This window comes from Bacillus sp. UMB0728, assembly GCF_002858875.1.
GTDB lineage: Bacteria > Bacillota > Bacilli > Bacillales > Cytobacillaceae > Bacillus_AB > Bacillus_AB infantis.
This window is the reverse complement of sequence record NZ_PKLA01000001.1, coordinates 909,517-1,022,751: the sequence shown is the minus strand read 5'-3', so window position 1 is coordinate 1,022,751 and position 113,235 is coordinate 909,517. Positions and strand designations below refer to the sequence as shown.

Here is a 113,235-nt window from a genome sequence, read left to right as displayed (position 1 = left end):
GCTGGCTGAATGACCCAAGGGCCCCTAAGGCCGAAGACTTCGTTGCAGCAGGGAGGGAATGAAAATGGCTGAAACACTTTTAGAAATAGAAGCTATGAAAAAATATTTCAAAATTAAAAAAGACCAGACGGTAAAGTCAGTCGATGATATCACGATTTCCATAAAAAAAGGCGAAACCTTCGGCCTTGTCGGTGAAAGCGGAAGCGGAAAATCAACGCTCGGCAAAACCATCGTCGGACTTCAGAAGCCAACAGAGGGGAAAATCATTTATAACGGCAGGGACGTAGAGTCGCTTGATAAAAAGGCGATGCAGGCGGTCAACAGGGAAATGCAGATCATTTTCCAGGATCCCCATGCTTCCCTTAATCCGCGTATGAGAGTCGGCGATATTATCGCCGAAGGCATGGATGCCCACAAACTGGCCAAGGGAAAAGAGCGCCAGGAAAGGATTTATGACCTTCTTGAAAGGGTAGGCCTGCGCCCGGAACATGCCAAACGTTATCCCCATGAGTTCAGCGGCGGGCAGCGCCAGCGCATCGGCATTGCCAGGGCGCTTGCTGTCGACCCGAAATTCATTGTTGCCGATGAGCCGATCTCGGCGCTTGATGTCAGTATCCAGGCACAGGTTATCAATCTTCTGGAGGACCTGAAAAAGGAGCAGGGGCTGACATATTTATTCATCGCCCATGACCTGGGGATGGTCAAGCATATCAGCGACCGGATCGGTGTCATGTATCTTGGGAAGATGATGGAGCTGGCCGAGAGCCGCGAGCTTTTTGCCGAACCGCTCCATCCATACACACAGGCTCTTCTTTCGGCAATCCCGGTGGCAAACCCTGCCGCTGCAAAGAGGGAGCGCATCACACTTCAGGGTGATCCTCCAAGTCCGGTTAATCCGCCGAGCGGCTGCCGTTTCCGGACGCGCTGTCCGCACGCAATGGACATCTGTGCCCAGAAAGTGCCGGAATGGAAGGAAGTAAAGCCTGGCCACTGGACAGCCTGCCACTTGTACAACATTTGATCTTCACCTCTTTGCAGGATTGAGAGAGGATAAGATAAATAAATTAGATGAGAGGGGAATGGAATATGAAGAAATGGCTATCAGGCATTGCCGCAGCCCTTTTTGTCTCTTCAGCTTTAGCGGGCTGCAGCGGCGGTGAAGGAGCTTCCGGCAGCGGAAGCGGGGAAGATGTTAAACAGGAGATTGTGCTGAATGCAATGAGCGAGCCGCCAGATTTGGATCCGGCTCTTGCAACAGATACAACATCAGGCTGGATTCTGGATCATATTTTTGAAGGCCTTTATACAAAGGACAAGGATGGCAAGCCGGTACTTGGCACAGCGAAGGACGCCCAAGTATCTGATGATGGAAAAACATACACTTTCACCCTGCGTGATGATGCGAAATGGTCAGACGGGACACCAGTCACAGCCGGTGATTTCGAATACGCATGGAAACGCCTTCTGAATCCTGACACAGGCAGTTCCTTTGCATTTTATCTTTATTATCTTAAAGGTGCAGAGGACTATAACAAAGGAAATGGAAGCGCAGAAGAAGTCGGCGTCACAGCTAAGGATGACAAAACACTTGTCGTAGAGCTGAATGCGCCGCTGGGATATTTCGATGAGCTGCTGACAATGTGGACTTTCTATCCGGTTAAGCAAGAGCTTGCTGAAGGAAACAAAAATTGGGCTGCCGATGCTGAAGGATATGTGAGCAACGGACCGTTCAAATTTACTTCATGGAAGCATGACAGCGAAGCCGTCGCAGAAAAGAACGAGAACTATTGGGATAACAAGACGGTAAGTCTTGAGAAGGTTACCTGGAAAATGGTCAATGATGCAACCACATACTATCAGATGTATAAAACTGGTGAACTTGATCTGATCCAGACACTTCCGACAGATGCACTTGCCCAGGAAAAAGAAAACGAGGAATATCAGGAAGTCCCTTATTTCGGAACATATATGTATATGTTCAATGTAGAAAAAGAGCCATTCACCAATGCTAAAGTCCGCCGTGCGTTTGCCATGGCCATAAACCGTGAAGCTATCTCGGAGAATATCACAAAAGCAGGCGAGACTCCAGCCTTTGCTTTCGTGCCGCCTGGTGTTGAAACACCTGACGGAGATTTCCGTGAAGCCGGCGGAGAATATTTCGACGAAAATGCAGATGAAGCGAAAAAGCTTCTTGAAGAAGGAATGAAAGAAGAAGGCTGGACAACCCTTCCTGAAGTCACTCTTCTTTACAACACAGCCGAAAACCATAAGAAAATCGGTGAAGCTGTTCAGGAAATGGTCAAAAAGAATCTCGGCGTTAACATCAAGCTGGCCAATCAGGAATGGAAGACATACCTTGATACAACAAAGCAGCATAATTTCCAAATGGCCCGCATGGGCTGGATCGGTGTCCTTCTTGATCCTGTTGTCATCCTCGACTATTACCTGGGAGACAGCCCTAACAACCGTACACAATGGGTCAACGAAGAATACGATTCACTGATTGCCCAGGCAAAAGTGGAGCAGGATGAAGCCAAGCGCTATCAGCTACTGCATGATGCTGAAAAAATCCTGATGGAAGAAATGCCATTCATGCCGGTATATCATTACACAAATACGTACCTGACATCACCTAAATTTGAAGGAGTCGTATATCCCTTCAACCGTTATCCGGCTCTCAAGTGGACAAAGAAAGTTTCAGAATAAAGAGGGAAGGCGAAAGCTGCCAGCTTCTGCAAGTTCCTGCTATAATGATAGAAAAACAGTCTGGGGGACAACTTATGAAATGGAAGATAACAGGTTTTCTGCTGATAGCCTGCATTTGGATCAGTATTCGGGTGACGGGAATCCTGCCCCTGCTTGACTGGATCAATCTATCATTCATCGCAGGTATAGCGGGGCTTTCTGCAGCCGTCATCATCATCATCTTTAAAACTGGATTTCTATCACTGTTCTTCAGCGGATTCCGCGCAATCGGGACAAGCCTATTTCCCCGTTCCAACGCCATGGAACGAACTGACAGCATGGTAAGCAGTGACTATAAATGGCAGGAATTTAAGGCTGGCGCTTCAACAGTACTGCTTTATGCCTTTTTGGTTGCTGGATTGAGTTCGATGGCCGTATCGCTTGTGGGATTGTTCTTTTATTAGGAAAAGATTAGAAGGAGGCTCCTGGCCGGGGCCTTCTTTTCTTATTTTTCAAAGAGATATATGTATAATAAAGGATGGAAAAAGGAAGGAAGAGTATTATGGCCATAACTTTAACGATGCTGCTGATGGGCATGCTGCTGGGATTTATCGGGGCCGGCGGGGCCGGCTTTATCATCGCTATCTTGACGCTGGTGTTTGATGTGCCGATCCATATCGCTTTAGGAACATCACTAACGGCAATGATTTTCACAAGTTTGTCAGGAGCCTACAGCCATTACAGAGAAGGGAATATGGCGGTCAAAGCAGGGCTTGTGACAGGGATCGCCGGTGCTTTTGGTGCATACGGGGGCTCACAGCTCGCTGCAGGAATACCTGTGGAATCACTCCATTGGCTGACGGCAGGCATGCTGTTCCTGTCCTCCATATTGCTCATGGTCAGATTGTACATAACCAAGAATCTCACTGACCAGGAAGCAGGAAGGGACAAGCTGTCTGTTCAGCTGGCTGTAAAAGCGGTCATCCTGGGGCTTATAACCGGCGTATTATCGGGGACGTTCGGGATCGGTTCAACACCCTTCATCCAGCTTGGCCTGCTGATCATGCTCGGCCTTACAATCAGGCAGTCGATAGGTACGACGATGCTTGTTATACTGCCTATTGCGGCAGGAGGAGGACTCGGGTATCAGTCCGAAGGCTATCTCGACTATCTGTTGCTTCTGCAAGTGCTTCTCGGCACCATGACAGGCGCTTATATCGGTGCAAAATTCACAGGCTATGCCCCCAAAAACGTACTGAAGGCATCAATGATATTGACGCCAGCCGCTGCCGGGCTGCTGCTGCTCTTTCCGCAGTAGCGGCCAGGTGTGTTTTTTATGGCTTTTTTTTGGAATGGTGCTGTAATAAAATGGAATGGAAAGGAGGAGGAGATGTTTGAGAAAAGAGCGTGTGGAGTCAACTGAATTGAAGATTTTAAAGTCCCTTGGTGCGCGGGTTCAACTTGATGTCCCGGACGCAAAGCAGCTCGATATACTGCTGAAGGGCTGGAAGGGGGAAGAGGAGTTTGACCGGTGGGTTAATACCATTGATGAGGAGAGGCATACTTTAAATGATCTCTTGCTGAACCATCAAGGAACAACCTTTCAAGTCGACTCTTTAATTTTCTCCGGAACAACGCTTTACCTGTTTGAAATTAAAAACTACCAGGGTGACTACTATATTCAAGGCGATGCCTGGTACACTTTTTCCGGCAATGAAATCAGGAATCCGATTCTTCAGCTGAAGCGCACAGAAAATCTTATAGGCAGCTTTTGAAGGAACATGCTTTTGACATAAGAATTGAAGCAAATTTAATTTTTGTGAATCCGGAATTCTGCCTCTTTCAAGCCCCCAGAAATCTCCCCATCATCCTGCCCGGCCAAATGCCGCGTTTTCGGGAAAAAATGCTGAATCAAACCTCCCCTATAAAACATTCACACTCTAATTTAGCCAAGAAGCTTGTATCCCTTCATATGAAGGAAGACCCTTTTCCAAGAAACTATTATTACCCCTATGAACAATTAGAAAAAGGTTTGGTTTGCCCGCAATGCAAGGAGTTTTATCATACTGTTAAACATTCCTTAGTGGTCTGTGAACTTTGCGGGGGGAGGGAAACTCTTGAAGATGCAGTGGTAGGGGCTGTGGAGGAAATTACGATGCTTTTTCCTCGGAGGACGATCACCACTCCTTTGCTTATTGATTGGTGCAGGATTATTAAGGATAGAAGAACGATTCAGCGGGTGCTCAAGAAACATTATGATTTCAAAGGGAGAGGGAAGTATGCGAGATATACGAATCGCGGCAATACTCAGAGTCCCAGCGGGCAGCCAACCCCTTTGAAAGTCTAGCAGATCAGGCTGGGATTTGGCCTGATTTGTATCTGAAGGGGAGTGCGGGATACATGAGTGAGGATGAATAGGAGGAGTCATGTATCCGAGGGGGAGTGCGGGATACATGAGTGATATGAAAAAGGAGCAGTCATGTATCCCGGGAGGAGTGCGGGATGCATGATTGGATCAAAAAAGGAGCAGTCATGTATCCCGGGAAGAATGCGGGATACATGAGTGGATCAAAAAAAGGGCTGTCATGTATTCCGGGGGGAGTGCGGGATGCATGAGTGGGTCGAAAAAGGAGCAATCATGTATCCCGGGGGGAGTGCGGGATGCATGAGTGTGTCGAAAAGGAGCAGTCATGTATCCCGTGAGGAGTGCGGGATACATGAGTGGGTCGAAAAAGGAGCAGTCATGTATCCCGGGGGGAGTGTGGGATACATGAGTGGGATGGAAAAGGAGCAGCCATGTATCCCGGGGGGAGTGCGGGATACATGAGTGGGATGAAAAAGGAGCAGTCATGTATCCCGGAAGGAGTGCGGGATACATGATTGGATCAAAAAAAGGAGCAGCCATGTATCCCGGGGGGAGTGCGGGATACATGAGTGGGATGAAAAAGGAGCAGTCATGTATCCCGGAAGGAGTGCGGGATACATGATTGGATCAAAAAAAGGAGCAGTCATGTATCCCGTGAGGAGTGCGGGATACATGAGTGAGATGAAAAAGGAGCAGTCATGTATCCCGGGAGGAGTGCAGGATACATGAGTGAGATGAAAAAGGAGCAGTCATGTATCCGAGGAAGAGTGCGTGATACATGAGTGGGTCGAAAAAGGAGCAGTCATGTATCCCGGGAGGAGTGCGGGATACATGAGTGAGATGAAAAAGGAGCAGTCATGTATCCCGGGAGGAGTGCGGGATATATGAGTGGGTCGAAAAAGGAGCAGTCATGTATCCCGGGGGGAGTGCGGGATACATGATTGGGTCGAAAAAGGAGCAGTCATGTATCCCGGGGGGAGTGCGGGATACATGAGTGAGATGAAAAAGGAGCAGTCATGTATCCGAGGAAGAGTGCGGGATACATAACTGAGTGCAAAACGACGGAGTTATGTATCCAAAGTTTGAGAGAATAACAAAGTATACCCCCCTGCCCAAAACCTAAATGCCCTTTCCCAGCCCCAAACTAAAACATTTTTTCACCCGCCCCCTCCGTCCATCTAAAAAAAGAATACAACCCAACCAGGCTCATATATATAATAGTAAAAACAAGCTCAAACTCCACTGGTGTTAAAATTATATTTCATAAAAGTAAATATGTTATTGAACTAATATTTCAAACCCTCTATAATGAAATTAGAACTAGTACATCAGTGACAGGAGGGCCATAGGAATGAAAGAGAACTTAACCTCGTTAACAACAGAAACCCGGAATGAGCGGACGATGAAGATTGATACAGCTTCGCCTTTGGAGATCATCACGATGATGAATGAGGAAGACAAGAAGGTGGCATTAGCGGTTGAGCAGGTTCTCCCGGATGTCGAGGTAGCAGTCGGGTTTGTATTCGAATCCCTGAAAAAGGGAGGCAGGCTCATCTATATCGGGGCTGGTACAAGCGGAAGGCTCGGTGTTTTGGATGCAGTCGAATGCCCGCCTACTTTCAGTACGGATCCTGAAACTGTCCAGGGAATCATGGCCGGGGGCAAGGATGCTTTTGTCAAGGCTGTTGAGGGGGCAGAGGATAAGCCGGAATGGGGCGAACGCGATTTAAAGGAGATTGGCCTGACACAAGATGATACTGTGATCGGGATTGCAGCGAGCGGGCGCACCCCTTATGTGGCAGGAGCGCTTAAGTATGCGAGGAGCATCGGAGCCAGGACGGTAGCACTTTCCTGCAACACCAGCGCCGTCATCAGCAAAGAAGCTGACCACAGCATCGAAGTGATTGTCGGCCCTGAGGCGCTGACAGGCTCTACAAGGCTGAAGGCGGCAACCGCCCATAAAATGATTTTGAACATGATTTCAACTGCCAGCATGATCCTGTTCGGCAAGGTTTATGAAAACCTCATGGTGGATGTTCATGTCAGCAATCATAAGCTCAAGGAGCGTGCGATCGGGATCATCAGCAAGATAACCGGCGCTGATTATAACATTTCCAGAAAAGCTCTTGAAGACAGCGGGCTTCAGGCTAAATCTGCGATCGTCATGATCAAAACAGGTAAAAGCAAAGATGAAGCTGAGAAGCTGCTCGATCAAGCCGGTGGATATGTGCGTAGGGCAGTGGAGAAAGCAGGCAACTAAAACTATCAGGGGAAGGCGCCATGTGCGGGCCTGCCCTCTGCATATCCTTTTTTGGGGGTGGTCATCAAAAAACAGCTGACAGGGGTTTTTCATAATATAGGCTTGCACTGATACTTTATCCTATTATTCTCTTAAGCTATTTTTTATGCCTTGGATGAAAACGATTCCAATAGTTTGAAAATTTGTACTGACATCAATGTTAGAAATGGGGGAAATTCAAATGGCTGGCGAAAATACAATTCTTGCAGAGAAAATACTCGATAAGCTGGGCGGGGCTTCCAATATCGGATCCTATACGCATTGCATGACCCGTCTTAGAGTAACGCCGCTTGATGAGTCATTGGTAGACAAAGCAGGACTGAAAAAAATAGATGGCGTCCTGGGACTTGTAGAAGAAGAAACACTGCAGATTATTCTGGGGCCAGGCAAGGTCAATAAGGTTACAGAAGAGTTTGGCAAACTGCTTGAAGCATCGGGCGAACTCAATCTTAATGATCGGGCAGCAAGCAAAAAGTCAGAAATCAATAAGAAAAACGCAACTCCTTTCAAACTGTTCCTTCGCAAGATAGCGAGCATCTTTATTCCGCTCATTCCGGCACTTGTTGCTTCCGGTCTGATCACTGGTATTTCGAAAGCTGTCATTCAGGCAGGCTGGCTTGACGGGGAATCACAGCTTGCCATGATCCTGACTGTAATTGGCGGGGGGCTTTTCGCATATCTCGGCATCCTGGTCGGTATTAATGCTGCAAAAGAATTTGGGGGATCACCTGCACTGGGCGGACTTGCAGGGATATTGATTATCAATCCTTCAGTCGCCGGCATTACGCTTTTTGGTGAAGCACTCGTTCCTGGCCGCGGCGGCTTGATAGGAGTACTCCTTGCTGCCATCTTTATTGCGCTGGTTGAGCAGCGGGTCAGAAAATTTGTACCGCAGTCACTGGATATTATCATTACGCCAACGGTTTCGCTGCTGATTACAGGGATCGTCACTTATGTAGTATTCATGCCTGTTGGCGGCTTTATCTCCGAAGGAATCACAAAAGGTTTGCTTTCTGTTCTTGATATTGGCGGCGTGGTTGCCGGATTCGTCCTGGGCGCTACCTTCCTGCCGCTTGTAGTAACCGGGCTTCACCAGGGTCTGACGCCTGTCCACCTGGAACTGATTAATTCAATCGGCGATGATCCATTATTGCCAATCCTTGCGATGGGCGGCGCCGGCCAGGTTGGTGCAGCATTTGCCATCTATTTCAAAACCAAGAAGAAGCGCCTCAAAAGGGCAATTGGCGGTGCTCTGCCTTCCGGTATGCTTGGTATCGGCGAACCGCTGATCTTTGGTGTAACGCTTCCTCTTGGAAGGCCATTCATTACGGCCTGCCTTGGCGCAGGTGTTGGGGGCGCATTCCAGGCGCATTTCGATATTGCCACTGTTGCAATCGGAGTATCCGGCCTGCCGCTTGCCTTCATTGTTAACGCAGGCGAAATCCTTCTGTACCTTGTAGGACTTGTAATTGCTTATGCAGCAGGATTTGCCTTCACGTATCTGTTCGGCTTTAAAGATGAAATGGCTGGTGAGTTTGATTGATCGGCATTTCCTTCTATCTGAACGATCCTTCTGCTGAAGAGCGGATCAGGGATGCAGGAAGCAAGGGGGTGAAGCGGGGCTTCACCTCGCTTCATATCCCTGAAGAAAAAGGTGAGCTGGCCGCAGCGGCCAAGAGGCTGCTTTCTGCTGCAAAGGAAAGCGGCATTGATGTCTATGCGGATGTTTCCATGAATACACCAGCCCATCTGGGAGTGGCAGACCTTTTTGCATTAAAAGATCTTGGGGTAGCCGGCCTTAGGCTGGATGACTTTTTCGATCATCATCTGATAGTCTCCCTTGCAGAGGAATTCAAAATAGCTGTCAACTCCAGCATTCTTTTTGAAGAAGATCTTAAAAACCTTCTCAGTCGTGGGCTTAAACCTGATAGGCTGATCGGATGGCATAATTTTTACCCGAGACGGGAAACCGGGCTGGGTGAATCTTTTTTTCATGATCAGAACAAGCTGTTTAAAGGCCTGGGTATTCCTCTTGCTGCGTATATTCCATCCCGGGGAGAAAAACGGGGACCGCTTTATGAAGGCCTGCCGACGCTTGAAAAGCACCGTCATGCTGAACCCTTTGCTGCTTATGCGGAGTTGAAGGCTGCGGGAATTGATGATATTTATATCGGCGATCCGGATATTGGGGCAGGGCTGCTGGAGGATCTCCTGGCTTACGAAGAGGACTCAGTTATGCCGCTGAGGGCTGAGAATTGTACACTGCCTGAGGGAATATATGCAACACGTCCTGATCAGGCGAGGGATGCTGTCAGGTTCATGAATACCCGGACAACAGACCCTGTGCCCCCATTAAATTGCGGGAAGCGTGATGCAGGAACGATTACTGTTGATAATGAGCATTACGGCCGTTACAAAGGTGAAGTGCAAATAACACTGTCCGACCTTCCGGCAGATGAAAGAGTCAATATAGCAGGCAGAATAATAGAAGAAGACAGGCCGCTTCTTTCATTTATAAAGCCCGGACAAAAAATCCGCATTATCCATATTTAAAGCAGAAGCACACTCATAACGGAGTGTGCTTTTTTACTGCTTTCTTTAATTGAGCAAGCCTCTTACGCATTTCAATCAGGCATTTCCTTTGAAAAAAACCTCCCGGTAGAATATGATATCTTTAATCCTTCCTTATATCGTTAATGTAACTTTTTTTGTTACAGTTTAATAATCGGGAAGATATTTGATTTTTAACCAATACTAAACTTTGTAAAAAATGAAGGAGGAGCTGTCCATGATTATTATCCATGCCCATATTACGGTGGATCCGGCAAAGCGTGATGTTTTCCTTGAGAAAACAAAAGAGGTAGTCAAAGGGTCACAGGCTGAGGAAGGAAATATCAGCTATGATTTATTTGAGAGTGCCGGGAATGAAAATTCATTTGTGATGCTTGAGAAATGGAAGGACAAGGAAGCGGTAAGACTGCACGGGGAAACTGCCCACTTCCAGAACTATATGCAGGAAATGAAAGAAGTATTGGCAGCACCCCTGAAGGCAGAACGCTTTGAAGCGGAAGAACTTTAAACAACACCTAAGGAGGACATCAGGTTTATGAAAGAACAATACAAGCAATTTTTTGAGTCATTTACTTTTAAAAGTGGGATTGAAGTTAAAAACAGACTGGTCATGGCACCAATGACAAATTTCTCTTCCAATGAAGATGATACTGTTTCTGATGCTGAGGCTGCATATTATGCCCGCCGGTCAAAGGGACCTGGCATGGTGATTACGGCTTGTACATATGTGACCGAGAATGGAAAAGGCTTCCCTGGGGAGTTTGCCGGCCATAAAGATGAATATGTCCCAAGCTTGAAGCGCCTAGCGGAAGACATCCAGGCAGGCGGCGCAAAAGCGATCCTGCAGATTTTCCACGGAGGAAGGGAATGCCCTCCTGAGCTCGTCCCGAATGGAGATATTGTAAGCGCCAGTGCAGTTGCAGGCTCAGGTGAAGGAAAAAAGGAACCGCGCGCGCTCAGCGGCGAGGAAGTTGAAAGCATTATTAAAGATTTCGGCGAAGCCGCAAGACGTGCAATTGAAGCAGGGTATGACGGGGTGGAAATCCATGGAGCCAACGGCTATCTGCTGCAGCAATTCTTCTCCCCTCATTCAAACCGCAGGGATGATCAATGGGGAGGCAGCCTGGAAAAGAGGCTTACTTTCCCGCTCGCTGTTGTTGATGAAGTCAAGAAGACTGTTGCGGCACACGCTAAAAAGCCGTTTGCTGTAGGCTACAGATTTTCTCCTGAAGAACCGGAAACACCGGGTATCACGATGGCGGATACGCTGGTCCTGATCGATGAGCTGGCAAAAAAAGATCTCGACTATCTCCACGTTTCACTCCAGGACTTCTGGTCAGCGCCGCGCCGCGGAGTCGAGGACACTAGGTCAAGAATCGAGATCATCCAGGAAAGAGTCGGCAGCCTTGTCCCTGTTATCGGCGTTGGTTCTCTTTATACGCCGGAAGAAGTAGAAAAAGCGTTTGGAACAGGCGTCCCTCTTATCGCGCTGGGCCGTGAGCTGATCATTGATCCTGAGTGGGTGCAAAAAGTCGAAGAGGGCAGGGAAGACGAAATCAAAACCAAAATCGATAAGGATGCCCAGCAGGAACTGACTGTTCCAGATCCGCTCTGGCAGGCCATCATTAATACCCCTGGCTGGTTCCCGGGCGTATAACACTTAAAAGGAGTTCGGATAAATGAAAGTGAAAATCAACCGCAATGCGGCTAAAGTGCTGAAAAAGATGCTGGAAACAGCAGAAGAAGGCCAGTATATCCGCGTTTTTGTGACAGAGCATCACGGAAACCACGCCCATTATGACATCAAGCTCGATACACCTGCAGAGCATGATGAAATTGTATCAACCGACAAGGATATCGACATTCTGCTCGATGCACGGGAAGATTTCCTCGATGGTGTGTGGATCCAATACTTCTTTGTTCCAAAAGAGGAATTTGTCATCTACAATCCCTTAAAAGAAAAGCATCATCATTAAAAAGAAGGCATGATTGCAGCAGCTGCTGCAATCATGCTTTTTTTTGGTTTTTATTCCAATTTTTGGTGTGGGGCTAACTTTAATGCTTTTCCTGAGCAGAGAAGTACAGATTCTTGTATAATGGAAATGGTTTTTACGAAATCCGAAATATTTTGAATGGAAGCTGATGAAATGTCCTTTATAGCAATTTTAATTCCGATTTTTCTTATCTTTGGCCTTGGCTATGCCGGCCAGAAAATCTTCAGGCTGGAAACGAAATCACTGTCCATCGTGGCTATTTACTTAATGACTCCCTTTCTTGCCTTCAGGACTTTCTACGAAACGGAGTTCAATCTTGATTATGCAGTCATGGCCATTTACACTATAGGGCTGGCCCTGGCAATTATTGCGATCGTGTATGCTGCGGCTTATTTTGCAGGATACAGCAGAAAGCGCACTTGCGCTATCATTTTATCCTCTGCATTCATGAATAACGGCAATTATGGAACTCCGCTAGTTCTTTTTGCATTTGGCCAGGAAGGAATAAAATACGCGATTGTGCTGATGGTCATCCAGCAGCTGCTGATGTGCACCCTGGGGGTATACTATGCAGCTAAAGGGTCTATCGAAAATGCCAGTTTCAAAACAGCCCTGAAAGAGGTTGTGAGGGTGCCGATTGTTTATGGCGCCTTGCTGGGAGCGGCATTGCAGTTTATGAACATACCTGTCAGCGGGACGCTGATGGAAGCAGTCCGGATGGTAGGAGATGCAGCCATACCAACGGTCATGATCATCCTTGGCATCACGCTCGCCAATATATCAGTAAAAAACCTGGAAATAGGCCCGCTCTCTGTCTCCCTTACCTTGAGAATGGTTGTATCTCCTTTGATCGCGCTGGCTTTTACATTTTTCCTGCCTGCGGATACTCTTCTGAAGCAGATTATGATTGTCATGGCGGCCATGCCTTCTGCTGCTAATACGACCATGTATGCCGTTCAATATGGTACAGATCCGGAGCTTGTTTCAAGCGCGACGCTTGCCAGCACTTGCCTGAGCCTCATCACCCTGCCGATCATCCTGTACAGTGTGACTTTTATGCAGTAGAAGATTAGCAGAATCTGTTTACCTCTGTCGAAAATGTGAGATAATAGATCTATCAGAGTATTCCTTTTTTTCAGCCTGTTATGGCAAAGGAGTTCTCAGGAGTTCATATTTTACTGACAGGGGAATGAGGGCTGGCATGAAAATCTGGTTTAACCGCTGGTTCACGACGGTGAGCCATTATATCACAATGATTAAGAACAATCCTGACAATAGAAGCTTTACCATATATGGGACCCATCCGGATAAGGATGCACTCTATTTGCAGGTATGCGATTTCAAAGGGACTGAGCCTGATATATCCGGTGAGGAATATATTTTGTTCTGCCTGGATTTCTGTGCCCGGAACGAGATTGATATTTTTATTCCCCGCAAGGAAAATGTCCTGATTTCACGGAATCTTCCCCGTTTTGAAGCAATAGGCGTCAAGGTGCTTGTCTGCCCGGACCCAGTGCTTATGTCCTTCATGGACAATAAGGCGGCCATCTACCGGTCAATTGAGGAAAAGAATTCAGCCGGCAAGCAGCTGGTAAACATCCCTGACTACGAAGTCGTCAATACAGCGGCAGGCTTCAAGGAAGCCTATCATAAGCTTAGGGCAGCGGGCCATAAAGTCTGCTTCAAGCCTGTTATTGGAGAAGGGGCATATGGATTCAGAGTGGTAAAGGATCGTGAAGATTCAATAGCGGAGCTGTTCGGGCAAGGGGTTGGACACCGGATTTCCTTTGCGAATGCCTGCGGAATTTTATCGCAGCAGGAAAGTTTTCCAGACCTGATGGTGCTCGAATATCTGGATGGCCCTGAGTACAGTATCGACTGCCTGGCCGACGGCGGCAAGCTGTACACCAGCATTCCAAGGAAAAAAGGGCATGGCAGGGTGAGGGAGCTGGAGGAAAACCTGCTGCTCAGCGGGATAGCCGAAAACCTTCATCGGGAATACCCGGTTCCTTATGTATTCAATGTCCAGGTCAAATATGGACAAGGTGTACCGAAGCTGCTGGAAATCAACCCGAGAATGAGCGGTGGGCTTCATATCAGCTGCCTGTCCGGCATTAACTTCCCTTATCTTGCCATTAAACTCCTCTTAAATGAAAAGATTGATCCTGCTCCCCCGAATTTCGGGATAAGGGCAAGCTATCTTGAAAAAGAGGTTATCCTAAGCTGAAAAAGGAGCTGAGATTCTCCTTTTTTATTTTTTTTTCTAATCCGAGAAGAATTGCTTTACATACCATACCAGGGTATACTACAATACAGATAAGGGGAGGGAATTTAATGGAAAAGGAATTAAATGAATTGCCGTTAGTCCCTGAGGGTGAAAGCTGCGATCATGTGAGCGGGCGGAAGAGCCATCACTCAGAAGTGACAAAGAAAAACCTTGTCACCAGGCTCAACCGGATTGAAGGCCAGATCCGGGGAATCAAAGGCCTGATTGAAAAGGATACGTATTGTGATGATGTTATTACCCAGATTTCAGCCACTCAGTCTGCTTTGAACAGCGTTGCCAAAATTCTGCTCGAGGGACACCTGAAGAGCTGTGTTGTCGAGAGGATCCAGGAGAACGATCTTGAGGTGGTTGATGAGCTGCTGGTAACTGTACAAAGACTAATGAAGAAATAAAGGAGAGATTCAGAATGGAAACAATCACATTAGAAGTAAAAGGCATGAGCTGCGGCCATTGCGTAAAAGCTGTAGAAGGAAGCGTAGGGAAGCTTGAAGGCGTATCTGCTGTAAAGGTTGATCTAGAGAATGGCAAAGTCAATGTCGAATATGATTCATCCAAAGTAAATCTAGGCGAAATTAAAGAAACAATCGATGATCAGGGCTATGATGTTGTCTAACAGCAAATAGCCTGCGGGACCGTGCTGAGGCACGTTCTCTTTTTCATCAAAATATACCCCGTATAGGTATAAGGAGATGTGAGCGATGAGCGAGCAAGCAAAAGAAACTCAGTTTGAAATAAGCGGGATGACCTGTTCAGCCTGTGCCGTAAGAATAGAAAAAGGACTCAAAAAGGTTGAAGGTGTGGAAAATGCTTCAGTCAATCTGGCTCTTGAAAAAGCGGCTGTTCAATTTGACCCTGAAAAAGTGAAGCAGGAAGATATTTTTCAAAAGGTAGAAAATCTGGGCTACAAGGTTGTGACTGAAAAGGCAGAGCTCGCCATTACAGGCATGACCTGTGCAGCCTGCTCCGCACGCATTGAAAAAGGGCTAAAGAAAATGGGCGGAATCAGTGATGCAAACGTCAACCTGGCGCTGGAAAGGGCAGATGTGGTCTATAATCCTTCTGCAGTATCGCCGGCTGACCTTATTAAAAGAGTTGAAAAACTTGGCTATGGTGCTGCCCTGAGAACTGAGGAGGTGGCAGGTGAAGAGCAGGACCACCGTGAAAGAGAAATAGAGAGACAGAAAGGAAAATTCACTTTTGCTCTTATTCTTTCTCTGCCATTATTATGGGCAATGGCCGGACATTTCAGCTTTACCAGCTTCCTGTATGTGCCGGAGATGTTCATGAATCCCTGGGTGCAGCTGGCCCTTGCTGCTCCAGTCCAGTTTTTCATCGGCCGCCAGTTTTATACAGGCGCCTACAAAGCTCTTAGAAACGGCAGCGCCAATATGGATGTACTGGTTGCCCTCGGCACCTCTGCTGCCTTTTTCTACAGCTTATATTTATCAATAAGATCGATAGGTTCAGGGGGCCACTCAGTAAATCTTTATTTTGAGACCAGTGCAGTCCTGATAACGCTGATTATTCTGGGGAAACTGTTTGAAGCCAAAGCAAAAGGACGGTCTTCTGAGGCCATTAAAAAGCTGATGAATCTGCAGGCTAAAACGGCGCGCGTCATCAGGAATGGCGAGGAAACCGAAATTCCCCTGGAAAGCGTCATGCCCGGTGATATCCTTGCCGTGAAGCCAGGAGAGAAAATTCCTGCTGACGGAATGATCCTTGAGGGAAGAACCGCCGTGGATGAAAGCATGATAACAGGAGAAAGCGTACCTGCAGATAAGGAGCCCGGCGATTCAGTCATTGGGGCAACCATCAACAAAAATGGTTTCATAAAAGTGCAGGCAGCAAAAGTGGGTAAAGATACAGCCCTCGCACAAATCATCAAGGTTGTTGAGGATGCACAAGGTTCAAAGGCACCAATCCAGCGCCTTGCTGACAAGATTTCCGGGATATTTGTACCGATTGTTGTGGGGATCGCTGCCGTTGTATTCCTCATCTGGTACCTGTGGGCAGATCCAGGCAATTTTGCAGAAGCTCTTGAAAAATTGATTGCTGTTCTTGTGATAGCATGTCCCTGTGCATTGGGTTTGGCGACACCGACCTCCATCATGGCCGGATCAGGGCGGGCTGCAGAATACGGTATCCTTTTTAAGGGCGGGGAGCATCTTGAACGGACACACCGCATTACGACGGTGGTTCTTGATAAGACTGGTACAATCACCAACGGGAAGCCGGTATTGACAGATGTGCTGACGGAAATGGATGAGACGGAGTTCCTGGCTATGGCAGGTGCGGCAGAAAAACAGTCTGAGCATCCTCTTGCCGAAGCTATAACAGCCGGAATCAAAGCACGCAATATTATAATGAAAGAAGCGGAAGAATTTGAAGCAATTCCCGGATATGGCATTAAAGCTGTTGTGGCTGGAAAGAAGCTCCTGATAGGAACCAGAAGGCTGCTCGGTGCGGATTCTATTGATTTCAGCCCTGCTGAAGCTGATCTTGAAACGCTTGAAAGCCAGGGTAAAACTGCCATGCTGGCAGCCATTGACGGTCATTTTGCAGGCATCATCGCGGTTGCAGACACAATCAAGGATACATCTGCAGAGGCAATCGCACGCCTTAAGGAGATGGGTCTTGAAGTAATCATGATGACAGGTGACAACAAGGCTACAGCCGAGGCAATCGGCAGGGAAGCTGGTGTTGATGCGGTAATATCTGAAGTCCTCCCGGAAGGAAAGGCAGAAGAAGTGAAAAAGCTGCAGAAGCAAGGGAAAATTGTGGCCATGGTGGGAGACGGAATCAATGATGCGCCGGCACTGGCTGTTGCCGACATCGGAATGGCAATCGGAACAGGCACTGATGTAGCGATGGAGGCGGCAGATATTACCCTGATCCGCGGCGACTTAAGAAGCATTTCCGATGCCATTTACATGAGCAGGAAAACAATCTCGAACATCCGGCAAAACCTCTTCTGGGCTTTTGGATATAATACGCTCGGCATCCCCTTCGCAGCACTTGGTCTGCTTGCGCCATGGCTGGCAGGGGCAGCAATGGCATTCAGTTCAGTCTCGGTTGTCCTTAATGCGCTGAGGCTGCAGCGGGTCAAATTATAAGGAGGGCTTCTGATGAAAAAGTGGGCCATATCAGCCGCAGTATACCTGCTGTTGGTGATTTGCGGCTATTATTTGTATGATACATTAATCGCTGAACCCCCTGCGGAACCAGAGCACGGTCATCAAAGCGATTAGGAAGGAATGGCATAAAGCTATTTGTTTTTAAAGCAGAGAAACAGAACAAGAGGAAAAAGCTCCATGCATCTGGGGCTTTTTCCTTTTTTATTAAGGAGGATATCTTCTGAAGCCTTCCAGCAACAATAAATTTAATTTTTGGAATATAATAATAATAGACTTTACAAAGGGGGAAGAAAATTGGCGGAAAATATTGAACTGAAGAATAGCGTGGCCGAAGCATTAGAAAAAATAGCGGGCATTTCAGCTGTCCAAAAGGGACTATCCTTTTTAAAAAATGATAATGACCGGACATCGGCTGATCAAAAGGAGCTGACGAGCATCCCTGCACCTACCTTTGAAGAGGGGGAACGGGGGGAGTATTATAGACGAAGGCTAGAAGAGCTGGGTATTGAAGATATTTCGAAAGATGATGCAGGCAATATATTCGGCCTGAGAAAGGGAACGGGGAATGGACCAAGGATTGCGGTTTGTGCCCATCTTGATACTGTTTTTCCAGCAGGCACTGACACAGTCCCAAAAGTAAAAGATGGAAAAATTTATGCTCCCGGCATCGCTGATGACGGAAGGGGGCTGGCTGCCGTACTGACTCTAATCCGTGCGTTCAACGAAACGGGAATCGAAACGGAAGGGGATATTCTGTTTGGAGCGACGGTCGGAGAAGAAGGACTTGGGGATTTAAATGGCGTTAAGGCGCTGTTTGGACAAGATCATGGGATAGACGGTTTCATTTCCATAGAACCAGGCAGCCCTGAGCGAATTACATATCTGGCTGCAGGCAGTAAAAGATATGAGATTACCTATAAGGGCTCAGGCGGCCACAGCTTTGGGGATTTCGGGACGCCGAGCGCCATTCATGCTGCAGGAAAAGCCATTGCCGGCATAGCAGATCTTAAGGTGCCGGAAGATCCAAAAACAACTTTTAATGTAGGGATAGTATCCGGAGGGACCTCGGTCAATACGATTGCAGCGGAAGCCAGATTGATCATCGATCTTCGTTCGGTTTCCGCAGATGAGCTGGCAAGGGTTGAATCTGAAGCGCTCTCCATCATCAAGGAAGCTGCCGGCGGTGCTGATTCCGGAATTACAGTTGAAATCAAGCAGGTAGGCGACCGCCCGGCAGGCAGCCAGGATATGGAATCAGCCATTGTCCAAACGGCTGCAGAGGCTTCAAGGCAGCTAGGATTCACACCTTCGTTTGAGAAAGCCAGCAGCACCGACTCCAATGTGCCGATTGCTCTTGGAATTCCGGCTGTAACACTTGGCGGAGGCGGAAGCTTTGGGGGCATACATACACTTGAAGAGTACTTTGATCCGCAGGATGCCTATTATGGGCCGCAGGCCATTTTCCTATGTATTCTGGGATTGACGGGAATCAAAGGCATTTCCAGTCCGGTCCTGGACAGCCGGCGCAAAAATAATGCAGAAGGGGGCCAATAATGGAAACATTGACGATTGAAAATTTCATGAACATTAGAAACGTGAAGAATCCTGCTTATGGACCGCAGGGGAAAATGCTGAATTTCATCTCAGATGCTTCCGGGATTCCGCAAATATGGGAAATACACGCTGAAGGCGGCAACCCTAATCAGGTACTGGAAACCGCTGAAAGGATTATGTTTGTTTCCTTTATCCAAGGAACCGGTAAAAGGATTTTTGGCATGGATGAGGGTGTGAATGAAAAGCAGCAGCTTTTCCTTTTAACCGAAACTGGGGAGGTCATCCGGCTGACCGACTCGCCAGAACATATACACAAGTATGGAGGGGTATCTCCTGATGGAAAGTGGATTTCCTGGGCCAGCAACCGCCGTCATAACACCTATTTTGATATATATATTCAAAGTCTTGAAAGTTTTGAAGTTAAAATGGTGTTCCAGGGAGATGGTCATTTTTCTCCGCTTCAATGGCATCCGGAAGGAAACTCCCTGCTGATAGAGCAGGTGAACACAAATCTTGATAATGACCTTGGACTGCTGGATCTTTCAGGGGGAACAGTGCAGTGGCTCACAAAGCATGAGGGGGAAGCGGCTTTTGCCAGCCCTGCGTTCAGCTCAGATGGAAAAATGATTTATATGCTGTCCAACAGGGATCGGGAATTCATGAATCTTGCCAGACTTAATCTTGAAACACTGGAAACAAAGTGGCTGGTCGAGAAGGAGTGGGACTTGGAAGAGCTGAAGCTCAGCACTGATAAAAAGAAGATCGCTTTTTCCATCAATGAAGGAGGGATCTCAAAAGGCGCATTATTGGATTTTGAATCGAATGAAGTGACAGAGTGGGAATCCCCTGCAGGCGTCATTACTGACTTTTCTTTCTCTCCTGATAACAGCAGGCTTGCCTTTATCCTGAATGGGCCGCAGCATCCTTCAGACATTTGGGAACTCGATCTCAGATCTCGTAAAGCTAAAAGGGCCGCGTTCATTTCGCATGATCCTCTGGTAGAGGAAAAGCTGTGTGCTCCTGAACTGATTTCTTTTGCTTCCTTTGATGGCCTTGAGATTCCAGCATTCTACTATAAGCCTAAAGAGGCTGACGGAAAGCTTCCGGTGGTTGTGTTTGTCCACGGAGGGCCGGAAAGCCAGATAAGGGCTGTTTTTAATCCGTTCCTGCAGTTTTTCCTTGATAATGGATTTGCAGTATGTACGCCGAATGTCAGGGGCAGTACAGGCTATGGTAAAAGCTTTACCCATCTGGATGATGTCAGGAAGCGGATGGACTCTGTACGTGATTTAGTCCATCTTGTCGATTGGCTGAAAACAGAGGGAGGAGCTGCCGAAGATCAGATCAGCATTATGGGAAGAAGCTACGGGGGCTTTATGGTCCTGGCAGCCATCACCCACTACCCTGACATCTGGTCTTCTGCCATTGATATTGTTGGAATTTCGAGCTTCCGGACGTTCCTGCAGAATACCAGCCCGTGGAGGCGGAAAATGAGGGAAGCTGAATATGGGAGCATAGAGAATGACGGGGCCTTCTTCGATGAAATTGATCCGCTTCATAAAACAGACAGGATTCAATGTCCGCTCCTTGTTCTTCACGGTGCCAATGATCCGAGAGTGCCGATTGAGGAAACAGAGCAGATTGTGGAGGATCTGAAGAATCGTAAGCATCCTGTAGAGTATATCCGTTTTGAGGATGAAGGCCATTTCTTTGTAAAAAGGGAGAATAATATTAAAGCTTATACAGCTTCATGGGATTTCCTCAAGGAATATTCCGGAAGGATCAAACATTAGGAGCTGCTGTTCCTGAAAGATTTTATAGAAGCTTTCAGGCTGCTGTATGAACCTATCGCTGCATATCCATAAAACCATCCCATAAAGAGTCCGGCCACGAAGTCATGCTTATGGCTGATCAGGACCGAAACGGGCAGTCCGCAAAGCAAGGCAACTGACGGGACTATCTTTGCAGGGATATTGAAATACAGCTTCAGCAGCTGTGTTACAATAAGACCGCAGGCACGGCAAAAACAGCATCCCAAAAGTTGGTATGTATAACAGGGAACATTGGGCCTATCACCTTTCTTCCAAGTCAGGACTGACTGTTTCAGTCTATTTTTGCCGGCAGCCAGAGAGTTATACGGGGGGAAGGTCTATGTATACAGCAGCAGCTTTCATTTTTTGCTATTTAGCCGGCTGCATCAACGGGGCTTATCTTCTGGCCAGAAAGTGGCAGGGAAAAGATATCAGGCAGATGGGCAGCGGGAACGCAGGTGCAAGGAATGCTGGCCGTGAACTTGGAAAAAGAGGTTTCTTTTATACGATTTTGATTGATGCAGGGAAGACAGTGGCTGCTTTAGCTGCAGCTGATGCTTTTCTGGGGCATTCCGCACTGTTGGTCTGTGCTTTCGCTGTACTATGCGGGCATATCTGGCCGGCCCCCCTTGGATTCAGGGGAGGCAAGGGGGTTGTCGTATATCTGGCATCGGCTCTTTATTTAGCCCCCGCAAGCCTGCTGGCTGCCTTTATTGTACTGCTTGCCGGATGGAGCGTCACACGGCGCTTTACGGTTCCAGGGCTTATCGCAATGGCGGCAATGCCTGTTTCCATCTATTTATTAGCAGGAGACGTTTCAGCAGCCGTTGCATTTGTGATTATGCTCCTGATTGTGATAGCAGCACATAACGACTTTTTTTATAAGAAAGTGGCCTAGCCGAAAAGCACTTTCCAGCCAGAAGGCTCCTCCATTTCCAGACAAAACAGTTGAGCTGGGAGCGCAAATGAGGTAATATATAAATACAAGCTGCTTTGCCCGTAACCATAATAAAGTTTTAACCTTTAAGCTGTAATAGGGAGTTTTATATCGAAGCTGGAATGACAAGCCTCTGTCACATGTGACAAGGAGGACATGCAGGAAGGTTTCTGCAAACACCCACTTTGAGGAGTGGTGGTTTAAAACTTTCTTATATTTATTACGGCAAAAGTGGCTTACATAAGCATTTAGAAACCAGTTCCTTTCAGGAGCTGGTTTTTTGCTTTTATAAGGACCTCTCTAGACTAAAAAATGATGCCAAATTTCAAGAAAAATAAAGGTGTTCAAATGCTGAATAGCCAATACTTTGTATATCCACTAAACAATATAGATAAGTTTACTTCAATTCAATGCATATAAAAAGTTTGCAGATTAACAAATTTTAGATAGAAAGGTGAGAATAATGACTTTGAATGCACATAAAGCAAAAATGCTGATAGACAAGTCGTTTAGAATATCCGATATTGACCCTAGGATATACGGTTCTTTCATAGAGCAGCTGGGCCGTGCCGTATATGGGGGAATATACGAACTTTCGCATTCCAGTGCTGATGAGGATGGATTCCGCCAAGATGTTATAGAACTGGTAAAAAAGCTGAGGGTGCCGATTATCCGCTATCCCGGGGGGAATATGGTTTCAGCTTACAACTGGGAAGATGGAATCGGACCAAAAGAATTGAGGCCAAAACGCCTGGATTTAGCCTGGAATTCACTGGAGACAAACGAAGTTGGGACTAACGAATTTGCAGCCTGGGCGAAGAAAGTCAATGCAGAAGCCATGATGGCTGTTAACTTAGGTACCAGGGGCATTGATGCTGCACGAAATTTAGTAGAATACTGTAATCATCCCGGCGGTACTTATTGGAGTGATCTAAGAAAAGAACATGGCTATACTGACCCTCACAATATAAAGGTCTGGTGTTTAGGAAATGAAATGGATGGACCCTGGCAAATTGGCATGAAAACGGCATATGAATATGGAAGGCTAGCTGCTGAAACTGCCAAGGCGATGAAATTGGTCGATCCTTCGATTGAACTGGTCAGCTGCGGAAGCTCCGGCTCAGGCATGCCAACATTTCCTGAATGGGAAGCAGAAACACTCGAACATACATATGAAGCTGCTGATTATATATCTCTTCATCAATATTATGGGAATAGAGATAATGACTCGGCAAACTATTTGGCAAGTACACTGGACATGGATAGTTTCATTAAAACTGTTACTGCAGCATGTGATTATATGAAGGCAAAGAAACGCAGTAAAAAAACAATGAACTTAAGTTTTGACGAATGGAATGTTTGGTTTCATTCCAATGATCAGGACAAGGCAATTGAACCTTGGTCTTTGTCGCCTCCGTTATTGGAGGATATTTACACATTTGAGGATGCTTTACTTGTAGGCAGCATGCTGAATACCCTGCTAAAGCATTCAGATCGGGTAAAGATCGCTTGTATGGCCCAGCTGGTAAATGTCATTGCACCAATTATGACAGAAACAGGAGGCGGTATTTGGAAGCAATCCATTTTCTATCCATTCTACTATACTTCTGTATATGGACGTGGTACAGCACTTCATTCGATTGTTGATTCACCCAAGTATGACAGTAAAGATTTTACTGATGTGCCATTCTTAGACCAGTCAGTGGTCTATAATGAAGAAAGTGAAGAACTGGTTATCTTTGCTGTGAATCGCAGTCTGGATACTCAATTGCTGGTTGATGTTGATATCCGGTCGTTCGAAGGGTATAAATTATCCGAACAGATAGTACTAAAAAATGAAAATCCCAAAGCGGTAAATTCCATTAATGATGAGCAAGTTAAACCAGAGAAGGGCAATGACTCATATATTGAAAATGGAGCTCTTACTGCTGTATTGCCAAAAATGTCATGGAATATGTTCAGGCTTAAGAAGCTGGAAGTTTGATATCAGAACGTTAGGTAATAATAGTTCCAAGGCAGCATGTTCACTCTCTTTTGAGGTCCTTTCCATAGATATATGAATCAAAAGACTAAGCCGTACACTGCATTAAACCACAAAAATCCAGGGGAGAGAATTATATGTTTCTCTCCCCTGGATTTTTGTTGTGCAGCTTTATTGCGCTGTTCTTATACAGGCTCTCTGCGGTTATCGATTTTCTTTGCCATGGAAAGGGCGGCAGACAGCTTTTCCTCTATATAATAGAGGGCATCGACATCACTCCGGGTCCCATCCAGATGTTCTTCTATAACATTGCAGAGCATTCCGGCCGCCCTTGTAACATGGTCCAGGGCCGAAGCAAGCTCCCAGTCTATGCATCTGTTTGTGGTAGCGATCATTTGTATTTCTTTAAGCTGCCGATGGACATTCCGGATAGAAATGGCATCGAACTGATCATGGATCACGCTCATTTTCATTCCCCCTTTTTATTCTCCCCTTTACAAACTATGCATATCTCCTGGTTTATAGAATACGTTCGTCATCTGCGGTCAGAAGGGTACTGGAATATGTCAGTAGCCTTTCCTGTAATCAACAAGATTGCGGGCAGGCTTCTTACCTTCTAGGTATTCCTTCAGGTTGGGAACCAGAATATCGTTGATGACCCTTTCATCGTAATATTCGGTTGAGCCGGAAGTGTGTGGTGTGATAATTACATTTTCCATTTCCCAGAGAGGGCTGCTCTCCTGGAGAGGTTCTTTTTCAAAAACATCCAGACCTGCTCCGGCAATCTCGCCCTCTTTAAGGGCACTGATCAGATCCTGTTCGACCAGGATTTCACCTCTGCCAATATTGATTAAGAATGCGGTGTTCTTCATTCTTTTAAACTGTGATGCGGAGAACAGAGAGTGTGTTTCATCTGTTAGAGGGAGTGTGATGACAATATAATCACAGTGAGGCAGAATATCATCCAGCTTTTCGGCAGTGTGCATTTCGTCAAAATGCTGCTCTTCTTTTCCGGAGTGCCTCACTCCAATCACTTTCATGCCAAAGGCTTTAGCAATTTTGGCTGTTTCGCAGCCAATTGCACCCGCACCGATGATACCAATGGTCTTTTTGTGGATTTCCTGGTTCATATGGCTGTGATGCCACTTCTTCTCTTCCTGGTTTCTCACATAGGTATGTATTTTCCGGGTGAGTGCGAGCATCAGGCCAAAAATAGTCTCAGAAATCGGATAAGCATGGACACCGTTCGCGCTTGTCAGGAAGACATTGTTTTTTTCCAGCTCTTCAAGCGGTAGATTATTGACGCCTGCACTCCAGGTTTGAATCCAGCGGAGGTTATTGCTGTCCGCCGCTTGGACTGTATCTTTTTTCCACCCTGCAATAATTTCAGCATCCATCAGATGGCTTTTCCAGATTTCAGGATTTTTCCCAGAGATAATATTCCAGCCCGGCATAACGTTTTTAACATTTTTTAGCAGGTCTTCACGCAGATCTTGTGTTAGTATCATTGTTTTTGTGGACAAATAAGTTACCTTCTTTCTCAATAGATGACAGAAATTTCGAATAATACCATTCTAACATCTTTGGAAAATAATAAGAAAAGAAATGCTTTTAATAGCTAAAAACGTTGAAACCTATATGGACTGGGAAAAATGGAATGGAAATACTTTAGGAAGGCTTTGGTGCCTATCCGCGATGACTTGGTTTTTTTATTGATAGGCTGCCTGAGCTTTGTATCACGCGATAGCCTGGAATATATGCAGAATACCATTAAAGCTTCTTGAAAAAGAAAGCCATTCTTTTTATAATAAAATAGACCGAATATTCTATTTTGAGAAAAACTTATATCTGGGGGGAAACCTAATGCAAACTGCCGCTGTGCTTTCATATGAAGCTGCCCTGAAGAAATTTGAAAAAATCGATGAGAAAATAACTCATTTAACAAGCATTTCAAGCCTTTTGGGCTGGGATCAGAAGGTGATGGCTCCGAAAAAAGGAAGAGGATTTTTCTCCAAGTCAATCGGGACGCTTGAAACGGAAATCTTCAAGCTTCAGGTGAGCGGGGAACTCGGAGAGGTGCTTGCCATTCTGGATGATGAAGAAAAAGCTGTTCATCTGGATGAAAGAATGCAGGCAAGGATCAGGGAAAGAAAAATGTTTTATGACAAATCAAAAAGCATCCCTGCTGACTTGTACAATGAATATAGTATTCTGACTGCAGAGGCCAACAATGCCTGGGAAGAAGCCCGGGAAAAGAATGATTTTCTGCATTACCTTCCTTACCTCGAAAAAATCATAGATTACAAAAAACAATTCATTAAGCTTTATGGCGAATATGACCATCCTTATGACGCACTCCTGGAAGATTTCGAACCAGGGCTGACAGTAAAAAAGCTGGATCCTCTTTTTTCATCCCTGCGCAAAAGCAGTGTGGAACTGCTGAAGAAAATACAAAACTCTGGTGCAGTGCTGCCGGTTGAAATTGTCAGACAGTCTTTCCCTGTTGGCAAACAGAAGGATTTCAACAGGGCAATTCTTCCTGAGATCGGCTTTGACCTGGATGCAGGCCGGCTGGATGAAACTGTCCATCCTTTTGCTCAGCCAATCAATACGAGAGATGTCAGGATTACAACCAGATATGCTGAATATAATGTATTGACCGCCCTTTTCGGCACGATCCATGAAGCGGGTCACGGAATTTATGAACAGCAGATCGATCCTGCTCTTGAAGGCACTTGCCTCAGGGAAGGGGCATCTTTCGGCATTCATGAATCACAATCGAGATTCCTTGAAAATATGGTTGGCAGAAGCAGACAGTTCTGGAGCCGCTTTTATCCTGAATTCCAGAAAACCTTTTCCGAACAGCTTGCAGATGTAACCGAAGATCAGTTTTACCAGGCGATAAATGCGGTCAATCCTTCATTTATCAGGGTGGAAGCTGATGAACTGACCTATAATCTCCATATCATGCTCCGCTATGAGATTGAAAAAAGCTTGTTCGAAGGGACGCTTTCTGCAAAAGATCTTCCGGAAGCATGGAACAAAAAAATGGAGGATTACCTGGGAATTAGACCTGAAACAGATTCAGCAGGAGTGCTTCAGGATGTACACTGGTCATTCGGCGGATTTGGCTATTTTCCTTCGTATGCTTTGGGCAATCTGTATGCAGCGCAAATCCTGGAAACAATAAAAAAACAAATCACGGATTTCGGGGAAAAGATAGCAGAAGGCGATTTCAGCACTATCATGCAATGGCTGAAAGACAATATTCATCAGTATGGAAAAACCTTCACCCCGGATGTTTTAATCCAAAAGGTGACAGGTGAAGAGCTGAATGCAGAGTATCTTATTCAATACCTTGAAGATAAATATGGGAAATTATATAATTGCTGAATAAAGGCTCTCCCTCGAGGAGGGCTTTTTTCTTGAAAGAATAATAGATAGAAGGTGATTTGTTTGAAGGCGTATTTATTTCTGTTCATTGCCATTGCAGCAGAATTATTCGGAACTTCTATGCTGAAGGCCTCTGAAGGTTTTACGAAAATATGGCCGGCCCTAGGAGTGCTCTTCGGTTTTGGAGTGGCTTTTTTTGCTTTATCTCTTTCGTTAAAAACAATCCCATTGAGCATCGCATATGCTATCTGGTCCGGAATCGGCACTGCTGCAACTGCAGTAATCGGCATATTGATTTGGAAAGAAAAGCTGAACATGCTGAGCGCTGCAGGAATCATCCTTATTATTCTTGGCGTTGTTCTCCTTAATATGGCTTCTCCATCGAGTCATGCCGGCGGGGAAGAGGCTTATACAGAAACAGTAAAAGGAAATTAATTTACAAAATATTCTATTAATTGTATAATTATCCTGATAGATAGATTGAAAGGCTTCTGGCAGCTAAACTGGAAGCCATTTTCTTCTGATAAAACTCCGCATTTTTCTCTTCTTCGAACCCATCACATAAACAAACACTTACACATATATTCCATAAACCTATTCCATTCTGGAGGTGTTTCTTATGTGAATACACCACTGACAATATTATAAAAAATCCAATATTATAGAAGAATTTGCACAAGCCTTTTTATTATGGATTAAACCAGGGGAGGGGAAACTTTGGATCAGCTATATATAGAAAAATTCCTTATAAGGAGAGAAACGCTTTGCATCATGCCATTCAGTAATCTGTTTGGGGAGCGGCATGCTGAAATTGTAGGTCTGGAAGATGAATCTGTTTTGGTTAAAGGCCCCCCGCATGAGGTGATGAATGATTCCCTTCAGCAGCTGGGAAGCAATTTAAAGGGCGCTATGAAGGGCACTAAGAAAGTTTTAGGCAAAGTCAGCATGCCGCCGGTACGGCTCTGCGGCCTGCAGGATATGTTTTGGTTTCCTCACAAAGCTCCCTTTCATGAAGACACCGTATGGTTTTCGCTTCACGGGATAGAAGATGTGGCAGCCATTGGGGTGAATAAATGTACTGTCCTGCTTATAAACGGAAAAACAGTACATCTTGATATTTCGGAAAAACTTTTCAAAAATAGGATGGCCAGGGCTGAAAGCTATAAATACCGGATTGAAAAGGCAACAGGCAGAACACTGACATATCTTTATAACCCGCCGGCTGGCTTCAAAATAAGTGAGTGAGCCAAACATATTCATGCAGAGAAAAAAATGAGAATCTTTGAGTCTTTCCCGGCATAACTCTTTTTATACACAAATTTTGAAAGGGTGAAAGTGATGGGAAAAGCTTTAGTATTTCAATCGGATTTCGGATTAGCAGATGGGGCGGTCAGTGCGATGCACGGTGTTGCTTTTTCCGTCAGCCCTGCCATTCCAATTTTCAATTTGACGCATAACATCCCTGCTTTTTCCGTATGGGAGGCATCCTGCAGGCTTAATCAGACTCTTCCATATTGGCCAGAGGGGACAGTCTTTGTTTCTGTGGTCGATCCTGGTGTCGGTTCTGAGAGGAGGAGCCTCGCAGTCAAAACAGCAACAGGACAGGTGGTCATCACGCCGGATAACGGCACATTGACACATGTCAGCATGAATGCAGGGATTGCTGAAGCAAGGGTCATTAATGAGACGATGAACAGGCTTCCAGGATCCCTGGAATCTCACACATTCCACGGCAGGGATATTTACGCGTATACAGGAGCCAGGCTGGCCAGCGGCGCAGTCAGCTTTGAAGAACTGGGGGAACATGTAGATCCCGGCGTTATTTGTATTTTGCAGGCTCCATGCGCTTCACTCAATAACGGCAAATCTGCAGGGTGTATTGAAATCATGGATGTCCGCTTCGGGAATCTGTGGACGAATATTGGGAGAACTCTGCTGATAGAGATGGGAGTGGCACACGGAGACAGACTGATAGCGGAAATTAGGGCAGGCCAATCACTTGCCTTTAGAGGGCTGGTCACTTTTGGTAAATCTTTTGCAGATGTACCTGGGGGAGAACCTGTTGCCTATATAAACTCACTTGGGAATCTCGGGCTGGCTGTGAACCAAGGTTCTTTTGCCGAAATATTTTCGATAGGGGCAGGGCAAGATTGGACCATATCAGTTGAAAAGTCAGAATTCCGGGAGATGCTGCAGAAAAACCTTGCAAGTGGGATTGCTGCTACATGATAGAGGATAAGGGAGTGCGGGAAAGCCTGCTCTTTTTGACGGCCTTTGGCACGCCAAGGTGATAACAGCCAATTCCATAAGCAATGAGAAAGACCTGGAAGGGTCTTTTTTCTTTTGGGCAGGTTTTATTTGAAAACCGAATGAATAGGAGAAACCTTTGGAGGAGAAGAGGCAGCCAGGAAGGTTAACGCTGGTCTGAGTGCTTGAAGCGGAATGAGGTACTCAAAAGTCTGATGCGCCGATCAGAATTCCCCATGCAGGACAAATGAGGTACTCAAGAGAGTGGATGCACCGACCGGAGTACCTCATACAGCACATATGAGGTACTCAAGAAAGCAGATATGCCGATCAGAGTGCCCCATACAGGACAAGTGAGGTACTCAAGAGAGTGGATGCACCGATCTGAGTTCCTCAAGCGGGCAAAGGGGCAGATGGCTTACTGGAGAAAGGGTCAACATTGTTCTGACTCCCCTATACGAGCACAATCTGCACGCCCATGCTGATGTTAACATGTATATAGAGGACTAAAAAATATCATATTCACTTTATATCTCCGTTCAATCCCACAAACGTGAAATCAGCCTTCCTAACCATGAAAACGGGTTTAATACTTGGCTGAGTCCCTCTGATAGAATTTCCATCAAAATCGAGTCTTTTTGTTTTCCGGCCGCCTGCTTGCCTTTTTTCCTTCTTTTTCTATTCGCCATAGTTTCACCAGCCTTAGTGTGGTTGTCGCAAATTGGAATAATGAGTTACTGTAACCAATATTATACAAAGGAAAACTTCCTGCTTACTATATGCTATTTTACCCGGATGAATGTATGGAGAAAAAAATGTCTAAATGACACGTTTAGATAGATTTTCGCTGTATTTCTGTAAAATAAAGGTATATAAAGCATAAAAACTAGGAGAAAAGTGGTTTAATGTCATGATTGAAATATAACTGTAATATAATTATTACCTGTTTGAAAGATTTGGGTGTTATACTTCTAATTGTGAAAAAAAGGTTTAAATTGGTTAATTTAATAGAATTTTGTCACAGAACAATCGAATTTAAAATTTAAAATACATATAGTTTGCCGTTGGCTTTTGCAATTAGATAAAGAGAGAGTCTTATAGCTTGGCAAAGGGAAGCAGGGGGAAGAGAGCGATGAAAAAGAAATTAGTAGTGCTGAACACGACAATTATGCTTGGCCTGGGAAGTGCATTTTCCATCCCGGCAGTTAATGCGGATACATTACACAGCAAAAAAGCTCAAATCCAGGAACAGCGTTCTGGAATCCAGGCCAATATTTCTAAGGCAGCTCAAGAGATTGCAAAAGCTCAGAATGAATTGGAAAAATTGAATGCACAAATTGCACGCGTCAATCAGGCAATCAAGGATAATAACAGCAAGATTGCGACAACAAAAGAACAAATTGCTGCTACAAATGCTGAGATTGAAGAACTGAAGAAAGAAGTAGCTGTCATTCAGGAACGCATTGAGAAGAGGAATGAAGTCCTGAAGGAAAGGGCCAAGTCATTCCAGGAAAGCGGTGCTTCAGTAGGCTATCTTGAAGTGCTGATGGGTTCCACAAGCTTCAGTGATTTCATTGACCGCGTAGGAGCGGTAGCTAAGATCGTCGAGGCTGACAGAGGTTTGATGGAAGAGCATGAAGCGGATAAGAAGGAGCTCGAAGAAAAGAAGGCTTCTGTTGAGCAAAAACTGGCAGGCCTCAATGAAATGAAGACAGAACTTGAAGGCATGCAGGCTCAGATTCTTGAACAGAAGGCCCAGATTGATGTACTGAAGGCTGAGGTCCAGCAAAAGGAAAAGCAGGCTACTGCCCTGAAAGCGGACTTGCTTCAAAAAGATGCTTCACTGGCATCGGAACTGACTTCAATTGACAACGCGATTGCGCAGGAAAGAAAGCGCCAGGCTGCCGAAGCTGCAAAAGCAGTGCAAAGGAGCTACAGCTCTAATACAGCAGCATCTTCTAACAGCGGATCAAGCAGCAACAATGGAACAAGCAATAATGGCGGAAGCAGCAGTACTCAGTCGTTCGCGCCTGCTCCGAAGGCAAACGGCAATATCAATACTGCCATCACTGCAGGTTATAAATATATCGGAAACTCTGTCTATGTTTTCGGTGGAGGAAGAACTGCATCTGATGTTGCCAACGGCCGTTTTGACTGCTCAGGCTTCGTACACTGGGCTTTCGCACAGGCTGGCATTAGTGTCGGTTCAAGCACTGATTCTCTTAAAAACTCAGGCACCCGCGTTTCCACAAGCGAAATGCAGCCAGGAGACCTTGTATTCTTCAACACTTATAAAACAGATGGACATGTTGGAATATATATTGGCGGCGGTAAATTCATCGGATCACAAAGCTCGACAGGCGTAGCAATTGCCAATATGTCAAGCGGCTATTGGGCACAGAAATTCAACGGGCGTGTAGTAAGGGTCCGTTAATAAAATATTCTTGATTAAAGGAAAGGGCATTCATGCCCTCTCCTTTTTTGTTGTTCAGGAAATTATAAATTGTATGTCTTGTGGATTATTTTCAATTTTCGATCAACGTCCAGCAGTTGCGCCGAGATCACAAGTCAAACCTCCCAATAAGGCAAAGAACGCCTTTCTGGGAGGTTCGTCTTAAGGCCCCCAGGATGTGGGTCTCAAGACGTTTCCGCAGGATGTGTGTTCTTAGTCTGCGTTCCTTAAGGTGCAAGGTGCTTGCGCTATGTTCAGTTAAGATTTTTTTTGAGATTTTGGTTACCGGCCAGCAGCTGTTCTCAGAGGCCATAAATCACGTATAAACTTTCAGGCGGCTTTTTTTGCATAGTATATAGATGTATTAGTGGGCAGAGTTGGTTTAATGGCAGCTTCTAACTGGTAAACTACCTTGTTACCTCCTGCTCTCTATATGATAGTTCTATTTATCTATTATTATTTTTGAAAAATGAATATTTTCTGTTTATTCTATTGAATATCCTTTATTCTCGGCCGATAATAGTAAAAAAGGATGATTCAGGGGGCTATAATGTTTACTATTTTAAGAAATTGGAATTTGGGAAAGAAATACATAGCTGTCTTCGCTGTTACTATTTGCTTATTCATTTTATCAGCAGCAGTCGTTTTCAATCAGTTTTCTTTGATTAAGAGTGATGTTGCTTCCATTGATGAGAACAGCATGCGCGCTGTTCAGCTGACAGAGATGGGCTCCATTTACCGCTCAAAGACGATCATGGTGCTGGATTATGTTCAGGTACGCTCACAGAGAATCGTTGAAAACTATGATAAGCAGTCGGGCGAATTCCTTCAGCTGCATGAGGCATTGAAAGAAAGCATGAAAACGAAGGAGGAGCAGGAGCTCTATGCTAAGTTCATTGAAAGCGATGAGAGGCTTAATGAACAGTTTAAAAAACAGCTTATACCAAATATCGAAAGCAATGCCAAGGTTTTGACGGTCCTGAATGATATCCGCACCAAGAGGGATACTGTTATCGCACGCTTGAATGAATTAAGAGAAAGTGTGGAGGCCGGGAAAAACCAGTCAATTGCCAGTACTGAAGAAAGGCTTCAGGCAAGCATCATCATTTTAATTGCTTCTATCCTTGTTTCTTCTGCTTCTGGTTTTGCATTCATCATTCTAATTAACAGGACAGTCAAGAAAAATCTCAGGGCAGTAGTGGATAGTGCCAGGCGGGTGTCATCAGGTAATCTTTCAGGAACCCCGCTCGCTTGGAAGGGTAAAGATGAAATCGGCATCCTGGCGAGTGCCATGGACGATATGAAAGAAAATCTCCTCCAGATGGTAGGCTCCATTCAGGAAGCTGCAGGTTCGGTACAGACCCAAAGCAGTATCCTGACAAAGTCTGCCAACGAGGTAGCCGCAGGAGGCCGGCAAATATCGGCAACAATGGAGGAACTGGCTTCCGGGACTGACCAGCAGGCACTGGCCGCATCTGATCTTTCTGAAACAATGGCCAGATTCTCACAGAGCATCAAGGCTGCACATAATTTTGGAATATCTATGTCGGATACTGCCGGGAATGTATTAAAGGAAGCTTCCATTGGCATGGAGAGAATGGAGCAGGCGGGAAAGGATATGACACAGATTCATGACACCGTCGAGGCCTCTGTTTCCAAAGTTGGCGATCTTGAAAAGCAGTCAGGGGAGATTGCTTCCCTTGTTGAAGTGATCCAGGGTATTGCAGACCAGACGAATCTGCTGGCGCTGAACGCTGCGATTGAGGCGGCGAGAGCAGGAGACAGCGGAAAAGGGTTTGCCGTCGTTGCCAAGGAAGTGAAAGTACTTGCCCAGCAGGTAACCTCATCACTGGTTCATATTACTGATATCGTAGCCAGCATTCAGAGAGAATCAAAGCAAATTGCCGTTGCTTTGAAGAACAGCTACTTACAGGTTCAGCGGGGCACCGGAAGCCTGAAGGATACTGAAGAGACTTTCAGCACCCTGAAAGGATCCATCCTTTCTCTGGGAGAGACAATTTCCAAAATGAGCAGCACCCTTGAGGAGGCTAATACGAATACATCTGCCATCAGCCAGTCGGTTGAAACGATAGCATCGGTGTCCGAAGAAGCTGCAGCAGGTGTAGAAGAAACAGCTGCAACCATCATCCAATCCAATTCAGTGATGACCGATGTTGAACAAAATGCCAACAGTCTGGCAGACTTGGCAAAGCAGCTCAATCAGCTTGTCAGCCGATTTAAAATATAAGAAATGGCCCGCGGATCCAGCGGGCCATTTCTTAAATTTGCTCTGCAGCAGCGGCGGGGCAGCACCTGTCACATGTGCTCTGTTGCCGGATGAAAATCTTTTGCAGGCACACCTTGTACGGGCAAAGCTCCTTTTATGCTTTATTAGCTAATGAACGGAATATCTGTGTTCTAATGCTTCCCTGTACAATGTTTTGGATGAAAAAATCGCCTATCAGCTTAACATAGTCTTCATCGTCAAAAAGCCTTTTATTCTGAAGCTCCATTTCTGCCAGGCCTTCATAGGTGCACAGAAATGCATATGTATGGTCCGGCCCTGTGACAGGAGTCAGGATTTCTACTTTGTGATCGTACATTTCATTTCTGTGCTGCTGGATTGCTTTTATATTTTCAATAGCTTCTTCAAACTTGTCCTGCTTAAGTTCAAAGGTTTGGTAGACAAAGACAGACATTTCAAACACTCCTTATGCATTAAGGATGACAGCAATTATAGCTTTCACGGAAAAAGAATTTTTATACGGTGAAAAGGGAGAATAATGTTGAATAGGTTTATGCTTTGTATATTTTTCTAATATTGGGTATGATGGAAGAAAAAACTCTTGGAGGCAAACTGTGTTTATTGCAATAATTTTCTTTTTGTTTATGTCCTTTTTCTTGTCGGGGAGTGAAACGGCGCTGACTGCCGTTAATAAAATGAAGCTGAAGACAAGAGCTGAAAATGCTGATCATAAAGCCCAAAAGCTTCTTGATACTGTAGCAAAGCCGGATGAACTGATCACCGCTATCCTGATTGGCAATAATATAGCAAATATCATGCTTCCTACATTGGTCACCATCGTGGCAATCAATTATGGAATTAATGTAGGGATTGCGACCGGTATATTGACAGTCGTCCTGATCATTTTCGCAGAAGTGCTTCCTAAATCCATTGCTGCAACTTTTGCAGATAAAATTGCTTTCATCGTGTTCCCGGTTATCCGTTTTCTGATGATGATTCTGAAGCCATTAACATTTTTGCTGTCAAGATTCACAAGGGGAGTCATCCGTCTGCTTTCGAAGGACAGCGAAGCAGAAGTCAGCTTTTCCAAGGAAGAACTGATCACAATGGTGGATATTGCTACAACAGAAGGGACATTTAATAATGAAGAAACAACGAGGATCAAAGGAGTCATTGATTTCTTTGAACTTGATGTGCGAGATGCCCTGAAAACACCGCGGACTGAGATCATCGGCATTCCTGCTGACTCTTCATATGAAGAGGCGAGGGATATCGTTTTGCACAGCCATTATACACGGTATCCTGTGTACAAAGAGAATATGGACAATATTGTCGGGGTTTTTCACAGCAAACAGCTCCTGTCCTGGTCCCTCGACCTTTCAAATGCACTGGATGAATATACAGATAATGACCCTTTATTCATATACGAATTCCATTCAATAGAAAGGGTCTTTAAGCTTATGATGAAAGAGCGCAAGCATATTGCTATCGTCCTTGATGAATACGGAGGCACACGCGGGATCATAACTCATGAAGACATCATTGAGGCAATGATCGGACAGGAAATCAATGACGAAACCGATGATGAAGAAGTGCTGATAGAGGAACTTACCGACTCTCACATTGTCTGCAGCGGAAAGCTGTCCCTCCATCGGCTTAACGAGGCCTTCAAAACGAAGATACCGGAAGAAGAGGATGTTTTGTCCGGTTTCCTGCTGAAGGAATTAGGCTATTTTCCTGAAGAAGGAGAGACTTATGACTACCATCATCTGCGCTTTACAGTAAAGGAAATAGAAGACAATAAAGTCAAGCAGATCGAGATAACAAAACAGGCTGGTACAGTTGAATAGATAAAAGATCAGATTCTGCCGGGAAAATGGCAGAATCTTTTTTATTGGGAGCTGGAAAGCACACATTGTGATTTTGATAAAAAATCTCATTACTTTTTTCTTTGATAAAAAGGGTTTTGCAGGACAGAGAGCAAATAGAAACTAGAGCCAAAAGAAAAAGGTGAAAATATGAACCCAGAACAGATGAAGGCTGCAGATAAGGCGATTGATTATATGAAGAAGCATCTTGAGGAAGAGATCACCACAAAAGAGCTTGCCGAATTAACAGGCTACAGCCTTTTTCATTTCACGAGGATCTTTAAAAAGGCGACAGGAATCTCTCCGAGGCATTTCCTTAGTGCGTTGAGAATCGAGATGGGGAAGGAAGAACTGGCAAGGAAATCTTCACTGACTAAGGCAAGGATTGCTTCAGGGTATCTTAGCCCGGGTACGTTTCAAACCCGCTTTAAAAATCATGTGGGAATCAGCCCTAAACGATACGAAGCCAGTATGGAAATGCTGCAGAAAATGATGGATGAGACGAAAACGCTGCTCCCTGAGAGAATGGAATCAGAGGCACCGGGAAGCCGGGCAAAAGTAAGCTGTCTTATCCAGGTTCCCCCGGGATTCAGGGGAATTATTTTTGCAGGACTGTTTCCTGAGCCGATTCCCGATCAGAGGCCTGTCAAAGGGACTGCTTTCAGCCATAACAGCCCTCAATGCATTTTCACAGACATCCCGGAAGGAACTTATTATCTGCTGGCAGCAGGGCTGGAGTGGAGCATGAATCCCCTCAGGTATTTTCAGCCGGAAACATTCCTTAGGGGGAAATGGGAAGGAACGGTGGAAATTAAGAAAAACACGGACTGCAAGGCCACCGTTCAGCTGAGGGAGCCGCTGCCCCATGATCCGCCAATCTTAATCAATCTTCCTCTCTTGCTGTTTGAAAAAATAACCAACAAAGCAAACTAGAAGAATTTTTAGGAAAAGTAAGGCAGTATAATCAGGAAAAAGGAGGAGAATGCCGTGCCTATTAAAACTGATATCATCATTCAGGCTGACAAAAGCTTAGTTTGGAGAGCGTGGACCGAATCAGATAGAATAACCGAGTGGTTTGCCCCGGAAGCAGTGATCGAACCGGCAGCAGGAGGGCGGTTCGAATTATATTTCAATCCCTCAGATAAGAGCAGCATGAATACGAAAGGATGCAAAATCCTCAGTATCTTAGAAGAAGAGAAGCTTATGTTTGAATGGAAAGGGCCTGATGCTTTTGCCGGTCTAATGAATAGTGATCATAATCTGACTAAAGTAACCGTAATTCTGGAGGATATTCCGGAAGGTGTACAAATCTCGCTGCAGCATGATGGCTGGGGAGAGAGCGGGCAGTGGGATCAGGCAAAACAATGGCATATAGCGGCCTGGGACCAAATGCTGGCGAGCCTGAAGCAGAGTATTGAATCCGGCAAAGGATTACTTTGCTGCCAATAAGGAAGGGGTAACAGTAATGGCTCAATTATGTGCAATAGGGATTTATGTACCAGACTTAACAAAAGCACTCCGGTTTTATACAGAAGTACTCGATTTCGAAGTAAACAAACAGTATGGCCCGAAAATAGTGTCGCTTGCACACGGGGAACTGCCAATTATCCTGGAAGAAAGTGAAGGTGCTGATTATATAGATAGAAAGGCAGCGACAGGGCCGGTGCTAGTGCTTCAAACGGAAAACATTGAAAATGAAGTCAATCTCCTGAAATCCAAAGGTGCTGATTTACTGATGGAAGAGCCGGCAGCTTGTCCGCCGGGGAAATATATAAGTTTCAGAGATCCGTTCGGCAATATATTAGAATATTTGCAGTTTGATTGAGGAGAATCCAACTTTCTCCTCTTTTTTTGTTTGCCTGGAAAACTTACACTGGAGCTGAAAAATTTGAAAGGAGGAGGGGTTTTATGAAATCGCTTCCAGTAATGCTGTTGCTCTTTTTCTTTACTGCTCCGCTGGTATCATCTGCCGGAGGGGGCGGTGGAAGCGGGGGGAGCCCGGGGCGATGGTATCCCGGAGAAAGTCCCAATATAGTAGATCCAGCTCTTCCGCCGCTCGTGTTTATCCACGGCTACAGCAATTCTGCGAATGTCTGGCTGGAGGAAAATGATATGCCTGAAATAGCAAGGGAATATGGATATCAGACCGCATATGCCGATCTTTATCCGGATCGGGATATGTGGGAAAACGGAATGATGCTGGCAGGCATGCTTGAAGAAATCTATTATCATTTCGGGCAGAAAAAACTGGCAGTCGTCGCCTACAGCAAGGGCGGTGTGGATAGTCAGACAGCCCTCGTCCATAATGAAGCATATCCTTATGTCTCCCGAGTAATCACCCTATCTACTCCCCACTGCGGCACACAGCTCGCAGACCTTGCCAATAGCAGTGCCGCCGGCTGGCTTTCCGAACTCCTCGGCACCCGCAATGATGCAACTGCCTCACTTCAGACAGGATATATGAGCTATTACCGCAGTTTGACAGACTCCCATTCGAACGCACAGCGGATTCCCTTTTACACAATCGGTGGGACCGGCTGGGGCAGCTTTGGATCGGCAACATATTGGGGAGGCTTGTATTTGAGCCAGTATGGCAGGAATGATGGCGTCGTCCCCCTAATCAGTTCGAGGCTTTCAGGCTTCCCTGTCATAGCTGAGCATTCCTGGAATCATTCAAGCATAAAGCAAGGGTCTGTCATATTTCCCGAGCTGAATCCCTTTTTAACTGCTACTTCTTTCCAAAAAGATCATTATTCCCCCTTGTTAACTGATACGGATTTTTCCCAGGCTGACAGCATGATCATCCACGGTGGAATGGGAGATGAGATGCTTGAAGATTCCTTTCTTATTGAAAATGAAGTAAAGGCAGCCTCAGTGTCTGTGTTGAGCAGCAAACGCCTTCCTGACCTGGTGATAGTGGATGAGCAGGGCAACAGTTATACAGCCGGCAGAACTTATAAAGATGCTTCAGGATTTTTTTCAGGGGCATATGTTACTGAATTTACTATAAAAAATCCTGTACCAGGCAAATGGACTGTGAGCAGCAAAACGGGACGCACCGGATTTCTGTATACGGTCAGCCTCGAGAGAGATAGTAGCATTCCAGGGATTAGCAAAGAGCTGAACAGCTGGAAAAGTGCGCAGGCAGGCAGGAAGTACAAAACAGAATGGATTCATACCAAAGGCAAGGGAGACGGCTATTTAACCTTCCGCGGCCTAAAAGCGGGGCTTCCTGATGCTTCAGATTTCAAAGAGGAAGGCATATACAGCCTCACCATCCAAATTACCGGCAAAACAGGCCAGGGTAAAGCATTTGAAAGGAGTATGGTTAAATCCATCTATGTAGATGGAGCAGGCAAAATTTATAAGTAGGATAAAGTATCATAGCCTTCTTATTAAAAGATATGATTCAAGGCATCGGCATACGCCGGTGCCTTGATTTTTAACTATTCGATATTTTTGAAACTTTCGGTTCTGAATATATTGAATAAAAGTTTCGGATAATTTAAAATATTTAATAATACGCCGTATCTTTGTAAGGGAGATGTCTATGGAACATATTAATCTATCCGGAAGAAAGAGAGAGAGCTACAAGCTGGAGTTCAGCCATTCCCTTTTATGGGAGTGCGCCCTTGGCATAGCAGCAGTGACCAACGGGGCGCTGATTGACACGCTTGAGCATTCAGCAAAACTTTCAGGAATCAGGTCGGGGGCCTCTCGCGGCCTTAAGGATCAGCTGGATCATATTGAAAAGAATAATACATGGAAGTCGCTGCTTCAGCTTCTGCATCATGTGGAAGCCCGCACCCTGCAGGAATTTATTTCAGCTGTAGAGAAAATGGATGGAAAAGAGCTGAAGCAGATCTGTCTGCCTTTTCTGGGCCAGGAAAAAGAAGAAGCGAGGAAGCGTGCAGCCTCCGGGCATGCTGAATCCCTTGAAGAATTAATCCGTCATGTGGAAGGGCATAAATTTTTCCCGGCATATATCGCCTATATCTTTAAGGAATCGCCAGGGAAACTGAAGAAGCATTTTATTGCCAGTATGGAAGGCTGGTACCTGGCAGCCATTGAACCGGATAAACACAGGCTTTCAGCAATACTGGAAAAAGATGTTCATGACAAAAAACTGCTGGCTGCCAGGACGTCCCCTGAAGACCTTGCTGAACAGGCAACAGGGGGAATTGCCTACCTTCCAGAGCCTGGTGTTTTTACTGTCAGGCTGATTCCGCAATATGTGTACCGTCCCTGGACCATTGAAGCAGATCTGGAAGGCACAAAGGTATTTTATTATCCGGTTTCAAACAGCAGCCTGCCGGCTGATGTGCCGGACAGTCCGGATTATTTCCTGGTTCAAAAGCAAAAGGCGCTCGGTGATGAATTCAGGCTACGAATTGTCAAGCTCCTTTTCAAGGAGGACCTGCCATTGCAGGATATTACCGAGGAGCTGAATATCGGGAAATCGACTGTACACCATCATCTTAAGATTCTCAGGGCAGCCAAGCTTGCAGAAGTGCACAATCATAAATACAGGCTGAAAAAAGAAGCGGTCCTTTCTTTGGGAAGAGAGCTCGAGAGGTATCTGAAGGGTGGATGTGAATGGTCTGGAAACTGAAGCCGTTCCGTTATTTATGGGCAGGTGCAGCCGCTTCAGAAGCAGGGGGAGCACTCGGCACCTTCTGTAATTCGATCATGGTATATGAATTGACAGGATCAAAGCTGGCTCTTGGCAGCATGTGGCTGCTGTATTATCTGCCCTCCCTCATCCTTCAGCTTATTTCAGGGCCATTTATCGACAAATGGAGCCGCAAGTGGATCATGGTAGTCTCACAATGGACAAGAAGTCTTTTTTTTCTTCTTCCTTTTGTGATGATCAGTACCAGCCAGCTTGAAGTTTGGCATATTTACGCTGCCCAGATCGCTGTAGGGCTGGTGTCTCCATTTTATGTCCCGGCAAGCCAGGCCTTACTTCCTTCGCTGATAAAAGGAGACAGTCTGCAGTCTGCCAACGCTGTACTCGACGGTACAGTCAGACTGCTGTCCATGATCATCCCGATGACGGGCGGGGTTGTTATTGAGAGAGCAGGGACAGAGGTGAGTCTGCTGCTCGTGACAATTTTTCTGCTGATAAGCGGCAGCTTTCTTTTATTTATTGCAGAACCAGAAGAAGAAAGGACCATCAGAAAAACATGGATTGAAGAATTCAAGGAGGGAATCTTCTATTATATTAGGAACCCTCTGCTGCTGTGGCTTGGGATTTTCCTTGCTTTCGTCCAGTTTGGGGTAGGAGCCGCCATGGTCCTTAATCTTCCGTACATAACTGACGAACTTTCAGAGAGCTACGGCAGCTACGGCCTCTTTATGGCGGGCTTTCCGGTGGGCTATCTTGCCGGCACGCTTCTTGTCGGGAAGGTGCGAATAAGCAATCGCCGCACTTCTATCCTTGGCGCGCTAATGGCAGGAGGATCGACTTATATCCTGCTGGCGTTTAACGCCAGTCTTGCAGCCGCGGTAGCGATTGAAGCAGCTGCCGGAATTTTTATGGCATTTTTCAATATACAAAGTACAGTCATCTATCAGCAGACGGTACCGGACTATTTGAGAGGAAAAGTTTTCTCGGCCAGGCTGTTCATCATCAGGGGGGCGATGCCCTTGGGAGTGCTTGCAGGAACCCTTTTGGGAAGCCTTTGGGGAGTCAGGCCCATGTTCCTCCTTATTGGGATATTGATCATCACAGCATCTGCAATAGGACTCCTTCATCCTTATTTTGCATTTCTAAATAATCAGACCGGTCATCAGGTACAAGGAACTGAAAGGGAATAACCTGGGTAGAGGGACGTATGTGCCTCCATAAGGGTACTAGCTTTATGCTGAAAAGGGGAATGGATTGCTGGTTAAAAGAATTAAAAAAGTGAATACATTTATATAAAAATAGACTTAGTTTTTTGCTGTATTTACAAGGAGGATATCTTTATGCTTAAACGGGTAGACGGAAGGAGAGGCGCATGGAAGCGTGTTACCGACAGAGCTTATTCACAATGCTGGCTCGATGCTAAAGAATTCACGGGCCACTTAGCTCTCATTGAGTTGATCAAAGTTACGGAAAAACTGACAGTCAAATACGAAGAAAAAGAGATATGCATTGCTGCCGATGGCTACAGCTGGCTTCAGCATTTTCCGGAGGGAAAATTTTATACGGTAACGACCATGATGGATGAGAACGGAGAAATTCTCCAATGGTATATCGATATCTGTCATGAGATTGGACTCGAAGAAAATATTCCCTGGATGGATGATCTGTTCCTGGATATCGTTGTACTGCCAGCAGGAAATGTATATCTGCTGGATGAAGAAGAACTGGAGGATGCCCATAATGCCGGCATAATAACTAGAGAAATGTATAATCTTGCAAGGAATCAGGCTAGTGAACTGATGGCTGCAATCCAGGCCGGCAGCTTCCCGCTATTAAATTTGGCAAAAGAGCATGCTGAAATCGTGAAAAGAGAAGGTTTTTCAGAGCCTGTTAGACCAGATAGCAAAAGACGGTGAACAGAACACTCACTCTGGAGAATGTTCTTCACCGCCTTCTTTTTCCTTTAATGAGTCAGAGCTTTCTTCTTCGCTGCCGGAAAAGTCCTGTGGACTGATGCCGCCTCCGTAGGTTGCGCCGATATTCATCTGGCCGCTGAGTTCCTTTACCCCCAGCTGATTGATATTATTGGTCAATTCGTATTTATCGACTATGAACCTGTCAATATGGAATTCCTGAAAAATGACAGGTGGAGAGCTCTTGGGGTCAGTCTGGGCAGAAGGTATGTCCACATGGGGATTTTCTTTTGTGACAGCATATAAAGCAGAGATTTCCCGCCTCAGTTCTGAATTCTCTTTCTCCAGGCGGGAAAGGGCATTTTCAGTATTCCGGAGACGCTGCTCCAGGTTTCCTATCTGTTGGAGACAGCGGCCGAGTGCTGCATCAATCATTTTTTCAACCTGATTATTTTCTAGAGCAGGACCGGGGGTTTGTTTTATGCCAGCGGCAGGTGTCCGGGCTGTGAATTTCTTTTTCAGGGCGACCAGGCTGCCCAATTCTTTCTCGATGGTTAGGAAACGCCTGATATGGACATCGCATGTCCTGATTTTTTTAGACTCATCTTCAAGAGATTCGATCCTAGATTCAAGCCCGGCCAGACGGTCACCGTGAACCTTGCCAAGTAAATGTTTAAACGCCATATCTCACCACACCATTAAGTCCTTGTTTTTCATTCAATCGGTATCTGTTCCTCTGGCTGGGAGATCTTCCCGTAGCTGATCTCCAGGAGGCCGTTGATAAATTTTGCTGAAAGTTTATTATCATTGGGAATGGCAGGAAGTTTTACAGCTCTTTCAAAATTCCCATGGAATCTTTCTTTTTGAATATTCTTTATACCGCTGTATGGTACGTAAATAGTTCCCCTGATGATCAGCCTGTCACCCTGGAGGAACAGCTGGACATCCTCCCTTTGGATGCCTGGCAGACCTGCCAGCAGGATGATTTGTGTTTCTGTTTCGTATATATCCACTAGCGGAAATTCGGCTGACTTCCGGTAGCCGGCTTCCCCCGGCTCGCCGGCAAAGCTGTTGAAAGCCGCAGATTCCCCGAATTGGCCTCCTGGCCCCTGTTCAAATACCTGGTTCCAAAAATCCCCGCCCTGCACCTTCTGGGCAAGCTCCATCCATTGCTTCATTTTTTCGAGGTCCATCCTATCACCTGCTTTATAAGTTTCCAGGGATCATTGTTTATTATTTATCTTATTTTCAGATATGCTATTCATGCCAAAATGATTGGAAGTTTAGCTGTTTCAAAGAAAATCAGACACATTTTTTTAATAGCTATTGGTATTCTTCTTCCTGTGCCATAATTGAATCAGTTAAAGAGGAGGAGTAAATATGATAATCAGGAAGCTGCTGGCAGAAGACGCAGGAGAATACAAAAAGCTGCGGCTTGAAGCACTGCAAAATAAACCGGAAGCATTTGCTTCCAGTTATGAAGAAGAATGCGGAAACCCTGCCGATTTCTACGCCAAGCGTTTTGCCTCAGGTCTCTCTGCAGAGTTTGGCATATTTGAGAAAGGAGCTTTGGCCGGAACGGCAGCTTTAATCAAGGAGACTAAATTAAAGCTTAAGCATCGGGCCATAATTGCAGCCGTGTACGTAAAGCCTGAATATAGGGGCAGGGGAGCTGCAAGGAAGCTGATTGAAGCTGCTCTTTCTGAAGCCTCTGGTGACCATAATATAGAACAGGTCACCCTCTCAGTTGAAAGTGGAAATGAGCCTGCCAAAAGGCTGTATGCGTCATTTGGATTTACTGTATATGGTGTTGAAAAAAGGGCATTGAAAATGGGTGAAAACTATTATGACGAAGACCATATGATTCTTTATCTGAGTTGAGGAGGCGAGAGCCTTCTTATTTAGTTTTCGTTGTAATTATAATTACCTTTAAAAGTAAGTTTGTGTTGCTTTATAAAGTAATTTAAATTACTCTTAAGAAGGAGGTGGAATATTTGGAAAATTTAAGCCTGAATGTTGCCTTGCTTCGGAGAAAAGTCCCGAATTTAACTGCAGCCGCCAAGTCAGTCGGACTTCGTCCGGCTACAGTCTCCAATTTATGCACCGGCAAGATCCCTGTAGGAAGGGCAGAGGTCAGGACAATTGCTGCGCTTGCTGAACTGGCAGAATGCAGCCTGGATGATTTGATCATTAGAGGGGAGAAGGCAGAGATGATTGAAACGAAGATCAAGGCGCTCGATCTGTTTGCACCACTGGCTAAAGGAGGGACAGCCGGTCTTGTCGCAAGGCCGGGAATGGGGCAGCTTGTCCTCCTGACAGAGATATTTTTCCGGCTGAAGAAGGAAGGCTACAAGACAATCCTGCTCATTCCGGAAGGGGAGTATCCAGAACTCCAGGATATTCTGATCAACACCGATTTTTCTGCCGCAACCATTGAGGACGCATACCAACTTCTCACTGACCATTCAAAAAATCAAGATGTTCTGTTTGCTGCTGACAGAGCACATGTGGTAAACGGAACCATACATGATTTGCAGGGCAGGCTGGATGCTGGCGGTCCGGACTCAGTAACGACCTTCCTCCTCGATTTAAAAGGGGAGGCAGTAGATGAAGAATTTCCTTACGGGCCGCTGGAAACCTTATGGCAGTTTGATGCCGACCTTGCTGCCAGGCATTTATATCCTGCCGTGAATCCTATTTATTCTGCCTCATCTGTCCTTGAGGGGGCATATCTGGATCAGGCCCATCTGACCATCCAGCAGAAGGCGCAAAAGCTCCTTCGCCGATATAAGGAGTTAAAGGCGCTTGTCCAAGCCGGGGGAATAAAGAGGCTTCCATCTTCTGAAACACTGGGGTATCAGCGCGGGGCATTGCTGGAAGCCTATCTGACCCAGCCATTTTATACAGCAGAAGCATTTACAGGCCAAAAAGGGCAATCGGTGTCTCTTCAGGAAAACCTCTCTGACGTCCGAAAAATCCTGGATGGCGGTGCAGATGCTTATTCGGCAGATGAGCTGGCCTATATTGGAAGCCTGGCCAGCCATCAGGAGAAAGAATCATAAGAAAAAGCCCGCTCCAGCGGGCTTTTTCTATATCACACTGTTTTTCACTGAGTTGGAATCATTCAGGTCAGGATCGGCAATCCAGGATATAGGGATATTTATAGGTGAGACGTCTCCATTTTGTTCGCCAAATCCCTGGTTTCTCTTATACGAGATGAACTGGTCGATAAATTGGTTCGGCCCCATATTCACAATAGAAGCATGGTCAAGCACATTGACCTTTAAGGCGAGAAGATTTACCACCATGGGGGCAAATATCACTGGCATCACTCCCTACAGATTTGGAATTCTCGCAGAATCGAAGGTCGAATTGGAGTCAAGCTGATCACGGTCATCAACGATTCCCTTTGTACCGATAAATCCGCTTGCATCCCCAAAATTCTGTCCGTAGCCCTGATTCTTTTTATCCGAATTATGCCACTCGGCAAGAAGGTTCTGGCCGATATTGACTGCGGAAGCGTTCTCGAAAGAATTGATCTTGATTGCGCAGATGTTGATATTGATAAATGGCGCAGGAGCCGGCAATTATATCTCCCCCTTTGTTTGCTTCTAAGTATATTCAGCTCAGCATAATTTATGATAAACGGGCGTTGAGAAGAAAAGGGGGAAAAGCATGTTCTATCCTGCGCGTGTAACCATAGGCAAGACATCAATAAGAAGTTCTGATCATGGTAATGGCATAGTATTTGGCCAGAATATTACGGTGAACAAAGCCGTGAATGGAAAGAAAAATCAGGGATTTGGACAGCAGTCTGCTGACGGGGTTTTTCTGGCGATGCCGGCAGGTGTAGTGTGGGATGGTGAGCAGGATGACAGCAGAAGTGTGAAAAATAACAACATCTAGCTAGGCCACAAAGGTCCGCAGAATTTTAGAATAACTGTCCAAGTCGCTGCATACCTATAAAGTATATACCTCCGAAAGCAAAAGCCCTGCTGCTAAAAGTACGGGGCTTTTGCTTTATGGTTCTAATCAGAGGAATTATTTGCTATAATAAACTTGACGAAAATGATTATCATTATTGATGAGGTGCTTGCTGTAATGAATATTGAACAATTGGTTACCACTAGAAGAACAATTAAAAAGTTTAAAGCAGATCCAGTGGATGAGGCGCTGTTCATGAAGTGGCTTCAAGCGGCCAGCCTTGCTCCCAACCATAAAATGACTGAGCCTTGGGATATTATTTTTGCCGGCCCGGAGACACGCGGAAAGCTGAAGCATAAAACAGATTTTGGCGGAGCGCCGGAAGTGATGGCCGTCACAGTCAAGCATGGAAAAACTGATCTGGAGACAGTTGAAAATACAGCTGCCGTTGCATGCTTTATCCAGAATTTCATGCTGCAGGCATGGGATGAGGGAGTTGGGACTTTCTGGTGTTCTCTTGGTGCTTCAAAGGCTGCGAGGGAAGTGCTCGGAGTTGAGGAAGGGAGCGAAGTAGTCGGCATCATCGCTTTTGGCTACCCTGAAGAAATCCCGGCTATCAAAGAGCGCATCAGCATTGAAAATAAGATTAAAAAGCTTCCATAAATAATGGATAGAAGGACAAGGCAATTGCCTGTCCTTTTTTATTTTGGCAAATTCGGCTGAAAACTATAAAAAGAATACCTCTAAATCTTAAGAGACAGAAAGCAAAATCCCTTTATCGCCTTCATTTTTCGGCTATAATGAATCTAGCAGAAAATACAGGGGGCATTAAAATAATGAAACTAGTTGAATATAGCCGGAGAAGGGTAGGATGACGGAAGATTTCTGGTCGCCCGTCCGGCTGTCGATTTCTGTGGCTGCCATTTCATTGGCCATTGTTTTTGCTGCAGGCATTCTTCTGGCAAGATTGCTTGCATTTAAAAAATTTAAAGGAAAGCCGCTTATAGAAACCATCCTCCTCCTGCCTCTCGTACTCCCCCCATCAGTGGTCGGATTCCTGCTGATCATCGTGTTTGGAAAGCAGTCATTCTTTGGGAGAGCGATAGAAATCTTTATTGGGCAGCCGGTTATATTTACATGGCTGGCAGCCGTAATCGCGTCCAGTGTTGTCGCCTTTCCTCTGATGTACCAGTCTGCAAAGACAGGCTTTGAAACGATCGAGAAGGAAATAGAGGATGCTTCAAGAGTTGATGGAGCTTCAGAGGTGAAGGTTTTTCTCTATATAGCACTGCCGCTGTCGGCCAAAGCACTGGCAGCCGGAGCCATACTCAGCTTTGCCAGAGCACTTGGGGAGTTTGGGGCAACACTGATGTTTGCCGGCAATATTCCCGGCAAAACACAAACGATTCCGACGGCCATTTATTTTGCCATTGACTCGGGCAATATGGAGATGGCCTGGCTTTGGACGGCAGTCATGATCGGCATTTCCTTTATCATGCTTGCAGCAGTCAATGCTTTCAGCAAATAAAAATTTCGGTATACGAAATTTTTACGCAGAGAAACAGGGTTTTTGCTGTCATGCCAAGAATATATAATAAGTCCGAAAACCAGAGGAGGAAAAAGCATGACAGCAGAACAGTTTTTACAAAAGCAAAACGAAGCCTTGCAAAAGCTCCAGAAAAAGCGCGCTGAAGCTTCATGGAAAGCTTCTACAACTGGAGAAGATGAATGGAACAGGAAGACAGCTGAGGCACAGACGGATGTCAGCCTCTACTTATCAGATTCTGAAAGATTTCAAGAGGTAAAGGAATTCCTCGAAAGCGGGGAACTAAACCAGCTTGAACAAAGGCAGCTGCAGCTGCTGAAGAACAGCATGGTAAAAAATCAGCTTGACGCAGATGTACTTAAGGAACTTTCTGAAAGAAGCTCAGAGTTAGTAGGTGTCTTCAATACATACAGAGCCGTTCTGGATGGAAGGGAAGTGTCGGAAAATGATATCAGAAAAATCCTTACAGATAGCAAGGATAACGAGCTGCGTGAGAGGGCCTGGCATGCAAGCAAGACAATTGGCAGCAAAGTCGAAAAGAAGCTAATTGACCTTGTGAAATTAAGGAACGAAACAGCCATGAAGCTTGGCTACAGAAATTTTCATGAAATGAGCTTTGAACTCCAGGAGCTGGACAGGGACGTTATTTTTGCTATCTTCGATGAGCTGAAGAAAATTTCGGATGAACCATTCCATCAGCTGAAGCGGGAAATGGATGAGGAAATTGCAGAACGCCTTTCCATATCAATAGATGAAATCAGGCCTTGGCATTATGCGGATCCATTCTTTCAGGAAGCGCCTCCTTCTAAAGCACTGAACTTGGATTCTTACTATGAAGGGAAGAATCTGGAGGAGCTGACAGCTGCTACATTTGCTTCCATGGGAATGGAGATAGGGGATATGCTGGAAAACAGCGATCTTTATCCGCGGGAAAAGAAAAATCAGCATGCATTTTGTACAGACATCGACAGGGAAGGGGACGTAAGGGTCCTGTGCAACAACAGCAGCAGCGATTACTGGTCGACCACCATGCTGCATGAGTTCGGGCATGCCGTATATTTCAAATATATTGACCGGGATCTTCCTTTCCTTCTCAGAGCACCGGCACATACATTGACGACTGAAGCGATTGCGATGCTTTACGGACGGATGGGCCGGAATCCGGAGTGGCTGGGGAAATTCCTCGGCATTAATGAGCAGGAATTAAAAGAACTGGCTGGCGAGCTGAAATTGGCGCTCAGAAGGCAGATGCTCATTTCAGCCCGCTGGTTCATCACTTTTTCGCTGTTTGAAAAAGAACTATATGAAAATCCGGACCAGGATCTGAACCGTCTCTGGTGGAAAATCGTCAAAGAGGTCCAATTCCTGAATCCGCCGGAAAATCAGGATATCCCGCACTGGGCAGCTAAGATCCACTTTACCCTTGTGCCTGTATACTATCAAAATTATCTGTTGGGGGAACTTACAACCTCACAGCTGGAACAGCATATCAAGAAAAATCTGAAGGGTGATATTCTTTCTAAAGAAGCAGGAAGCTATCTGCTTGAAGAATTTTTCAAGCCGGGAGCGGCCCTCCACTGGAATGAAAAGATAGAAAAAGCAACCGGCGAAAAACTCAACCCGCAGCATTTCATAGACCAATTCGTAGGGGATCTGCAGCAGGCATAACAGAAAAAAGGCCGCTTTCTTCACAGGAAGCGGCTTTTATAATGGAAAGGAAGGAAACTTTTATATGAAAGTAAACGTCTATATAGTACATGCATTCTGCAGGGACAATAAGGGAGGAAACCCGGCAGGAGTGGTTCTCGACACAGATGGCCTGAGCACCGTCCAGATGCAGAAAGTTGCCTCAATGGCGGGATTTTCTGAAACGGCATTTATCAGCCGTTCAAGAGCAGGTGAAATATCCTTGAGGTACTTTACACCGGAGAACGAAGTCGACCTTTGCGGACACGCTACTGTCGCCTCCTTCCATCTGCTTGTCAAGGAAGGCAGGATTCCCCCTGGAGAGCACACATTTGAATGTCATGCAGGCTTTCTTAAAGCAAGAGCGAGTGACACGGGAGAGGTCTTCCTGGAACAGCCTCTTCCGAAAATGGGAACAGCTCTTCCTCCAGAAGAGGCTGCAGTTTCCTTGGGAATCAGCCTTGATGATCTTGCTGAAGGTCTTCCGGTCCAGATTGTTTCTGCCGGACTTCCGGACATTATGGTCCCTATCCGTTCCCGTGATGTTCTGGAATCGATCCGGCCTGATTTCGTGCGGGTGGCTGAGATCAGCAGAAAGTATCAGGCAATAGGGTATCATCTGTTTGCTTTCAATGAAAAAGGCAGTCCTGCGGCAGTCTGCCGCAATCTTGCTCCTGCAGCCGGCATACCAGAGGAAAGTGCGACAGGAAGTGCCAGCGGCGCTCTATGCGGCTATCTTTATCATCATCAAAAAATTGCAGCCGGCCCGCATTTTTTTCACCAGGGAGAAACAATGGGGCTGCCCTCTATCATAAAGGCAAATCTATCAGCCGCAGATGATTCAGGGGAAATTGAAAGACTGGAAATTGGCGGTGCGGCGAAAGTGAAAGACAAGATGGTGATGCACATTTAATGCTGTATACATAAAAATTTTCGACAGCATCCCATGCAGCCAGCTTAAATCCACAGCAATAGACGTCCAATCTTCTGCCTGTGCTTCACTGAGTGTCATAGTTTGTAAAGAAAGCTCGCTATTTGTTCATATCTTTTAGGCGGAAAATGGTTTAAGATAGAAATAAGTTAATAGACGGACTTTTTAGAAAAAACAATAATGGTATTGTCAGTCAAACTTCAGACTCAGAATGATAGATGGAGGGATATGAGTGAGTGCAAGCATCGCAGTAAAACTGATAGAAGACTATTCAAACTATGAAGACGAAACACTGGTGGTCCTTTTTCAAAATGGGGATGGTATGGCATCTGAATATCTTATGAAAAAATACAGGCACTTTGTCAGGGCGAAGGCGAGCAAATTCTTTTTGATCGGCGGAGACAAAGATGATCTTTTTCAGGAAGGCATGATCGGGCTATATAAAGCCATCCGTGATTTCAAGGAGGACAAGCTTGCTTCATTCAAAGTGTTTGCTGAGCTGTGCATTACAAGGCAGATCATCACCGCTGTAAAAACGGCCACCCGCCAGAAGCAAATGCCGCTTAATTCCTATATTTCACTGGACAAGCCGATATATGAAGATGAATCCAAGCACACACTCATGGATATCCTCCCGGGAACCATGGTTACAGATCCGGCCATTCTGATTGTGAACCAGGAGAACACTGCAGACATCGAAGAGAAAATAGCCGAGAAGCTGAGCGATCTGGAACGGAAGGTTCTCGATCTATACGTTGCCGGCCACTCTTATATTGAGATCTCTGAGGAACTGGATACTCACGTCAAATCAATCGACAACGCCCTCCAGCGCGTTAAACGAAAACTTGACCGCTATCTTGAAAGACGTGAGCTGGTCATTTAAGGAACGGGGAGCTCCCTTTGGAAACAGGGGGCTTTTTTCTTTGGAAGCAGAGTTGTGAATTGTCCTATCGTACGGGGATCCAATAAAAAATGAAATCCCGGCAAACGCCGGGATTTCCGATCAATATCCTTCCCTTCTGGCAGATGGTTCATCTCCTGGAGTATCTCCAAGCTGGTTCCCTTCATGGGAAGGGCGAAGCAGTTCATCTTCTTCAATGGTGTTATCAACAAACAGGACATATTGCCCGTCAAATACCCTCTGCGCAAACTCTTCTGCATCTTTATCAGCTGCACCATAGCTCGCGTACTCATCGTTTGAGTGGATACCTGAGCTGGTTCCCGGATCTGCACCTAAAAACAAGGCTTTAGCGGAATCCAGAAAGCGCTGGTTTCCGAGTTCCTGTGAGCCGATGATTTTGGCAATGGCCCCGTATGTTTCAGCAAGTGCTTCAATATTGGATCCGTCCTTTGAAACGATTACCAGCTTTCTGCTGTTATAGCCGTTGTCCTTAGCTGAAGAGAGTGCTTCCGTAAGCTCCTCGATCGAATCATAGCCGCCAATCAATTGATTATTCATGAATATTCTCCTCCAGTAGATTAATAGAATTACTTCTATCATTCCCTTGTTTTACTGGGAAGAAACGTTGTGAAGCTTTTCTCACATTACAGGGAGTTTTTGAAAAACCTCTTTGTAAAGCTTATTGGAATACATTTCTGCAGGTCCTGCATTAACTAATTATCTCTGAATGATGTCCCATGCTTTATAATGCGATATAATAGAGACATCGTAACTAGGAGGAATCGACACATGAAGCCATTTGACAAAATTTCTTCATATTTTAAGACCTATGCACAATCACTGGCAGATGAATTGGTGGATAGCATTGTTCAGGAATTTGACTTTGAGGTGCCAAAGGAAGAAATTCAGAATGCCAAAAAGACTTATGAATCTTTTATGAAGTTTATTGGGGAGTCCATTGTGTCCGAAACTGAGAAGATGCCTGACGGATTGCTGGATTGGAGCAAGAAGAATGGGGAGCGGCAGGCAAAAAACGGCGGCCGCATTTCGGACATCTTAATGCGTTATCCTGATTCCAGGCAAGTGTTTATCGACAAAGTGACCAGGATAGGAAAAGAATTTGATTTAGGCATGGACGAAGTTGTACTGCTGATAAAAAAGGTGAATTTGATTCTGGATATCAGCATCAATGAAACTGTATTTGCTTTTGAACGATTTTCCGGATTACTTTTGGAAAGGGCACGGGATGAGGTTAACGAACTGACTGCTCCTGTCGTTCCCATACAAGATGGCATTGCTGTTCTTCCGCTGATTGGCTCAATTGATTATGACCGGGCCAAGCTGATTATGGAAAAAGTGGTGCCGGAAATTAAAAAACTGCAGATAGAATGCCTGATCATGGACTTTTCCGGCACTGTCAATATAGACGCCCAAATCGCAAAGTATGTATTTGATATCCGTAGTGTACTCCGTCTAGTAGGGGTGAATACAATCGCTTCAGGGGTCCGGCCGGATCTTGCGCAGCAGGCTGTTACAGAAGGAATCGATCTTACCTCTGTACCGACCTTTGCAAATGTAAAGCAGGCCATTGAGAGCCTTGAGGAAGAATGATTAGAAAAGGGTGAACCGTCCTGGTTCGCCCTTTTTGTGTACAGAAATTATCCGGATGGTGCATCAATGTCTTCTGTCAGTGTTATTTTGGACAGCTCTGTTAGTATGGTGGCAGCACCTATGATTTGTTTTGTGCTGTCAAAGAGTGGGTGGGCAAAGATCATATATGTATAAAGATAATTGTCCGGAAGTGAAAAGGAGACTGTTTTTCGGATCGAAATCTGTTTTTCTATGACAGTTCTTTTCATTTGTGCATACATTTGTCCCCCTATCCCAAGGCCCAGCTCATCGTCCCGTTTCCCTATGAGAGATTCAGGCGGGAATAAGGGATGGTAATTGAAAATCCATGTATATTTTAAATCCATGTCACAATGAGCGATGATCATGGGTGCAGCCTCCAGTGCATAACGGAAAGGACTTTCATCATCCGCATTAAAGGCAGAAGAGTGGAAGTTCAGGATCTGGGCAATCTTTTGCCTGATTTCCTCACTGGGATTCCTCACCCCGCTTTCAATTTGTGCATAATAAGCCCTGTCGATGAACGCCTTAGTAGCCACGGTCTCCTGGGTCAGCTTTCTGGCTTTTCTTATTTTAATTAACCAATCTCGTTTATGTTGTTTATACATGGCTCTAGGTTATCATGTATCACTGATAATGGGCGTGGCTTTTGAGACACAGGCTGCATATTTGATGGAGAAAAGGGTAGATGTATAAATTACTTAAAAGAATCTGGCTTTATTTAATGAATGGTCAGAAGTTAGAGTACGGATGAATGATGAAATGAAAGAGAGGGTATAAGTCTTTTATACATAATGAAAGTGATGTGATACTTTGCCAAGCTCTAAATGGTTTAAAATCGGCTATGGAATTATTATTGTGATGGTTATTATCTTCCTCGCAACGAAAATCGATTTTATTTTTACACCGATTGAAATATTCTTTGAAACTCTATTTATGCCTTTTCTGATATCGGGGGTTATTTATTATCTGCTGCGCCCCATCGTTTATTTCCTTAACAGGAAAAAGGTTCCAAAGGTTGTTTCCATCCTCTTGATCTACCTTATCGTCATTGGAGGGACAGCCGCACTTGTGTACTTTGTGGGGCCCGAGCTGCAGCGCCAGTTCAAAGATCTGATGGACAATTACCCGCAATATATAGAGGGGCTTAGAAACAAAGCGGATGAGCTTCAGAACAGCGCATGGTTTTCCCGTTTCCAGGAAAACGATTATATTACCTTCGACTATATTACAGAACAGATGAGTTCATATTTCAAATCAAACTTCTCGGATTTAAGCTCCCGCCTGACGGGCGTGTTCAGCATCGTCACGAGTGTTGTAACCGTGATTGTAACAGTGCCCTTCATTGTCTTTTATCTCCTGAAGGACAGCGAAGGGGCTTCAAAGGGCATGGTCAGATATTTGCCGTATTTCCAGGCTGCAGAGACAAGGAAAATACTAAAGGATATGGATGAAGCCCTCAGCTCCTATATACAGGGCCAGGCAATCGTCAGCTTCATTGTGGGTGTCATGATGTATATCGGCTATCTGATTATTGGAATCAATTATTCTCTTATTCTGGCTATTGTGGCCATGTTAACAAATGTCATTCCCTTCCTGGGGCCATTTCTAGCCCTAGTCCCGGCAGTCATCGTAGGGTTTACTATGTCGCCTTTTATGGCGCTGAAAGTCATTCTCGTGGTGATAGTGGTCCAGCAAATAGACGGAAATGTATCTTCTCCGCTCATCATGGGGAGAAAGCTGGATGTCCATCCGCTTACCATTATCCTGATCCTGTTGGTTGCGGGCAATCTTGCTGGTCTGATCGGGATGATCGTCGCTGTTCCTGCCTATGCAATCATCAAGGTCATCATCAGCCATGCCTACAGGCTTTATACATTGAAGAAGGCTGACCGTGACCAGATTATCCAGGTTGAAGATTGATGGTTTCAATCATGCAGAAAAACGGGAACAGAATAGTACAACCCATACAACAGGAGGAAGCTGCATGAACCGATATAAAATTGTATATAAAAACCGTGAGGACCAATTCATCAGCACTGAATTTTATGCAGACTGCATCACTGACCTGATTCCGCAGCTTACAAATCTTGAGAGGAAATTCAAAATTGTAGAAGTAAAGAATATGATGTACGCACAAAGAAAATGAAAAGAAAGCAGCGCTGAATGCCGGCGCTGCTTTTTCATGCTTAACAGCAGGAAGCGGAAGGCCTGGAGTCGAATCTTTACTGTTATGAAAAATTGAGGAGGAAGAAGTATGGCTTTCAAAGAAAGTGCGCCGGAGAAATCGTATAAGCTTAAGGAGAGATTAGAAGAATTATATGATGCTGCACTAACAGAATCGGAACTAATGAATTTGGCAAAAGCTATGCTTGAAGAAATTGGATCAGCTGATCCATATCTGCGGGATCATCTGATTTACACCAGTTTTGCCCGGCTTATTGGAGAAGGCAGCTTTTCACATATAATGCTTGAAAAAATCCTTGCCGTCTGCCAGGATGACAGTCATTTATTTTACCATCTCGGGGCAGAGGGAGATGACAGCGTGTTTACCCGCAGTTTTTCTTCCCTGGTGCTGGCATTGGTTATTCAAAAAGATGCAGCAGAGAGATTTCTTTCCGATCAAACAGTTCATTATACATATGGAAAAACATTGGAATATATGAAGAAAGAAAAAGACCTTCGGGGGTATGTGCAAGAAAAGGGCTGGGCACACAGCATGGCTCATGCAGCAGACCTCTTAAATGAGCTCGTCCGCCACCCGGTTATCTCCTGCAGCGAGCAGCTGCTCTTACAGGGGATGGATGTGATTTTTCATTGTGTATCAAGGAACGACGGCGTTTATACTGATGATGAACCCGAACGGCTCATTTTCCCGCTCACGGCTATCTTTGAAAAATCAAATGAAAGCACCTTGGCCAATAAATTGAATGAGCTGTCTCTATACGAGGAGGACACCAGAAAAAGCAAAAGTGATGGAAACGCCTATTATCATCTCAGGACCAATTTGATGATGTTTTATAAATCATTGTATTTCAGACTGAAATGGATTGATATATTTCCTGCTGGAAGGGATCTTCTTGAAGCGCATATCCGGAGACTCCATATTGAAGTCTATGGGGAGAAATTCTAAGAAGGGAATACAAAAGGAGGAGAAGAATCTGCTTCTCCTCTAAAATCTTTCATTTTTGGCAGAAGGGCTGAAAACAGGGAAAGAAAAGTAAAAGGTGGTGCCTGCCCCGACTTTGCTTTCGACTTTGATTGTTCCCTTCATAGCTTTGACGATGCTGAATACAACCATCATCCCCAAGCCGGTCCCTTTTGAGCCTTTCGTAGAATAATAAGGCTCGCCGAGCTTCTGCAGCTGTTCAGGAGTCATACCGACGCCGGTATCCTTGACCGATATTGAAATATGGCTTTTCGTATAATTGGTCTCGACAAGGAGGTCGCCGCCTTTAGGCATCGCTTCAATGGCATTTTTCAGGACATTGAGAATCGACTGGTGGAATTTCTGCCGGTCTCCTTCAATGGAACCAAGGATGGCAAAATTGGCTGTAATCCTGACAGAATTCTGATTAGCGAGTGGTGTCAGAATGTTGATTACCTGCGTGATTTCTTTTTTTACGTTAATTTCCTCTATATAGTCGAGAGAAGGTTTTGTGAAAGTTAAATAATCTTTTATAACCCTTTCTGCTGATTCAAGCTCGCCTTTAACGATATGCAGATACTCCCTTCTTTTTTCAAGGGGCTGAGGGTGCTCGATCAATAGCTGTACAAAGCCTGCCGCAGCTGTCAAAGGGTTGCGGATTTCATGTGAAATTGCGGCACCCATCTGCTCAACAGCTTCCAGCTTTTCAGTTTTTATCAGTTTCTTCTTGAGCTCAAGATCCTTTCTGACATATTCAATGATATAGGATATCATTGCGACCCCGACAGTCGGAACCGCCAGATGAGCGGCCCAGGCATCAAGCCTGCTTTCAGGTGAAGACCATATCTCCATAGCGATGACTGTCACTACACTTAAAATAACAGTCAAGAGGACCGAAAAGGCAATCCTTTTTGGCGGAGGCTGTATTTTGAATTTAGGATAAATGCGCCACAGTAAAAATCCGAGCGGCACATACAAAAGAACATTGAGCCAGAAACCGGTACCAAGTCCAAAGAACGAGCGGAAGACAATGGCAATCACGCTGAGCCAAAGGCCAAGACCGGCATACAAGCCGCCGATCAAAACCGGGATGAGCCTCAGGTCAAACTGGAAGTCGGACGAGGATTTAAAAGAAAACTGCAGGCTCATCCAAAGCATCAGTGATAGCCATATAAGGGACGACACGCGGGAAAAAGAGATTCTTTGCCTTCTCTCTGACCAAACCAATGAGAAAAAAAGAAGAATGATAATCAACGCCAAATTGAAAAACAAGTGCCTGGTTATTTCCATTTATTTCACCGCATTTTTGTATGTATATTAAAAATATTATAATTTTTTGTCAAAAGAAACAATACAATTAGCTTAATTTGACGAATATATTAACAGTTTCCCTAAAATAGTCATATAAAGACTGGGGCAGCTTTTAAGCCAGCAAGCATTGAATGCCTGTCTGGGAAAGACAGTTTGCTTAGTCTATCAAACAATCCAAATGGTGAAAAAGAGAGGAAATATTAAAAACTGCTAAAAAAATGAACCTTTTTCCAGCCTCTTCCGTATTATGGTTAGAACGAGAATGATAGGAGGCACAGTTTTGGATCCCATTTTGAAGCTGGACAATGTAAAAAAAGTGATCAAAGGAAAAGAAATCATCAAAGGACTCAGTTTTTCTGTAAACGAAGGAGAGGTATTCGGCTTTCTCGGCCCCAATGGCGCCGGTAAAACGACGACGATCAGGATGATTGTCGGCCTGATCGGGATTACAGAGGGTGACGTGGTTGTCTGCGGGAAAAGCATCCGCAAGGACTTTGCCGGTGCCGTTAGCCACATTGGTGCAATTGTGGAGAACCCGGAAATGTACAAGTTTCTGACCGGCTACCAGAACCTTATGCAATATGCACGGATGCAAAAAGATATCTCTAAAAAGAAGATTGACGAAGTAGTTGGGCTGGTCGGTCTGCAGGATAGGATCCATGACAAGGTGCGCACCTATTCGCTCGGTATGCGGCAGCGGCTCGGACTGGCGCAATGCCTGCTTCATGATCCGAAACTCCTGATCCTGGATGAGCCGACGAACGGCCTGGATCCTGCCGGGATAAGGGAAATCAGGGACCATCTGAAAATGCTCACCAGGGAAAAAGGCATGAGTGTTATCGTATCGAGCCACTTGCTATCAGAAATGGAAATGATGTGCGATCGGATTGCCATCATCCAGGATGGCCGGCTGGCAGAAGTGCAGCAGGTAAATGATTTTGTGCAGACCGGGTCGGTTTACGCTTTTGAAACAGGCGATCTCAGCCAGGCATTGTCTCTTTTAGAAGACAAATTCGGCATTGTCCGCACAGCAGATGGTTTTACAGCGGGCTGCACAAGAGACGAAGTGCCTGTTATCGTCGAAAGCCTTGTTGAACGCGGAATAGCGGTCTACGGGGTGAGAGCGGCTTCGCAAACATTGGAAGACAGATTCCTTGAAGTGACGGCTGGGGGTGTCAAGCATGGGTAGTTTAATCAAGAATGAATGGATAAAAATTTTCCGCAGAACAGGTACGCTTGTTATGGTCGGGCTTGTTATACTCTTTACAATGGTCTATGCCGGATTTGAGAAATATGACCAAGTAAAGAATGGCGGAGAGGAGCCGCAGGCTGACTGGAAGCAGACTATGGAACAAAGCATCCAGACTGACAAAACTGAGATGGAAGAAAATTTCAACGCCAATCTGGATATGTTCTATAAACGGCAAATTGCCATCAAGGAATACCAGATTGAGAATGATATCCCTCCCCAAACCGGATATTCGGTATGGTCTTTCGTAGAGAAAGCCCAGGCATTGATATCCTTTGCAGGCCTCTTTACCATCATCGTAGCTGCAGGCATCGTCGCCTCTGAATTTTCATGGGGAACAATCAAGCTCCTGCTGATCCGGCCAATCAGCAGATCGAAAATCCTGCTGTCCAAATACATAACCGTCTTTTTGTTCGGGCTTTTCATGCTGGCTTTGATATACGGGCTGGCCACATTGCTCGGTGTGATTCTGTTCGGTCTTCCATCTGAACAAATTCCTCATCTTGCCTATTCGGGTGGAGAAGTGGTTGAAAGGGGCATAGCGGGACATCTCGCAGTTTCCTATCTGCTCGCAAGTATTGATGTGCTGCTTGTCGCAACGATGGCATTCATGATATCAGCGGTTTTTCGCAACAGTTCACTTGCCATCGGCCTTTCCCTGTTTCTGCTTTTCACTGGAGGGACGGCAACATTTATTCTGGCAGGTCTTTTCGATTGGGCAAAATATATTCTTTTTGCCAACACGGATCTGACTGTTTATTTCGACGGAGTACCACCTGTGGAAGGAATGACGCTCACCTTTTCTGTCATCGTCCTGCTTGTGTATTTCACCATTTTCCATGCGCTTGCCTTCTGGCTGTTCAATAAAAGGGATGTATCAGCATAAAAGAGGAAGCCGGACATTTTCTGTCCGGCTTATTTAGTTAGCAGAAGAATGAGTTAAGATCTTAATGGTCAAAGCTGGAGGGTGCTAGTGCGGGGAACCAGGACCGTCTAAATCGGAAAAAGAGAAATAGAGGGTGTTAGTGAGGGGAAGCAGTACCGTCTAAATTGGAAAAAGAGAATCAGAGGGTGTTAGTCGGGGGAACTAGGACCGTCTAAATTGAAAAAAGGGAATCAGAGGGTGTTAGTCGGGGGAACTAAGACCATCTAAATTGGAAAAAGAGAATTAGAGGGTGTTAGTCCAAGAAACTAGAGCCCTCTAAACCGAAAAAGAGTCATAGACGGTGCTTCTGAAAAGAACTTCTGCCCACTAAGCCCCAAAAAAAGGGGATGATGCCAGCTCTAACGCCTGAATCCACTCCTTCAATCAAAAAAGCTATAATATCAGAAAATATAGACAACAACCAGCGGAAGTTATAATATACCAATTATCAAAGGAGGGAAATCGTATGGGTGATTGCTTTATTTGCAATAAGCACCAGGGGAAAATCAACACTTCAGGAAGTGTAATCTATGAGGATGAGTTTGTTTATGTTGGACATATTGACGGAGGCGGAAAGCCCGTTTATCTTGGACATTTGATGATTGACTTGAAAAGGCATGCACCGACACTGGCGGATTTAACGATGGGGGAAGCATCGGCTTTTGGGAAATCTATGGCGAGGATTAGCCGGGCCTTAAAGGAAAGCGAGGGAGCAGAGCATATTTATTCTCTTGTATCAGGTAACGCCGTTCCTCATCTGCATATGCATTTGGTGCCGCGCTACCCGGGCACACCGGAAAAACATTGGGGGCCAATGAGTGTGTATGACTGGGAGCAGGCTCCGATGGGAGATGAAGAGGAGGTCAGTGAAATCTGCCGCAGGATCAAGTCTTACCTCGAGGAGCAAAAACATGATTGATATTTGCTGGACCGGGAAGGATGCCCCTTACCTGGATAATCCAGATGTCAGGCAGGAATCCCGCATCACGATAGGGCGGTTTGGCGGAAATACAGAGGCCGGCCAGTATAAAAATGAGGATGGCTGCCTTGTCTGGGCTGATGGAAATCGGGAATGGGAGTTTGCCATTATACTGGATGCCCATGAATCAGCAGAAAGTGCAGAGCTGGTCCTGCAGCATATTCAGTCAAAAAAGGCAGACATATTAGAAATACTGATGCTTCCAGCTGATGCTGCAATACCTGGTGTGGAAAAGTTTATATTGGCCCTTCTGGCTTCTGAAGCGTTCAGGTTGGAATGCAGCAAGGTACAAGGAGAAACGGCCTGCCTGTTTGCTTTTCGGAAAGGTCAGTATCTTTGGTGGCTGTCTATCGGTGATTGTGTGCTATTCCTCTTTCACCCCGAACTGGCGGCTATGGGACAGCATCAGCTGAACCAGCGGCAATTTTTTGAATGGACAGGAAGGGCCAATGCTTTTGATTTGTCTGTTCCCTGTTATACAACAGGAAGGAGGGAGCTCAGAGCAGGCATAAATACCATCTTCCTTACGACCGATGGCCTCCTTGAATGCCCTGGATTGCCGTATGAAAACCCGGAAAAGATCATGTCGGCATTGAAGTATGCTTCAGATGGGCAGGGTGTGAAAGAAATGCTAGATTAATTAAGGCACATCAAGTCCGGGACAGTACTACGATCATCTCCTGGGAGGCGAGTTCTTCCAGCAGGCCATTAATGCCGGGAAACCTTTCAAGCAAGGGATAATATTCCGCAGGATGGGCAACATACAGGCGGAGGGCTGCCGATGGCCAAGTTAAAGCATATACAGCAGGATACCAATATTGAAAGCTACTATATAACTTTATGTGATGTTTATTTTTATCATCTCCCCGGAGAATCGGAAAAGGAAGAGCAGCGGCTGCAGGCGGCTGTTGAAACTTTATCGAGCTTGATTTATCATGCCATCAGCATAGACGGGACAACAATCAGGGAAATGGACAACAGCCGGTATGAGAAGGAGTACAAGCGGTTCTATACAGATATTATGAGGGCGATCAGAGAATGTTCGCAGAACGAAGTGGACTTTGGCGAATTTCTCGAAATATTGGACGAAATTATCAGCGCCGCCATTCTTCTTGCCAATGCATTCGAAAAAATTGATAAGGTAAAAGAAGAAGCCGCACAAGAAGATGAAGAAGAGGAAGAAGAATGACCGGTTCCGGATAGGGCCGGTCTTATTTCTGTTCATTAAAGTTTTAATTTTAAAAAAATAATTGTAAAGACTTCTTTTTTTATGCTATTCTGTACTATAACAGATTAGAGAAACAGCGTTGTGTAATATAAATCAAAGGAGGATAAGGATGGCAAACTATCGGAAAATCGGAAACTTGCAGGTGGATGAGGCTCTGCATCAATTTTTACAGAAGGAGGCGCTTCCCGGGACCGGCCTGGAAGAAAAAGCATTCTGGAATGGTTTTGAAAAGCTGATTGAAGTGCTTACACCAGAGAACAAAAGACTGCTGGCGAAAAGGGAGGAGCTGCAAAGGGAGCTTGACCGCTACCATTCTGAAAAACGCGATGACTTCAGCTTTGACGCGTATAAACAGTTCCTGCTCGATCTCGGTTACCTGCTCCCGGAGCCGGGAGAATTCAAGATCCGCACGGAAAATGTGGATGACGAGATTGCTCTGCAGGCAGGTCCGCAGCTGGTTGTGCCGGTCAATAACAGCAGATACAGCATCAATGCGGCCAATGCACGCTGGGGGAGCTTGTATGACGCCTTATATGGGACAGATGCGATCAGTGAAGAAGGCGGAGCAGAAAGGTCAATCGAGTATAATCGTGTGCGCGGAAATAAAGTAATTGAATTCGCAAAGGGATTTCTTGATCAGGCTGCCGCTCTTGACGGTGCCTCCCATAAGGAAGCTGTCAGGTATTCAGCGAAGGAAGGCAGTTTGGTCATTACTTTGAAGGATGGGTCATCCTCAAAATTAAAAGATCAGGAAGCTTTTGCCGGTTACAGGGGAGATAAGGATCATCCCGAGGCTGTATTGCTGAAGCATCATGGACTTCATTTTGAGATCCAGATTGACCGTGCATCTGATATTGGAAAAAGTGATCCGGCAGGCATAAAAGATATTCTTTTGGAAGCAGCTGTTACAGTGATCATGGATTGCGAGGACTCAGTTGCGGCTGTTGATGCGGAGGACAAGGTGCTCGTATACAGGAATTGGCTAGGGTTGATGAAAGGGGAGCTCAGCGCAGATTTCTCAAAGGGCGGTAAGATCATATCTAGGAAACTGAACGGTGTCAGGCACTATCGGGATCCTGAAGGCAATCTTTTTTCCCTGCAGGGCAGATCGCTTCTGTTTGTCCGCAATGTCGGCCATCTGATGACCAATCCGGCAGTTCTGGATAAGGAAGGAAATGAAGTGCACGAAGGAATCCTTGATGCTGTCTTTACGAGTCTGGCAGGGATGCATTCTCTTTTAAACACAGAGGAACCGGCTAACTCCAGGAAAGGGTCTATTTATATCGTTAAGCCTAAAATGCATGGGCCGGAGGAAGTTGCGTATGCAGGGGAGCTTTTTGATAAAACAGAGGATTTGCTCGGGCTTGATAGGAATACCTTGAAGATCGGCCTGATGGATGAAGAGCGCAGAACCTCACTGAATTTAAAGAGTTGTATAAAAGAAGTCAAAGACCGCATCGTGTTCATCAATACAGGCTTCCTTGACCGGACAGGGGACGAAATCCATTCAAGCATGGAAGCGGGCCCGATGGTGCGTAAAGGAGAAATGAAAAAGTCCAATTGGCTGCAGGCATACGAAACATCCAATGTTTCAACAGGACTGTCAGCCGGTTTTTCAGGCAAGGCTCAAATAGGCAAAGGCATGTGGGCTATGCCTGACAAAATGAAAGAGATGCTCGAGCAGAAGGGTGCCCAGCTCAAGACCGGGGCTAATACTGCCTGGGTGCCGTCACCGTCAGCGGCCGTCCTTCATGCATTGCATTACCATCAGATTAATGTAAAAGGTATCCAGGAAAAAGAGTGTCAAAACCCGTCCCTGTATAGAGATGAAATGCTGTCAATACCGGTGGAAACCTGCGGATCCTGGTCATCTGAAGAAATCCAGGTGGAAATCGAAAATAATGCCCAGGGTATTCTTGGATATGTGGTCCGCTGGGTGGAACAGGGCATTGGCTGCTCAAAAGTGCCGGATATTCATGATGTCGGCCTGATGGAGGACCGTGCCACTTTGAGGATATCAAGCCAGCATCTGGCCAACTGGATCCACCATAAAATTGTTTCTAGAGAGCAGGTCATGAATGCACTAAAGAAAATGGCGAAGATAGTTGATGCACAAAATGAGAATGAGCCGGGCTATAAGAGGATGTCTGATGATTTCAGCACTTCAGTGGCATTTCAGGCGGCCTGTGAGCTGATCTTTGAGGGGAGAAATCAGCCTAATGGCTATACAGAGCCTATTTTGCATAAAAGGAGACTGGAGGCAAAGTCGAAAATGGCTGTCCGGCAGTAAGGTAGAACGGATTTAAAAACCAATATAGTAAGTCAGCAGGCAGCGCCGCCGTTTTCATCCGGCTCGTCAGTGTGACATGGAGTGATTCCTTGTGCAGCCGCACTCAGCTGCTGATTGCTTCTGCGGGATGGTCTTGGCAAGCGCTTGAAGAAAATTGACCGTTTCGGATTCTCTCAGGTAAAATTTATCTATTCTTACAGAAATTGAGGGGATCTTATTGAAGCATATGAAACTGGTATTAGTATTGACTGGCCTGATCATGATGAGCGCTGCCTGTTCCGGAGCAGCGGAAAGCGAGCCAGCTTCAGATAAAATGACAGCAGCTCCTGTAAAAAATGCAATAGAGGAAGTGGATGCTGCAGGGAAGGAAAAGGATGCTGAAGAGGCGGCAGAGAAGGAAAGCTTTATCGCCAACGGAAAGGAATGGCAGCTCGGATTTACCGATTCTCAAAACGGGCTGTTCAAAGAATATGTCCTTGCGGGAGAAACGGTCGACAACTGGTCTGAGCTGATCACAGTCCAGCGCTTCAGCAATCCGAATGGGGCTCGTGTACAGGATTATGCTGCTCAATTTAAAGCTGCTCTTGAGAAGTCTGTAGCCGGAAATCTCCGTTTTCAGATCTTAACGGAAGATGCTAAGAATCTGTTTTACGAATTCGAGGTGACAGACGATGCAGTCCATCCTGACCAGTATGAAACAGGCAGGATTGAAAGCGAGGGAGGGGAAATTTGGTTCCTGCACTATGCCATTAAGGTCCCTGAAAGAGATAAGAGTGAAAAAGACGCCTGGCTGAATATTATGTCAACAGATGATCTGAAGAACTGGGGAAAATAAGAAAAAAACGAAGCAGCGATGCTTCGTTTTTTCGTTCATAGGTTATTTATAAAAAACCTTATCTGTATTATATTTGGCCTGGAGAGTATTGATGATATAGGTCTCATAAATTTCTCTCTCCATTGGGTCTTCTACATAAATCAAGGCAATTTTGTATACATCATGGCGGACATCCTTGATCGGTGAAACAGTGTCTTCAAAATGCTTCTTCACACGCTGCCTCAGTTTACGGGCTTTTCCTACAAACATCAGGTCCTCATTTGAATCAAGGAACAGGATCAATCCTCCTTTATCACGGGGGATTCGGTGGTAATCCGTAAAGCCGTAAAGATTGCTCAGTACGGAGGAGGTCTGTTCATCGGCATGCTTGTTTTTAGTCAGAGTCAAATCCGGATTTGGAATTTCAATTTTTATCATCTTCAGTCACTTCCTTTTCTTTAACTTGTAAATGGTATCATACCGGAAGCCTGATATCCACTATATCCTGATTATTTTACCCTTATATCAAGGATAAAAAAGGTTTTTCAATTTTTCTCTTCTTAAAGTGTCACAGTTTTGTCTTAAAGGCGACTAAGTATATAGAATATGAAAAGCAGGTGAGTGTGTGGGGAATCACAAGGAAAGACTGATCCTTGAATGGTATGAGCAATACGGCACAGAACTGTTCCGGTTTGTTTGGATTATGCTCGGAACAAAAGAGGGATGTGATGATATTGTACACGATACTTTTCTGAAAGCCTGGTCGGCCATAGATAGATTCGAGGAGAAATCGTCTGTGAAAACCTGGCTGTTTGCCATCGCCAAGCATAAGGTGCTCGATGAAATCCGCCGGCAGAAAAGGAGGAGGATTTTTCTCAGGAGATTAGCGGAAAGCTATATTCCATCTGGTTTGGATGTACAGAAGATTGTGGAGCTGAAGGAGGAAGCAAAAGAACTGATGAAACAGATCCAGGAGCTGAAGCCCAACTACAGGATTGTCATTATTTTAAGCAAGGTAGAGGAATGTACTTCGAAGGAAATCGCTGAAATCCTGGGCTGGTCGGAAGCGAAGGTACGCAAAACTCTTTCGCGCGCCATACAAATGCTGAAGAAGGAAAAGCGGATGAAAGGAGGCGATGGAATTGAAAGGTCAATATGATGACCACGAGTGGAATGCTCTTCGTGAGCTTGTGCCTGGCAGAGATGAAAGCGAGCAATTGAAAAGGAGAATCATGCATTCTGCAAGGAAGGGCAGTCACATAGGGCCAAATTTTTTCGGGGCAGGCTCAATTGCGGCGGCATGCCTGCTTTTCATTATTTGCGGAGCTCTGCTTTTGCTTTCCCTGCAGGAGTCAAAACTGCCAAAAGATGCTTCTTTTATTATGCTGGGTGGCCACCCCTATACTTGGGACCTGCCGGGGATTAAAGTGAAAACATCACAAGGTGAAGTTGAGTTCTTAAGGGGAGCGGAGGGGACGGAAACCAAGGCGGGCTTTGGCAAAAACATATCAGACCAGGACATGGACAGCATCGTATCTTCCCGCTCAATGTACGTCAGGCAAGAACTGGAGCATTTCCCTTATAAAACCATAATGTACATTGAGCATGTCAAGATGATGGATACGGCTCTCCGCTATCATTTTTTCATCCAGCCCGATGGCGAAGACTGGGTTTACTTCTCCTTTGATTATCCTAAATTTGAGTATGCAGAAATATTTCAGGCTATTGCCAGCTTGCGGTTCAAAGACGTCGACCCTTACATTCATCCGGAGCCCCTTTATGTCACCCATGGATATGGAGAGATATTGTATCCGGTTGGCCTGACGCCGGTCACTGTCAGCTCCGGGTATGAAGAATACCGGTGGGAGGAGGCTTCGAGCCGCAACCTTTCGGATTATTTAAAAGCTTTAGAGAACAGCCCGGCAGGATGGGAGAAACAGGAATCAGTCGGCAGTTCCGCTAATTATATATCCCATTCCGGACTTGTGGAAGTAGCCATCCGCCTGGAAGGCAATATACTCACATACACGATTCACTATAACAAACAGGAATAATTGCAGGCTGTTCAGTCACAGCATTTTTTATCAATTATAATGAAAGCCCCGGCATGACTGGTGTTGGGGCTTTTTGTAGGTGGTCTATAACTGGTATAGGTGCCTGTCACCTAAAAAATGACATATTTTGTTGTTTTCATTTTTGTAAAAAGGGTAAAGAGTAGTAAATAATTCAAATTGTAAGAGGGCGATTATGAACAGCATAGAATACTACATTTTTTTAGAGGAAATCCAACGGATGAAAAAAGAATATAACAGATGTAAAGACAAAGCCTTAAAGTCAGAAATTGTTAAGGATATCGAGCTATTGCAGACTGCGATCAACTGCGTAAGATAAAATGAAATCGTCTAAACCATGAGTTAGGCGATTTTTTGTTTTTTTATAAAGCCGGCATTCTGCCGGCCTTTGTCATTTATTGAAGAAATACTGATAAAAAAGGACATCCTGCCATTCCCCGAATTTAAAGCCGACTTCCTTAAATATGCCGATATAGTGAAATCCGAGCCTTTCGTGGAGCCTGACGCTTGCCTCATTTCCGGCAGTGAGGCCGCAGATGATGGTATGGTAGTCCAGGCTGGCTGCGCGGGAGAGCATATCCTCTACCAGACCCTTCCCGATCCCTTTCCCTCTGAAGCGGGATGATATGTATACAGAAAGCTCTGCTGTTTTCTCATAGGCCTGTTTATCGCGGAATGGTCCAATGGAGCAGTAGCCTGCAATTTGGCCATCTTCCTCTGCAACCGTCAGGGGATATCTGCCGCCGTATTTTTCGAACCAGGCCGTCCGATGTTCCAGGCTTTGTTCTTCGAGGTCAAAAGTTGCTGTCAGTGTGCGGATTGCTTCATTATAAATATCAAGAATGTCCGGCAAATCTTCTTTTACTGCTTCACGGATTATCATTTCATTATCCCTCCTGGTACTTATTTTAAAAGAGCAGAAGAAGGAGGGGAAGTTAATTGTCTTATTTCCTGACGACGAAAGGTCTCGGAATTATCAGCTTTAGAAAGCCGGTATTACGGAATAAAGCTGCTTGCGCAGGCAAGCAGCTTCATTGCCTATTCCTTCAGCTGATCCACAGTTCCCTCATTATAATCATCCCCGACTTGTTCATGGGTTTCAGCGAGACCCTGCTCCAGCTGGGAGTTCCCTTCATAATCGGATGCATTGAAGTATCTGGCGGCAATCTGTGTTGTATCAGGTTGGTTTTTCTTATTATTTTTCAATCGTTCCGCCTCCTTTCATCCATAGTATAAGTAAATTCAAGACAGATTATTTGGCTAGCGGGAATGTACATAATTGGAATCAGGAAAGGGGAAATTACAGTGGAGGAGGTGAGCCTCATGGCTAAAAATCAAAAGGGTGAAGACCGTACAAACGATCTTGGAAGATTTGCCGGAATATCCAAGGAATATGACTTTGAAACAGGAGCGCTTGATACAGCGGTACCACAAAGTCAAAGGAAGAGTGATCAGAAGAAATAGCACTATACAGGGTATTTCTTTAAGATAGAAAGCGGACTGGGAACTTTTTCAGAAATAGCGCTTCGAGCAGAGCTGGCTGGGACCGCTATTTTGGTGTTTTGCTGAAATAGTGGTTCCAGCGGTGCTGGCTAGGACCGCTATTTTTGGTTTTTGCTGAAATAGTGGTTGCAGCGGTGCTGGCTAGGACCGCTATTTTTGGTTTTTGCTGAAATAGTGGTTGCAGCGAGGCTGGCTAGGACCGCTATTTTGGTGTTTTGCTGAAATAGTGGTTCTAGCGGTGCTGGCTAGGACCGCTATTTTTGGTTTTTGCTGAAATAGTGGTTCCAGCGGTGCTGGCTAGGACCGCTATTTTTGGTTTTTGCTGAAATAGTGGTTGCAGCGAGGCTGGCTAGGACCACTATTTTTGATCTTAGGTGAAATAGTGGTTCCAGCGGTGCTGGCTAAGACCGCTATTTATGGTTTTGCTGAAATAGTGGTTGCAGCGAGGCTGGCTAGGACCGCTATTATTGATCTTAGGTGAAATAGTGGTTGCAGCGGTGCTGGCTAGGACCGCTATTTGGGATCTTAGGTGAAATAGTGGTTGCAGCGAGGCTGGCTAAGACCGCTATTTTTGATTTTGGCTGAAATAGTGGTTCCAGCGGTGCTGGCTAGGACCGCTATTTGCTGAAATAGTGGTTCCAGCAGAGCCTGCTGCAACCACTATTACGAATCATAGCTGAGCTTTATTTCCTGCCATTCTATTGAACCTATAACTTAAATCATTTCCGCCCCTGTTTCTTTTTGGCGTCGTTCTTCTGGAAAGCAGACTCCGTTTCATGGTCTTTTTGGATTTGTTCAATGCTTGAATTTTGGATGCCCTTTTTTGCCACTGCTATCACCGCCTCTCCATATTGATCCTTATATAGGTTGGCATTTCACTATGATTTTCATTCCCGATCAGCTGATTCAGCCAGGTGAAAATACTCCCGGTCAAAAATGCGGTAATAGATGGATGCAGGAATTTTATCATAATACGGCTGCACACTTGAAATCACTTCTTTTTGGGTCCGGTGGGCGAGGAGGACTTTTTTTCGCGAAGCAGCTTCAGTTGCCATTGGGAAAGCGATATCGGGCTCTGGAAGACCCTTGCTGGTATCCTTGGGATACTTCTCCTTGAAAGTTGGAGAGAGCTTAAGGGCCACTTCAATCATCGGCTTCGGCAGAGTAATCATATAATGCCTTTTAACAGAAGAATTCCCCTTGGAAAGCTCTTCCTTTGCCACTTCCCGCACCAGCTGGCCTGAAACCACATGGTCTGGATGGCCGTATAAGCCAATTTCATCATCATAAGAAATCAATACTGTCGGCTTAATCTCTGTAATCAAGTCTCTGATAACCTGTTTAATCTCCTCACCATTCACTTCTTCTAATCCTCCATCTGGAAAGTCAAAAATCTCCAGACGGTCCACGCCAATAATTTCAGCAGATTTCTTCACTTCCTTTGTGCGTTCAGCCCCAAGCTTATCCCTTGGGACAACCCCTCCGTCAGGACCTGCTTCGCCCCTGGTGAATACCGCGAGTGCAGTAAATGCATCCTTCTGTTTCCCCAGCTTAGAAAAGGTTCCGCTGACCATAATTTCATCGTCAGGGTGTGCAAACAGAGCAAGCACTCTTTTCGGCTCATTCTCCGGGAAAAGCTCCTGTGACACAGTCACTTCGCCGTCATTGACATAATAGTTGGCATAAATGATGGCAGAAACAGAGCCGAGCAGTAGAAAGATGAAGAGGATCCCCAACAAAACCACCAGCCTTTTTAGTGTTTTTATTTTCATATCAGACGTTCACTCCTTAAAGGTTGTGCTAGTCCAGTATATGAGTCGGGGATCAAAGAGATGTAAACAATAATAAACAGGTAAATAGAGCGTTTTTTCTTTCATCGGAAAATAAAAGAGACGCAAAATTTGCGCCTCCTACAACAGCTTTATATACTTTTCTTCATTCCGCATTTCCGGCATTCACGGAGAAAAATAAAATCCTTCACCGAGCTTTTGAACAAGGTATTATCGCAATTATCGCATCTCCCGCTTTTTTCGTCAGGATAATCCTTGTAGTCATATACAATACTTGTGTCAAATCCTTTTAGTTCGGTTGTTTCAGTCATGTAATTCACCCGCAAGTTAATTTTTATCTTTTTATCTTAGCAAACTTGGTGCTTTTTCGGTAGGGGAAAATAAGGATGGCTGTTTAGGAAAGACCGAGTATAACTAATGAGCAAGGCCTTTTTAAGCTTCCCTAACACCCATCCGTTCTCGCTTAATCCCATACCAAACCAAAAAAGATCCCCCAATAACAAACAGCGGTTCCAGCCAGTTGGCTTCAGGCCCGTTGGTGATCCGGTGGAGCTGGAAGATCCAGTGGAATACGGCGATGTCGAAGCTCAGGAACAAACCTGTTGCCGCTGTGAATCCATTGAAAAAGGCAGCAGTAAACAGGCGGTGGAAGATGAGCATCAGTATGCCCAGTACACAGACGCCAAAAAATACAGCCCCAATCCGTTCCATGCTGGTTTCGGCCTTTAGGCCATAAGCAAAGGCGTCAATCAGATGGAACAGGTTATCAGCAGCGATGATTCCAATTATAATGCCAAGCAATCTCATAGAAACACTCCTTCTCATTTACCAGAAAGTATATTGTACTATCTTTTTTGTAAAAGAGTCATAGTTTTTTTGAAGACTTCCTTCAACTCCCACTAGGACTTAGGGAATGAGACACTTATACTGGTTAAGTAGGAGGAGATGTGCGAATGTCATTATATTTTTTCTTGATTATTTCTGTCTACCTTGTCTATTCACTGTTTAAAGCAAATAAAAATACAAGTAAAATAGCTGTCAGGACAGTATCAGTCGAACGGCCAGATATTGTGCTTGCCGGCAATAAGATAAAGATTCTTCATTTGTCTGATCTGCATTTGGAGAATATCTCAATCAGCCCAAAGGAACTTTATGAGAGAATAGCCGGAAAGGATATCGACCTTATTGCCCTGACGGGGGATTTCATGGACCGAAAAAGGAGTTTGCCGAAACTGGCCCCTTACCTGCAAATGTTTAATAAACTCGAACCGCGATATGGCATGTACGCTGTTTTTGGCAATCATGATTATGTCCTGAAGGGAAAGAATTTTGCAGCCTTAAAAAAGATCCTTGAGGAAAACGGGTGCAGGACACTGCAGAATGAGCATTCGGTCATTGATATTAATGGAGAAAAGTTAAATATAATTGGAATTGATAATTACAGTACCAAGCATCATGATGTGGCTAAATCATATTTAGGAGTGTCTGATGGGTATAATCTGGTGCTTACGCATGATCCAAATGTTGTCCTTGAGATGAAGGACTATAAATATGATTATCTTTTATCCGGCCACTTCCACGGCGGCCAGATTCACTGGCCCAAACCGTATCACCTGGCTAAGATGGGAAAGCTGGTGCGCATGAATATGGTCAAAGGCTTGCACTATCATAACGGCATGCCTTTCTATATCAGCGAGGGGCTGGGGCAGACAGGGGTTAATATCCGCATCGGCAGCCGGCCTGAAATTACTTTTCATGAGATTGCATAATTTGTAGAAGGGCGCTTGAAGAGCATGCGCCTTTTTGGTGTGTCGAGGGATAGTAAATTTGTCTTTCTGAGGAAATGATAAACTTTTGGACCACCTGTTCAGGTGTGTGCTTTATATTGCGGCATGAGTCACTTTAAGTCGGGAATTATAGGTGCAGAGTGCTTCATATCAGTCACATGAGTCACTCTAAGTCTGGATGTATAGTGCAGAGTGCTTCATATCAGCGGCATGAGTCACTCTAATCTGGAAGTATAGTGGTAGAGTGCTTCATATCAGCCACATGAGTCACTCTAAGTCTGGATGTATAGTGCAGAGTGCTTCATATCAGCCACATGAGTCACTCTAAGTCTGGATGTATAGTGCAGAGTGCTTCATATCAGCGGCATGAGTCACTCTAAGTCTGGAATTATAGGTGCAGAGTTCTTCATATCAGTGACAAGAGGCACTCTACACCACTAGAGCCCCTGCAGAGTGCCTCATACCACCAACAATACCTCCCATCCAGAACCCTCAGCTCTTCACGCTCCCCATCCCTCCATATTCCATCCGCCGGTAAACCCCCGGTGCCCTGCCATGCATTTTGCTAAACACCCGGTGAAAATAGGGGTAGGTGCCAAACCCGCACTCTTCCGCAATCTGCTCCAGTGTCATGGTGGTATATTTCATCCTTTCCTCAGCAGCCGCGAGCCTGATTTCCATTGCATATTCCATGATCGTTTTCCCCGTGCTTTCCTTGAAGAGATGCACAGCACGCGAAACGCTCAATCCGGCATGGGCAGCTGCTTCTTCTACTTTAAAAGATGAAAGCGCATGCTCCTCAATGAACCTGAGCATTCTTGTGACTGCATATGGCCTGTGGGCAGAAAGAGACGATTCCTTCAGTGATCTTTCAAGCAAGATGCAGAGTGAGCGGAGAAGATAGTCGGACAGTTCATTAAACTCTTCCTTCGAAGGACGCCTTAATTCAATGATCAGATGTCTCCAGAGGGAAAGCAGCCGCTCATCTGCATCAATCCGTGCCACATCCGGTTTATTAGATCTCTTCCACCAATATTCAATCCATTTACCCTCACAGATAAGATGATAGTCGCCGCTCAAAATAGCCTTATCAGGAAGAAGGCTGTCGACCATCAGTTCATAATGATCCCCAGGCTTGATGAGAAGCAGGTCGCCTTTTTCCAATTTCCTGCGATTGCCTCTGACGATCGCTTCGCATGCTCCTTCTGTCTGCAGGCGGATCAGGTAGGAAGGGTAGCCGGACTTATGATGAGAATAAAAGGGCTGTGTATGGTATGAATAACCGCAAAACAATGCATCCGTTTTCAAAAAATGACCCCCGTCACTCAAAATAGCAAAATAGTGCATGTTTTAATCATATCATGAATGTTCAAATATTTAATGGTCACTTATGATGGAATCAAATAGTTTATTTTAAAAATTTGAGGAAGCGAGGGGATTAAGATGTCGGGAATACCAATTGCAGTACAGCTCTATACACTTCGTGAAGAAACGGAGAAAGATTTTGCGGGTACCCTGAAGAAAGTGGCAGAACTCGGTTTTGATGGGGTGGAATTTGCTGGTTTTGGAGGGCTGAGTGCAGAAAAAGTGAAGGAATTGACTGACGATCTTAATCTTGCACCGGTATCTGCCCATATCCCTCTGGCGGACCTTAAGGACAACCTGGACAATGTGATTTCCAATCTTAAAACGGTTGGAATTCAATATGCAGTTTGCCCTTACCTTATGCCGGATGAGCGGACAGAGGAAAGCTATCAATCACTCATTCCCCTGTTGAATGAAGCAGGCCGGAAGCTGAAGGATGCAGGAATCACATTATGCTACCATAATCATGATTTCGAGCTTGAAAGATTGAGTGACGGGAGGATGGCGCTTGAGGCCATTTTTGATGACAGCGACCCCGGACTGCTCCAGACAGAACTGGATGTCTACTGGCTGGCAAAAGCAAAGGAAGATCCGGCTGCCTGGATTAAAAGGTATCAAGGCAGGTCACCCCTTGTACATCTGAAGGATATGACCAGAGATGAAGAACAGTTCTTTGCGGAGCTTGGAAAAGGGAGCATCGATCTGCAGGAAATTCTCAGTCTTGGAGATGAAGCAGGAGTAAAGTGGTGGGTAGTAGAGCAGGATGCAAGCCGCCTGACGCCATTCGAAAGTATTGAAATAAGCATCAATTACTTAAAAGAACAATTTTCCACTAAAGGAGTTTGATACTGATGACTAAATTAAAAGCTGCTGTAATCGGCTGCGGAAGCATTGCCCAATATCGCCACCTTCCCGAATATGCCGCAAACCCATTTGTTGAAATCGCTGCTGTATGTGACAGCAACCTGGAAAGAGCAGAAGAGACAGCTGCGAAATACGGTGCCAGGGCATTTACCAATTATAAAGAAGCCATTGAAATGGAAGGGATCGACCTTGTCAGTGTCTGCCTGCCGAATTTCCTGCACGCTGAAGTTACTTTAGCAGCTTTGAATGCAGGCCGCCATGTTTTGTGTGAAAAGCCTATGGCTGCATCAAGGGAAGAAGCGGAAGCAATGAATGAGGCTGCAAGAGCTAACGGAAAGAAACTCATGATTGCCCACAACCAGCGCTTCACTGCTGCTCATCAGAAAGCAAAGGATATCATTGAGAGCGGCAAGCTTGGCAGGATCTTCAGCTTCAGAACGACATTCGGGCATGCCGGCCCTGAAGGATGGAGTGCGGATGGTGCTGACAGCTGGTTCTTTAATAAAAGGGAAGCCTTTATCGGTGCCATGGGTGATCTTGGCGTGCATAAAGCCGATTTATTGCGGTATCTGCTCGGCGAATTTACTGAAGTCGGTGCGCTGATTGCGACTAACGCGAAGGAAAATACAGAAGTGGACGATAATGCGGTCTGTGTCCTCCGGTCAGAGTCAGGTGCAGTCGGCACATTGGCAGCAAGCTGGTCTTATATGGGCGGAAGCGACAACTCCACTGTCATCTACGGGGAAAAAGGGACCCTCCATCTTGAAGCAGATCCGGAATATTCGCTGATTGAAGTTTACCGCGACGGCAGTTCGGTTCAGCATAAGCTGGACAAAATCCAGACAAACGAGGAAGGCGGACAGACAACTTCCCATGTTATCAATCATTTTGTTGAAAGTGTAGTAGAAGACAAGGAGCCGCTGATCAGCGGAGAAGAAGGCTTAAAGAGCCTTGAAATCATTCTTGCAGCAATCGAATCACAGAAAACAAAGCAAATTGTTCCTCTTAAGAAAGGGGTCCTGGCAGAATGAAACTTGGTGTTTTCGCAGTATTATTTTCACAAAAATCTTTCGAAGAAATGCTCGATCACGTAAAAGAAGCTGGTCTTGATGCCGTTGAAATCGGCACAGGCTGCTATCCTGGAAATGCCCATTGCCCATTGGACGAATTGCTTGAAGATGAGGCAAAAAGAAAAGCTTATCTGGAAGCTGTAACATCCAGAGGCCTGACGATCAGTGCATTCAGCTGCCACGGGAACCCGATTTCCCCTGATAAAACTTTTGCTGAAGAATCTGATGAAGTACTTAGAAAAACCATCAAGCTTGCTTCACTCCTTAATGTACCGGTCGTCAATGCCTTTTCTGGGACAGCGGGCGACAGTGAAGAAGCAAAACAGCCAAACTGGCCAGTTGTACCATGGCCGGCAGAATATGGCGATGTCCTGAAATGGCAATGGGAAAACAAGCTAATACCATATTGGAAGGAAATCGGCACTTTAGCAGAAGAACATAATGTGAAAATCGGCCTGGAGCTCCATGGCGGCTTCCTTGTCCATACACCTTATACGATGCTGAAGCTCCGCGAGGAAACAAGCCCAGCCATCGGGGCGAACCTTGATCCGAGCCATCTCTGGTGGCAGGGCATCGATCCGGTCGCAGCGATTAAAATACTCGGAAAAGCCGGTGCCATTCATCATTTCCATGCCAAGGACACCTATATTGATCAGGATAATGTTAATATGTATGGACTGACAGACATGCAGCCATATGGGGAAGTTCAGACACGCGCCTGGACGTTCCGCAGCGTCGGATGCGGCCACAGCATCCAGGAATGGAGCGATATGATGAGCGCCCTGAGGCTGTATGGCTATGACTATGTTGTCAGCATCGAGCATGAAGATCCGCTGATGTCGATTGATGAAGGGTTTGCACGCGCTGTGAAGAACCTGAATGAAGTTCTGATCCGGGAAACACCTGGGGATATGTGGTGGGCGTAATGATGTTCAGTAGCAAGTAGCTAAGTTTATGAGCAGGGTATCCAGGATGGATGCCCCGCTTTTTTTGTTTTGTGCCTTCTCAAGATGAATTGGAGCCTATAATAAGTAGGTGAGGTTTTAACCCAAATCTCTCTTAAGGTTAGGAGATGTTAGATAAGAATTATTGTCGAATGGCATAAGTTGATTGACAATTGTTAGAAATCTAATACACTAAAATTAGTTTATCCAAGGGTTATCATCGAAATATTCTTTTATCATTGCTGCTCCACAATTCTGTTTGCCTGTTTCCAATCCTCTTTTTTTCACTACATTTACCACTCATTATTTTCCAAAGTCATTCAAAAATCGTCCTATTAAAACAAATGAATCAAGAATGGATATGATTCATTGGAAGCTATTAAAGCCTATGCTGTTCATTTTCTTATTGATAGGAGAGGGATATATGGGATTTGAAGAAGAATATCAGGCATTTTTACATTCACACTTACAGGCAAGAACCGGTGAGCGGCTGCGGCGCCTGGAAGAAGGTCACAAACATGCTGAAATGCTGTTTTTGAAGCAAGTGTGGTGGCCAGTATTTTACCAGTTTAATTATCTACACCCTGAATATGAAATTGATAATTACAATGATGGGAAAAGGTATTTGGATTTTGCTTATATCCGTCCCGGCATCAAGGTTTGTTTAGAGGTCGACGGGTATGGCCCTCACCTAAAGAACATCAGCAGATGGCAATTTTCCGACAGCCTGGAACGTCAAAACCAGCTGGTGATTGATAGATGGACCGTCATCCGCTTTTCTTTTGATCAAGTAAAAGAGAATCCCCGCAGATGCCAACAGGTTGTTCAGCAAGTGATAGGCAGATGGATGGGTGATGAGCTGGACCAAACTTCTTTGTCCTTTCTTGAAAAGGAAGTGCTTCGGCTAGTAATTCGAAAAGGAGAAGACATATCTCCAAAAGAAGTGGAGAAGTATCTAAAACTAAGTGCCAAGACAGTAAAAAAGGTACTTTCCCAACTGTTCGAAAAAAAGATGCTGATCCCCGCATCTGGCACTCAGAGGATTCGATCTTATCGGGTAGGGTATCAGGTCAAGAACCCAGTCTAATTAATAGACGGAAGAATTCCTCTTAAATAGAAATTTCTATAAAAAACAGCTCAAATAGACGGAGAAATTCCGCTTATTGGCTCCTAAAACGTAATAATGTGGTATTTTATTTTGCATAACCGGAAAATCTCCCCTTATTTACCTCGAATTGAGCTCTATTCTGTATTTAGCTGGAAAATCTCCGCTTATTTTTTTCTATTTGATGAATTGAGGACCCATTTGTAATGCTGTTCTAAAAATTTGGAGTCAATCTTTCTGCTTCCACTAAAGTTGCAGTATTAGTGCAATCCATATTATATTTGCACCTGGATACTGTGAATGAGAAATTAGTTTCAGATTGACAGGAGCAAAGAAAAATAGAAGATTGGTGGACATCAAAGGATATATACTCAAATGGAGTTTCGTTCCTGCCTGTCAGCATGGAAGCAGGTCTTAACTGTTTTTATTGAACGATTCCTCAAAAATAAATAATAGACATAGAGTTGCTGGGTAAGGAGCTATTTCTAAATGAATGAATACGTAATTGGTGTAGATATAGGCGCTACAAATATTCGTGTGGGACTGATCGGAAAAGAGCTGTCGGTGATCCGTATGGAGACGGCAGTAACCAGGAGTTTTAAAACGGCAGATGAAATGTTTGGTGAAATCTTCCGGATGGCTGAAAGGGTCGATCCTCAGAAAAATGCTAAGAAAATTGGAATTGCCCTGCCTGTCCCATGGAATGAACAGACACAAGTAATAAAAGATGCAGATAACATTCCTTTTCTTGACGGAATAAGAATTGAGTGCATACAATCCTGCTTTCCTGGGCTTGACGTTTACTTTGACAATGATGTCAATGCAGCAGGGCTGCTGGAAGCTGAAAAGGGAGCTGCTGCAGGAAAAAGCTATTCTCTCTACATGACAGTGAGCACAGGCATTGGGATGGGTGTTTACTATAACGGTCAAATGATCAGGGGGGACAATGGATATGCAGGTGAAGCGGGCAGAATGATCATCGGCCAGGCAAGCGAAGAGGAGGGGACCAAGGAAATGACACTGGAATCTCTTTGCAGCGGCAGGGCTCTTGATGCCAGGAGTAAGCTAATATATGGTGAAAGTGCGGACGCAGAATACCTGTTTGAAAAATTTAAAGATAAGGAAGAGATAGCCGTTAAAGTGATCAAGGAATGGATTGAGCATTTTTCCAGAGCTGTCGCCTCCATCATTCAGCTCATGGACCCAGGAGCATTTGTCCTTGGCGGAGCTGTAATCTGCTGCAATCCCTGGCTGATAGATGAGATTAACCATAAAATGAAGGAAAAATTATATGCCAATCTAAGAGGCAAAATAAAGCTTGGCATCTGTGAGTTTTGGGGAGAAGCAGGGGTGATCGGTGCCGGCTATATGGCGTTAAACCAAGCAAAAGAATAAATTTGAATTCTGTCCTTCCTTTACCCGCTTTACAAAAAACTGATTTATAACCCAAGTCAACAAGACAGCTAAATGGATAGCTGTCTTGTTTGTACAGCATTTTTAAGGTGGGCCAGCAGTTCAGCGGAAACAATACTTGGCTGATCAATCATTGAAATAATAGCTTGCATTAGGTATCAGCCTGAAAACTGAATGTGGAGCATGCTGAAGCTGATGCAGCCCCCAATAGGGAACCGGGTACCGGTCATGCTGCCCCAATAAAAAGGTTGCAGGACATCTATTTTGGGCAAATAGGGAACCAGATCCTCAGTTTGGTGATGGTTTACTGCAAAAGAAGCCTGCTGCAGCTCTTCAGGACCTGTTTGAGTGGAAAGGCAAAGTGAATTTACTGTTCAGCTCCGGCTTCAGCATTGAAGGATATTATACTCCTTCCCCTCTTTTCGATGAAAAGAGGGGAAGGAATAAATTCCTCTGCCACAGGATACAGATGTGTTACTTTACATCCAAAGGCCCCTCCAGCTTCATCTTCTCCAATTCAATCCTCATCTTCTGCGTTTCTATTAAATAATTCTCATGTTTCAATTTTTCCAGTTCCAGCTCTTTTTCAATGATTTTTACTTTTGTTTTGGCAAGTGATTGATAATGGCTTGTGACGATGGCGACAAGCGGGATGGAAAAAATCATTACTACAGTGACCAAACCTGTCATTTGCAACTCCCCCTTTTAAAGATTTGACATTTGGTTTTTTCAGAATTTTCACTTCTGTCTAGTTTCATACTACCATATTATGGTCTTTCGCCCTATATGAAAATGACCCTTTTAAAAAGAAGAGACAGTACGCCAAGGTTCTATCTCTCCAAATATTTTAGTAGGTGACGCCTTTTCTTGTATGGGTCTTTTCAAATTCGGCCGGATTGGGCTCAAAGTATTGATCGGTATATTTGGCAACGAATTGATCGTCTTGAATATAGCCGGCTCCCCAGGTCGGGTCCATGACGATCCAGCTGCCGTTCGCTTTTGCTTCGACCCAGGCATGGTTGGATGGCCAGAAGCCGCCGCGCGCGGTACCCTCAATGATTCTTGCTTCAATCCCGCTGGCACGCAATAGTGCGGTGGAGAGGTAGGCATAATCCTGGCAGACGCCGGTTTTCGTTTCCAGCGTTTTCAGGGCGCTGTCATCCCAGCTGAATGTACTATTTTCATATTTGTCAACATCATAGGAAACATTTTTGGCGACATATTCATAGATGGCTTTGATTTTTTCCTTCTCAGTGCTTTTTCCCTCTGTCAGTTTGCCGGCAAGACTCTTGATTTCTGGTGCTTCTGACTCGACGCCCCTTGATGGCAGAAGGTCGCGCTGATCTTCGCTTTCTGCTTCCACTTCAAAAGAAGCAAAGCCGTAATAGCGGAAACTGTCACTGTTTTCTTCCTTGATTTCCGGTACACTCAGCGTTACTTCATAAGTGCCCGGCCCGAAGCGGAGGTAGAAGGAGCCGTCGAATTCAAATTTTTCTACAGGAATGACATCAAGTGCTTCATCCTCGCCTTTTTTAGTAGAAACATAGATGTGCGTGGTTTCAGGTCCGAAATCAGCCTCAGGATCTATTTTTCCTTTTACCGTATATTCACCATTGGACTCTTCTCCTCCAAACTGCGGAGACTTCAGTGTGACACCACGTTCCCTGTAAGCTTCATAAAACTCGATCGGCTTCATGGTCCTGTCTGACTGATTGTCGATCAGAAGCGTTGTGGCAGTCTGGTAATAGTTCTCCCGTTCTTTGTCAGGCACAAGCACTTCCAGCTCGTGGAGACCTTTTCCATATAGAAGGGGAACATCGTAGGTGAACTTGCCCTGTTCAACCGGCAGGACATGTGTCCAGGTATCAGCATCCTTATTCAGTTTAATCATGATTGTATCATTGTCGCTAAGCCTGCCGGCGCTTCCCTCAAGCTTAAAGATCTCATTATCCTCAACATAGCTGGACTTAAGATCCAGGCTGATTTCATCCTCCTGTCCGAAAGGGGTATATGTGACATCGCGGACGATCTGCGGATTCACATTATGGACCGTGAAAGATGCAGTATCATAATAATAGTTTTCCTGATCCATACTCGGAATCTGCACCTTTACCTGATACTCTCCCTCACCGTTGAAGAAGTGAAGCTCCTGCTTAAATTTTCCGTCTTCAATTTTTGTGTAATATTCGTGGTCAGTGCCTGCCGGACCCTCTTCAGCTGCATGGACTTTGATCCAGACAAAGTCAGATTTCAGGCTGGCTGATTTTTCGATCGTCCCCTCGATAACCGCCTTCTCATTGACGGTAAATTCCTTGTAAGCCGGTTCCTTCAGTTTCAGCCCAACCTCTTCGCTGTAGGAAGTCAATTCAATCGGCTCCAGCTCTGACTCCTTATTCTGATCCTTTGCGAGTTTTTCGTATTTATCTTCCTCCTGCTGGGCAGCCTGTGTTTTTTCTTTATCAGCTTCCGTAGGGCTGCAGGCAGAGATGATCAGAAAGCTGCTCAATATACTTGATAATAATAAATACCTTCGTTTGCGTCCCTTCATGCTTTCCTCCTCAGACATTTGTTTCGGTATAGCTTATTTACGGCCGGTGTCCTCCTTAAGTTTCTGGGTATAAACTCCTGTTTTAAAAAGGTTAGCCAGCTAAGCACATAAGTTGTTATAGCAACTTTATATGTGTTAAGATTCTAGTGCTGCTGATGACGTGACCCTAAATGTTGCTATAGCAACCTAGGAATCTTCTTTGCAGTAAGTTTCAGGGAGAGGGAGAGATTTATGGTCAATTTTAAGGATTACACCAAACAATATATTAACGGTAAATGGCTGGAGGGAAGCGGCGCCAATACAATCGATGTATTGAATCCATATGACGATTCCAGGCTTTATACTGTAAAAACTGTAAATGAGGCTGACATTGATCAGGCTATGCTTACTGCTGAAAAAGCACAAAAGAAATGGGCAAAGACAACCCCCGGGGAACGCAAAGAAGTTTTAAGGAAAGTAATTGCCTATCTTGAAGAACATAAAGAAGAAATTATAGATATTTATACTTCAGAAACAGGCGGAACCATTCTTGCGGCCAATATTGCCCTGCAGATCACATTTGAGGAGCTGGAGGAAGCGATCAAATTTGCTGATGAAGTAAATGTCGTGAACCAGGTTCCGGCAACCATTGAAGGGAAGGAAAACCACGTGTACCGCGTGCCGGTGGGTGTCATCACCTCCATTTCGCCATTCAACTTCCCGCTTAACCTGTCAGTAAGGACCATAGCGCCAGCCATTGCCCTTGGTAATGCAGTTGTGCATAAGCCGGATGTCGCAACAGGCATCACTGGCGGCGTCATCCTGACAAAAGCTTTTGAAGAAGCCGGCCTGCCGGCAGGGGTCCTGAACCTTCTGCTCACAGATCCGAAAACAGATGGGACAGGCGACTATCTGCTTGAACACCCAATTCCACGCTTCATTTCATTCACTGGCTCAACCGCTGTCGGAAGACATGTCGGGGAAATTGCCGGAAGGAACCTGAAAAAAGTGGCATTGGAGCTTGGCGGAAACAATCCATTCATCGTCCTTTCAGATGCAGATGTTGACCGTGCTGTTGATGCTGCTATCTTCGGAAAATTCGTCCACCAGGGCCAGATCTGCATGATCACAAACAGGATCATTGTCCATAAGGATATTGCTGGAGAATTTACAAATAAATTCGTCGACAGAGCAAAAGCACTTCCTTATGGCAATCCAAAGGATCCTGCAACTGTCGTTGGACCGCTGATCAACGATAGGCAGCTGCAGAAGGCTCAGGCAGTCATCGAAGCCGCCATTGCAAACGGCGAGAAAATTGCGCTTGAAGGACAAAGAGTTGGCAACATCTTGACTCCGTACGTTTTCAAAGATGTGAAAAATGATTCTGCCCTTGCTCAGACTGAAGTCTTTTCGCCAATCGCAACCATCATTCCGGTTGAAAGTGATGAAGAAGCGATCAGGATTGCCTCTGAAACAGAGTATGGACTGTCATCATCCATCTTTACGCAGGATCTTGAAAAAGCGCAGCAATATGCACTGCAGATTGACAGCGGTGTGACTCATATCAACGATCAGACTGTTAATGCGCAGCCGGATATTCCATTCGGCGGCAATAAAGCTTCAGGCGTCGGCCGTTTCGGCAATCCTTGGCTCATTGAAGAATTTACAACAACAAAATGGGTATCTGTCCAAAAAACTAATCGTGAGTTCCCATTCTAATAAAAGACAGGAAAATATCCTATAATATAGGGAAAAGCTCCTCAGATCACTTGGGGAGCTTTTCCCGCGTTAAATATATCCATATATCAGGAGAAAGATGTGAAACAGTTGGAAAAACCTCAGCTTTGGACAAAGGATTTCATCAATATTTCCTTTGCCAGTTTTTTTGTATTTGTAATTTTTTATATGCTGACCGTTACACTGCCGGTTTATGTAGCAGATGAACTGCAGGGCGGAGGGCAGGCCATCGGGCTCGTTATTACGGTGTTTGTTCTGTCGGCGATAGTTTTCAGGCCGTTTTCTGGAAAATGGCTTGATACCTTTGGCCCGAAGAAAATTTTGATCATCGGAGCCTCTATTTTCCTGGCTGGATCTATCCTTTACCTTTTTGTTAAATCACCGTTTGTGCTGCTGATTATCCGGGTCATCCACGGTGCGGGCTTTGGTATGGCAACCACCGCAACAGGAGCTATTGCTGCAGCCATTATTCCGGCTGCGCGCCGCGGGGAAGGGATGGGCTATTATGCCACTTTCATGAACCTTGCCATGGTCATCGGACCATTCGCCGGGCTGACCATTATAGGAGCAGCCAGTTACACCGTACTGTTCGCGGTTTGCATTGCCTGCTCCTTGCTTGCTCTTACCTGCGGATTGATGATGGAGCTGAAAGAACAGCAAGACAGGCAGACCCGGCAGGCAGCAGCAGGGAAAAAGATGAAGCTGTCGGACTTCTTTGAACGGAAGACAGTGCCCATCGGATTCGTTGCTTTTACATTATCTTTTGTCTATTCGAGCGTCATTTCCTTCATCTCGGTGTATGCGAGAGAGCTTGACCTCGTCCAGGCAGCAAGCTATTTCTTTGTCGTTTATGCCGCAGCGCTATTGATTTCCCGCCCATTTACCGGAAGATGGTTTGATCAGTTCGGGGAAAATAAAGTGATTTATCCGTGCATCCTCTTCTTTGGGATCGGCGTCTGGATGCTGAGCCAGGCATCATCAAGCTTCCAGCTCCTGCTTTCAGGAGCATTTGTCGGCATCGGTTTTGGCACGCTGGTGTCGTGTTTTCAAACCATTGCAGTGGAATCGGCTCCCGCAGGCAGAAAGGGGACGGCAACCGCGACTTTCTTTGTCTTTTTTGACGGAGGCTTTGCCATTGGCTCTTTTATCCTCGGAACTGCTGCGGCCCATTCAGGCTACAGCTATATTTACATGATAGGAACAGTGATTGTCTTGATTGCTGCAGTCCTTTACTTGATCCTCCATGGAAGGAAAGCCGTCCGACGGCTGAATGTATAGAATAAAATTCTAAGCAATTTTGCACTTTTTCCTCTATTATGGATAGTAGATTATCTAGTGGGGGAAGGGTTAGAATGGTGAAAAATGCACTTATCTTTTTATGGCAGCTTTTTTTGCTGTGGATGATTTACGCCGTTTCAGATTTTATCGTTGAAATTCTTCACCTGCCCCTTCCTGCAAGCGTACTTGGCATGATGATTTTATTCATCCTCCTGCTGACCGGTGCCGTAAAGGTAAGCCAGATCGAAAAGGGGGCAGCATTCCTAAACCGGCACCTGGCTTTCTTTTTTATCCCGATAGCTGTCGGGCTGATGAGTTACGGGGGACTGATTCGGACGAGCGGCTGGCAGCTTCTCATAATGATTATCGGCAGTACCGTCATCGGGCTAATCATAACTTCCGGCCTGGCAGCTTATTTTTCAGGGAAGGGGGCGGAAAAGGGTGAGCGGGATCACACTCATTAGCGTCCTTTTGACGATCATCGTCTATATCGGGGCAAAGGCGCTTTCTGCCCGGCTGCTTTCCCCATTTGCCACTCCTGTTTTTACAGCTACACTTATCATGATCCTTCTGCTGCTTGCCGGAGGGATTACGTATGAAGAATACACGCCGGCTAAAAATATCATGACCTTCATGCTTGGTCCTGCCACTGTCGCTCTTGCCGTTCCTCTGTATCATAACCGGAGGGTGATCAGGGAAAGATTAATGCCTGCTGTCATCGGTCTGACAGCTGGAACCTTATCGACCATCACATCGGCCGTACTGCTGGCAAAAGTGCTTGGTCTCCCGGAAAAAATCCAGGCGACCTCTGCCGTGAAAGCGATCACGACTCCGGTCGCAATCGAAGCTGCCAAAATAATCGGAGGTGACCCGCCGCTTGCTGCTGTGTTCGTCATCTCGGCCGGTATCTTTGGGGCTGTCATGGGCTCTGTTATTCTATCTTTTCTAAGAATCAGCGATCCTTTCGCTAGAGGGCTTGGCATCGGAACAGTGGCCCACGGGATCGGCACAAGCCAGGCAGCAATAGAAGACCCTGTGCAGGGAGCAGTCTCCAGCGCAGCCATGGGTTTCTCGGCTATTCTTACTTCTTTGGTCATTCCATGGTTTTATCCGCTCCTCCAGTTCCTGCTATGATTTCAACTTCTGGTGTTTAAGAAAATGCCATTCAGGAAAAATACCTAACAGGACAAGAGAAGAGGAGGAATCACTATGCCATACGATAAACTAAGCGAACTGCCGGATTCCGTCAAAGACAATCTGCCGCATCACGCCCAGGAAATCTTCAAGGAAGCCTTCAACTCAGCAAGTGAAGAATACGACGAAGAAGAAACAGCCTTCAAGGTGGCGTGGAGTGCGGTGAAGAAAAAGTATGAGAAAGACGATGATGATAACTGGGTGGAGAAGGAAGAATAGGAAAGAGGCTTGATCCTGGTGACAGGGTCGAGCTTTTTTCATTTAATAGACAAGCTTTCAAATGGTATAATCTGAGATAATATATATTTGGAGGGCTGCTTTTTGAAAAAACTCTTCCCCCTTTACATATTGGTTTCTCTCATCCTCCTGGCCTGCCAAACCCAGGAGGAACCTGCACCTAAACTCCCAGACTACAAGCCTTCAGAAGATGATATTGTCTCCATGCACGGAGAAATCCAGAACCTGGACCGGTTTAATTCCTTTATCGTCCATGTACAGCAAGGGCGTAAAGATACCATCAGGGTGGTAAGTTATACAGAAGAAGGCGCCCCGATCCTTCATGATCTTGAATATGATGGGCAAGTCATTCATTCTATTCTTGATACACGAAGAGATGGTTTTGGAGCGGGAATGATTGAAGAAAGAAAATGCAAGTCTGTTGATATAGAAAAAGGGAAAAAGCAGTCAAATTATACCCTTACCGGCTGCGGGTGGAAAAAAGAAGATTACAGTATTTTGATAATCTCGAAATAAAGCGAGTCCAGTTTTCACCAATACATATGACACTCTATTTGAAATTGACTATTATAATAGAAGACAAACAGTTCGGGGTGCCAGCTTATGAGAAAAAAGAAAGCGGTTACGATGCGCACGAAGATTATCATATTGATTGTATGGCTAATAGCGGGAGTCATTGTGCTTTTGTCCGGGCTATACGCTTATGTAGAATTTGAACAGACAGAGGAAAGTATGGGCAAGCAGGCCCTTTATGTGGCGCTGGCGGTTTCTCATATGCCTGGGGTAAGGGACGCTTTTGGAGAGGATAATCCCTCAGAAAAAATCCAGCCGCTGGCAGAGAGAATCAGGGAGGATATTGATGCTGAATTTATCGTTATAGGAAATGCGGACAGCATTCGCTATTCACATCCGGATGCCGGCAAGATTGGCGGGCGGATGGTTGGTGAAGATAATGAGCGGGCCCTCGAACAGGGAGAAGCATATGTGTCAAAGGCTACTGGGACGCTTGGACCTTCAATTAGAGGGAAGGCGCCAATAGTGGATGACAATGGGGATATTGCAGGCATAGTATCAGTAGGTTTCCTGATGGATGATATCGAGGAGGAGGCTTTAAGCAGGCTGAAGAAAATCGGGCTCATCTCTTTTGGAGCCATTCTCCTTGGAGTAGCAGGAGGGACACTGCTTGCTAGAGATATCCGGAAAGATATGATGGGTCTGGAGCCGCATGAAATTGCCTCCTTATACCATGAAAGGAGTGCAATCCTTGATTCGGTGAAAGAAGGGATCATTGCTGTGAATCGTTATGGTGTCATCACGATGATGAATCCATCTGCCCGCCGGATTCTCGCTCTAAATGAAGACGGAGTAAATAAGAGAATCGCTGATGTTATCAAGGGAACGGGCATGAATAAGGTTTTGGAAACAGGTGTGCCCGAAAAAGATGTGGAAGTACTCCTCGAGGAAAAACCAGTCGTTGTGAACCGGACGCCTATCGTTGAGAACGATGAGGTTATTGGGGCGGTCGCCAGCTTCAGGGACAAAACCGAAATTAATGAGATGCTTAATACTTTATCAGAAGTGAGGCAATATTCTGAGGACCTTCGCGCCCAGACGCATGAATTTACAAATAAATTATATGTGCTGTCCGGCATGATGCAGCTGGGTCAGTATGAGGAAGCGGTCCGTATGATCCAGGAGGAATCAGGTGCCCATGATCAGCAAAATCACATTCTGTTCGAGCAGATCAGGGACAGCAGCCTGCAGGCAGTCCTGCTGGGAAAATTGGCGAAAGCCTCTGAAAAGAAGGTAAGCTTTACGATTGATGACAGTTCGGCGGTTGAACCGCTGCCGGAAAGAATGACGGTTACCCATTTGATTACGATCATCGGCAATCTGATTGATAATGCCATAGAAGCGACAGAAGGGATGGCGGACAGGCGTATTTCTTTCTTTGCTACAGATATCGGTAATGACATTGTCTTTGAAGTGGAAGATAATGGAGGAGGAATCTTGCCGGAGGATGAGCAGCGGATTTTTGAAAAAGGCTTCTCGACAAAAGAAAAGGACGGCAGGGGATATGGACTTACTCTCGTCAGCCAGGCAGTCGGGGAACTGGATGGAACGATTGAAATGAAGACTGGAGAGGCGGGGACGATTTTCACTGTTTTCCTGCCAAAAATATAAGAGGATGAGAAAGAATGATCAAAGCGATTATAGCAGAAGATGATTACCGGGTGGCTGCCATCCATGAGCAATTCATAGAAAAATTATACGGCATCGAGTGTATTGGAAAAGCATTGAATGCTGCAGAAGCACTGGAACTGCTCGAGGAAAAGGAAGCAGATCTGCTGATTATGGATATCTATATGCCGGACGAGCTTGGAAGCAGCCTTCTGCCTAAAATAAGACAATGCTTTCCCAATCTTGAAGTGATCATGATTACCGCATCCAATGAAAAACAGATGGTCGAGGAGTCCTTGAGATACGGAGTGATCGATTATATGATCAAGCCGGTAACCTTTGAACGTTTCACGGAAGCAATCCGCAAAGTGAACAAAAAAAGAGATTTACTCGAATGCCGGGAAAGTGAACTGACGCAAGAAGCAATCGATCATTATTTAAGCAGCAGTTCAGCGGCAGTAATAGCTTCCGAAAAGATGCCTAAAGGAATCGATTCACTCACTTTAAAAAAAGTGAAAGAAATCCTGGACGGTATGAAGCAAGGCGTTAATGCAGAAGAACTTGGAAAGGAAATGGGCGCTTCAAGGACGACTGCCCGCAGATACCTGGAATACCTGGTAGCCTCCGATGAAGCAAAAGCTGAGCTGGAATATGGAATTGTCGGAAGGCCCGAGAGAAAATATTATCGATTATAGTCTATAGTTTATAATAGCTGCACCCCATGTTAGCTGATGAGGGTGCAGCTTTTTTGTGTTCTCAACCCCGTGAACAAAATGAACAAAAAGCCCGCAAAGTTCTTAACGCTCAATACTTGTTTAATAGATACAAACTTTTCTGATTTTTTTACAATAACAAAAAAGAAAACGTTTTCACCCATGGAAAGGAGCATAAGTTTGATGAAAAAAATGATTCTGGCAGCAGCACTGCTGCTCTGCATGGTAATGATGTCAGCCTGCTCGAGCAAGGAAGCTGCAGGCATTTATAAGGATGGCAAATGGATGCCAAGCAAGCCGATCGAAGTGGTGGCTACGGCTGGAGCCGGCGGAGGCTGGGATACCACAGCCCGCATGGTTGCCCAGACGCTAGAAAAGGACGGGCTTATTGATCAAAGGATGCCTGTCATCAATAAACCGGGCGGAGGGGGAGCCGTCGGCTGGGCGTATATGATGAAAAAGGAAGGCAACCCTCATAATATATTTGTCTCGTCTCCGCCTATTATTCTTGTACCACTTAATGGGCAGTCAAAATACGGAGTAGACGACTTTACCCCGCTGTCCAATCTGATTGCCGACTATGCAGCCTTTGCTGTCAGGGCTGATGCAAAATGGGATGATCTGAATGATTTGTTTGATGATATGAAAAAAGATCCTTCCAAAATCTCGGTGGTTGGCGTTTCATCTCCAGGAAGCATGGACCATATCCAATTTATCAAGATTGCCAAAGCCGCCGGTGTGGATGTGACTAAAATCAAATATGTTTCAGACCAGGATGGCGGAGCACTGACACAGCTCCTCAACGGAAGTGTTGACGTTTATTCTGCCGGTACTTCTGAAACAATCGAGCAGGTGCGTGCCGGAAAGATAAAAGTGCTGGGAGTAACTTCTCCGGAAAGATTGAAGGGCGATACACTCGAGGATTTCCCGACAGCCATTGAGCAGGACATCAATGAAACCTTTGTGAACTGGAGGGGCTTCTTTGGGCCTCCTAATATGGATGAAAAGCAAATTCAGTATTACGAAGAAAGGCTAAAAGAGCTGAATGATTCGCCGGAGTGGAAAAAGATCCGCGAGAAATATGGCTGGAATGAGCTCTATATGGACAGCGGCGAATACAAGGAGTTTCTAAAGAAGGAAAACGATGAATTGTATAAACTGCTTGATGAGCTGAAGCTGATCAGATAAAGGGGGAATCATACATGCTCAAGCCAATCAATCGAAAAATTGGCCTTGTATTAATAGGATTTGCACTGTTTTACCTTATTTTGAGCTTCAGGCTGCCTGAGTATCCGTATGCGGCAATTGATGCAGACTTTGTGCCAAAATCTCTGGGCTTTCTGCTTCTCCTGCTGTCTGTCCTGCTGTTTTTTTCCAGGAAGGCGGAGACGGAAGAAGAAAAGAAAAAGCGGAAGATACCGGAAGGCGAAGCAAGGACATTGCTTACTGTCTGCGCGTTTATATTGGTTTATATCTTCTTTTTTGAAATGGTCGGCTTTGTAGTCATGACGGCTCTTTTCATATTTATCACAACCTGGTATTTAGGCTATAAGAAAAAATGGACAAACGCAATCGTTTCGGTCGTCTTCTCGCTGTCCATTTACATGATGTTCAATTATCTGCTGCAAATCTCACTGCCGGCAGGCATTCTGCCATTTTAAAGGAGGGATCTTATGGGTTCGTTTGAAGGATTATTATCAGGGTTTCAGGTTGCACTGAGCCTGCAGGGGATCTTATTTGTATTCCTCGGTGTTTTCATCGGTACATTCATCGGCATGATGCCGGGCCTTGGCCCAATCAGTGCGATTGCCATCATGATCCCGGTCACCTATAATATGGACCCAGCCATTGCGCTGATGATGATGGCAGGAGTCTATTATGGAGCGATCTTCGGCGGATCGTCCTCTTCAATCCTGCTGAATGCACCGGGAGTATCGGGGACGGTTGCTACCGCATTTGATGGCTATCCGATGGCCCAGCAGGGGAAGGCGGGCAAGGCGCTGGCCATTGCCGCCATTGCATCGTTCTTTGGCGGGACAGTCAGCGTTGTTCTATTGATGCTGTTTTCCCCGCTTCTTTCGTCGGTTGCCGTTTCATTTGGCCCCGTCGAATACTTCGCTTTGATGCTTTTGGGACTGACGGCCATTTCCAGCTTGTCAGAAGGATCCACACTAAAGGCTTTTATCTCGGCCACTCTCGGCGTCATTGTCGTGACTATTGGAATCGACGGGCAGACAGGCACAGCCCGTTTCACCTTTGACAACGCCTATCTGCTGGAAGGCATCGATTTCCTTATCATCGCTCTTGGGCTTTTTGCCCTGGCAGAGGTTTGTACATTGATATTTAATAGGAAGAATACTTCTTCATCGGAAAATGAGAACATCGGCAGCCTGAAAATCACCAGGGAAGACTTCCAGGAGATGAAGGGACCGATGGCCCGCCAATCGGTACTGGGTTTCATCCTCGGCGTCCTTCCTGGAGCAGGGGCGACTATCGCTTCTTTCATCGGCTATATTACAGAAAAAAAGCTTGCGAAAAAGCCGGAAGAATTCGGGAAAGGCTCCATCAGGGGACTGGCTGCTCCGGAAACAGCCAATAATGCAGCAACCGGAGGAGCTTTCGTCCCTCTTATGAGCCTCGGTATTCCGGGATCCGGGACAACTGCAGTCCTGCTGGGGGCCTTCCTGGTGCTGGGCATCCAGCCGGGACCCCTGCTGGTTCAGGATCACCCGGATGTATTCTGGGGCATTATTGCGAGCATGTATATCGGCAATGTGTTTCTTTTGATTTTGAATCTGCCCCTTGTGCCGTATATAGCTAAGGTGCTCACAATTCCGAGGCCGATGCTGATTTCACTCGTTATAACTTTCAGTATGGTAGGCGTATATGCCTTGAGCTTCAACACGTTTGATTTGTACCTGCTTCTGATCTTCGGCATCATTGGATTTCTTATGAGAATTTTCTCTTTCCCGGCGGCACCTTTTATCCTTGCCTTTATCCTGGGCGGAATGATGGAGCAGGCACTGAGGCAGACACTGACTATCTCAGACGGCAGTCTGGCTATCCTGCTGGATCGCCCAATCGGCCTGACGCTCATGATCATAGCTGTTCTTGTTATGATTGTGCCGCTTTTCAGGAGAAAAAAGAAGTCTGGTTCGTCTAAAGGATCACATGCTGCATAGTGAGGAGGGAGCTGTCTTTTGGCAGCTTCTTTTTGTTTTCGAGCAGGCGGGTTTACACGAAAGGCTGATTCATGGTACGATATGTTTTGTTATAGATAGTAATGGTTACGATTTACCTTTTTCCGATCTCTCTGTTCTATCTTTATTTTATCTTGTTTAAATCGTAATTGTTACGTATTAATTCATGGAGGTATTCGTTAAAATGGCTAAAAAATCAAAAGTAGCAAAAGAGAAAAAGCGGCAGGAGATGGTCGCTAAATATGCTGAGATCCGCAGGGAACTGAAGGAGAAGGGCGATTATGAGGCACTGAGAAGGCTGCCGCGCGATTCATCCCCAACCCGATTGAAGAATCGCTGTGAGGTGACAGGCCGTCCGCGCGGATACCTGCGCAAATTTAAAATGTCCCGGATCGCTTTCCGTGAATATTCTCATAAAGGGCAAATCCCCGGAGTCAAAAAAGCAAGCTGGTAATATGATAAACTAAAGGAACTAATCTTACATGGCGGGGTGTTTAGCATGAATGAAAGACTCGTCGATATAATCATAAGAGAGATTGTCTCGGGGCTGCCCCCTGAAGACCGGGATCTCTACCAATATGTCACAAACATAGAGGACCGTCTTGCACAGCAGTCCGAAACCTCCGACCAGTTCATGAGCCTCCTGGTCAAGCACTCCCCGCATAAACAGGCTGCAGAAAAGTTCAGCCTGGGAGTGACGGAAACCTATCAAAGGATGCAAATGATCGAGCGGGAGATTAACAAGCTGGTTGAAGAACGGAGAACCAGAATGAAGTGGATTGACCTTACAGATAGGCTGGATGCCGATGGGCAAAGACAGCTGTTTTTGTTTATTTCTTGATGAAAGAGCCTGAGTGGGCTCTTTTTTTCGTATGTAGGGAACGTAGCGGAATGCGGCGTGTGGTTTATTAGCAAGTTTTTCGTTTTATTAGCAAGAAAGTGATTTTATTAGCAGCTTTTCGGATATATTAGCAAGTTTTACATTTTATTAGCAAGTATTGGGATATATTAGCAACTTCGGATTTTTCAATGCCATTAGGCCCAACTTACATAGAATCTTTATGGGTAAAAATATTTAAAATTCTAAATATTCAGCCATAAATTTGCCAATCCAGCCTTCCTTCTTTTAAGTTAGAAATGAACCAACAATAGGAGGGATAAGATGAAAAAAGCCGCCAGTGTTTTATTTGTGTATTTGTCCAGTTTTTTATTGGTATTCGCTCCTCTTGCTGCGGCAGATGCAAAGCCTAAGCAGGACCCCTATGAAAAATATGGAGAAGTTGCCGTAGGTGAGGATGGCATGGTTGCCACAGCCCATCCGCTTGCTTCAGAAATAGGGGCTGATGTATTGAAGAAAGGCGGAAACGCGGTTGATGCAGCTGTGGCAATCCAGTTTGCCCTCAATGTAACTGAGCCGATGATGTCAGGCATCGGAGGCGGCGGATTCATGATGGTGTATGATGGAAAAACAAAGGAAACAACAATCATCAATAGCCGTGAGCGTGCGCCGGCCGGAGCAGAGCCGGATATGTTCCTTGATGGAAAAGGAAAGCCGATTCCCTTTGCAGAACGATCATCGGGCGGAACAGCAGTCGGTGTACCGGGAACCTTGAAAGGCCTTGAAAAAGCACTGGATATGTGGGGAACCATCCCTATGAAGAAATTGATCCAGCCTTCTATTAAACTGGCTGATAAAGGTTTTCCAATCGATCCGGTACTGGCAGCGGCAATAGAAGATAATAAAGAAAAGCTGTCCCGGTCAGCAGCTGCTGAAGTGTTTCTCCCAGGAGGCGAGCCGCTGGAAGAAGGCGACATCCTGGTCCAGAAAGATCTAGCCAAAGCGTTTAAGCTAATTAGGAAAGATGGAAGCGAGGCGCTTTACGAAGGGCCGATTGGGGATGCCCTTGCCGAGACTGTCCAGGATTTCGGCGGATCAATGGTGAAGGACGATTTAGAAAAATATGAAGCAGCAATAGACAAGCCTGTGTGGGGGGAATATCAAGGCTATCAGATTGCCAGCATGCCTCCGCCAAGCTCAGGCGGTGTCTTCCTCCTGCAAATGCTCAAAATACTGGACGGCTTCGACCTTTCCCAATATCCAGTCCGCTCCTGGGAAAAATATCACCTCATGTCAGAAGCCATGCATCTTGCCTATGCAGACCGGGCAGCTTATGCGGGGGACCCGGAATTCGTTGAGGTTCCAGTTAAAGGACTTCTGGATAAGGACTATATTAAAGAACGGCAGCAGTTAATATCGCTTGATGAAATGAATACAAAGCCTGAAGCTGGGGACCCATGGAAGTATGAAAGCGGGAAACCTGATTACAGTGCAGCAGCTCAGCCTGCAGACAGACAATATGGGGAAACCACCCATTTTACGGTAGCAGACCGGTGGGGGAATGTGGTTTCCTATACAACAACGATTGAGCAGGTTTTTGGTACAGGCATCATGGTGCCGGGCTTTGGAGTGATGCTGAATAACGAACTGACTGATTTTGATGCTGTGCCTGGAGGGGCAAATGAGGTCCAGCCTAATAAGCGCCCGCTCAGCAGCATGACTCCGACGATCGTCTTTGATAATGACAAGCCGGTACTGACAGTCGGATCACCGGGAGGACCGACCATCATAACCTCTGTCCTGCAAACGATCATCCATGCAATAGAGTACGATATGGAACTGAAAGCTGCAGTTGAAGAACCGAGGATCTATACGAATAACCCATCGTCCTACCGGTTTGAAGAAGGGGTGCCAGTTTCTGCCTTGCAGAGGCTGAAGGAAATGGGCCATCGATTCGGCGAGAAACCAGAAACGATAGGCAATGTCCAAAGCATCCTGATTGATCACAAACAGGGAATATTCAAGGGAGTGGCCGACTCCAGCAGAAGCGGAGCAGCGATTGGAGTTGACCTGAAAGGAAAAGGGAAGAAGAAGCATTAGATACTAGAGGGCTGCGGAAATTCCGCAGCCTTTTTCTGGTAAAATAGGTAACGAGGTGATATTTATGAGCGGATTTATCCATATGGAGGATGAGGAGATCATCTATCATGTTTACAATTTGAACTGGCATCTTCCTGAAGAAACTCAAAAAGAAGCGGCTGATATCTTATTACAGCTCCCCGCAGACAAAGTCCGCATGATTATCCCAAAGTATGGCAAAGCCTGCTGGGAAAATGGAGTAGCAGTCATAAGGAAAATAGGCTATCCAAGAAATGAAAACGCGCTGCAGCGGCTGGCAGGTCTCCTGCAGGACAGGAACTGGCCTGGTGCCCTCGACTCAATTGAGGTTTTCAGGGACTTAGGAAAAGAAATCAGTTCTCCCTATATTGAAAGGGAATGCGAAGAAGCAATCAGATGCAGGGATCATGACTGGCTGGAGCACCTTTACTATGCGGTAGAAAGTCTGGGCCTGGAGTTTGAGGATTTTAGGAACGGGGAGACTTACGAAGAGATGCGGAAGCGGGCAGAGGAGCTTCGGGAAATATAGGTTGTTAACATTTGAGACACTCTGATGGTGGGGGAAACGTGGCAGAGTGCCTCTGGAGGGAAATATGAGTCACTTTGATGGTGGGGAAAGCCTGGCAGGGCGCTTCAAGAGGAAGATATGAGTCACTCTGATGGAGAGAGAACAGAGCAGAGTGCCTCAAGTGGAGGATATGAGTCACTCTGGAGGTGGTGAAAGCCGCACAGAGTGACTCAAGAGGAAGATATGAGTCACCATGGTGGTGGAGAAAGCCGAACAGAGTGACTCAAGAAGAGGATATGAGTCAGTCTGAAGGTGGTGAAAGCAGCACAGAGTGCCTCAAGAGGAAGATGAGTCACTCTGATGGGGGTGAAAGCTGAACAGAGTAACTCAAGAAGCAGACATGAGTCACTCAGACTACGAAAAAACAATTAGTGCTTCAAGTGAATTACATAAGGCAATCGCTTCAGCATATCAAGCAAAAATATTGTTCCTCAGTGCACTGCAGCCCTGATTCCCTATGTACCCGCTTAATCTTTTAACCTTCCTAAATTTCCTCCTGCCGCATCCTCCCTTGATATATAATAGAAACCGACTTTATACATAGGAAGGAGTACTTATGGCGACTATTTTTCGTAGCCTGACGAGTGTGGTGCTCATTATAATTCTGGCAGTGCTTCCTCTCGGGTTCCATAATGGAGATGCGAAGGTGGTATTCAGTATCATCCCGATGATTGACGAAATCAGGGATTTTATTCAAGGGCTGAAGTCAGGGGAATCCTGGCTATATTTGCAGGGAGAGCGGGAAAGGCCGCTCCTTGAGGATTTGATCCCATATTGGCTGTCTTCCTTTCTCTATCTGACTGTAAGTGCGGTGATTGCTGTCATTCTGTCCGTTTTATTTGGTGTGTTTTTATGGGAAAAAGGAGGCAGGTTGCTGAATGCGGTTCTCGGTTTCACTGGAATGCTCCCTGATTTTATTCTTGTTCTGCTTTTGCAGCTGCTGCCGGTATTTGTGCACAAAGAAACCGGAATAAAGACAGTAAAGGTGGCTTCTTCTTCCATGAGTGAGCCGGCTATATTTCTGCCTATATTTACTCTTGTTATCATTCCCTTGTTTTATCTGCTTCGCTCCTTGTCAGAGCGGAGCCATGAAGTTAAAGGAGAAGATTACATACTGGCTGCGAAAGCTAAGGGCTTACGAAAGGGGAGTATCTATCTCTTTCATGTATTCCTAAATGTGCTTCCTTTCTTGAAAGCAGATCTTCACAAGATTTTAAGCATCATGCTTGGGAATCTTTTCATTATTGAATACTTATATAACACAAGGGGAATCACAGCGCTGTTGTTTGTCCAGCAGATTCAATTTGGGTATCAATATAATCTGGTTATCTTTAGCTTGTTAAGCCTTCTTTTACTATATCTCGTTTCTTTATATACTTTAAAGCTATTATTATGGCTGATTGAAAGGGGGCTGCAGAGATGAAAAAAAGGAGGAATCTTCCACTAGCCGCAGGTTTATTGATGCTTGCCTTCTTCCTGCTGGCCGCACTAGCCGGGCCTGAGATTGCACCCTATGGTGTAAACGAATCAAAAAAGATCGACCATATCATAGATGAAGAAGGTAACAGGAAATTAGTAAGTTCGCCTTTTCCGCCTTCTGCGCAGCATCCTTTTGGGACGGATAAATGGGGTTATGACATCTTGACCCTCCTGCTGCATGGTGCTAAATATACTATTTTTACTGTGTTGGGTGTGGCCCTTCTGCGGCTGGTGATTGGAGCAGCGTTAGGAATCTTTCAGGGGATCCGGACAAAAAAAGGGGTACTTAACAACATTTCCTTGTTCAGCGGGATCCCTATATTTATCTTCATCTATTTCATCATGCTCGGCATCAATATTGAACCCAAGCTTTCACCGCTTCAGCTTACCCTTATACAAGGGGCCCTATTGACCATACTTGGCATTAATGGGGTTTACAATGTTATTTTCAATAAGACGCTTGAGCTTAAAAAAATGGCTTATGTGGAGGCAGCAAGGACGCTTGGAGGCAATAGTTCGCATCTTTCTCGCAAGCATATCATTCCATCATTGCGGGCTGATTTCTCGGCGATTTTTGTAAATGAATGCATCCAGGTTCTGCACATCATCGGACAGCTGGGAATCTTTAATTTATTCCTGGGCGGAACGGAAAAGCAGTATTTTCCTACCATTTATTTATCAATAACCAATGAGTGGTCAGGCCTTATCGGACAGTCGCGTTCTTTCCTTTACCACTCCCAGTGGATCATTATCTTCCCTCTTGCAGCTTATGTTCTCCTGCTGGTAGCGTTCTATCTGCTGTCTGCAGGATTAAAGGATAGGAAAAAACTTAACAGGCCAACTCATATATAACAGAGCACATTCAAAAAAATGTGCTTTTTCAGTTTTGTTTTGTTGACTTTCCTCATGAATTCCCATAAATTTATCTAGACCGGTTGTTATAATTTTTCCGAAAGGAGAATGAATTTGGAGGGTAAGCGAAAGACACGAGAGTCAATTTTGTGTGCGGCATCGAATCTATTCAAGTGCCAGGGGTATAATGGCACCGGATTGAATCAAATTATAGAGGTAAGCGGGGCTCCCAAAGGGTCAATTTATTATCATTTTCCAGGCGGCAAAGAGGAGATTGCAGTGGAAGCTGTTAAGCATGTTGGAAATGAAATAAAAACGATGATAAAGAAAGAGCTGGCATCTTCTGAAGATGCGGCAGCAGCCTTCCGCTATCATGCCGAAAAAATTGCTTCATACTTTGATGTGCCCCTGAGCCATGAAAATAGCGGCCTGCACATCGGACTGATTGCTTCGGAAACGGCTCTGACGAGTGAGCCAATCCGGCAGGCCTGTCAGGAAACTTACAAGGAATGGCAATCGCTGTACAAAGAAAAACTGCTGCTTTCCGGATTTTCTGAGGAGAGGTCGAAGGAGCTGGCCCTGCTTGTGAGCTCTATGATTGAAGGGGCGGTCATGCTTTCTAACACCTATGGAAATGGCAAGCCGCTGCGGAATATAGCTGAACATTTTACATATGTATTCAGAGTCCAGTAAAGCAGCGCAGAAGTTGAGAGGAGAATCATTGTGCAAAGTACTAACCAAGGCGCAGCCGCGCCGAATGCATTAAAGGATATCAAAGCGGTTCCTATTATTATTTCTTTCCTGATAGCAGGATTTATCGGCCTGTTCAGTGAAACCGCCCTGAATATGGCAATCAGGGATCTAATTGTGATTTTTGAAACGGATGCAGCTACCGTTCAATGGCTGACAACAGGGTATTTATTGACCCTTGGGATATTGGTGCCGATTTCAGGATTGCTCCTGCAATGGTTTACGACGAGGCAGCTATTTGCAGTATCGCTTGTATTCTCAATCATTGGAACATTCATTGCAGCAATTGCGCCTGTGTTCAGCATCCTGATGCTCGCTCGTGTCATCCAGGCAATCGGAACAGCGCTTCTGCTGCCGCTTATGTTCAATACAATTCTTGTCATCATACCACCGCATAAGCGGGGAGGGGCGATGGGGATCATCGGTCTGGTCATTATGTTCGCTCCTGCAATCGGACCGACGATATCAGGATTGATTCTGCAGAATCTGACATGGCATTGGATTTTCTGGATCTCATTGCCGTTCTTTGTTCTTGCTCTTATTTTTGGACTATTTTATATGCAGAATGTTTCCAGCCCTACCAAGCCAAAGATCGATCTGCTGTCCATCCTTTTATCAACGATCGGTTTCGGTGGAATCGTATTCGGATTCAGCAGTGCCGGTGAAGGAGAAGGCGGATGGGGGAGCCCGAAAGTTATCCTTGCTCTTGTGCTTGGAGTAGTCGGTTTGATTCTCTTCTGTATCCGCCAGACAAAGATGAAGCAGCCTATGATCAATCTTCGCGCCTTTTCATACCCTATGTTCAATTTAGGCCTGCTGATGGTGCTGATCGCAATGATGGTCATATTATCTTCAATGATCATGCTTCCTCTCTACTTGCAGAATTCACTTCTGCTGACTACATTTGCGGCTGGGCTGGTTTTGCTGCCCGGAGGAGTGGTCAATGGAATCCTGTCCCCTGTAATGGGACGCTTGTTCGATAAATATGGTCCCACATGGCTGGTCCGCGGCGGTCTTGTGATTGTCACAATCGTCATGTTTGCGTTCTCCGGAATTACAAATGATACGTCAGCCGGATATATTGTAATGCTGCATATCTTCATGATGGTTGGTATTGCGATGGTATTCATGCCGGCTCAGACAAATGGCCTCAATGAACTGCCGCCAGAACTTTATCCAGACGGAACGGCTATCATGAATACACTTCAGCAGGTAGCCGGTGCGATTGGGACGGCTGTCGCGATTTCCATCATGACAGCGGGCCAAAAGAGCTATATGGAAGAAGCTGCAAACCCGCAGGATTCTTCTCTGCTGCCGCTATCATTGACAGCAGGCATCCAGGATGCTTTTATATTTGCCATTTGTGTGGCCATCTTGGGATTGATTGCTTCATTCTTTATTAAGCGTGTCAAGGTTGAGCATCAGGAAAATTAAATAGCGTAAAGCCCGGGCTATGTTCCGGGCTTTATTCTTTAGCAATCGTAGCAGATAAAAAATGGAATATGAAAAAGCACGGATATCCTCTTCCGTGCTTTCTTTATGGGTTTTTTAGCAAAAAAAGAGAATGTAGGGTAGGATCGAGGGGCTTTATGATGTTTATACACCTAACAGAGTCACTCTGCCAGGCGGTTTGAAAAAGAGAATCAGATATGTTTTTCTGCTTCTTTAATAATGGCGGCAGCAAGCTCTTCTGTGTTCCCTTCAAACATATGAAAATTCAGTGACGACTGGAGATGATTAAATTGTTCTTTCAATTCATCCAGCTGGCTGATTTCAGCTGACCAGCTGATGGAAGGGATGGATATAATGAATCGTTTGTCTTCTGTTATATTCAGGAAGACCTCGGCATACTTGTTTCCGGAAATGGTAATTTTCTCGTAAGAAGTTATCAAATTGGTCATCCTTCCCTTATGAGCCGTTTCATCCATTATAACATCATTTGGATGCAGAATCGAATATTCGTGGTGAAGCTTCTGTAAAAGCCTGAGTGCCCGTGGCACACAAACCGATCTAATCATGCATATAGTGGCATTACAAGCAGAAAGGAGGGATGGAATTGCCTGTTTCGGTTATTTTTAATCAGGTTAATGTTATTAGCATGTCATCCAATTCCATCATTTCCACGGGGCAGAACAGCCAGCCGGACTGGAACGCTCAAGGGAAATTGAATACTGGAAACGGGGTATATATCAACGCTGCCTCTCTTGGCAACTTCAGTTTTGTCAATGATCCGGATGTTGCAGATACGCCGATTGCCCAGCCGGAAAACATCAATCCTCAGCCTGTCTCCCAGATATAATGATGAAGTCAGCTTTACAGAATATCTCAATAAAATTCAATAACATTAATATAACCTCCATGGCGGCCAATTCCGGCATCTTTACGGGAGACAATACACAATCCGGATGGCAGGTGAACAGGAAGGATAATACAGGCTTCGGGTCGGTGACTGGAAGCCAGAACGTCTCAGCCTATAATGTCAATATTGTTGATGACAGCGATTTTATGGATGCCTTCTTTTACCGGATTGAAGGTGAGGAAGAACAAGGGCAAGAACATGACAGTCAGGATCTTTAAGCCATTTCCTAGGGCTTTTTATTTTTCCTGAAAAAGCTTTACAGGATGAAGGTCATATTTTCCTTGCCGGCAAAATAAGAATATGAAAAAGGCGGCTTTGAAGATGAGGTGGGATGTTGGCCAATATCAGATTTAAAACGATAAAAGTGAATCAGATCCAAAACAGTTCCGGGATATTTTATGGACAGAATACACCAGTATACTGGCAGCATACCGGTAAAATCTCAGAAGGATTTGGCAAAGTGGCGGGAAAAGGGAATAAAATCAGCCGGAATTATACACTGGTGGCACGAAGCAAAGAGGGTTCTTAGCCTATTTATAGCTTTCTTTTCCCTTTTTGCCTTCTCGCTGGACAAGGTGAAGATTGCCCGAAATCTTATTGAGATCTCCCGCTACAGAGCCAAAGCCTGAGGTGCCATTCATATCGGAGGACCAATTCTTCTGTCTGTTTCTGCCCATGAATACGCCAGAGCTGTCAGTGATTTGTCCGATGAAAATATCGTCAAAATGGATTTTTGCTGGTCCAATCATTTTTTTCATCCGTGCCCCTCCCGGTTTTTATGCCTCTTATACCATATGCCTTCAAAAGCAGAAGATGTGACACTAAAAAGGATGAACTCTTATGCAATTGGATGACAAAGCTCTGATTACCATACTGGGAAAATTGAACGGCCGCCTTGCTGATATGGAGGGCCGTTTGAAAGAGCTTGAAAAAGAAAAGTCCAGCGGGCATAACATCCACTTGGAGATAAATGAAGTGAATATAGAGAGTTTCCAGCTGGATCAGCTTTCTTATTTTCTCGACAGGATTGATGTTAAAAGCTTGAGCGGGATGATGAATCTCGGAAACAGCTTTTACACACCAGCAAACAAACAGAAGCCGCAGACCGGGAAAAAAGGAAATGCAAGAGGGACTAAAACAGCAGAAAAAAACAGCGATGATGCCCGCATTCGTATCCTTGTCAACGGAAAAGAGACTCCATATGCTCTGGAAAGCACCACGGGAACGGAGGAACTGTGATGAGATATTTTTCTCCTTTGTTTAAAATCAACAGCATTCACATAGGATCCATCGAGGATGCCTCATGCGTCAACTTCGGAAACAGCTTTCCATCAGGCTTTACCAGCCTGAAGAAACATAATCAGGGATTCGGCAATGTATTGGGAGACCATAATGATATTCATGATATCATGTCCCGGCTGGAAGAGAAGGATGTAACCGAAGTGTTTCACAAGAACGGAGGAGAAGAGATTCCCGAATGGATAGGGAAACTTCTGCAGGAAGATGGGGAAGAAGAAAATATGGGGATGGATGAAGAAGAAAACGACGGTTTTAGTGAAACTGGCCAATAGCCGGTTTTTTTATTTTGAATGTAAAAGGAAATCCTTCATTGATTGTCATTAACCAAACGGATAATTAGGGGAGAGTGGCGTGATGAAAGCACCAGAAAGAATTTTTTCTGTATGGAAAAGATTTGACAGCTTTCCAATGGAAACGCTTACTAAGCTATGGCTGCACCATAAAGGAATAGGGCAGAGGGAAGTTTCTCAGATGAAAGAGCACCGTGAGGAGTTTGGGATCACTGGAAACTGCTTTGATCTTGCCCTGTGGCTGCTTGATGAGTTTGATAAAGAAGGAATCAGGGCCTATCCTGTCGGCAGTAGCTTGCATACGGAAAAGGCGCATGCCGCCGTTGTAGCCGAGGATGATAAAGGCAGCCGCTTTTTATGCGACCTTGGCGACCAGTGGCTGCAGCCGGTACTGATTGATAGAGACACGACAGTTCCGCAAAAAGGGTATTTTCCGGCGGCAGGCATTGAGATTAAAAGCAGCGGCAATGCAGCAGAAATCACCTATCATAGGCCGGGCGGGAAGCAGTCAATGCAGACGTATCATCTGGAGCCGGTCGACAGGGATGAATTTTGGATAGCTGCGGGGCATTCAAGCCGCCAAATACACCCTATACCGCTCTTGGAAAGCCGCGTTCCCATAACAGGTGAAACGGCCCATTGGGAGTTTTATGATTGGAAAAGTTTTCTCAGCACAGAAAATGGGCTGGTATATGATCCTCCGCTTGAAGAGCTTGATGCATGGGCGGAACGGATTTACGAAAAGACAGGCTTTTGTAAGATTTTTCTTAAAGAATCATTGGAGCTTTATAAGACGCTTGGAGAGGTAAATTAATAACATGGTGACTGTTGCCAATGGGGGATATGATGGATATCAGACTTGCGGAAGTAACGGAAGAAAACTTCTTTGATGTAATCAATCTTAAATCAGATGAAGTGCAGGAAACACGAATCCAGATTTATGAAAGGTGGGTCGGATCGAATGCCTTTTTCCTTGGCGCCTGCCAGGTGTTTGGGTATACGCCAAGAGCTATTTACGATGGCAGCAATTTGATCGGGTTTGCTTCATATGGATTCAGGAAGGAAACAGAGTGGTATGAATTGGTCAGTTTAATGATCGGCCATCAGTATCAGGGCCAAGGATACAGCGGTCCCGTCCTGAAGGCCGTCATTGATGAGATGGCAGAGTCCATGGAGTGCAGTGAAATTTATATCACTGTGATCCATAACAATGTCAAAGCGATAAAAATGTACGAAAAAGCCGGCTTCGTCCCAACCGGAGAGGTAGAGGAAGGGCATCATCCAGAGCCGGTTTATTGTTTGAAGCTGAAATAACAGTAGTGACAGGCACCTATACCAGTTGGCTGACTGGTATAGGTGCCTGTCACCGTTTATAAAAGAGGGATATTGGCATCCTGGCATTCTTTCCTGATCCTGCTGTTCCAGACGGATGCCTGAACTTCGCCTATATGGGCTTTTTTTAGCAGGAACATGCATAATCTTGACTGGCCGATTCCTCCGCCGATTGTGAAAGGAAGCTTGCCGTCCAAGAGTGCCTTGTGGAAAGGAAGCTCAAGTCTTTCCTCATTTCCGCACTCCTTGAGCTGGCTTCTGAGTGATTTTTCATCAACCCGTATTCCCATAGATGAAATTTCAATGCTTCTGTTCAGCGGTGCGTACCAGAAGATCAGATCGCCATTGAGGTTCCAATCATCATAATCCGGGGAACGGCTGTCATGCTTGCTGCCTGAAAGCAGAGAGCCGCCGATATTCATGATGAAGACGGCACCAAGCTTTTCTGCTATCCTGTCTTCACGCTGTTTTGCAGGGAGATCGGGAAACATGTCTTCTAGTTGCTGTGACGTAATAAAGCTTATTTGTTCTGGCAAAACTGGCACCAAATGCGAGCAGGAATAGAAAAGCTTTTTTTCTGTTTCCTTTATGCTTTCATAAATGGAAACTACTTCAGCCTTAAGTGTCTGCTTGTTTCTTTTATTTTTCGGGATGACCTTTTCCCAATCCCATTGGTCTACATAAATGGAATGCAGCTGATCGAGCTCTTCGTCCTTTCTGATTGCCCGCATGTCGGTATACAAGCCTTCTCCTTCTGAAAAACCGTACCGGGCAAGGGCCATTCTTTTCCACTTTGCCAGTGACTGGACAACTTCTAAAGTTTCCGCGAGGTCTTTGGCCTCAATTGTGGCCATCCTCTCCACCCCATTAAGATTATCATTGATGCCGGTCCTGCTTTCAAGAAGCAGCGGCGCTGATACCTTTGTAAGGTTCAGCCTTTCAGAGAGCTCTTTCTCGAAGCAGTCTTTCACATTTTTCAATGCTTTTTCGGTGTCAATTAAATTCATTACAGGTGCATACAAATGAGGGACAGGCAGTCGGTTATTCATGACGGGCACCTCCGTTTTCACTTTTCTTGCCATGTATATAGGCCACTTCATACTTTATGTCAGGAAATTTCATTTGTTCCTGTACCAATTTAATGAATGTCAGAGTATGATTTGTCAAAATGCAAGCATGTTTCCCGGCCAATTGGTAAAGCTATCCTTGATACTAAAAGACAAGAGAGGTGACCAGCATGTTTTACCATGTAAAAGAACTTCAATACAATGCAAAGCCTGAAAAACCGGATGCGGTCTATGCGAGAAAGCTGCAGGAAATCCTTGGCGGGCAATTCGGTGAAATCAGCGTTATGATCCAATACCTTTTCCAGGGATGGAATTGCCGGGCTGACCAAAAATACCGCGATATGCTGCTTGATATCGGAACTGAGGAAATTGCACATGTCGAAATGCTTTCTACAATGATTGCGCAGCTGCTTGATAAAGCGCCTGTTAAAGAACAGGAAGAAGCAGCACAGGATCCAATCATCAGGGCTGCAATGGGCGGAATGAACGTGCAGCACGCGATTGTTTCCGGTCTTGGTGCGAAGCCGGACGACAGCATGGGCTATCCTTGGACAGCCCGCTATACAGTGGCAAGCGGGAATCTGCTGGCTGACTTCCGCGCGAACCTTAATGCCGAATCACAAGGACGCCTTCAGGCGGTCCGTCTTTATGAAATGACAGAAGACCGCGGGGTCAGGGACATTCTGTCTTTCCTGATTGCCCGTGACACTATGCACCAAAACCAATGGCTCGCAGCAATCTCAGAGCTTGAAGCACGGGACGGCAAGGTTGTGCCTGGCACATTCAACCGCCAGCAGGAAAAGCAGGAAGTATCTTATTCGTTCATGAACTGCTCAAAAGGGACAGACAGTGCAGAAGGCCGATGGGCAAAAGGGCCGAGCATGGATGGACAGGGGCAGTTCGAATATATTGAAAACCCGGAGCCGATGGGGCAGATACCAATTTTGGCGCCAGGCCCGATTTATATTCATGGAACAATGCCGTCTGGACAGACACCGCCTCCATCCCAATTTTAATTACGCATAAAAGAGAAGATCCGCCCCTAATCACTGGCGGATCTTTTTTCGGCTCAGGTAAGTTCTTAACAAAATTAAAAATGTACCTTCAGCAGCTTTAGCTTGCGATCTATGACAACGTAAAAATAAGCGGCAGGACTTTTTGCAGGCTGGGATGATTTCATTTTCCTCATCAGTACCCTTAATGATTCTACAGCAGCAGGCAATATAGCTTCCTCGTCATTTCCCAACCCGTTTCTTTTAGCAGCAAGGAGTACTTTATTCCACAATTCTGCAGATGCTTCATCATCCTCCATAAGATAACGTGCCATGCAGGCAAAAGCATCAGGGATAGCTTTCATGGACATCCTCCTCATTAAGAGTCTCCATAAAACATATGCAGTTCAAGAACAAATGTTCTTGTTTTTGGTCTTGTGCAAGTTATTGTTTGATTATTTTTCAGGATGAGTTATTCTAATTTCATCTGAATGGCCTGAACTTATAGGAAATCTCCTTTTCCTGAAGGGATGGAATCAGAATTTAACGTTAATTAACTGATATGCTTTTTCGTCTTGGGAGGTATTATGGAGAACTGGATTAAAGATGTGATTGAACAATTCGGCTATGCAGGAATTTTCCTGCTGATTGCGCTTGAGAACATTTTTCCCCCTATCCCGTCTGAAATTATATTGACATTTGGCGGCTTCATGACGGCACAAACAAATATTACTGTTACTGGAACGATTGCAGCGGCTACCCTTGGCTCGACAGTGGGCGCTGCTTTGCTTTACGGGGCGGGCCTTTTACTGAGCCGAAACAGGTTTGAGAGAATGATAGACAGGTGGGGAGGCATACTTCGCCTGAAAAAGGCTGATTTAGATAAAGCTTTTGGATGGTTTGACCGCTACGGTTATTGGACAATTCTGATATGCCGGATGATCCCGCTGATAAGAAGCCTGATTTCCATTCCTGCCGGGATGGCAAAAATGAATTTTCCGCTGTTTCTGCTATTTACAGTCATCGGCACATTGATCTGGAATACAATCCTTGTAAATATTGGAGCGGCCTTTGGTGATTCATGGGAAACGGCAGTGGGGTATCTGGATATGTATTCTAATGTGGTGTATATGCTGATTGCGGCGGCTGTTATTGGCGCAGCTTTCTTTTTGATCAGGCGCAGGAAGAAATAAACATTGTCTTTACTTTTGACAGTAACAAAGTTATGATGATTCTTAATTGGATATTGTGTGACTGCTAGGGGTGTCCGCACAGGCGGGCTGAGAGGAAAACCGATGTTTTTTAACCCTTTGGACCTGAACTGGATCATGCCAGCGTAGGAAAGTAGAATGAGCAACAGTACTTTTTTTATGTGTGCAAAAGCCTGGTCCTTCTTTCATATGGGGACCGGGCTTTTTTAGTGGGGATCAAAAGAGCAGTAATCGTAAAATTGATTGGAAGCCTACATCAGTTCCTTCTTGATAGATTCCTATACCAGCAGGAATTAACGGTAAAATGGCCGGCACTTCATTTTAAAAACTCTAAGCCAGGCCGTTAAAGGTCTAAACAGCCTTATATCCAAGATAAGTTAATACATAAAAGCACTGGGGGAGCCGGAGGAGTCCGGCTGAGAGTGGGCCTTTTCCGGCCCTGACCCTTATACCTGATCCGGGTTATGCCGGCGGAGGGAAGTGCGGGATTTTATGCTGCGGCTGGCAAAGAGCCGGCATGTTAACCCCTCCGCCTCCATTCCCTCAGTGCAAATTAGCATGGAGGGATTTTTGTATGGGTAAAACACAAAGATTAACTGCTGCTGCAATGATGGCTGCAGTGGGAACGCTGTCAAGCAGCATGCTGTATATTCCGCTTGGCTTTACAAAAGTATTCCCGGTCCAGCATCTGCTGAATGTGCTGTCAGCCGTATTGATTGGCCCTTATTACACCGTGGCACAGGCGTTCTGTATATCGCTGCTCAGGAATCTGATGGGAACCGGCTCAGTATTTGCTTTTCCAGGGAGCATGGCAGGTGCGCTGCTTGCAGCGCTTCTCTACAGCAGGACAAAAAAGCTGTCGATGGCCTTTACTGGGGAAGTGATTGGCACCGGCATCATCGGTGCGCTCCTTTCATATCCGCTTGCCACCATGATCATGGGGCAGAAGGCCGCACTATTCGGCTTTATTCCGCTCTTTATCTTCAGTTCGACTGCCGGAGCCCTTCTGGGAATCATTATTTTGGCCATTCTGAAGAAAAAACGGACACCGATTTTTGAACAGGTCAATTTAAAGGATGAGGAGAATGAATATGGACGAAAAAAGAACAGAATCCAGCACGGATGAGATATTAATAGGATTGGAAGAAAAGCTTTCGCCGGGAAAAACCGTTTTATATGGGCTTCAGCATGTTTTTGTCTCGAATGTCTGGCTGGATCCCATCTTTGTGGCAGCTATGATCGGACTGCCATTTGCATTATCGGCTAATATGGTGAACAGCATCTTCATTGCAGCCGGTATTGTCACCTTTATACAGGCGACAAAGCTGGTCCGCCTGCCGATCATTCAGGGACCGTCAGCTGCATTTGATGCAATTATGATTTCAGCCGGCAAGGCGAATGGGCTTGCTGCAGCAACCGGGGGCATCCTGGTGAGTGCCGCCATTGTGTTCCTTTTATCAATAACCGGGGTGCTTGGGCGCTTGAGGGCCCTGTTCACACCAGTCATCTCCGGGACCGTCATTTTCTTAGTCGGGATCTCGCTTGCCGGGTTCACTTTGCATGAATTTCTGGGAGGCTCACCGGGTGATGAAGGGTTTGCCAGTCCATCAACCCTGCTGCTGTCGATAACAACAGCTTTGATTGTCCTTGGCCTTTCTTTGTTCGGAAAAGGCCTTTGGAAGTCTTTTTCGTTTTTGATTGCTTTGATTGCAGGCGATGCACTTGCTTTTTCGCTGGGAAAAGCTGATTTTGCCATGATCAAGGAAAGTGCATGGTTTGGCCTTCCACAGTTGCTTCCGTATGGACTTACATTTGAATGGGCAGCCTTCCTGACCTTTTTCATTGCGTATCTTGTGGCTGTAATAGAGGCAATGGGCGTTTATCAGGCGTCCTCTGCGATGCTGAAAACGGAGCTGACAGCCAAAAGGATCCGCGGCGGTTTTGCGGGAGAGTCGGCGGGCTCTTTTGTGTCAGCGTTGATCGGCGGATTTCCGACGACAGCTTATGCGCAGAATGTCGGCCTGCTGCGCTTGACCGGGGTTGGCTCAAGATACCCGGTCATGGCTGCTGCTGTCATCTTCCTGGTGCTCGGGCTTGTGCCTAAAGCGGGCGCACTCCTGGCTCTGACGCCGGCCCCGGTTGTCGGCGGAATCTTCCTGCCGGCTGCCGCAACGCTGGTGTTCACAGGGATCTCGATTCTGGCAAAGGCGGAAGCTACCCAAATCAACTATATGATTGTCGGGCTTTCCATGCTGCTGGCCATATCACTGCCTTCATATGCTGTGAATGCGTCAGGAATAGCAGGGACATTCCTGACGAACAGCATCTTAATCGGAGCATTCACTAGCATCTTTCTTCAGCTGTCCTTAGTCAATCTCCCAAATCTGTTTAAGAAAGGAGCGGCAAGTGATGAAAAAAGAATCGATCAGTTTGATAGCGGAAATTAAAGATTTTATCGAAGCAGGGAGAGATTCTGATGAGAGGTTTGGCAGACTGGCGCTTAAACTTTTCAGCTATCAGTATGAGAATAACTTATTTTATAAAGATTTTTGCCAGGCAAAAAGGAAGACTCCCTTTACAGTGCACACATGGGAAGAAATTCCCCCTATGCCGGTTCAGGGTTTTAAAGATCTGACACTAACCTGCGAACCGGCTGAAGAGGCGGAGGCAGTCTTTATGACCAGCGGGACGACCAATCCTGATGCTAAGGGTAAGAACTTTCATTCTGATTTATCCTTGTGGGATCTCTCCATGAAAGGCCCTTTCAAAAACTTTGTACTGCCTGACCGGGAAAAGATGGCCATTTTTGTACTGTCACCATCAGATGAGTATAACAAAAACTCTTCCCTTTCCCGCTACCTTACCAATGCTGTCTTTTATTACGGCAATGAGTACAGCCGCTTCTTCAACAATGGAGAAGGCCTTGACTTTCAGAGAGCAGCAGAGTCGCTCGGCATGATGTCAGAAAGGGGAGAACCTGTACTGATCATGGGGGCAACATATGCTTATGTTCATTTTTTTGATTTTTTGAAAGAAAATAATCAGTCATTTTTAATGCATGAGGGCAGCAGGATCTTTGATACCGGCGGGTTCAAAGGCCAGGCAAAGGAAATAAGCCCGGAAGAAATGGCTGATCATTATGTACGTTTCTTTGGAATAGAAAAGGATCTGCAGATAAACATGTACGGCATGACGGAGCTCAGCTCTCAGATCTATGACCAGAATATTCATTCCAGGTTTGCGGGAAAACAGGCAATAACCGATAAGTGCGGGCCGGTCTGGCTGAAGACGAGAGTGCTGGACCCAGCCACTTTTGAACCGGTAAAAGAAGGAGAGGCGGGAGTGCTTGCCCACTATGACCTGGCGAACTGGAATTCCTGCCTGGCCGTCCTGACGGAAGATCTTGGTATGAAAACGGAGCATGGATTCAGGCTGCTCGGGAGAGTAAAGGGTTCTGAGGCAAGAGGCTGCTCCATTGCAGCCGACCAGCTTCTCTCAAAGGGCGGCCGGTAAGATGGCGGAAACAGTCGATATCTTCCATTTGCCGTCATCAATCAAGCCAGCTGTTGTAAAAGAGAAGATTTATAACGCGGAAGGAGAAACTTTCTCGCTTAGATATCCTGAACTCAGCGGCGAAGAAATGAAATATACAATTGAAGCTGTACTGGAAAAACGCAGCCAATACCTCAAAGATTTGCCGGTTTCAAGCATAGTCAGCACAATTGATGAAGCAGTCCGGCTATGGCTGAATCCTGACTATCATCTGAGAGAATTGGCGGAGAAGCTCCTTCCTGCCGTCACCGGCTATGACAGTGAAATGATCCGGCTGGAGCTGAAAAGGTATATGAGGACATTCCGAAAAAAAGAGCTCTTGCGCTTCCTGGAAGAAGAATTTGATTCTCCGGGAATGCTGGATGAATTCCGGCCAAGAAAGTCCGGCGGGCTCAGCCGGGCTTATGGGCCAGATCTGATTTTTCATGTGTTTTCAGGCAATGTTCCTGGTGTCCAGCTATGGAGCCTGATCATGGGGTTTCTCATGAAATCTGCACACCTTGGAAAAACTTCTTTTTCTGAGCCCGTCCTGCCGGTTTTATTTCTGAAATCCCTGGCAGAAATAGATGAAAATCTTGCAGAGGCCGCAGCGGTTCTTCCATGGCATGGCGGGAATTCCGAAATGGAAGCGCCGGCTCTTGAATCAGCCGAAGCTGTTATTGTATATGGATCAGACAAAACAGTGAATAGCATTAAAAAGAGGCTTCCTGAAGGGAAGCGCCTTCTGGCATACGGGCATAAAATCAGCATCAGCATGATCGGAAAAGAAGCTTTGACTCCTGATCTGTATGCGAGGACAGCCCGCAGGCTTGCGGAAGACATTTGCATCTATGACCAGCAGGGCTGTCTCTCTCTGCAATCCGTTTACATAGAAGAAGGAGGGACGGTTGAGCCCCGGCGTTTCGCCCAGCTGCTCGGCTCAGAGCTTGCCCGGTACGAAAAAAAGCGGCGCCGGTCCGTCCTGTCAAAAGAAGAGCACCTGTCAATCCAAAGAACAAGGGGAAAATATGAACTGGAAAAACTGAAAGGCAGCAGAACCGCAGTTTATAAAGATGGAATGAATACAGGCTGGACAGTGGTTTTTCAGGAAGGAAGCGGTTTTGAAGCATCTCCCTTAAATAGATTTGTTCATATTTTTTCTGTCCAGGAACTTGAAGGATGCATAGGCAATCTTCAGCCCTATAAAAAGTATATGCAGTCATGCGGGCTGGCGGTCCTGCCTGATAGACTAATGGATATAAGCGCCAAACTCGGTGAGGCCGGAATCAGCAGAATCTGCCCGGTCGGGGAGATGAACAGGGCAAAGCCGGGCTGGCATCATGACGGAAGCTTCAATCTGCTGTCGCTTGCAAGAGTCATAGATATTGAAAGAAATGCAGAAGAAGATATGGAACGCTATGATCCGGATGTTGAATAGGAGGGGAAATCATGCTTGTAAAAAACAAAGTGGTCCTTGTTACCGGTGCGAGCAGGGGAATCGGCAGAGCAATTAGCAGGAAGATGGGTTCGGAGGGAGCTTTAGTCATCCTTAACTATCTTTCCGGCAGGGAGGCCGCCGAGTCGGCCGCAAAGGAAATAAGGGAGTCGGGGGGCCACGCTGCTGCCATGCAGGCAGATGTGACTGATGAAGAGGAGGTCAACAGGATGATGAACGATATTATCGAGAGTTATGGGGGCATCGATGCGGTCATTAATAATGCCTTAAGCCATTATTCTTTTAATCCCAAGGAACGCAAGGCAGCCTGGGAGCTTGAGTGGGACGACTATAACCGTCAGTGGGAAGGAAGTGTCCGCGGCGCTTATAATGTATGCAGGGCAGCCATTCCCTATATGAAAGAGCAGATGAGCGGTAATATTGTAAATATTGTGAGCAACCTTGTAAGTTTTCCAGTGATTCCCTATCACGACTATACAACCGCCAAGTCAGGCTTGCTCGGGTTTACCAGGAATCTCGCGAAGGAGCTTGGCTGTTTTGGAATCACCGTCAATGCAGTTGCCCCAGGGCTGACCTATCCGACCGATTCGAGCGCCGGGACAAAGGAGGATGTAAGGAACAGTATTATTGAACTCACTCCAATGCAGCGCCTTGCAGCACCGGAGGATATTGCGGATGCTGCCCTTTTTTTCGCATCCCCGCTCTCAAGCTTTGTGACAGGGCAGTGCCTGTATGTCGATGGCGGCCTGGTCATGGGCGGGTGAAACTTTTTCATATCTTGTCCGTATAATAGTTAGAGGACATATAATCAAGATCTTGTTAGAAAGAGGGGAAATCTATGATTCCGATCCTGCTGACTATTATACTCGTTATAAGTCTGCCTTTTTCTATATCAATTTTAATGAAAAAAAGAAAAGAAGCAGGCGTTACCGGCTTCAAAAGTGCCCTTACCTCGATCTGCTTTTTCCTGATTGCCATAGTCAATCTTATTTCGTACTGGATGGGCTGGCTTGGGATTTTCAACTGGTTGATGACCCTAATCCTGCTGCTGGCCGGAGCCTATTTCACCAAATATCTGCAGCCGGCGGGAACCGGGAATTAGCAGGGGGGAAGGTATATGGAATGGAAGAAATATTCACGATTGGCCCCGTGGGCACTGCTTGCGAGTATAGGCATGCTCTTGTAT

Annotated in this window: 124 protein-coding genes, 1 other RNA gene, 3 pseudogenes and 2 riboswitches (2 of these 130 cut by a window edge); of the genes and pseudogenes, 103 read left to right on the top strand and 25 right to left on the bottom strand. The window is 45.5% G+C overall.

The window, feature by feature from the left end; all coding sequences use genetic code 11:
- From CYJ37_RS05310 to CYJ37_RS05210, 22 genes are all read left to right on the top strand, one after another.
- A protein-coding gene (locus CYJ37_RS05310; RefSeq protein ID WP_009795620.1) for an ABC transporter ATP-binding protein crosses the window boundary here: on the top strand, window positions 1-62 show its end. The gene continues 952 nt to the left of window position 1, outside the view; only the last 62 of its 1,014 coding nucleotides appear in the window; its start codon lies beyond the left edge, outside the window; the stop codon is at window positions 60-62.
- A gap of 2 nt (window positions 63-64) precedes the next feature.
- Window positions 65-1,021 (top strand): ABC transporter ATP-binding protein, encoded by a 957-nt coding sequence (locus CYJ37_RS05305; RefSeq protein WP_009795621.1) that lies wholly within the window; start codon window positions 65-67, stop codon window positions 1,019-1,021.
- Window positions 1,022-1,086: 65 nt separating this feature from the next.
- Window positions 1,087-2,706 carry a peptide ABC transporter substrate-binding protein gene (locus CYJ37_RS05300; RefSeq protein WP_101548338.1) on the top strand — a complete coding sequence of 540 codons (1,620 nt, stop codon included), beginning with the start codon at window positions 1,087-1,089 and terminating at the stop codon, window positions 2,704-2,706.
- 74 nt (window positions 2,707-2,780) lie between these two features.
- Window positions 2,781-3,149 carry a DUF3899 domain-containing protein gene (locus CYJ37_RS05295; protein WP_157638556.1) on the top strand — a complete coding sequence of 123 codons (369 nt, stop codon included), beginning with the start codon at window positions 2,781-2,783 and terminating at the stop codon, window positions 3,147-3,149.
- 98 nt (window positions 3,150-3,247) lie between these two features.
- Complete coding sequence (locus CYJ37_RS05290; protein WP_165352579.1) at window positions 3,248-4,003, top strand: sulfite exporter TauE/SafE family protein; 756 nt, start codon at window positions 3,248-3,250, stop codon at window positions 4,001-4,003.
- Window positions 4,004-4,079: 76 nt separating this feature from the next.
- Complete coding sequence (locus CYJ37_RS05285; protein ID WP_180827252.1) at window positions 4,080-4,460, top strand: nuclease-related domain-containing protein; 381 nt, start codon at window positions 4,080-4,082, stop codon at window positions 4,458-4,460.
- 380 nt (window positions 4,461-4,840) lie between these two features.
- Window positions 4,841-5,032: a hypothetical protein gene (locus CYJ37_RS26815; protein ID WP_142385223.1), complete on the top strand. Its 192-nt coding sequence runs from the start codon at window positions 4,841-4,843 to the stop codon at window positions 5,030-5,032.
- 261 nt (window positions 5,033-5,293) lie between these two features.
- Complete coding sequence (locus CYJ37_RS05275) at window positions 5,294-5,512, top strand: hypothetical protein (RefSeq protein WP_101548334.1); 219 nt, start codon at window positions 5,294-5,296, stop codon at window positions 5,510-5,512.
- 889 nt (window positions 5,513-6,401) lie between these two features.
- Window positions 6,402-7,310, top strand: a complete 909-nt coding sequence (gene murQ / locus CYJ37_RS05270) for an N-acetylmuramic acid 6-phosphate etherase (RefSeq protein WP_101548333.1) — start codon at window positions 6,402-6,404, stop codon at window positions 7,308-7,310.
- Window positions 7,311-7,530: 220 nt separating this feature from the next.
- Window positions 7,531-8,892 (top strand): PTS transporter subunit EIIC, encoded by a 1,362-nt coding sequence (locus CYJ37_RS05265; RefSeq protein ID WP_022544038.1) that lies wholly within the window; start codon window positions 7,531-7,533, stop codon window positions 8,890-8,892.
- Window positions 8,889-9,902: a MupG family TIM beta-alpha barrel fold protein gene (locus CYJ37_RS05260; protein ID WP_101548332.1), complete on the top strand. Its 1,014-nt coding sequence runs from the start codon at window positions 8,889-8,891 to the stop codon at window positions 9,900-9,902. The genes CYJ37_RS05265 and CYJ37_RS05260 overlap by 4 nt, the downstream gene beginning before the upstream one ends.
- A 235-nt stretch (window positions 9,903-10,137) precedes the next feature.
- A complete protein-coding gene (locus tag CYJ37_RS05255; protein WP_022544037.1) occupies window positions 10,138-10,428 on the top strand; it encodes a putative quinol monooxygenase in 291 nt (96 codons plus the stop codon).
- A 27-nt stretch (window positions 10,429-10,455) separates the two neighbouring features.
- Complete coding sequence (locus CYJ37_RS05250) at window positions 10,456-11,577, top strand: NADH-dependent flavin oxidoreductase (protein ID WP_009793161.1); 1,122 nt, start codon at window positions 10,456-10,458, stop codon at window positions 11,575-11,577.
- A 22-nt stretch (window positions 11,578-11,599) separates the two neighbouring features.
- Entirely contained in the window at window positions 11,600-11,896 is a 297-nt protein-coding gene (locus tag CYJ37_RS05245; protein ID WP_094768924.1) for a heme biosynthesis protein HemY, read from the top strand.
- A gap of 171 nt (window positions 11,897-12,067) precedes the next feature.
- Window positions 12,068-12,979 carry an AEC family transporter gene (locus CYJ37_RS05240; RefSeq protein ID WP_101548331.1) on the top strand — a complete coding sequence of 304 codons (912 nt, stop codon included), beginning with the start codon at window positions 12,068-12,070 and terminating at the stop codon, window positions 12,977-12,979.
- A 136-nt stretch (window positions 12,980-13,115) separates the two neighbouring features.
- Entirely contained in the window at window positions 13,116-14,141 is a 1,026-nt protein-coding gene (locus CYJ37_RS05235) for an ATP-grasp domain-containing protein (RefSeq protein WP_257964177.1), read from the top strand.
- A gap of 107 nt (window positions 14,142-14,248) precedes the next feature.
- Complete coding sequence (locus tag CYJ37_RS05230) at window positions 14,249-14,593, top strand: metal-sensitive transcriptional regulator (RefSeq protein ID WP_009793166.1); 345 nt, start codon at window positions 14,249-14,251, stop codon at window positions 14,591-14,593.
- Window positions 14,594-14,607: 14 nt separating this feature from the next.
- On the top strand, window positions 14,608-14,814 hold the full coding sequence (copZ, locus tag CYJ37_RS05225; protein ID WP_009793167.1) for a copper chaperone CopZ: 207 nt from the start codon (window positions 14,608-14,610) through the stop codon (window positions 14,812-14,814).
- An 85-nt stretch (window positions 14,815-14,899) separates the two neighbouring features.
- A complete protein-coding gene (locus CYJ37_RS05220) occupies window positions 14,900-17,314 on the top strand; it encodes a heavy metal translocating P-type ATPase (protein WP_101548328.1) in 2,415 nt (804 codons plus the stop codon).
- A 12-nt stretch (window positions 17,315-17,326) separates the two neighbouring features.
- Window positions 17,327-17,449, top strand: a complete 123-nt coding sequence (locus CYJ37_RS27625; protein WP_022544035.1) for a hypothetical protein — start codon at window positions 17,327-17,329, stop codon at window positions 17,447-17,449.
- A 180-nt stretch (window positions 17,450-17,629) separates the two neighbouring features.
- Window positions 17,630-18,889 carry a M20/M25/M40 family metallo-hydrolase gene (locus CYJ37_RS05215; RefSeq protein ID WP_101548326.1) on the top strand — a complete coding sequence of 420 codons (1,260 nt, stop codon included), beginning with the start codon at window positions 17,630-17,632 and terminating at the stop codon, window positions 18,887-18,889.
- The gene (locus tag CYJ37_RS05210; RefSeq protein ID WP_101548324.1) at window positions 18,889-20,682 is read left to right on the top strand and encodes a S9 family peptidase; all 1,794 of its coding nucleotides are present in this window, start codon (window positions 18,889-18,891) and stop codon (window positions 20,680-20,682) included. Before CYJ37_RS05215 ends, CYJ37_RS05210 begins: the two co-directional genes overlap by 1 nt.
- Here CYJ37_RS05210 and CYJ37_RS27620 read toward each other — a convergent pair.
- Window positions 20,679-20,953: pseudogene (locus CYJ37_RS27620) on the bottom strand (hypothetical protein). The gene CYJ37_RS05210 and the pseudogene CYJ37_RS27620 sit on opposite strands and share 4 nt — an antisense overlap.
- A gap of 87 nt (window positions 20,954-21,040) precedes the next feature.
- Between CYJ37_RS27620 and CYJ37_RS05200 the strand changes: the two are divergent.
- The 3 genes from CYJ37_RS05200 (at window position 21,041) to arfA (ending at window position 23,621) form a co-directional block, all read left to right on the top strand.
- Complete coding sequence (locus CYJ37_RS05200) at window positions 21,041-21,598, top strand: glycerol-3-phosphate acyltransferase (protein WP_180827251.1); 558 nt, start codon at window positions 21,041-21,043, stop codon at window positions 21,596-21,598.
- A gap of 84 nt (window positions 21,599-21,682) precedes the next feature.
- Window positions 21,683-21,879: non-coding RNA, 6S RNA (gene ssrS, locus CYJ37_RS05195), on the top strand.
- A gap of 221 nt (window positions 21,880-22,100) precedes the next feature.
- Window positions 22,101-23,621 (top strand): arabinosylfuranosidase ArfA, encoded by a 1,521-nt coding sequence (gene arfA, locus CYJ37_RS05190; RefSeq protein WP_101548320.1) that lies wholly within the window; start codon window positions 22,101-22,103, stop codon window positions 23,619-23,621.
- 182 nt (window positions 23,622-23,803) lie between these two features.
- Here the strand turns inward: arfA and CYJ37_RS05185 are convergent, their stop codons facing one another.
- Complete coding sequence (locus tag CYJ37_RS05185) at window positions 23,804-24,085, bottom strand: hypothetical protein (RefSeq protein WP_022544034.1); 282 nt, start codon at window positions 24,083-24,085, stop codon at window positions 23,804-23,806.
- 99 nt (window positions 24,086-24,184) lie between these two features.
- Window positions 24,185-25,141, bottom strand: coding sequence for a D-2-hydroxyacid dehydrogenase (locus CYJ37_RS05180; RefSeq protein ID WP_101548319.1), 957 nt, complete (start codon window positions 25,139-25,141; stop codon window positions 24,185-24,187).
- Between the two features lie 340 nt (window positions 25,142-25,481).
- Here CYJ37_RS05180 and CYJ37_RS05175 point away from each other — a divergent pair, with 340 nt between their 5' ends.
- The 7 genes and pseudogenes from CYJ37_RS05175 to CYJ37_RS27980 all read left to right on the top strand — a co-directional run bounded on the left by CYJ37_RS05175 (window position 25,482) and on the right by CYJ37_RS27980 (window position 33,958).
- A complete protein-coding gene (locus CYJ37_RS05175) occupies window positions 25,482-27,011 on the top strand; it encodes a carboxypeptidase M32 (protein WP_009793177.1) in 1,530 nt (509 codons plus the stop codon).
- A 63-nt stretch (window positions 27,012-27,074) separates the two neighbouring features.
- Window positions 27,075-27,446 (top strand): DMT family transporter, encoded by a 372-nt coding sequence (locus CYJ37_RS05170; RefSeq protein WP_009793178.1) that lies wholly within the window; start codon window positions 27,075-27,077, stop codon window positions 27,444-27,446.
- Window positions 27,447-27,728: 282 nt separating this feature from the next.
- A complete protein-coding gene (locus tag CYJ37_RS05165) occupies window positions 27,729-28,256 on the top strand; it encodes a competence protein ComK (RefSeq protein WP_101548317.1) in 528 nt (175 codons plus the stop codon).
- A 90-nt stretch (window positions 28,257-28,346) separates the two neighbouring features.
- Window positions 28,347-29,240 carry an SAM hydrolase/SAM-dependent halogenase family protein gene (locus CYJ37_RS05160; RefSeq protein WP_087944248.1) on the top strand — a complete coding sequence of 298 codons (894 nt, stop codon included), beginning with the start codon at window positions 28,347-28,349 and terminating at the stop codon, window positions 29,238-29,240.
- A gap of 1,150 nt (window positions 29,241-30,390) precedes the next feature.
- Window positions 30,391-31,692, top strand: coding sequence for a coiled-coil domain-containing protein (locus tag CYJ37_RS05155; protein ID WP_022544032.1), 1,302 nt, complete (start codon window positions 30,391-30,393; stop codon window positions 31,690-31,692).
- Between the two features lie 550 nt (window positions 31,693-32,242).
- Window positions 32,243-33,016: pseudogene (locus tag CYJ37_RS27985) on the top strand (HAMP domain-containing protein); the annotation flags it as partial.
- On the top strand, window positions 33,002-33,958 hold the full coding sequence (locus tag CYJ37_RS27980) for a methyl-accepting chemotaxis protein (RefSeq protein ID WP_374703148.1): 957 nt from the start codon (window positions 33,002-33,004) through the stop codon (window positions 33,956-33,958). The pseudogene CYJ37_RS27985 and the gene CYJ37_RS27980, both read left to right, overlap by 15 nt.
- 133 nt (window positions 33,959-34,091) lie before the next feature.
- Here CYJ37_RS27980 and CYJ37_RS05145 read toward each other — a convergent pair whose 3' ends face one another.
- Window positions 34,092-34,409: a hypothetical protein gene (locus CYJ37_RS05145; protein ID WP_009793185.1), complete on the bottom strand. Its 318-nt coding sequence runs from the start codon at window positions 34,407-34,409 to the stop codon at window positions 34,092-34,094.
- Between the two features lie 160 nt (window positions 34,410-34,569).
- Here CYJ37_RS05145 and CYJ37_RS05140 point away from each other — a divergent pair, with 160 nt between their 5' ends.
- From CYJ37_RS05140 to CYJ37_RS05105, 8 genes are all read left to right on the top strand, one after another.
- Window positions 34,570-35,805 carry a hemolysin family protein gene (locus CYJ37_RS05140; RefSeq protein ID WP_101548313.1) on the top strand — a complete coding sequence of 412 codons (1,236 nt, stop codon included), beginning with the start codon at window positions 34,570-34,572 and terminating at the stop codon, window positions 35,803-35,805.
- Between the two features lie 168 nt (window positions 35,806-35,973).
- Window positions 35,974-36,756: a helix-turn-helix domain-containing protein gene (locus CYJ37_RS05135; protein WP_101548312.1), complete on the top strand. Its 783-nt coding sequence runs from the start codon at window positions 35,974-35,976 to the stop codon at window positions 36,754-36,756.
- Between the two features lie 54 nt (window positions 36,757-36,810).
- Window positions 36,811-37,272: an SRPBCC family protein gene (locus CYJ37_RS05130; RefSeq protein ID WP_009793188.1), complete on the top strand. Its 462-nt coding sequence runs from the start codon at window positions 36,811-36,813 to the stop codon at window positions 37,270-37,272.
- A 16-nt stretch (window positions 37,273-37,288) separates the two neighbouring features.
- Entirely contained in the window at window positions 37,289-37,648 is a 360-nt protein-coding gene (locus tag CYJ37_RS05125; RefSeq protein WP_022544029.1) for a VOC family protein, read from the top strand.
- A gap of 83 nt (window positions 37,649-37,731) precedes the next feature.
- Entirely contained in the window at window positions 37,732-39,195 is a 1,464-nt protein-coding gene (locus tag CYJ37_RS05120; RefSeq protein ID WP_101548310.1) for an esterase/lipase family protein, read from the top strand.
- Between the two features lie 178 nt (window positions 39,196-39,373).
- Window positions 39,374-40,435, top strand: coding sequence for an ArsR/SmtB family transcription factor (locus CYJ37_RS05115; protein ID WP_101548308.1), 1,062 nt, complete (start codon window positions 39,374-39,376; stop codon window positions 40,433-40,435).
- Window positions 40,420-41,643 (top strand): MFS transporter, encoded by a 1,224-nt coding sequence (locus CYJ37_RS05110; protein ID WP_101548306.1) that lies wholly within the window; start codon window positions 40,420-40,422, stop codon window positions 41,641-41,643. The genes CYJ37_RS05115 and CYJ37_RS05110 overlap by 16 nt, the downstream gene beginning before the upstream one ends.
- A 150-nt stretch (window positions 41,644-41,793) precedes the next feature.
- On the top strand, window positions 41,794-42,369 hold the full coding sequence (locus CYJ37_RS05105; RefSeq protein ID WP_009793193.1) for a DUF402 domain-containing protein: 576 nt from the start codon (window positions 41,794-41,796) through the stop codon (window positions 42,367-42,369).
- A gap of 9 nt (window positions 42,370-42,378) precedes the next feature.
- Here CYJ37_RS05105 and CYJ37_RS05100 read toward each other — a convergent pair whose 3' ends face one another.
- Both CYJ37_RS05100 and CYJ37_RS05095 read right to left on the bottom strand, forming a co-directional pair.
- A complete protein-coding gene (locus tag CYJ37_RS05100) occupies window positions 42,379-43,050 on the bottom strand; it encodes a hypothetical protein (RefSeq protein WP_009793194.1) in 672 nt (223 codons plus the stop codon).
- Between the two features lie 29 nt (window positions 43,051-43,079).
- Window positions 43,080-43,559, bottom strand: coding sequence for an Hsp20/alpha crystallin family protein (locus CYJ37_RS05095; RefSeq protein WP_009793195.1), 480 nt, complete (start codon window positions 43,557-43,559; stop codon window positions 43,080-43,082).
- 187 nt (window positions 43,560-43,746) lie between these two features.
- Here CYJ37_RS05095 and CYJ37_RS05090 point away from each other — a divergent pair, with 187 nt between their 5' ends.
- Together CYJ37_RS05090 and CYJ37_RS05085 are read left to right on the top strand one after the other, a co-directional pair.
- Window positions 43,747-44,247, top strand: a complete 501-nt coding sequence (locus CYJ37_RS05090; protein ID WP_101548304.1) for a GNAT family N-acetyltransferase — start codon at window positions 43,747-43,749, stop codon at window positions 44,245-44,247.
- 113 nt (window positions 44,248-44,360) lie between these two features.
- Window positions 44,361-45,428, top strand: a complete 1,068-nt coding sequence (locus tag CYJ37_RS05085; RefSeq protein WP_101548302.1) for a hypothetical protein — start codon at window positions 44,361-44,363, stop codon at window positions 45,426-45,428.
- A 27-nt stretch (window positions 45,429-45,455) separates the two neighbouring features.
- On the opposite strand, the gene CYJ37_RS05080 is transcribed toward CYJ37_RS05085, so the two are convergent.
- On the bottom strand, window positions 45,456-45,689 hold the full coding sequence (locus CYJ37_RS05080) for a hypothetical protein (protein ID WP_101548300.1): 234 nt from the start codon (window positions 45,687-45,689) through the stop codon (window positions 45,456-45,458).
- 12 nt (window positions 45,690-45,701) lie between these two features.
- Window positions 45,702-45,953: a hypothetical protein gene (locus CYJ37_RS05075; RefSeq protein ID WP_009793199.1), complete on the bottom strand. Its 252-nt coding sequence runs from the start codon at window positions 45,951-45,953 to the stop codon at window positions 45,702-45,704.
- 88 nt (window positions 45,954-46,041) lie between these two features.
- On the opposite strand from CYJ37_RS05075, the gene CYJ37_RS05070 reads away from it, so the two are divergent.
- The 6 genes from CYJ37_RS05070 (at window position 46,042) to sigH (ending at window position 51,336) form a co-directional block, all read left to right on the top strand.
- Window positions 46,042-46,272: a hypothetical protein gene (locus tag CYJ37_RS05070; RefSeq protein ID WP_009793200.1), complete on the top strand. Its 231-nt coding sequence runs from the start codon at window positions 46,042-46,044 to the stop codon at window positions 46,270-46,272.
- A gap of 195 nt (window positions 46,273-46,467) precedes the next feature.
- A complete protein-coding gene (locus CYJ37_RS05065) occupies window positions 46,468-46,953 on the top strand; it encodes a nitroreductase family protein (RefSeq protein WP_101548467.1) in 486 nt (161 codons plus the stop codon).
- Window positions 46,954-47,161: 208 nt separating this feature from the next.
- Window positions 47,162-47,818 carry a molybdate ABC transporter permease subunit gene (gene modB, locus CYJ37_RS05060; RefSeq protein WP_009793202.1) on the top strand — a complete coding sequence of 219 codons (657 nt, stop codon included), beginning with the start codon at window positions 47,162-47,164 and terminating at the stop codon, window positions 47,816-47,818.
- 96 nt (window positions 47,819-47,914) lie between these two features.
- Entirely contained in the window at window positions 47,915-49,504 is a 1,590-nt protein-coding gene (locus CYJ37_RS05055; RefSeq protein WP_180827249.1) for a M2 family metallopeptidase, read from the top strand.
- 64 nt (window positions 49,505-49,568) lie between these two features.
- Window positions 49,569-50,435, top strand: coding sequence for a PhzF family phenazine biosynthesis protein (locus CYJ37_RS05050; RefSeq protein WP_101548292.1), 867 nt, complete (start codon window positions 49,569-49,571; stop codon window positions 50,433-50,435).
- A 250-nt stretch (window positions 50,436-50,685) separates the two neighbouring features.
- Window positions 50,686-51,336, top strand: coding sequence for an RNA polymerase sporulation sigma factor SigH (gene sigH / locus CYJ37_RS05045; protein ID WP_009793205.1), 651 nt, complete (start codon window positions 50,686-50,688; stop codon window positions 51,334-51,336).
- A gap of 120 nt (window positions 51,337-51,456) precedes the next feature.
- On the opposite strand, the gene CYJ37_RS05040 is transcribed toward sigH, so the two are convergent.
- Complete coding sequence (locus CYJ37_RS05040) at window positions 51,457-51,912, bottom strand: general stress protein (RefSeq protein ID WP_009793206.1); 456 nt, start codon at window positions 51,910-51,912, stop codon at window positions 51,457-51,459.
- A 231-nt stretch (window positions 51,913-52,143) separates the two neighbouring features.
- Here CYJ37_RS05040 and CYJ37_RS05035 point away from each other — a divergent pair, with 231 nt between their 5' ends.
- A complete protein-coding gene (locus CYJ37_RS05035) occupies window positions 52,144-52,965 on the top strand; it encodes an STAS domain-containing protein (RefSeq protein WP_101548291.1) in 822 nt (273 codons plus the stop codon).
- 47 nt (window positions 52,966-53,012) lie between these two features.
- Here CYJ37_RS05035 and CYJ37_RS05030 read toward each other — a convergent pair whose 3' ends face one another.
- Window positions 53,013-53,591, bottom strand: a complete 579-nt coding sequence (locus CYJ37_RS05030; RefSeq protein ID WP_101548290.1) for a helix-turn-helix domain-containing protein — start codon at window positions 53,589-53,591, stop codon at window positions 53,013-53,015.
- 205 nt (window positions 53,592-53,796) lie between these two features.
- Here CYJ37_RS05030 and CYJ37_RS05025 point away from each other — a divergent pair, with 205 nt between their 5' ends.
- The 3 genes from CYJ37_RS05025 to CYJ37_RS05020 all read left to right on the top strand — a co-directional run bounded on the left by CYJ37_RS05025 (window position 53,797) and on the right by CYJ37_RS05020 (window position 56,116).
- On the top strand, window positions 53,797-54,906 hold the full coding sequence (locus tag CYJ37_RS05025) for an AI-2E family transporter (RefSeq protein ID WP_009793210.1): 1,110 nt from the start codon (window positions 53,797-53,799) through the stop codon (window positions 54,904-54,906).
- Window positions 54,907-54,970: 64 nt separating this feature from the next.
- The gene (locus tag CYJ37_RS27055) at window positions 54,971-55,132 is read left to right on the top strand and encodes a hypothetical protein (protein ID WP_022544023.1); all 162 of its coding nucleotides are present in this window, start codon (window positions 54,971-54,973) and stop codon (window positions 55,130-55,132) included.
- Between the two features lie 108 nt (window positions 55,133-55,240).
- Window positions 55,241-56,116, top strand: a complete 876-nt coding sequence (locus CYJ37_RS05020) for a DUF2785 domain-containing protein (protein ID WP_101548288.1) — start codon at window positions 55,241-55,243, stop codon at window positions 56,114-56,116.
- A gap of 39 nt (window positions 56,117-56,155) precedes the next feature.
- On the opposite strand, the gene CYJ37_RS05015 is transcribed toward CYJ37_RS05020, so the two are convergent.
- The gene (locus CYJ37_RS05015) at window positions 56,156-57,289 is read right to left on the bottom strand and encodes a sensor histidine kinase (protein ID WP_101548465.1); all 1,134 of its coding nucleotides are present in this window, start codon (window positions 57,287-57,289) and stop codon (window positions 56,156-56,158) included.
- A 415-nt stretch (window positions 57,290-57,704) separates the two neighbouring features.
- On the opposite strand from CYJ37_RS05015, the gene CYJ37_RS05010 reads away from it, so the two are divergent.
- From CYJ37_RS05010 to CYJ37_RS04980, 7 genes are all read left to right on the top strand, one after another.
- Window positions 57,705-58,631, top strand: coding sequence for an ABC transporter ATP-binding protein (locus CYJ37_RS05010; protein ID WP_374703142.1), 927 nt, complete (start codon window positions 57,705-57,707; stop codon window positions 58,629-58,631).
- On the top strand, window positions 58,624-59,577 hold the full coding sequence (locus CYJ37_RS05005) for an ABC transporter permease (protein WP_009793216.1): 954 nt from the start codon (window positions 58,624-58,626) through the stop codon (window positions 59,575-59,577). Before CYJ37_RS05010 ends, CYJ37_RS05005 begins: the two co-directional genes overlap by 8 nt.
- A 505-nt stretch (window positions 59,578-60,082) precedes the next feature.
- Entirely contained in the window at window positions 60,083-60,535 is a 453-nt protein-coding gene (locus CYJ37_RS05000; RefSeq protein ID WP_101548287.1) for an HIT family protein, read from the top strand.
- Window positions 60,528-61,235: a protein phosphatase 2C domain-containing protein gene (locus CYJ37_RS04995; RefSeq protein ID WP_308302642.1), complete on the top strand. Its 708-nt coding sequence runs from the start codon at window positions 60,528-60,530 to the stop codon at window positions 61,233-61,235. The genes CYJ37_RS05000 and CYJ37_RS04995 overlap by 8 nt, the downstream gene beginning before the upstream one ends.
- Before the next feature lie 141 nt (window positions 61,236-61,376).
- The gene (locus tag CYJ37_RS04990) at window positions 61,377-61,784 is read left to right on the top strand and encodes a hypothetical protein (protein WP_101548285.1); all 408 of its coding nucleotides are present in this window, start codon (window positions 61,377-61,379) and stop codon (window positions 61,782-61,784) included.
- 148 nt (window positions 61,785-61,932) lie between these two features.
- Window positions 61,933-64,113 carry a malate synthase G gene (locus CYJ37_RS04985; RefSeq protein ID WP_101548283.1) on the top strand — a complete coding sequence of 727 codons (2,181 nt, stop codon included), beginning with the start codon at window positions 61,933-61,935 and terminating at the stop codon, window positions 64,111-64,113.
- A 217-nt stretch (window positions 64,114-64,330) separates the two neighbouring features.
- Window positions 64,331-64,948 (top strand): hypothetical protein, encoded by a 618-nt coding sequence (locus tag CYJ37_RS04980; RefSeq protein WP_101548282.1) that lies wholly within the window; start codon window positions 64,331-64,333, stop codon window positions 64,946-64,948.
- 42 nt (window positions 64,949-64,990) lie between these two features.
- On the opposite strand, the gene CYJ37_RS04975 is transcribed toward CYJ37_RS04980, so the two are convergent.
- Window positions 64,991-65,365: a nucleotide excision repair endonuclease gene (locus CYJ37_RS04975; RefSeq protein ID WP_009793222.1), complete on the bottom strand. Its 375-nt coding sequence runs from the start codon at window positions 65,363-65,365 to the stop codon at window positions 64,991-64,993.
- A gap of 187 nt (window positions 65,366-65,552) precedes the next feature.
- On the opposite strand from CYJ37_RS04975, the gene CYJ37_RS04970 reads away from it, so the two are divergent.
- Both CYJ37_RS04970 and CYJ37_RS04965 read left to right on the top strand, forming a co-directional pair.
- Entirely contained in the window at window positions 65,553-66,086 is a 534-nt protein-coding gene (locus tag CYJ37_RS04970; RefSeq protein ID WP_094767754.1) for an RNA polymerase sigma factor, read from the top strand.
- A complete protein-coding gene (locus CYJ37_RS04965) occupies window positions 66,070-66,981 on the top strand; it encodes a hypothetical protein (RefSeq protein WP_101548281.1) in 912 nt (303 codons plus the stop codon). The genes CYJ37_RS04970 and CYJ37_RS04965 overlap by 17 nt, the downstream gene beginning before the upstream one ends.
- 409 nt (window positions 66,982-67,390) lie before the next feature.
- On the opposite strand, the gene CYJ37_RS04960 is transcribed toward CYJ37_RS04965, so the two are convergent.
- Window positions 67,391-67,882, bottom strand: a complete 492-nt coding sequence (locus tag CYJ37_RS04960; protein WP_101548280.1) for a GNAT family N-acetyltransferase — start codon at window positions 67,880-67,882, stop codon at window positions 67,391-67,393.
- 155 nt (window positions 67,883-68,037) lie between these two features.
- A pseudogene (locus CYJ37_RS04955) lies at window positions 68,038-68,211 on the bottom strand (YozQ family protein); the annotation flags it as partial.
- A gap of 111 nt (window positions 68,212-68,322) precedes the next feature.
- Here CYJ37_RS04955 and CYJ37_RS27050 point away from each other — a divergent pair.
- A complete protein-coding gene (locus CYJ37_RS27050; protein ID WP_022544018.1) occupies window positions 68,323-68,463 on the top strand; it encodes a hypothetical protein in 141 nt (46 codons plus the stop codon).
- Between the two features lie 758 nt (window positions 68,464-69,221).
- On the opposite strand, the gene CYJ37_RS27615 is transcribed toward CYJ37_RS27050, so the two are convergent.
- The 4 genes from CYJ37_RS27615 to CYJ37_RS04935 form a co-directional block, all read right to left on the bottom strand.
- On the bottom strand, window positions 69,222-69,332 hold the full coding sequence (locus CYJ37_RS27615; RefSeq protein ID WP_101548278.1) for a biofilm-forming protein: 111 nt from the start codon (window positions 69,330-69,332) through the stop codon (window positions 69,222-69,224).
- Window positions 69,333-69,389: 57 nt separating this feature from the next.
- A complete protein-coding gene (locus CYJ37_RS04945) occupies window positions 69,390-70,274 on the bottom strand; it encodes a PIG-L deacetylase family protein (RefSeq protein ID WP_101548276.1) in 885 nt (294 codons plus the stop codon).
- Between the two features lie 149 nt (window positions 70,275-70,423).
- Window positions 70,424-70,603 carry a hypothetical protein gene (locus tag CYJ37_RS04940; RefSeq protein ID WP_009793231.1) on the bottom strand — a complete coding sequence of 60 codons (180 nt, stop codon included), beginning with the start codon at window positions 70,601-70,603 and terminating at the stop codon, window positions 70,424-70,426.
- Window positions 70,604-70,724: 121 nt separating this feature from the next.
- Window positions 70,725-71,099: a hypothetical protein gene (locus CYJ37_RS04935; protein ID WP_101548274.1), complete on the bottom strand. Its 375-nt coding sequence runs from the start codon at window positions 71,097-71,099 to the stop codon at window positions 70,725-70,727.
- Between the two features lie 146 nt (window positions 71,100-71,245).
- On the opposite strand from CYJ37_RS04935, the gene CYJ37_RS04930 reads away from it, so the two are divergent.
- Window positions 71,246-72,061 carry a metallophosphoesterase gene (locus CYJ37_RS04930; protein WP_101548272.1) on the top strand — a complete coding sequence of 272 codons (816 nt, stop codon included), beginning with the start codon at window positions 71,246-71,248 and terminating at the stop codon, window positions 72,059-72,061.
- Window positions 72,062-72,571: 510 nt separating this feature from the next.
- Here the strand turns inward: CYJ37_RS04930 and CYJ37_RS04925 are convergent.
- Window positions 72,572-73,387: a helix-turn-helix domain-containing protein gene (locus tag CYJ37_RS04925; protein ID WP_101548270.1), complete on the bottom strand. Its 816-nt coding sequence runs from the start codon at window positions 73,385-73,387 to the stop codon at window positions 72,572-72,574.
- Window positions 73,388-73,522: 135 nt separating this feature from the next.
- Between CYJ37_RS04925 and CYJ37_RS04920 the strand changes: the two genes are divergently transcribed.
- The 5 genes from CYJ37_RS04920 (at window position 73,523) to CYJ37_RS04900 (ending at window position 78,822) form a co-directional block, all read left to right on the top strand.
- Window positions 73,523-74,290: a sugar phosphate isomerase/epimerase family protein gene (locus CYJ37_RS04920; protein WP_101548268.1), complete on the top strand. Its 768-nt coding sequence runs from the start codon at window positions 73,523-73,525 to the stop codon at window positions 74,288-74,290.
- Window positions 74,291-74,295: 5 nt separating this feature from the next.
- Window positions 74,296-75,339 (top strand): Gfo/Idh/MocA family protein, encoded by a 1,044-nt coding sequence (locus CYJ37_RS04915; protein WP_101548266.1) that lies wholly within the window; start codon window positions 74,296-74,298, stop codon window positions 75,337-75,339.
- On the top strand, window positions 75,336-76,304 hold the full coding sequence (locus tag CYJ37_RS04910; protein ID WP_101548264.1) for a sugar phosphate isomerase/epimerase family protein: 969 nt from the start codon (window positions 75,336-75,338) through the stop codon (window positions 76,302-76,304). The genes CYJ37_RS04915 and CYJ37_RS04910 overlap by 4 nt, the downstream gene beginning before the upstream one ends.
- Before the next feature lie 442 nt (window positions 76,305-76,746).
- A complete protein-coding gene (locus tag CYJ37_RS04905; RefSeq protein WP_180827247.1) occupies window positions 76,747-77,409 on the top strand; it encodes a DNA-binding response regulator in 663 nt (220 codons plus the stop codon).
- Between the two features lie 507 nt (window positions 77,410-77,916).
- Window positions 77,917-78,822 carry an ROK family protein gene (locus CYJ37_RS04900; protein ID WP_101548262.1) on the top strand — a complete coding sequence of 302 codons (906 nt, stop codon included), beginning with the start codon at window positions 77,917-77,919 and terminating at the stop codon, window positions 78,820-78,822.
- 492 nt (window positions 78,823-79,314) lie between these two features.
- Here CYJ37_RS04900 and CYJ37_RS04890 read toward each other — a convergent pair whose 3' ends face one another.
- Window positions 79,315-79,530, bottom strand: coding sequence for a hypothetical protein (locus CYJ37_RS04890; RefSeq protein ID WP_101548260.1), 216 nt, complete (start codon window positions 79,528-79,530; stop codon window positions 79,315-79,317).
- A gap of 157 nt (window positions 79,531-79,687) precedes the next feature.
- Complete coding sequence (locus tag CYJ37_RS04885; RefSeq protein WP_257964176.1) at window positions 79,688-81,388, bottom strand: transglutaminase domain-containing protein; 1,701 nt, start codon at window positions 81,386-81,388, stop codon at window positions 79,688-79,690.
- A 231-nt stretch (window positions 81,389-81,619) separates the two neighbouring features.
- Here CYJ37_RS04885 and CYJ37_RS04880 point away from each other — a divergent pair, with 231 nt between their 5' ends.
- From CYJ37_RS04880 to CYJ37_RS04785, 19 genes are all read left to right on the top strand, one after another.
- Window positions 81,620-83,086, top strand: coding sequence for an aldehyde dehydrogenase family protein (locus CYJ37_RS04880; RefSeq protein WP_101548257.1), 1,467 nt, complete (start codon window positions 81,620-81,622; stop codon window positions 83,084-83,086).
- Between the two features lie 108 nt (window positions 83,087-83,194).
- Window positions 83,195-84,382 (top strand): MFS transporter, encoded by a 1,188-nt coding sequence (locus tag CYJ37_RS04875; RefSeq protein ID WP_101548463.1) that lies wholly within the window; start codon window positions 83,195-83,197, stop codon window positions 84,380-84,382.
- 74 nt (window positions 84,383-84,456) lie between these two features.
- Window positions 84,457-84,846, top strand: a complete 390-nt coding sequence (locus CYJ37_RS04870; RefSeq protein WP_009793245.1) for a CidA/LrgA family protein — start codon at window positions 84,457-84,459, stop codon at window positions 84,844-84,846.
- Entirely contained in the window at window positions 84,824-85,516 is a 693-nt protein-coding gene (locus CYJ37_RS04865; protein ID WP_101548255.1) for an LrgB family protein, read from the top strand. The genes CYJ37_RS04870 and CYJ37_RS04865 overlap by 23 nt, the downstream gene beginning before the upstream one ends.
- A gap of 75 nt (window positions 85,517-85,591) precedes the next feature.
- Entirely contained in the window at window positions 85,592-85,795 is a 204-nt protein-coding gene (locus CYJ37_RS04860) for a ChaB family protein (protein ID WP_009793247.1), read from the top strand.
- Window positions 85,796-85,897: 102 nt separating this feature from the next.
- Window positions 85,898-86,329, top strand: a complete 432-nt coding sequence (locus CYJ37_RS04855; protein ID WP_101548253.1) for a DUF4362 domain-containing protein — start codon at window positions 85,898-85,900, stop codon at window positions 86,327-86,329.
- An 87-nt stretch (window positions 86,330-86,416) separates the two neighbouring features.
- Entirely contained in the window at window positions 86,417-87,997 is a 1,581-nt protein-coding gene (locus CYJ37_RS04850; protein WP_101548251.1) for an ATP-binding protein, read from the top strand.
- A 14-nt stretch (window positions 87,998-88,011) separates the two neighbouring features.
- On the top strand, window positions 88,012-88,689 hold the full coding sequence (locus tag CYJ37_RS04845; RefSeq protein WP_094767739.1) for a response regulator: 678 nt from the start codon (window positions 88,012-88,014) through the stop codon (window positions 88,687-88,689).
- Between the two features lie 201 nt (window positions 88,690-88,890).
- A complete protein-coding gene (locus CYJ37_RS04835) occupies window positions 88,891-89,895 on the top strand; it encodes a tripartite tricarboxylate transporter substrate binding protein (RefSeq protein ID WP_101548247.1) in 1,005 nt (334 codons plus the stop codon).
- 14 nt (window positions 89,896-89,909) lie between these two features.
- Window positions 89,910-90,368: a tripartite tricarboxylate transporter TctB family protein gene (locus tag CYJ37_RS04830; RefSeq protein WP_009793254.1), complete on the top strand. Its 459-nt coding sequence runs from the start codon at window positions 89,910-89,912 to the stop codon at window positions 90,366-90,368.
- A 12-nt stretch (window positions 90,369-90,380) separates the two neighbouring features.
- Window positions 90,381-91,889: a tripartite tricarboxylate transporter permease gene (locus CYJ37_RS04825; protein ID WP_101548244.1), complete on the top strand. Its 1,509-nt coding sequence runs from the start codon at window positions 90,381-90,383 to the stop codon at window positions 91,887-91,889.
- A 202-nt stretch (window positions 91,890-92,091) separates the two neighbouring features.
- Window positions 92,092-92,361, top strand: coding sequence for a 30S ribosomal protein S14 (gene rpsN, locus CYJ37_RS04820; RefSeq protein ID WP_022544009.1), 270 nt, complete (start codon window positions 92,092-92,094; stop codon window positions 92,359-92,361).
- A 45-nt stretch (window positions 92,362-92,406) separates the two neighbouring features.
- On the top strand, window positions 92,407-92,748 hold the full coding sequence (locus CYJ37_RS04815) for a hypothetical protein (RefSeq protein WP_009793259.1): 342 nt from the start codon (window positions 92,407-92,409) through the stop codon (window positions 92,746-92,748).
- 321 nt (window positions 92,749-93,069) lie between these two features.
- Complete coding sequence (gene ggt, locus CYJ37_RS04810; RefSeq protein ID WP_101548242.1) at window positions 93,070-94,845, top strand: gamma-glutamyltransferase; 1,776 nt, start codon at window positions 93,070-93,072, stop codon at window positions 94,843-94,845.
- Between the two features lie 64 nt (window positions 94,846-94,909).
- Window positions 94,910-95,392: a hypothetical protein gene (locus tag CYJ37_RS04805; RefSeq protein ID WP_009793261.1), complete on the top strand. Its 483-nt coding sequence runs from the start codon at window positions 94,910-94,912 to the stop codon at window positions 95,390-95,392.
- A gap of 595 nt (window positions 95,393-95,987) precedes the next feature.
- On the top strand, window positions 95,988-96,854 hold the full coding sequence (locus CYJ37_RS04800; RefSeq protein ID WP_257964175.1) for an ABC transporter permease subunit: 867 nt from the start codon (window positions 95,988-95,990) through the stop codon (window positions 96,852-96,854).
- Window positions 96,851-97,762 carry an ABC transporter permease gene (locus CYJ37_RS04795; protein ID WP_009793263.1) on the top strand — a complete coding sequence of 304 codons (912 nt, stop codon included), beginning with the start codon at window positions 96,851-96,853 and terminating at the stop codon, window positions 97,760-97,762. The genes CYJ37_RS04800 and CYJ37_RS04795 overlap by 4 nt, the downstream gene beginning before the upstream one ends.
- A 114-nt stretch (window positions 97,763-97,876) precedes the next feature.
- Window positions 97,877-98,455 carry a TetR/AcrR family transcriptional regulator gene (locus CYJ37_RS04790; protein WP_224950674.1) on the top strand — a complete coding sequence of 193 codons (579 nt, stop codon included), beginning with the start codon at window positions 97,877-97,879 and terminating at the stop codon, window positions 98,453-98,455.
- A 30-nt stretch (window positions 98,456-98,485) separates the two neighbouring features.
- Window positions 98,486-99,946: a DHA2 family efflux MFS transporter permease subunit gene (locus CYJ37_RS04785; protein WP_374703141.1), complete on the top strand. Its 1,461-nt coding sequence runs from the start codon at window positions 98,486-98,488 to the stop codon at window positions 99,944-99,946.
- Window positions 99,947-100,155: 209 nt separating this feature from the next.
- Here CYJ37_RS04785 and CYJ37_RS04780 read toward each other — a convergent pair whose 3' ends face one another.
- Window positions 100,156-100,404, bottom strand: a complete 249-nt coding sequence (locus tag CYJ37_RS04780; protein WP_101548457.1) for a YueH family protein — start codon at window positions 100,402-100,404, stop codon at window positions 100,156-100,158.
- A gap of 158 nt (window positions 100,405-100,562) precedes the next feature.
- On the opposite strand from CYJ37_RS04780, the gene CYJ37_RS04775 reads away from it, so the two are divergent.
- The 3 genes from CYJ37_RS04775 (at window position 100,563) to CYJ37_RS04765 (ending at window position 101,400) form a co-directional block, all read left to right on the top strand.
- Window positions 100,563-100,811: a hypothetical protein gene (locus tag CYJ37_RS04775; protein ID WP_009793267.1), complete on the top strand. Its 249-nt coding sequence runs from the start codon at window positions 100,563-100,565 to the stop codon at window positions 100,809-100,811.
- A gap of 113 nt (window positions 100,812-100,924) precedes the next feature.
- Window positions 100,925-101,089: a hypothetical protein gene (locus CYJ37_RS27515; protein ID WP_219620048.1), complete on the top strand. Its 165-nt coding sequence runs from the start codon at window positions 100,925-100,927 to the stop codon at window positions 101,087-101,089.
- A gap of 113 nt (window positions 101,090-101,202) precedes the next feature.
- The gene (locus tag CYJ37_RS04765) at window positions 101,203-101,400 is read left to right on the top strand and encodes a hypothetical protein (RefSeq protein WP_101548238.1); all 198 of its coding nucleotides are present in this window, start codon (window positions 101,203-101,205) and stop codon (window positions 101,398-101,400) included.
- Window position 101,401: 1 nt separating this feature from the next.
- On the opposite strand, the gene CYJ37_RS04760 is transcribed toward CYJ37_RS04765, so the two are convergent.
- Window positions 101,402-101,629, bottom strand: coding sequence for a hypothetical protein (locus CYJ37_RS04760; protein ID WP_101548237.1), 228 nt, complete (start codon window positions 101,627-101,629; stop codon window positions 101,402-101,404).
- A gap of 82 nt (window positions 101,630-101,711) precedes the next feature.
- Between CYJ37_RS04760 and CYJ37_RS04755 the strand changes: the two genes are divergently transcribed.
- The 4 genes from CYJ37_RS04755 to CYJ37_RS04740 all read left to right on the top strand — a co-directional run bounded on the left by CYJ37_RS04755 (window position 101,712) and on the right by CYJ37_RS04740 (window position 103,774).
- Window positions 101,712-102,110, top strand: coding sequence for a hypothetical protein (locus tag CYJ37_RS04755; RefSeq protein ID WP_009793271.1), 399 nt, complete (start codon window positions 101,712-101,714; stop codon window positions 102,108-102,110).
- The gene (locus CYJ37_RS04750) at window positions 102,110-102,442 is read left to right on the top strand and encodes a hypothetical protein (RefSeq protein ID WP_009793272.1); all 333 of its coding nucleotides are present in this window, start codon (window positions 102,110-102,112) and stop codon (window positions 102,440-102,442) included. Before CYJ37_RS04755 ends, CYJ37_RS04750 begins: the two co-directional genes overlap by 1 nt.
- An 82-nt stretch (window positions 102,443-102,524) precedes the next feature.
- Window positions 102,525-103,274 carry a hypothetical protein gene (locus tag CYJ37_RS04745; RefSeq protein WP_101548236.1) on the top strand — a complete coding sequence of 250 codons (750 nt, stop codon included), beginning with the start codon at window positions 102,525-102,527 and terminating at the stop codon, window positions 103,272-103,274.
- 29 nt (window positions 103,275-103,303) lie between these two features.
- On the top strand, window positions 103,304-103,774 hold the full coding sequence (locus tag CYJ37_RS04740) for a GNAT family N-acetyltransferase (protein ID WP_257964174.1): 471 nt from the start codon (window positions 103,304-103,306) through the stop codon (window positions 103,772-103,774).
- A gap of 56 nt (window positions 103,775-103,830) precedes the next feature.
- On the opposite strand, the gene asnA is transcribed toward CYJ37_RS04740, so the two are convergent.
- The gene (gene asnA / locus CYJ37_RS04735; RefSeq protein ID WP_219620051.1) at window positions 103,831-104,814 is read right to left on the bottom strand and encodes an aspartate--ammonia ligase; all 984 of its coding nucleotides are present in this window, start codon (window positions 104,812-104,814) and stop codon (window positions 103,831-103,833) included.
- A gap of 215 nt (window positions 104,815-105,029) precedes the next feature.
- Here asnA and CYJ37_RS04730 point away from each other — a divergent pair, with 215 nt between their 5' ends.
- Window positions 105,030-105,875: a manganese catalase family protein gene (locus CYJ37_RS04730; RefSeq protein ID WP_101548232.1), complete on the top strand. Its 846-nt coding sequence runs from the start codon at window positions 105,030-105,032 to the stop codon at window positions 105,873-105,875.
- A gap of 74 nt (window positions 105,876-105,949) precedes the next feature.
- Here CYJ37_RS04730 and CYJ37_RS04725 read toward each other — a convergent pair whose 3' ends face one another.
- Window positions 105,950-106,216 (bottom strand): hypothetical protein, encoded by a 267-nt coding sequence (locus tag CYJ37_RS04725; protein ID WP_101548230.1) that lies wholly within the window; start codon window positions 106,214-106,216, stop codon window positions 105,950-105,952.
- 222 nt (window positions 106,217-106,438) lie between these two features.
- Between CYJ37_RS04725 and CYJ37_RS04720 the strand changes: the two genes are divergently transcribed.
- From CYJ37_RS04720 to CYJ37_RS27045, 8 genes are all read left to right on the top strand, one after another.
- Entirely contained in the window at window positions 106,439-107,044 is a 606-nt protein-coding gene (locus tag CYJ37_RS04720; RefSeq protein ID WP_101548228.1) for a DedA family protein, read from the top strand.
- 56 nt (window positions 107,045-107,100) lie between these two features.
- Window positions 107,101-107,211: riboswitch (TPP riboswitch) on the top strand.
- Window positions 107,212-107,447: 236 nt separating this feature from the next.
- Window positions 107,448-107,558: riboswitch (TPP riboswitch) on the top strand.
- 78 nt (window positions 107,559-107,636) lie between these two features.
- On the top strand, window positions 107,637-108,188 hold the full coding sequence (gene thiW / locus CYJ37_RS04715; RefSeq protein ID WP_101548227.1) for an energy coupling factor transporter S component ThiW: 552 nt from the start codon (window positions 107,637-107,639) through the stop codon (window positions 108,186-108,188).
- Window positions 108,154-109,509 carry a solute carrier family 23 protein gene (locus CYJ37_RS04710; RefSeq protein WP_257964173.1) on the top strand — a complete coding sequence of 452 codons (1,356 nt, stop codon included), beginning with the start codon at window positions 108,154-108,156 and terminating at the stop codon, window positions 109,507-109,509. Before thiW ends, CYJ37_RS04710 begins: the two co-directional genes overlap by 35 nt.
- Window positions 109,472-110,575, top strand: a complete 1,104-nt coding sequence (locus tag CYJ37_RS04705) for a LuxE/PaaK family acyltransferase (RefSeq protein WP_101548226.1) — start codon at window positions 109,472-109,474, stop codon at window positions 110,573-110,575. Before CYJ37_RS04710 ends, CYJ37_RS04705 begins: the two co-directional genes overlap by 38 nt.
- Window positions 110,538-112,031: an acyl-CoA reductase gene (locus tag CYJ37_RS04700; protein WP_257964172.1), complete on the top strand. Its 1,494-nt coding sequence runs from the start codon at window positions 110,538-110,540 to the stop codon at window positions 112,029-112,031. Before CYJ37_RS04705 ends, CYJ37_RS04700 begins: the two co-directional genes overlap by 38 nt.
- A gap of 11 nt (window positions 112,032-112,042) precedes the next feature.
- Entirely contained in the window at window positions 112,043-112,813 is a 771-nt protein-coding gene (locus CYJ37_RS04695; protein WP_101548223.1) for a 3-oxoacyl-ACP reductase, read from the top strand.
- A gap of 74 nt (window positions 112,814-112,887) precedes the next feature.
- A complete protein-coding gene (locus CYJ37_RS04690) occupies window positions 112,888-113,151 on the top strand; it encodes a hypothetical protein (RefSeq protein WP_101548222.1) in 264 nt (87 codons plus the stop codon).
- A 15-nt stretch (window positions 113,152-113,166) separates the two neighbouring features.
- Window positions 113,167-113,235: the 5' end (the start) of a hypothetical protein gene (locus tag CYJ37_RS27045; RefSeq protein WP_022544001.1), read on the top strand. Its footprint extends 93 nt past the window's final position; 69 of the gene's 162 nt are visible here — the first part of the coding sequence; its start codon is at window positions 113,167-113,169; its stop codon lies off the right edge, out of view.

Bases quoted from the DNA above. Each gene is read 5' to 3' on its own strand.
- CYJ37_RS05305 (WP_009795621.1), top strand. From the start codon at position 65: ATGGCTGAAACACTTTTAGAAATAGAAGCTATGAAAAAATATTTCAAA.
- CYJ37_RS05300 (WP_101548338.1), top strand. From the start codon at position 1,087: ATGAAGAAATGGCTATCAGGCATTGCCGCAGCCCTTTTTGTCTCTTCA.
- CYJ37_RS05295 (WP_157638556.1), top strand. From the start codon at position 2,781: ATGAAATGGAAGATAACAGGTTTTCTGCTGATAGCCTGCATTTGGATC.
- CYJ37_RS05290 (WP_165352579.1), top strand. From the start codon at position 3,248: ATGGCCATAACTTTAACGATGCTGCTGATGGGCATGCTGCTGGGATTT.
- CYJ37_RS26815 (WP_142385223.1), top strand. From the start codon at position 4,841: ATGCTTTTTCCTCGGAGGACGATCACCACTCCTTTGCTTATTGATTGG.
- CYJ37_RS05275 (WP_101548334.1), top strand. From the start codon at position 5,294: ATGCATGAGTGGGTCGAAAAAGGAGCAATCATGTATCCCGGGGGGAGT.
- murQ (WP_101548333.1), top strand. From the start codon at position 6,402: ATGAAAGAGAACTTAACCTCGTTAACAACAGAAACCCGGAATGAGCGG.
- CYJ37_RS05265 (WP_022544038.1), top strand. From the start codon at position 7,531: ATGGCTGGCGAAAATACAATTCTTGCAGAGAAAATACTCGATAAGCTG.
- CYJ37_RS05255 (WP_022544037.1), top strand. From the start codon at position 10,138: ATGATTATTATCCATGCCCATATTACGGTGGATCCGGCAAAGCGTGAT.
- CYJ37_RS05250 (WP_009793161.1), top strand. From the start codon at position 10,456: ATGAAAGAACAATACAAGCAATTTTTTGAGTCATTTACTTTTAAAAGT.
- CYJ37_RS05245 (WP_094768924.1), top strand. From the start codon at position 11,600: ATGAAAGTGAAAATCAACCGCAATGCGGCTAAAGTGCTGAAAAAGATG.
- CYJ37_RS05240 (WP_101548331.1), top strand. From the start codon at position 12,068: ATGTCCTTTATAGCAATTTTAATTCCGATTTTTCTTATCTTTGGCCTT.
- CYJ37_RS05235 (WP_257964177.1), top strand. From the start codon at position 13,116: ATGAAAATCTGGTTTAACCGCTGGTTCACGACGGTGAGCCATTATATC.
- CYJ37_RS05230 (WP_009793166.1), top strand. From the start codon at position 14,249: ATGGAAAAGGAATTAAATGAATTGCCGTTAGTCCCTGAGGGTGAAAGC.
- copZ (WP_009793167.1), top strand. From the start codon at position 14,608: ATGGAAACAATCACATTAGAAGTAAAAGGCATGAGCTGCGGCCATTGC.
- CYJ37_RS05220 (WP_101548328.1), top strand. From the start codon at position 14,900: ATGAGCGAGCAAGCAAAAGAAACTCAGTTTGAAATAAGCGGGATGACC.
- CYJ37_RS27625 (WP_022544035.1), top strand. From the start codon at position 17,327: ATGAAAAAGTGGGCCATATCAGCCGCAGTATACCTGCTGTTGGTGATT.
- CYJ37_RS05210 (WP_101548324.1), top strand. From the start codon at position 18,889: ATGGAAACATTGACGATTGAAAATTTCATGAACATTAGAAACGTGAAG.
- CYJ37_RS05200 (WP_180827251.1), top strand. From the start codon at position 21,041: ATGTATACAGCAGCAGCTTTCATTTTTTGCTATTTAGCCGGCTGCATC.
- arfA (WP_101548320.1), top strand. From the start codon at position 22,101: ATGACTTTGAATGCACATAAAGCAAAAATGCTGATAGACAAGTCGTTT.
- CYJ37_RS05185 (WP_022544034.1), bottom strand. From the start codon at position 24,085: ATGAGCGTGATCCATGATCAGTTCGATGCCATTTCTATCCGGAATGTC.
- CYJ37_RS05175 (WP_009793177.1), top strand. From the start codon at position 25,482: ATGCAAACTGCCGCTGTGCTTTCATATGAAGCTGCCCTGAAGAAATTT.
- CYJ37_RS05155 (WP_022544032.1), top strand. From the start codon at position 30,391: ATGAAAAAGAAATTAGTAGTGCTGAACACGACAATTATGCTTGGCCTG.
- CYJ37_RS27980 (WP_374703148.1), top strand. From the start codon at position 33,002: ATGGACGATATGAAAGAAAATCTCCTCCAGATGGTAGGCTCCATTCAG.
- CYJ37_RS05145 (WP_009793185.1), bottom strand. From the start codon at position 34,409: ATGTCTGTCTTTGTCTACCAAACCTTTGAACTTAAGCAGGACAAGTTT.
- CYJ37_RS05135 (WP_101548312.1), top strand. From the start codon at position 35,974: ATGAACCCAGAACAGATGAAGGCTGCAGATAAGGCGATTGATTATATG.
- CYJ37_RS05125 (WP_022544029.1), top strand. From the start codon at position 37,289: ATGGCTCAATTATGTGCAATAGGGATTTATGTACCAGACTTAACAAAA.
- CYJ37_RS05120 (WP_101548310.1), top strand. From the start codon at position 37,732: ATGAAATCGCTTCCAGTAATGCTGTTGCTCTTTTTCTTTACTGCTCCG.
- CYJ37_RS05115 (WP_101548308.1), top strand. From the start codon at position 39,374: ATGGAACATATTAATCTATCCGGAAGAAAGAGAGAGAGCTACAAGCTG.
- CYJ37_RS05110 (WP_101548306.1), top strand. From the start codon at position 40,420: ATGGTCTGGAAACTGAAGCCGTTCCGTTATTTATGGGCAGGTGCAGCC.
- CYJ37_RS05105 (WP_009793193.1), top strand. From the start codon at position 41,794: ATGCTTAAACGGGTAGACGGAAGGAGAGGCGCATGGAAGCGTGTTACC.
- CYJ37_RS05100 (WP_009793194.1), bottom strand. From the start codon at position 43,050: ATGGCGTTTAAACATTTACTTGGCAAGGTTCACGGTGACCGTCTGGCC.
- CYJ37_RS05095 (WP_009793195.1), bottom strand. From the start codon at position 43,559: ATGGACCTCGAAAAAATGAAGCAATGGATGGAGCTTGCCCAGAAGGTG.
- CYJ37_RS05090 (WP_101548304.1), top strand. From the start codon at position 43,747: ATGATAATCAGGAAGCTGCTGGCAGAAGACGCAGGAGAATACAAAAAG.
- CYJ37_RS05070 (WP_009793200.1), top strand. From the start codon at position 46,042: ATGTTCTATCCTGCGCGTGTAACCATAGGCAAGACATCAATAAGAAGT.
- CYJ37_RS05065 (WP_101548467.1), top strand. From the start codon at position 46,468: ATGAATATTGAACAATTGGTTACCACTAGAAGAACAATTAAAAAGTTT.
- modB (WP_009793202.1), top strand. From the start codon at position 47,162: ATGACGGAAGATTTCTGGTCGCCCGTCCGGCTGTCGATTTCTGTGGCT.
- CYJ37_RS05055 (WP_180827249.1), top strand. From the start codon at position 47,915: ATGACAGCAGAACAGTTTTTACAAAAGCAAAACGAAGCCTTGCAAAAG.
- CYJ37_RS05050 (WP_101548292.1), top strand. From the start codon at position 49,569: ATGAAAGTAAACGTCTATATAGTACATGCATTCTGCAGGGACAATAAG.
- CYJ37_RS05040 (WP_009793206.1), bottom strand. From the start codon at position 51,912: ATGAATAATCAATTGATTGGCGGCTATGATTCGATCGAGGAGCTTACG.
- CYJ37_RS05035 (WP_101548291.1), top strand. From the start codon at position 52,144: ATGAAGCCATTTGACAAAATTTCTTCATATTTTAAGACCTATGCACAA.
- CYJ37_RS05030 (WP_101548290.1), bottom strand. From the start codon at position 53,591: ATGTATAAACAACATAAACGAGATTGGTTAATTAAAATAAGAAAAGCC.
- CYJ37_RS27055 (WP_022544023.1), top strand. From the start codon at position 54,971: ATGAACCGATATAAAATTGTATATAAAAACCGTGAGGACCAATTCATC.
- CYJ37_RS05020 (WP_101548288.1), top strand. From the start codon at position 55,241: ATGGCTTTCAAAGAAAGTGCGCCGGAGAAATCGTATAAGCTTAAGGAG.
- CYJ37_RS05015 (WP_101548465.1), bottom strand. From the start codon at position 57,289: ATGCTTTGGATGAGCCTGCAGTTTTCTTTTAAATCCTCGTCCGACTTC.
- CYJ37_RS05010 (WP_374703142.1), top strand. From the start codon at position 57,705: ATGATAGGAGGCACAGTTTTGGATCCCATTTTGAAGCTGGACAATGTA.
- CYJ37_RS05005 (WP_009793216.1), top strand. From the start codon at position 58,624: ATGGGTAGTTTAATCAAGAATGAATGGATAAAAATTTTCCGCAGAACA.
- CYJ37_RS05000 (WP_101548287.1), top strand. From the start codon at position 60,083: ATGGGTGATTGCTTTATTTGCAATAAGCACCAGGGGAAAATCAACACT.
- CYJ37_RS04995 (WP_308302642.1), top strand. From the start codon at position 60,528: ATGATTGATATTTGCTGGACCGGGAAGGATGCCCCTTACCTGGATAAT.
- CYJ37_RS04990 (WP_101548285.1), top strand. From the start codon at position 61,377: ATGGCCAAGTTAAAGCATATACAGCAGGATACCAATATTGAAAGCTAC.
- CYJ37_RS04985 (WP_101548283.1), top strand. From the start codon at position 61,933: ATGGCAAACTATCGGAAAATCGGAAACTTGCAGGTGGATGAGGCTCTG.
- CYJ37_RS04975 (WP_009793222.1), bottom strand. From the start codon at position 65,365: ATGATAAAAATTGAAATTCCAAATCCGGATTTGACTCTGACTAAAAAC.
- CYJ37_RS04960 (WP_101548280.1), bottom strand. From the start codon at position 67,882: ATGATAATCCGTGAAGCAGTAAAAGAAGATTTGCCGGACATTCTTGAT.
- CYJ37_RS27050 (WP_022544018.1), top strand. From the start codon at position 68,323: ATGGCTAAAAATCAAAAGGGTGAAGACCGTACAAACGATCTTGGAAGA.
- CYJ37_RS04945 (WP_101548276.1), bottom strand. From the start codon at position 70,274: ATGAAAATAAAAACACTAAAAAGGCTGGTGGTTTTGTTGGGGATCCTC.
- CYJ37_RS04940 (WP_009793231.1), bottom strand. From the start codon at position 70,603: ATGACTGAAACAACCGAACTAAAAGGATTTGACACAAGTATTGTATAT.
- CYJ37_RS04935 (WP_101548274.1), bottom strand. From the start codon at position 71,099: ATGAGATTGCTTGGCATTATAATTGGAATCATCGCTGCTGATAACCTG.
- CYJ37_RS04930 (WP_101548272.1), top strand. From the start codon at position 71,246: ATGTCATTATATTTTTTCTTGATTATTTCTGTCTACCTTGTCTATTCA.
- CYJ37_RS04920 (WP_101548268.1), top strand. From the start codon at position 73,523: ATGTCGGGAATACCAATTGCAGTACAGCTCTATACACTTCGTGAAGAA.
- CYJ37_RS04915 (WP_101548266.1), top strand. From the start codon at position 74,296: ATGACTAAATTAAAAGCTGCTGTAATCGGCTGCGGAAGCATTGCCCAA.
- CYJ37_RS04910 (WP_101548264.1), top strand. From the start codon at position 75,336: ATGAAACTTGGTGTTTTCGCAGTATTATTTTCACAAAAATCTTTCGAA.
- CYJ37_RS04905 (WP_180827247.1), top strand. From the start codon at position 76,747: ATGGGATTTGAAGAAGAATATCAGGCATTTTTACATTCACACTTACAG.
- CYJ37_RS04900 (WP_101548262.1), top strand. From the start codon at position 77,917: ATGAATGAATACGTAATTGGTGTAGATATAGGCGCTACAAATATTCGT.
- CYJ37_RS04890 (WP_101548260.1), bottom strand. From the start codon at position 79,530: ATGACAGGTTTGGTCACTGTAGTAATGATTTTTTCCATCCCGCTTGTC.
- CYJ37_RS04885 (WP_257964176.1), bottom strand. From the start codon at position 81,388: ATGAAGGGACGCAAACGAAGGTATTTATTATTATCAAGTATATTGAGC.
- CYJ37_RS04880 (WP_101548257.1), top strand. From the start codon at position 81,620: ATGGTCAATTTTAAGGATTACACCAAACAATATATTAACGGTAAATGG.
- CYJ37_RS04870 (WP_009793245.1), top strand. From the start codon at position 84,457: ATGGTGAAAAATGCACTTATCTTTTTATGGCAGCTTTTTTTGCTGTGG.
- CYJ37_RS04860 (WP_009793247.1), top strand. From the start codon at position 85,592: ATGCCATACGATAAACTAAGCGAACTGCCGGATTCCGTCAAAGACAAT.
- CYJ37_RS04850 (WP_101548251.1), top strand. From the start codon at position 86,417: ATGAGAAAAAAGAAAGCGGTTACGATGCGCACGAAGATTATCATATTG.
- CYJ37_RS04845 (WP_094767739.1), top strand. From the start codon at position 88,012: ATGATCAAAGCGATTATAGCAGAAGATGATTACCGGGTGGCTGCCATC.
- CYJ37_RS04835 (WP_101548247.1), top strand. From the start codon at position 88,891: ATGAAAAAAATGATTCTGGCAGCAGCACTGCTGCTCTGCATGGTAATG.
- CYJ37_RS04830 (WP_009793254.1), top strand. From the start codon at position 89,910: ATGCTCAAGCCAATCAATCGAAAAATTGGCCTTGTATTAATAGGATTT.
- CYJ37_RS04825 (WP_101548244.1), top strand. From the start codon at position 90,381: ATGGGTTCGTTTGAAGGATTATTATCAGGGTTTCAGGTTGCACTGAGC.
- rpsN (WP_022544009.1), top strand. From the start codon at position 92,092: ATGGCTAAAAAATCAAAAGTAGCAAAAGAGAAAAAGCGGCAGGAGATG.
- CYJ37_RS04815 (WP_009793259.1), top strand. From the start codon at position 92,407: ATGAATGAAAGACTCGTCGATATAATCATAAGAGAGATTGTCTCGGGG.
- ggt (WP_101548242.1), top strand. From the start codon at position 93,070: ATGAAAAAAGCCGCCAGTGTTTTATTTGTGTATTTGTCCAGTTTTTTA.
- CYJ37_RS04805 (WP_009793261.1), top strand. From the start codon at position 94,910: ATGAGCGGATTTATCCATATGGAGGATGAGGAGATCATCTATCATGTT.
- CYJ37_RS04800 (WP_257964175.1), top strand. From the start codon at position 95,988: ATGGCGACTATTTTTCGTAGCCTGACGAGTGTGGTGCTCATTATAATT.
- CYJ37_RS04795 (WP_009793263.1), top strand. From the start codon at position 96,851: ATGAAAAAAAGGAGGAATCTTCCACTAGCCGCAGGTTTATTGATGCTT.
- CYJ37_RS04775 (WP_009793267.1), top strand. From the start codon at position 100,563: ATGGAATTGCCTGTTTCGGTTATTTTTAATCAGGTTAATGTTATTAGC.
- CYJ37_RS04765 (WP_101548238.1), top strand. From the start codon at position 101,203: ATGTTGGCCAATATCAGATTTAAAACGATAAAAGTGAATCAGATCCAA.
- CYJ37_RS04760 (WP_101548237.1), bottom strand. From the start codon at position 101,629: ATGAAAAAAATGATTGGACCAGCAAAAATCCATTTTGACGATATTTTC.
- CYJ37_RS04755 (WP_009793271.1), top strand. From the start codon at position 101,712: ATGCAATTGGATGACAAAGCTCTGATTACCATACTGGGAAAATTGAAC.
- CYJ37_RS04750 (WP_009793272.1), top strand. From the start codon at position 102,110: ATGAGATATTTTTCTCCTTTGTTTAAAATCAACAGCATTCACATAGGA.
- CYJ37_RS04745 (WP_101548236.1), top strand. From the start codon at position 102,525: ATGAAAGCACCAGAAAGAATTTTTTCTGTATGGAAAAGATTTGACAGC.
- CYJ37_RS04740 (WP_257964174.1), top strand. From the start codon at position 103,304: ATGATGGATATCAGACTTGCGGAAGTAACGGAAGAAAACTTCTTTGAT.
- CYJ37_RS04730 (WP_101548232.1), top strand. From the start codon at position 105,030: ATGTTTTACCATGTAAAAGAACTTCAATACAATGCAAAGCCTGAAAAA.
- CYJ37_RS04725 (WP_101548230.1), bottom strand. From the start codon at position 106,216: ATGAAAGCTATCCCTGATGCTTTTGCCTGCATGGCACGTTATCTTATG.
- CYJ37_RS04720 (WP_101548228.1), top strand. From the start codon at position 106,439: ATGGAGAACTGGATTAAAGATGTGATTGAACAATTCGGCTATGCAGGA.
- thiW (WP_101548227.1), top strand. From the start codon at position 107,637: ATGGGTAAAACACAAAGATTAACTGCTGCTGCAATGATGGCTGCAGTG.
- CYJ37_RS04710 (WP_257964173.1), top strand. From the start codon at position 108,154: ATGGACGAAAAAAGAACAGAATCCAGCACGGATGAGATATTAATAGGA.
- CYJ37_RS04705 (WP_101548226.1), top strand. From the start codon at position 109,472: ATGAAAAAAGAATCGATCAGTTTGATAGCGGAAATTAAAGATTTTATC.
- CYJ37_RS04695 (WP_101548223.1), top strand. From the start codon at position 112,043: ATGCTTGTAAAAAACAAAGTGGTCCTTGTTACCGGTGCGAGCAGGGGA.
- CYJ37_RS04690 (WP_101548222.1), top strand. From the start codon at position 112,888: ATGATTCCGATCCTGCTGACTATTATACTCGTTATAAGTCTGCCTTTT.